The sequence below is a fragment of the Rhodococcus sp. JS3073 genome (assembly GCF_026810085.1).
Taxonomy (GTDB): domain Bacteria; phylum Actinomycetota; class Actinomycetes; order Mycobacteriales; family Mycobacteriaceae; genus Rhodococcus_F; species Rhodococcus_F wratislaviensis.
This window is the reverse complement of record NZ_CP113951.1, coordinates 1,940,990-2,056,332: the sequence shown is the minus strand read 5'-3', so window position 1 is coordinate 2,056,332 and position 115,343 is coordinate 1,940,990. Positions and strand designations below refer to the sequence as shown.

Annotated in this window: 62 protein-coding genes and 2 pseudogenes (2 of these 64 running past the window's edge); 33 read left to right on the top strand and 31 right to left on the bottom strand. The window is 68.0% G+C overall.

Translation table 11 applies throughout. The features are described 5' to 3' along the window. Positions 1-24,860 carry the 3' portion of a non-ribosomal peptide synthase/polyketide synthase gene (locus OYT95_RS09435; RefSeq protein WP_268791262.1) on the top strand. The gene continues 97 nt to the left of window position 1, outside the view, so only the last 24,860 of its 24,957 coding nucleotides appear in the window; the start codon falls outside the window, past its left edge; it ends in the stop codon at positions 24,858-24,860. A gap of 121 nt (positions 24,861-24,981) precedes the next feature. After that, on the top strand, positions 24,982-26,682 hold the full coding sequence (locus tag OYT95_RS09430) for a polysaccharide biosynthesis tyrosine autokinase (RefSeq protein ID WP_268792221.1): 1,701 nt from the start codon (positions 24,982-24,984) through the stop codon (positions 26,680-26,682). Here the strand turns inward: OYT95_RS09430 and OYT95_RS09425 are convergent. Then, the gene (locus tag OYT95_RS09425; protein WP_011597644.1) at positions 26,647-27,165 is read right to left on the bottom strand and encodes an arsenate reductase/protein-tyrosine-phosphatase family protein; all 519 of its coding nucleotides are present in this window, start codon (positions 27,163-27,165) and stop codon (positions 26,647-26,649) included. The two genes, OYT95_RS09430 and OYT95_RS09425, sit on opposite strands and share 36 nt — an antisense overlap. Before the next feature lie 105 nt (positions 27,166-27,270). On the opposite strand from OYT95_RS09425, the gene OYT95_RS09420 reads away from it, so the two are divergent. The 4 genes from OYT95_RS09420 to OYT95_RS09405 all read left to right on the top strand — a co-directional run bounded on the left by OYT95_RS09420 (position 27,271) and on the right by OYT95_RS09405 (position 31,494). Then, on the top strand, positions 27,271-28,593 hold the full coding sequence (locus tag OYT95_RS09420; protein ID WP_268791261.1) for a UDP-glucose dehydrogenase family protein: 1,323 nt from the start codon (positions 27,271-27,273) through the stop codon (positions 28,591-28,593). A 117-nt stretch (positions 28,594-28,710) separates the two neighbouring features. Next, positions 28,711-29,676, top strand: coding sequence for an esterase/lipase family protein (locus tag OYT95_RS09415; protein ID WP_268791260.1), 966 nt, complete (start codon positions 28,711-28,713; stop codon positions 29,674-29,676). A 115-nt stretch (positions 29,677-29,791) separates the two neighbouring features. Next, positions 29,792-31,210, top strand: coding sequence for an Hsp70 family protein (locus OYT95_RS09410; RefSeq protein ID WP_268791259.1), 1,419 nt, complete (start codon positions 29,792-29,794; stop codon positions 31,208-31,210). Between the two features lie 59 nt (positions 31,211-31,269). After that, complete coding sequence (locus tag OYT95_RS09405) at positions 31,270-31,494, top strand: hypothetical protein (RefSeq protein ID WP_268791258.1); 225 nt, start codon at positions 31,270-31,272, stop codon at positions 31,492-31,494. A gap of 11 nt (positions 31,495-31,505) precedes the next feature. On the opposite strand, the gene OYT95_RS09400 is transcribed toward OYT95_RS09405, so the two are convergent. Continuing rightward, positions 31,506-32,801, bottom strand: a complete 1,296-nt coding sequence (locus OYT95_RS09400) for a YibE/F family protein (RefSeq protein ID WP_268791257.1) — start codon at positions 32,799-32,801, stop codon at positions 31,506-31,508. 560 nt (positions 32,802-33,361) lie between these two features. Here OYT95_RS09400 and OYT95_RS09395 point away from each other — a divergent pair. Further along, positions 33,362-33,823 carry a hypothetical protein gene (locus OYT95_RS09395; RefSeq protein WP_268791256.1) on the top strand — a complete coding sequence of 154 codons (462 nt, stop codon included), beginning with the start codon at positions 33,362-33,364 and terminating at the stop codon, positions 33,821-33,823. 4 nt (positions 33,824-33,827) lie between these two features. Next, positions 33,828-35,009 carry an MAB_1171c family putative transporter gene (locus tag OYT95_RS09390; protein ID WP_268791255.1) on the top strand — a complete coding sequence of 394 codons (1,182 nt, stop codon included), beginning with the start codon at positions 33,828-33,830 and terminating at the stop codon, positions 35,007-35,009. Here the strand turns inward: OYT95_RS09390 and OYT95_RS09385 are convergent. The 3 genes from OYT95_RS09385 to OYT95_RS09375 are packed head-to-tail and all read right to left on the bottom strand — an operon-like array spanning position 35,000 to position 37,475. After that, complete coding sequence (locus OYT95_RS09385) at positions 35,000-35,440, bottom strand: hypothetical protein (RefSeq protein WP_268791254.1); 441 nt, start codon at positions 35,438-35,440, stop codon at positions 35,000-35,002. The two genes, OYT95_RS09390 and OYT95_RS09385, sit on opposite strands and share 10 nt — an antisense overlap. Next, positions 35,437-36,156, bottom strand: coding sequence for a helix-turn-helix domain-containing protein (locus OYT95_RS09380; protein WP_268791253.1), 720 nt, complete (start codon positions 36,154-36,156; stop codon positions 35,437-35,439). The genes OYT95_RS09385 and OYT95_RS09380 overlap by 4 nt, the downstream gene beginning before the upstream one ends. Before the next feature lie 56 nt (positions 36,157-36,212). After that, positions 36,213-37,475, bottom strand: coding sequence for a pyridoxal phosphate-dependent aminotransferase (locus OYT95_RS09375; RefSeq protein ID WP_005238257.1), 1,263 nt, complete (start codon positions 37,473-37,475; stop codon positions 36,213-36,215). A 150-nt stretch (positions 37,476-37,625) separates the two neighbouring features. Between OYT95_RS09375 and OYT95_RS09370 the strand changes: the two are divergent. The 4 genes and pseudogenes from OYT95_RS09370 to OYT95_RS09355 all read left to right on the top strand — a co-directional run. Next, positions 37,626-38,210, top strand: a pseudogene (locus OYT95_RS09370) (carotenoid oxygenase family protein); the annotation flags it as partial. Positions 38,211-38,578: 368 nt separating this feature from the next. Continuing rightward, entirely contained in the window at positions 38,579-39,817 is a 1,239-nt protein-coding gene (locus OYT95_RS09365) for an RNA-guided endonuclease InsQ/TnpB family protein (protein ID WP_268791252.1), read from the top strand. Positions 39,818-39,930: 113 nt separating this feature from the next. Next, entirely contained in the window at positions 39,931-41,880 is a 1,950-nt protein-coding gene (locus tag OYT95_RS09360; protein WP_268791251.1) for a S9 family peptidase, read from the top strand. A gap of 207 nt (positions 41,881-42,087) precedes the next feature. Next, positions 42,088-60,279 carry a non-ribosomal peptide synthase/polyketide synthase gene (locus tag OYT95_RS09355; protein ID WP_442972550.1) on the top strand — a complete coding sequence of 6,064 codons (18,192 nt, stop codon included), beginning with the start codon at positions 42,088-42,090 and terminating at the stop codon, positions 60,277-60,279. A gap of 24 nt (positions 60,280-60,303) precedes the next feature. On the opposite strand, the gene OYT95_RS09350 is transcribed toward OYT95_RS09355, so the two are convergent. The 3 genes from OYT95_RS09350 to OYT95_RS09340 all read right to left on the bottom strand — a co-directional run bounded on the left by OYT95_RS09350 (position 60,304) and on the right by OYT95_RS09340 (position 64,740). Beyond that, entirely contained in the window at positions 60,304-61,752 is a 1,449-nt protein-coding gene (locus OYT95_RS09350; RefSeq protein WP_268791248.1) for a dynamin family protein, read from the bottom strand. Further along, positions 61,749-63,494 carry an Isoniazid-inducible protein iniA gene (locus tag OYT95_RS09345; protein WP_268791247.1) on the bottom strand — a complete coding sequence of 582 codons (1,746 nt, stop codon included), beginning with the start codon at positions 63,492-63,494 and terminating at the stop codon, positions 61,749-61,751. The genes OYT95_RS09350 and OYT95_RS09345 overlap by 4 nt, the downstream gene beginning before the upstream one ends. Positions 63,495-63,582: 88 nt before the next feature. Beyond that, on the bottom strand, positions 63,583-64,740 hold the full coding sequence (locus OYT95_RS09340) for a hypothetical protein (protein WP_268791246.1): 1,158 nt from the start codon (positions 64,738-64,740) through the stop codon (positions 63,583-63,585). Between the two features lie 246 nt (positions 64,741-64,986). Between OYT95_RS09340 and OYT95_RS09335 the strand changes: the two genes are divergently transcribed. Beyond that, positions 64,987-66,483 (top strand): Hsp70 family protein, encoded by a 1,497-nt coding sequence (locus OYT95_RS09335; protein ID WP_268791245.1) that lies wholly within the window; start codon positions 64,987-64,989, stop codon positions 66,481-66,483. A gap of 1 nt (position 66,484) precedes the next feature. On the opposite strand, the gene OYT95_RS09330 is transcribed toward OYT95_RS09335, so the two are convergent. Both OYT95_RS09330 and OYT95_RS09325 read right to left on the bottom strand, forming a co-directional pair. Next, positions 66,485-66,916: a hypothetical protein gene (locus OYT95_RS09330; protein ID WP_268791244.1), complete on the bottom strand. Its 432-nt coding sequence runs from the start codon at positions 66,914-66,916 to the stop codon at positions 66,485-66,487. Positions 66,917-66,925: 9 nt separating this feature from the next. Beyond that, entirely contained in the window at positions 66,926-70,144 is a 3,219-nt protein-coding gene (locus OYT95_RS09325; RefSeq protein WP_268791243.1) for a (Fe-S)-binding protein, read from the bottom strand. A gap of 620 nt (positions 70,145-70,764) precedes the next feature. On the opposite strand from OYT95_RS09325, the gene OYT95_RS09320 reads away from it, so the two are divergent. The 4 genes from OYT95_RS09320 (at position 70,765) to OYT95_RS09305 (ending at position 73,956) form a co-directional block, all read left to right on the top strand. Next, positions 70,765-71,208, top strand: coding sequence for a hypothetical protein (locus tag OYT95_RS09320; RefSeq protein ID WP_268791242.1), 444 nt, complete (start codon positions 70,765-70,767; stop codon positions 71,206-71,208). Positions 71,209-71,501: 293 nt separating this feature from the next. After that, complete coding sequence (locus OYT95_RS09315) at positions 71,502-72,173, top strand: hypothetical protein (RefSeq protein WP_037243489.1); 672 nt, start codon at positions 71,502-71,504, stop codon at positions 72,171-72,173. Positions 72,174-72,517: 344 nt separating this feature from the next. Then, a complete protein-coding gene (locus OYT95_RS09310) occupies positions 72,518-73,258 on the top strand; it encodes a hypothetical protein (protein WP_037243490.1) in 741 nt (246 codons plus the stop codon). Next, positions 73,255-73,956 carry a hypothetical protein gene (locus OYT95_RS09305; RefSeq protein ID WP_052033774.1) on the top strand — a complete coding sequence of 234 codons (702 nt, stop codon included), beginning with the start codon at positions 73,255-73,257 and terminating at the stop codon, positions 73,954-73,956. Before OYT95_RS09310 ends, OYT95_RS09305 begins: the two co-directional genes overlap by 4 nt. Here OYT95_RS09305 and OYT95_RS09300 read toward each other — a convergent pair whose 3' ends face one another. The 6 genes from OYT95_RS09300 to OYT95_RS09275 all read right to left on the bottom strand — a co-directional run bounded on the left by OYT95_RS09300 (position 73,957) and on the right by OYT95_RS09275 (position 82,365). After that, a complete protein-coding gene (locus tag OYT95_RS09300) occupies positions 73,957-74,082 on the bottom strand; it encodes a hypothetical protein (RefSeq protein ID WP_268791241.1) in 126 nt (41 codons plus the stop codon). A gap of 195 nt (positions 74,083-74,277) precedes the next feature. Then, positions 74,278-75,588 carry a S1 family peptidase gene (locus tag OYT95_RS09295; RefSeq protein ID WP_037243492.1) on the bottom strand — a complete coding sequence of 437 codons (1,311 nt, stop codon included), beginning with the start codon at positions 75,586-75,588 and terminating at the stop codon, positions 74,278-74,280. Between the two features lie 237 nt (positions 75,589-75,825). Then, positions 75,826-77,145, bottom strand: coding sequence for a S1 family peptidase (locus tag OYT95_RS09290; protein WP_037243494.1), 1,320 nt, complete (start codon positions 77,143-77,145; stop codon positions 75,826-75,828). Between the two features lie 113 nt (positions 77,146-77,258). Next, a complete protein-coding gene (locus tag OYT95_RS09285; protein ID WP_268791240.1) occupies positions 77,259-78,434 on the bottom strand; it encodes a hypothetical protein in 1,176 nt (391 codons plus the stop codon). Between the two features lie 150 nt (positions 78,435-78,584). Further along, positions 78,585-80,528 carry a LuxR C-terminal-related transcriptional regulator gene (locus OYT95_RS09280; RefSeq protein ID WP_268791239.1) on the bottom strand — a complete coding sequence of 648 codons (1,944 nt, stop codon included), beginning with the start codon at positions 80,526-80,528 and terminating at the stop codon, positions 78,585-78,587. A 7-nt stretch (positions 80,529-80,535) separates the two neighbouring features. After that, a complete protein-coding gene (locus tag OYT95_RS09275) occupies positions 80,536-82,365 on the bottom strand; it encodes an Hsp70 family protein (protein WP_268791238.1) in 1,830 nt (609 codons plus the stop codon). Positions 82,366-82,723: 358 nt separating this feature from the next. Between OYT95_RS09275 and OYT95_RS09270 the strand changes: the two genes are divergently transcribed. From OYT95_RS09270 to OYT95_RS09260, 3 genes are all read left to right on the top strand, one after another. Next, positions 82,724-86,077 carry an IniB N-terminal domain-containing protein gene (locus OYT95_RS09270; RefSeq protein WP_268791237.1) on the top strand — a complete coding sequence of 1,118 codons (3,354 nt, stop codon included), beginning with the start codon at positions 82,724-82,726 and terminating at the stop codon, positions 86,075-86,077. A gap of 172 nt (positions 86,078-86,249) precedes the next feature. Next, a complete protein-coding gene (locus OYT95_RS09265; RefSeq protein ID WP_037243504.1) occupies positions 86,250-88,094 on the top strand; it encodes a dynamin family protein in 1,845 nt (614 codons plus the stop codon). Continuing rightward, entirely contained in the window at positions 88,091-89,587 is a 1,497-nt protein-coding gene (locus OYT95_RS09260) for a dynamin family protein (RefSeq protein WP_011597678.1), read from the top strand. The genes OYT95_RS09265 and OYT95_RS09260 overlap by 4 nt, the downstream gene beginning before the upstream one ends. 5 nt (positions 89,588-89,592) lie before the next feature. On the opposite strand, the gene OYT95_RS09255 is transcribed toward OYT95_RS09260, so the two are convergent. The 4 genes and pseudogenes from OYT95_RS09255 to galT all read right to left on the bottom strand — a co-directional run bounded on the left by OYT95_RS09255 (position 89,593) and on the right by galT (position 93,565). Continuing rightward, positions 89,593-90,912 carry a DUF2252 domain-containing protein gene (locus OYT95_RS09255; protein ID WP_268791236.1) on the bottom strand — a complete coding sequence of 440 codons (1,320 nt, stop codon included), beginning with the start codon at positions 90,910-90,912 and terminating at the stop codon, positions 89,593-89,595. A gap of 42 nt (positions 90,913-90,954) precedes the next feature. Continuing rightward, positions 90,955-91,104: pseudogene (locus OYT95_RS44660) on the bottom strand (UDP-glucose 4-epimerase GalE); the annotation flags it as partial. A gap of 107 nt (positions 91,105-91,211) precedes the next feature. After that, positions 91,212-92,402: a galactokinase gene (gene galK, locus OYT95_RS09250; protein ID WP_128639539.1), complete on the bottom strand. Its 1,191-nt coding sequence runs from the start codon at positions 92,400-92,402 to the stop codon at positions 91,212-91,214. Then, on the bottom strand, positions 92,399-93,565 hold the full coding sequence (gene galT / locus OYT95_RS09245) for a galactose-1-phosphate uridylyltransferase (protein ID WP_128639538.1): 1,167 nt from the start codon (positions 93,563-93,565) through the stop codon (positions 92,399-92,401). The genes galK and galT overlap by 4 nt, the downstream gene beginning before the upstream one ends. Positions 93,566-93,837: 272 nt before the next feature. On the opposite strand from galT, the gene OYT95_RS09240 reads away from it, so the two are divergent. Further along, a complete protein-coding gene (locus tag OYT95_RS09240; protein WP_268791235.1) occupies positions 93,838-95,142 on the top strand; it encodes an RNA-guided endonuclease InsQ/TnpB family protein in 1,305 nt (434 codons plus the stop codon). A 211-nt stretch (positions 95,143-95,353) separates the two neighbouring features. Here OYT95_RS09240 and OYT95_RS09235 read toward each other — a convergent pair whose 3' ends face one another. Continuing rightward, the gene (locus tag OYT95_RS09235) at positions 95,354-95,896 is read right to left on the bottom strand and encodes a DinB family protein (RefSeq protein WP_268791234.1); all 543 of its coding nucleotides are present in this window, start codon (positions 95,894-95,896) and stop codon (positions 95,354-95,356) included. 132 nt (positions 95,897-96,028) lie between these two features. Between OYT95_RS09235 and OYT95_RS09230 the strand changes: the two genes are divergently transcribed. After that, positions 96,029-96,349: a hypothetical protein gene (locus OYT95_RS09230; RefSeq protein WP_268791233.1), complete on the top strand. Its 321-nt coding sequence runs from the start codon at positions 96,029-96,031 to the stop codon at positions 96,347-96,349. Positions 96,350-96,418: 69 nt separating this feature from the next. Beyond that, a complete protein-coding gene (locus OYT95_RS09225; protein ID WP_005238337.1) occupies positions 96,419-96,679 on the top strand; it encodes a hypothetical protein in 261 nt (86 codons plus the stop codon). A 6-nt stretch (positions 96,680-96,685) separates the two neighbouring features. Here OYT95_RS09225 and OYT95_RS09220 read toward each other — a convergent pair whose 3' ends face one another. After that, positions 96,686-97,252: a hypothetical protein gene (locus tag OYT95_RS09220; RefSeq protein ID WP_105420701.1), complete on the bottom strand. Its 567-nt coding sequence runs from the start codon at positions 97,250-97,252 to the stop codon at positions 96,686-96,688. 297 nt (positions 97,253-97,549) lie between these two features. Here OYT95_RS09220 and dnaK point away from each other — a divergent pair, with 297 nt between their 5' ends. From dnaK to OYT95_RS09200, 4 genes are read left to right on the top strand one after another with little or no spacing between them, the layout of a single operon-like run. Next, positions 97,550-99,394: a molecular chaperone DnaK gene (gene dnaK, locus OYT95_RS09215; RefSeq protein WP_037243515.1), complete on the top strand. Its 1,845-nt coding sequence runs from the start codon at positions 97,550-97,552 to the stop codon at positions 99,392-99,394. After that, positions 99,391-100,041 (top strand): nucleotide exchange factor GrpE, encoded by a 651-nt coding sequence (grpE, locus tag OYT95_RS09210; RefSeq protein WP_037243517.1) that lies wholly within the window; start codon positions 99,391-99,393, stop codon positions 100,039-100,041. Before dnaK ends, grpE begins: the two co-directional genes overlap by 4 nt. A 22-nt stretch (positions 100,042-100,063) precedes the next feature. Continuing rightward, positions 100,064-101,248, top strand: coding sequence for a molecular chaperone DnaJ (dnaJ, locus tag OYT95_RS09205; protein WP_005238348.1), 1,185 nt, complete (start codon positions 100,064-100,066; stop codon positions 101,246-101,248). Continuing rightward, entirely contained in the window at positions 101,248-101,655 is a 408-nt protein-coding gene (locus OYT95_RS09200; protein WP_037243519.1) for a heat shock protein transcriptional repressor HspR, read from the top strand. Before dnaJ ends, OYT95_RS09200 begins: the two co-directional genes overlap by 1 nt. Before the next feature lie 86 nt (positions 101,656-101,741). Here the strand turns inward: OYT95_RS09200 and OYT95_RS09195 are convergent, their stop codons facing one another. Both OYT95_RS09195 and OYT95_RS09190 read right to left on the bottom strand, forming a co-directional pair. Beyond that, positions 101,742-101,882 carry a hypothetical protein gene (locus OYT95_RS09195; protein WP_162130654.1) on the bottom strand — a complete coding sequence of 47 codons (141 nt, stop codon included), beginning with the start codon at positions 101,880-101,882 and terminating at the stop codon, positions 101,742-101,744. A 53-nt stretch (positions 101,883-101,935) separates the two neighbouring features. Then, positions 101,936-102,412, bottom strand: a complete 477-nt coding sequence (locus OYT95_RS09190; RefSeq protein ID WP_128639535.1) for a hypothetical protein — start codon at positions 102,410-102,412, stop codon at positions 101,936-101,938. Positions 102,413-102,687: 275 nt separating this feature from the next. Here OYT95_RS09190 and OYT95_RS09185 point away from each other — a divergent pair, with 275 nt between their 5' ends. Both OYT95_RS09185 and OYT95_RS09180 read left to right on the top strand, forming a co-directional pair. Next, the gene (locus tag OYT95_RS09185) at positions 102,688-103,314 is read left to right on the top strand and encodes a response regulator (RefSeq protein WP_200887817.1); all 627 of its coding nucleotides are present in this window, start codon (positions 102,688-102,690) and stop codon (positions 103,312-103,314) included. A gap of 1 nt (position 103,315) precedes the next feature. Next, positions 103,316-104,503 carry a sensor histidine kinase gene (locus OYT95_RS09180; RefSeq protein ID WP_037243525.1) on the top strand — a complete coding sequence of 396 codons (1,188 nt, stop codon included), beginning with the start codon at positions 103,316-103,318 and terminating at the stop codon, positions 104,501-104,503. A gap of 15 nt (positions 104,504-104,518) precedes the next feature. Here OYT95_RS09180 and OYT95_RS09175 read toward each other — a convergent pair whose 3' ends face one another. The 5 genes from OYT95_RS09175 to OYT95_RS09155 all read right to left on the bottom strand — a co-directional run bounded on the left by OYT95_RS09175 (position 104,519) and on the right by OYT95_RS09155 (position 108,769). Beyond that, positions 104,519-105,082, bottom strand: a complete 564-nt coding sequence (locus OYT95_RS09175) for a type 1 glutamine amidotransferase domain-containing protein (protein ID WP_128639533.1) — start codon at positions 105,080-105,082, stop codon at positions 104,519-104,521. 70 nt (positions 105,083-105,152) lie between these two features. Continuing rightward, a complete protein-coding gene (locus OYT95_RS09170; RefSeq protein ID WP_268791232.1) occupies positions 105,153-106,631 on the bottom strand; it encodes an FAD-dependent oxidoreductase in 1,479 nt (492 codons plus the stop codon). Then, entirely contained in the window at positions 106,631-107,812 is a 1,182-nt protein-coding gene (locus OYT95_RS09165; protein WP_268791231.1) for a zinc-dependent alcohol dehydrogenase, read from the bottom strand. Before OYT95_RS09165 ends, OYT95_RS09170 begins: the two co-directional genes overlap by 1 nt. Further along, positions 107,809-108,216, bottom strand: coding sequence for a ChaB family protein (locus OYT95_RS09160; RefSeq protein WP_128639531.1), 408 nt, complete (start codon positions 108,214-108,216; stop codon positions 107,809-107,811). The genes OYT95_RS09165 and OYT95_RS09160 overlap by 4 nt, the downstream gene beginning before the upstream one ends. A 58-nt stretch (positions 108,217-108,274) precedes the next feature. After that, the gene (locus tag OYT95_RS09155) at positions 108,275-108,769 is read right to left on the bottom strand and encodes a CinA family protein (RefSeq protein ID WP_037243535.1); all 495 of its coding nucleotides are present in this window, start codon (positions 108,767-108,769) and stop codon (positions 108,275-108,277) included. Positions 108,770-108,941: 172 nt separating this feature from the next. Here OYT95_RS09155 and OYT95_RS09150 point away from each other — a divergent pair, with 172 nt between their 5' ends. Beyond that, entirely contained in the window at positions 108,942-110,519 is a 1,578-nt protein-coding gene (locus tag OYT95_RS09150) for an AMP-binding protein (RefSeq protein WP_037243537.1), read from the top strand. Between the two features lie 111 nt (positions 110,520-110,630). Next, the gene (locus tag OYT95_RS09145; RefSeq protein ID WP_268791230.1) at positions 110,631-111,797 is read left to right on the top strand and encodes an FAD-binding oxidoreductase; all 1,167 of its coding nucleotides are present in this window, start codon (positions 110,631-110,633) and stop codon (positions 111,795-111,797) included. Positions 111,798-111,807: 10 nt separating this feature from the next. Here the strand turns inward: OYT95_RS09145 and OYT95_RS09140 are convergent, their stop codons facing one another. Continuing rightward, positions 111,808-112,560: an FAD-binding oxidoreductase gene (locus tag OYT95_RS09140; RefSeq protein WP_037243541.1), complete on the bottom strand. Its 753-nt coding sequence runs from the start codon at positions 112,558-112,560 to the stop codon at positions 111,808-111,810. Positions 112,561-112,621: 61 nt separating this feature from the next. Continuing rightward, positions 112,622-113,773: a globin domain-containing protein gene (locus tag OYT95_RS09135; protein WP_037243542.1), complete on the bottom strand. Its 1,152-nt coding sequence runs from the start codon at positions 113,771-113,773 to the stop codon at positions 112,622-112,624. Between the two features lie 259 nt (positions 113,774-114,032). Here OYT95_RS09135 and OYT95_RS09130 point away from each other — a divergent pair, with 259 nt between their 5' ends. Together OYT95_RS09130 and clpB are read left to right on the top strand one after the other, a co-directional pair. Then, on the top strand, positions 114,033-115,067 hold the full coding sequence (locus OYT95_RS09130; RefSeq protein ID WP_268791229.1) for an alpha/beta hydrolase: 1,035 nt from the start codon (positions 114,033-114,035) through the stop codon (positions 115,065-115,067). 168 nt (positions 115,068-115,235) lie between these two features. After that, positions 115,236-115,343, top strand: the start of a protein-coding gene (gene clpB / locus OYT95_RS09125) for an ATP-dependent chaperone ClpB (RefSeq protein ID WP_037243547.1). The gene runs 2,445 nt beyond the window's last position; the window shows 108 of its 2,553 coding nt (coding positions 1-108); the start codon lies at positions 115,236-115,238; its stop codon lies off the right edge, out of view.

Genomic DNA, 115,343 nt, shown 5'->3' with positions numbered 1-115,343 from the left:
TCCAGGGACGCGTCGACGTGGGGTCCCTGGTGGACGCCACCGATCGTGCATGCCGCGAGCTCCAGTCACCCTGCGTCAGCCTCATCGATAAGGGCGACGAGGTTCTGCAGGTGGTGGATGTCGAGATCGACGATGCGATCTCCTACCGCGACCTATGCGGCGTCGACAAGGCAATCGCCGAAGCCCACCGCTGGATGACCGCGGAATACAGCCGGCCGCTCGACGTGCTGAAAGACCGGCTGATCATGGCCACCCTGCTGCACGTCGGCGAAGACCACTACTTCTGGTTCTCCCGCGTCCACCACATCGTCATCGACGGCCACGGCGGCATGGTGCTCACCAACCGCGTGGCCGAGATCTACAGCCACCTCGTGAACGGCACCGAACCGCCGCCGTCCAAGGCACTGAGCCTGCGCGAGCTGTACGACGCCGAAGACGCCTACCGCTCCACGAGCCGGTTCGAGACTGACGGAAACTATTGGGCGGAGCGCATCGCCGGCTTGCCCGAACCCACCCGTCTCACCGACCGCGAAGCCCCGCCCGTCTCACCCTCACTGCTCGTCGGCGGCACCATCGACGGTGGCGTGTCCGAGCGCATCGGCGACGTTGCGCGACGCTGGAATTCGTCCGACGTCCCCGTCGTCATCGCCGCGTTCGCCGCCTACCTCGCACGGATGACCGGAAACACCGACATCGTGCTGAGCCTGCCCGTCTCTGCCCGCACCACCGCGGCCACACGGCGGTCGGCCGGCATGGTGTCGAACATCGTGCCGCTGCGCGTGCAGGTGGACGCCGACGTGAGCGGTGCGGAGCTCGTCCGACGGGTGCAGCTCGAGCTCACCGGGGCGCTGCGGCACCAGCGCTACCGATACGAAGACATGCGACGCGACCTCCCCGACGGCGGTGCGCGGCGCGGCGGCTTCGGTCCCACCGTGAACCTGATGATCTACCACCAGGAGATCGTGCTCGGAGACGTCGTCGGCGTCTTCCATCCACTTACCAGCGGTCCGGTGGACGACCTCGCACTCAATCTTTACCCATCGGTAACTGGCCGAGGTACACGCATCGACTTCGAGGCCAACCCCACGCTCTACGAAGAAACCGAGTTGCAAGGCCAGTACCGCCGGTTCCTGAACTTCCTCGAATCGTTCGTCCGCGCGGGTGACGACACTGCGGTCGGGGCCTTGCCGATCCTAGACGAGACCGAGCAGGCGTCACTGGTTCCTTGCGCCGGCCTGGAGGCTGTCCCGCCGGCAACCCTGCCCGACCTGCTCGACGCCGGACTGCGTGACCCCGACGCAATCGCACTGCGGCACGCGGGCGTCGACCTTTCGCACGGACAGCTGGACGCATGGTCGAACCGGCTCGCCCATCGGCTAATCGAGCGCGGTATCGGCCCCGAAGACGTGGTGGCCGTGATGCTGCCGCGCTCACCCGAATCGGTGGTGGCACTGTGGGCCGTCGCGCGCTCGGGCGCCGCCTACCTGCCCGTCGACCCCGGCTACCCGGCAGAGCGGATCGCATTTATGCTCGCCGATTCCGGGACCACGGTGGCACTGGCCGCAGACGCTTCGGTGGTGCCCGCCGGAATCGACTGGGTGGAGGTGGCAGACCGGCCCGGCGATTCGTCACCCGTTGCCGACACCGATCGTGTCCGCCCACTGCGCCTCGACCACCCCGCGTACGTGCTCTACACGTCCGGCTCCACCGGCACGCCCAAGGGGGTGACGGTGACGCACCGCGGCCTGGCCGGCCTGGCCTCCGCGCGCGACGGACTCTACGACGTCGACGACTCCGCCCGCGTCGCACACTTCGCCTCCCCGTCGTTCGACATCTCCCTCGACGAACTGCTGCTCGCGTTCACCGCCGGAGCCACGCTGGTGATCGTGCCGCCCGACGTCTTCGGGGGCGAGATGCTGACGGAGCTGTTGCGCACGGAGCGCGTGACGCACGCCATACTCACCCCCGCGGTCGTAGCCACACTGGTGCCGTCGGAGCTACCCGACCTCCGTGTCCTCGACGTCGGCGGCGAGGCGCTGACCGGCGCACTGGTCGCGGCGTGGGCGCCCGACCGCGTCATGGTCAACGGCTACGGGCCCACCGAGGCCACCGTCACCACCCTGTTCAGCCCACCCCTGGTACCGGGAGAGCCGGTCACGATCGGCCGTCCCGTTCCGGGCACCGACGCACTCGTGCTCGATGGCCGACTCCGTCCGGTCCCCGTCGGCGTGGTCGGGGAGCTGTATCTGGCGGGGGAGTGCCTTGCTCGGGGATATCACCGGCGCACCCGGCTGACAGCCGAGCGATTCGTCGCCTACCCGCACGGCGCCGGGTCGCGGATGTACCGCACCGGTGACCGAGTGCGGTGGACCCCCGACCACCAGCTCGAGTTCGTCGGCCGCACCGACACCCAGGTGAAGATCCGCGGCTTCCGGGTGGAACTCGGAGAGATCGACGCCGTGCTCACCGCAGCGCCCGGCGTCGACCACGCCGTCACCGTCGTACACGGGGGAATGTCCTCGGGCACCGTGGTGTCGTACGTCAGCGGCGCCACCGACCCGGCCGCAGTGCTCGACTTCGCCGCCGCCCGGCTTCCGCACTTCATGGTGCCGGCGTCGGTGACCGTGCTCGAGCAGATGCCGCTCACCGCCAGCGGCAAGGTCGACCGCGCGGACCTCCCCGAACCGGTCGTGTCACCGTCCCGCGCGCCGCACGGCGAGGTCGAAGAACTCGTGGCCGCGGTGATCGCCGACGTTCTCGGACTGCATTCCGTCGGAGCCGACGCCGACTTCTTCGCGCTGGGCGGAAATTCGCTCTCTGCGACGCAGGTCGCTGCCCGGCTCTCGGCCCGAGGACACGCGGTCGGGGTGCGCGACATCTTCGAGGCACCCACCCTCGCGTTGCTGGCTGCCAGAGTCAGCGCTTCGCGTTCGCGGGTGGCCACACCGCCTCTGCGCCGTTCTGACGCCGACGGGAGCACAGCGCCACTCGCACCCGCGCAACAGCGACTGTGGCTCCTGGCGCAGGCCGCGCCCGAATCGCCCGCCTACAACGTGCCGTTCGTCGTTGAACTCGACGGTGAGCTGGATGCGTCGAGTGTGGCTGCGGCGGTGCACGATGTCCTCGACCGGCACGTGGTACTGCGCACCGTCTACCCCGACACCGACAACGGTCCCGTACAGGTGGTCACCCCCGCCGTCGTGGACCTGACACCAGTCGGGCTCGAGCCCGACGCACTCGACGCCGCCGTGGCCGAACTCGCGGGTCGCGGCTTCGACGTCACCACCGAGACGCCTGTGCGCATCCGCCTCTACCGGCTCGCCCCTACCCGCCACGCCCTCGTCGTGATCGCGCATCACATCGCGATGGACGGTCTGTCGTTCGCGCCGCTCACCCGTGATGTGATCACCGCCTACGGGGCACGTCGCTCCGGCACCGCGCCGAGCTGGCCCGAGCACGACGTGCAGTACACCGACTACGCCCAATGGCATCGCGGCATCGTGGAAGCCGCCGCCCCCGGCGACATCGACTACTGGACCACTCAACTCGACGGTGCGCCCGAGTTGCTGCCGCTGCCCACCGACCGTCCCCGCCTCGCAGCAGGGTTGCACCCGGCGGGGGCGGTACCGCTGGCGTTCGACGCCGCCCTGCACCGGTCGGTGGAAGAACTCGCGCGGACACACGATTCGACGCCCTTCATGGTGGTGCACGCCGCAATGGCCGTCACATTGAGTGCGCTGGCGGGCACCGACGACATCGCCATCGGGACAGCGCTATCGGGGCGCACCCATCCCTCGCTCGACGCGCTGGTCGGCATGTTCGTGAGCAACGTCGTGCTCCGCACCCGGGTATCCGCGCATCAGACATTTGCCGACGTGTTGTCGGACGTCCGCCGCACCGACCTGGACGCCATCGCGCATTCCGAGACACCGTTCGACCAGGTGGTCGACGCCGTGACGGGTGGGGTATCGGCGCCGCATCATCCGCTGTTCCAGGTCGCGCTGGCATTCGAGAACGCCGCCACCGAACCCGAACTGACCCTGCCCGGTCTCACGGTGCGCCCGTACGCCGTCCCCGCGCCGGTCGCACGCTTCGATCTGGAACTGGCACTGGCCGAGCAGCATTCTCCGGACGGTTCTGCCGCCGGGCTGCTCGGGACCATCACCTATTCCCGCGCACTGTTCGACGACACCACCGTCTACCGCTGGACTCGACTGCTCGATCGGGTGCTGCGGACCATGGTGGCGCGCCCCGACGCACCAGTGCGCACTGTGGACCTGCTCGACCCCGACGACCGCGCCGCACTGGTCCCGCAACACGGACCCGCCGCCGCACCGGCCGCCACCCTGCCCACGCTGCTGGGCGACACCGGCATCACAGTCGTGAGTGATTCCATCGAGCTCACCCCCGAGGAACTCGACGACCGGACCAACCGGCTGGCACACCACCTGATCCAGCGCGGCCTCGGCCCCGGCGACGTGGTGGCCGTGCTGCTGCCGCGCTCCGTCGAATGGGTGACCGCGTTGTGCGCGGTCACCCGGACCGGTGCGGCGTTTGTGCCCATCGATCCCACCTACCCCGAATCGCGTGTGGCGCACATCCTCGCCGACTCCGGGGCGTGCGCAGTACTCACCGACAGCGACATGCAGTACCTCGGCGACAATCCGTCCCCCGTCACCGACGCCGATCGGGTGCGCCCGCTGCGGGTGGACGATCCCGCGTACGTCATCTACACCTCCGGGTCGACCGGCACTCCCAAGGGTGTCGTCGTCACCCATCGGGGGCTGTCGAGTCACGCTGCGGCCCTCCGGAAGTCCTACGCCGTGGACAGCGGGTCGCGGATACTGGCGTTCGCGTCGCCGAGCGTCGACGCGTCCGTCCACGAACTGCTGTCGGCGTGCGGTGCGACGCTGGTCCTCGCGCCCACCGACGTATACGGCGGCGACGAACTGACGGAACTCCTGCAGCGTGAGCGCATCACCCACTGGACCACCACCCCGGCTGTCCTCGCTCTCACCAAGCCCGACGGTCTCGAGCGCCTGCGCGTCGTCGCGATGGCCGGAGACGTGTGCCCACCGGAACTGGTGTCGCGGTGGGCGCCCGGCCGCACCCTGCTCAACCTGTACGGGCCCACCGAGGCCAGCATCTGGGCCACCGGCACCGGACCACTGGCCGCGGATGACCCGGTGACCATCGGCGGTCCCATCGACGGCATGTCGGTGCTGGTGCTCGACGCGGCGCTGCGTCCGGTCCCCGTCGGCGCGGTGGGAGAGCTGTACCTGGCCGGGCCGGGCCTCGCCCGCGGATATGTCGGTAGGCCCGGGTGGACGGCGGAACGCTTCGTCGCCAACCCGCACGGCGACGGTCGCATGTACCGGACCGGAGACCTCGTCCGCTGGACCGCCTCGCGCCACCTCGAATTCGCCGGACGCGCAGACGATCAGGTGAAGATCCGCGGCTACCGCGTAGAACTCGGCGAGATCGACGCGGTCCTGGGGGTCGCTCCCGGAGTCGACACGGCGGTCACGATCGCCCGCGATGGCACCCTGCACTCCTACGTCCACGGAACCGACGTAGACACCGACGCGGTGACGGCCTTCGCGTCGCAGCACTTGCCCCGGCACCTGGCTCCGGCGTCCGTCACCGTGCTCGGGCACCTGCCGCTGACGCGCGGCGGGAAAATCGACCGGTCGGCGCTGCCCGAACCCGTGATCCGGACGGTATCGAGCCGGGGAGCGCGCACCGCGACGCAGGAACTGGTGGCTGCCGCATTCGCTGCCGAAATTGGGACCGCGGGCATCGGTATCGACGACAGTTTCTTCGACCTCGGCGGAAACTCACTGGGAGCAACACGTCTCGCCGCCCGAGTGGGGTCGGTGCTGGGACGTCGGGTCTCGGTGCGCGACATCTTCGACCATCCCACCGTGGCCGAACTGGCCGCCCACGTGACAGGGGCCGCCGAACGCCCGGCGCTCGTCCGACGCGAGACGTCGGGACCGGTGCCGCTGTCGGCGCAGCAGCAGGGGCTGTGGCTGGTCAACCAGCGCGACCCCGCCACCGATCCCTACGCCATGGGATTCGAGGTGGACCTCGACGGCACCCTCGATGTGGAGGCTCTGCGGGCCGCTGTCCGGGATGTGCAACACCGGCATCGGATGCTGCGCACGGTGTTCCCCTCGCTGGACGAGCAAGTGGTGCTCGCGGAGGCGGACTGCGTTCTGGAAGGCGTTGCCGGCTCAGGAATCGACCTCACTCGTGAGGTTCCGATTCGTGTGACCCTGTCGCAGCGTGCCCACGACCGGCACACCGTTGCCATCCTGTTGCACCACATCGCCGTCGACGGACTGTCCCTGCGGCCGCTCCTGCGCGACCTCACCGTCGCCTACGCTGCGCGCACCGCCGACCGCGTTCCCGACTGGGCGCCGCTGCCCGTGGAGTACGCGAGCTACGTGCTGTGGCAGCGAGAAGTCCTCGGAGACGCCAAAGACCCCGACAGCCTCGCCGCCCGCCAACTGGCGTATTGGGCAGAGGCATTGGACGAGCTCCCCGCAGTGTTGCCGTTGCCGCTGGACCGACCGCGGCCCGCCGGCGCGCTCACGCTGGGACATACAACGTTCGTCGTGGGCGCCGAACAGCACCGTGCGCTGGTCCGGTTGGCGCGCGAGCACGACGTGACCCCGTTCATGGTGCTGCACGCAGCGGTCGCCGTACTGCTGCGTGCCCTGAGCGGCACCGACGACATCGTCGTCGGCACGTCCACGGGTGGTCGCCCGGACCCGGCACTCGACGATCTGGTCGGCATGTTCGTCGGCACCCTGGCGCTACGCACCCGGATCGACCCCGCCGCGCGCTTCGCGGACCTCCTCGAGACGGTCCGGGCAGCAGACCTCGGAGCCTTCGCACACGCCGACGTGCCCTTCGAACAGGTCGTGCGACAGCACGGTACGGAATCCGGTCAGCTCGAGCACCCAGTGTTCCAGGTGATCTTGGCGTACGAGAACTTCGGTGCAGCCGAGGTGACACTGCCTGGTCTGTCAGCACGGGTGCGGGACGTCCAGACCCACGCTCGACCGTTCGACCTGGACCTGACCGTACGCGAGCGAGCCTCGGACGACAGCAGCCCGGATGGACTGCACGCGGACGTGAACTTCCCGCGTGAACTCTTCGACACCGAGACCATCGACCGGTGGATGGCGTTGCTGCAGCGAATACTCCTCGCCGCAACATCGGATCCGTCGGTGACGGTCGGGAATCTGGACCTGCTCGAGCCGGACGAACATGCCGCACTGGTACCACGCGTCGGTCCGGTCGCCGTTCCGGCCGCGATTTTGCCCGAACTTCTCGATGGCAGGCACGACGGGGTGGCGGTGCGGTGCGCCGGCGTCGACGTCACCTACCGCGAGCTGGATGCTCGGGCCAACAGGTTGGCGCGGCGGCTGATCGCGCGCGGGATCGGACCCGAGGACCTGGTGGCCCTGATGCTGCCGAGGTCTGTCGAGTCGATCGTCGCCGTGTGGGCCGTCACGCGTAGCGGTGCCGCATTCCTCCCTGTGGACCCGGGATATCCGCCGGAGCGGATCGCGTACATGCTCCACGACTCCGGTGCCGCGGTGGCACTGGCCGCCGACTCGTCGAGCGTGCCCGAAGGCATCGTGTGGATCGACGTCGCCGACGGTTCGGGTGACGCGGCCTCGGTGACCGACGGGGACCGCGTTCGTCCGTTACGGGTCGATCATCCGGCCTACGTGCTCTACACGTCCGGCTCCACCGGCAGACCCAAGGGTGTCGTCGTGACCCACCGCGGGCTGGCGCCACTGGCCGACGCCAACGCGATGCTGGGACTCCTCGATTCGGAAGCGCGGGTGGCGCACATCGCGTCGCCGTCGTTCGACCTGTCCGTCAACGAGATGCTGCTCGCATTCACCGCCGGTGCCACCCTGGTGATCGTGCCGCCCGGGGTGCTCGCGGGCGACGAACTGGCCGACGTGCTGCGCCGCGAACGCGTCACCCACGTGATGGTGACACCGAGTGTGCTGGCGTCACTGGAGCCGTCGTCGGTACCGGACCTGCGCGTGATCGACCTGGCCGGTGAAGAATTGCCGTGGGAACTCGCTCAGCGATGGACCCCCGGCCGCACAGTCGTCAACGGGTACGGGCCGACCGAAACCACCATCGTCAACTTCATGAGCGACCCCCTCACACCGGGCGGTCCGCTGACCATCGGCGGCCCCATCGAGGGAACCGAAGTGCTGGTGCTGGATTCGCGGCTGCGTCCGGTTCCGGTCGGTGTGACCGGCGAGGTGTACCTGGCAGGGGAGAGCCTCGGCCGGGGCTACCACAGCAGGGCGGGGCTGACGGCGGAGCGGTTCATCGCGTACCCGTCCGGTAACGGCACCCGGATGTACCGTTCCGGCGACCTGGCCCGGTGGACGCCGTCGCACGAACTCGTGATCGTGGGGCGCGCCGACAACCAGGTGAAGATCCGTGGGTTCCGGGTGGAACTCGGCGAGGTGGACGCCGCACTGCGGGCGGCACCCGGGGTCGAGAGCGCCGTGACCGTGGTGCGCGGTACAACGCTGGCCTCGTATGTCACCGGATCGGTGGAACCGGCTGCCGTGCAAGCATTCACGGCCGACAGGCTGCCCCACTACATGGTGCCCGGTTCGGTGACGGTGCTGGACGCGATGCCGCTGACCGCCAATGGCAAGGTGGATCGGGACGCTCTGCCCGAGCCGGGGGCGTCCGTGGTGCGGTCACGGAAGCCGCGCGGCGCCACCGAAGAGGTCGTGGCCCGGGTGATCGCCGACGTACTCGGCCTGCCGTCGATCGATGCCGAGACCGACTTCTTCGCGGTCGGCGCCAGTTCGCTCACCGCCACCACCCTGGCGTCGCGGGTCGGGCATGCGCTCGACCGGCAGGTGAGTGTGCGCGACGTCTTCGAGGCTCCCACCGTGGCGGCGCTGACATCCAGGCTGCTCCACAGCCCGTGCGCCTTTTCGGCTGCTCTGGCTACCACAAAGGCGCACGGGAGCGAAGCGCCTCTCGCGCCGGCGCAGGACCGGTTATGGCTCCTCGACCGGATGAATCCCGGCTCTGCCGACTACATCGTCCCGTTCGCGGTGGACCTGAGCGGAGCCGTCGACGTGGACGCACTGGCCGCGGCCATCCGGGACGTGATGGACCGCCACGAGCCACTGCGCACGGTGTTCCGGGAGACCGAGACCGGAGCGGTGCAACTGGTATCCGGCGTGCCACTCGATCTGAGTCCGGTTCTGATCGACGAGCACGGACTCGGCGAGGCGATCACCGCACTGACAACCGAGGGATTCGACCTCACCCGGGATATACCGATTCGCGTCCGGCTCTTCGACCGCGGGTCCCACGGCTTCACCGTGGTCGTCGCCGCCCACCACATCGTCTTCGACGGACTGTCGGTCGCTCCGCTCACCCGCGATCTGATGGCCGCGTACCGCGCGCGACGGGACGGCCACGCTCCTGGCTGGGACGCCCTACCCGTCCGGTACGGCGACTACGCCCGATGGCACCGGGAGATCGTGGAGGAGGGCGCCGACCGAGACCTCGCGTTCTGGAAGACGACCCTCGACGGACTGCCGGAGCGGCTGCAGCTACCCACCGATCGGCCGCGGCCGGCGAGGGCAACCACCCCAGATCGTGTCCCCTTCATGGTGGACGCGAGTACCCACCGTGCCGTGGAGGAACTGGCCAGGCGATGCAGCGCCACCCCGTTCATGGTGGTGCACAGTGCCTTGGCTGCCACCCTGGCCGTCCTCACCGGAGCCGACGACATCGCCGTCGGCACGCCGGTGTCCGGTCGTGGCGATCCCGTCCTGGACGATCTGGTGGGCATGTTCGTCGGCACCATCGTCCTGCGTACCCGAGTGAACCCGAGCCTCCCGTTCGCCGATCTCGTCTCCTCCACCCGCGTCGCGGATCTGGCGGCATTCGCGCACAGCGAGCAACCGTTCGACCGGGTCGTCGACGCCGTCGCGCCGACCCGCTCCACCACGCATCACCCGCTGTTCCAGGTGATGCTCGCCTACCAGAACTTCACCGAACCCGAGATTCGTTTCGACGACGTCACCGTACGCAGTCGCGACACCCCGAGCAGCGTCAGCCGCTGCGACCTGGAGATCGAGATTCGGGAACGGCACGACGAGGACGGCACCGCAGCCGGACTCGACGGCGTGATCGCCTACCCGACAGAACTGTTCGACCGTGCCACCATCGCCCGGTGGTCGAGACTGCTGCAGCGAGTGCTGCAGACAGCCGTGACGGACCCGTCGGTGGCCGTCGGCGATCTCGACCTGCTCGAGCAGTCCGAGGCTGCTGACCTGGTCCCCGCCCACGGCCCGACAGCACTCTCGCCGATCACGCTTCCCGAGCTTCTCCGTGACAACTCCCACGACGTCGCGGTGCGGTGCGGTGACGACGAGCTGACCTATCGTGAGCTCGACGAGCGAGCGAACGGACTGGCGCGCAAGCTGATCGGACTGGGCATCGGACCCGAGGACGCGGTGGCACTGCTGCTGCCGCGGTCGCTCGATTCGGTGACCGCGGTGTGGGCCGTTGCCCGTAGCGGTGCCGCGTCGCTGCCGATCGACCTGGACCATCCGGCCGAACGCACCGCCCGCATCCTCACCGCCGCTGGAGTGCGCGTCGCGATCGCGCACGACGCGCAGCTCGTTCCCGACGGCATCGTGTGGATCGACGCGCGCGACCAGCAGGGGGATTCGGCACCGATCGGCGACGCCGAGCGCGTCCGGCCGCTCTCGGCGGATCACCCCGCGTACGTGGTCTTCACCTCCGGGTCGACAGGTGAGCCCAAGGGCGTCGTGGTGACGCACCGCGGCGTCGCGAACCATGCCGCCGAGGTCCGTGCCCGCTACCGAGTGGAACCGGACTCCCGCGTCCTGCACTTCGCCGCCCCCAGCTTCGACGGCGCCTTCCACGAAATTCTGGTGGCCGCCATCGGCGGCGCCACGCTCGTGGTCGCCCCACCCGGCGTGGTGGGCGGAGACGAGTTGAAGGACCTGCTCCTCCGCGAACGCGTCACCCACTGGACTACCACCCCCTCGGTGCCCGCGCTGATGGATCCGGAAGGCCTGGACTCACTCGATTTCCTGGCTGTGGTGGGGGAGGCGTGCCCGCCGGATGTGCTGGAGCGATGGGCCCGGAACCGGACTGTCGTGGATCTGTACGGACCCACCGAACACACCGTGTGGGCCACCGGAAGCAGTGAGTTGCAGCCCGGCGATCCGATCACCATCGGGCGTCCGATCCGCGGTGCATCCGCGGTGGTGCTCGACGCCCGGCTTCGGCCGGTGCCGGTGGGTGTCATCGGTGAGCTGTACCTGTCGGGTCCGGCGCTGGCCCGCGGCTACCTCGGTGCACCTGCCCTGACGGCGCAACGATTCGTCGCGAACCCGTACGGATACGGTCGTATGTATCGGTCCGGCGACCTGGTGCGCTGGACCGCGGACCACACCCTCGAGTTCGTCGGCCGCGCCGACAGCCAACTCAAGATCCGTGGATTCCGTGTGGAACTCGGCGAGATCGACGCGGTGCTGTGGTCGGCGCCCGGCGTCGACACCGCCGTCACGGTGCTGCACGACAACGTCCTCGCCGCGTACGTCCATGGCACCGTCGAGCTAGACCCCGCAGCATTGCGGGCGTACGCGGCGGAGCGGCTGCCGCACTACATGGTGCCCGCCATTGTGACCGTGCTGGACGCCGTGCCGCTCACGGTGAACGGCAAGGTGAACCGTGACGCCCTGCCCGCACCCGAACTTCCGGCGGCGACCCGGCCCCCGCAGACCCCCGTCGAGCAGACGGTGGCGGACGCAGTGGCAGCTGTCCTCGGGATCCCCGACATCAGCGCCGAAGCTGATTTCTTTGCTCTGGGCGGAAATTCGCTGTCCGCGACCCGGGTTGTCTCGCACCTGTCAGCGATGTCCGGACTGCGCATCGGTGTGCGCGACCTGTTCGACCGCCCCACCGTTGCCGCCCTGGCCGCTCTGATCGAAGAGGGCGGTGACCAGCGTCCACCGCTCGTCGCCGAGCACGCCGACCAGCCGGCGCCGCTCGCCTACGCGCAGCAACGGCTGTGGTTGCTCAACCGGGTCGACCCCCAGTCTCCCGCCTACAACGTTCCGTTCGCCGTCGACCTCGACGGTGACCTGGACCCCGCCGCACTGTCCGCCGCCCTGCACGATGTGGTGGACCGGCACGCCGTGCTGCGCACCGTCTTCCCCGACACCGAGACCGGACCCGTCCAGAAGGTCGTCCCCGCCGCAGTCGACCTCGCGCCCACCGAGGACGAGACCGCCTTCGCCGTCCGCGGATTCGATCTCACCACCGAGTCACCGCTGCGCGCCGCCCTGTTCGAGGTCGCGCCGCACCGCCACACCCTCGCAGTGGTGTTGCACCACATCGCCGTCGACGGCCTGTCGTTCGGGCCGCTGATCCGTGACGTGGTCATCGCCTACCACACGAGGACGTCCGGCCGCGTTCCCGACTGGGCACCGCTTCCCGTTGCCTACACCGACTACGCCCGGTGGCAGCGCCGCGTCCTCGGCGACGCCGCCGACCCCGACAGTCGTATGCGACGCGAACTCGACTACTGGACATCCGCACTCGCTGGGCTGCCCACCCTGCTGCCGCTGCCCACCGACCGGCCACGACCGGGCACCGATCGGCTGACCGCCCGACACCTCCCGTTCGTGGTGCCCGCCGAATTGCACCGACGCCTGGAAACCGTGGCTCGGCAGCAGAACGCGACGCCGTTCATGGTGCTGCACGCCGCACTCGCCGTCCTGCTGTCCAAGATCACCGGTGCCGACGACCTCGCCGTCGGAACACCCACGTCGGGGCGCACCGACCCGGCGCTCGACGACGTGGTCGGCATGTTCGTCGGCACCGTGGCCCTCCGCAGCAGGATCGACCCGCGCGCTGGGTTCGACTCCTTACTCGCCGCCGTTCGGGAAACGGACCTCGCCGCGTTCGCCCATTCCGAGGTGCCGTTCGACCTGATCGTGGATGCGGTCGCGCCTACCCGCTCCGTCGGGCACCACCCGCTGTTCCAGGTGATGCTGGCGTACGACAACTTCGAGTCCGTCCCGGCCGTCACGATGTCGGGGCTGGATGTACGCGGCCGTGAACTGGGCACCGGCACCAGCCGCTTCGACCTCGAAGTATCGGTCCGTGAACAGCGCAACGAAGATGGTGAACCCGTCGGACTCGACGGCATATTCGCCTATCCGGCAGAGCTGTTCGAATCCGCGACGGTCGAGGGGTGGGCGGAGCGCCTGCTGCGGGTTCTGCGGGCGGTGACCACCGATGTGCGTATGCATGTGGGGTCGATCGACGTCCTCAGCGAGTCCGAACGCGAAGCGAGTGTCTCGGGTAGCGACGGTGCAGTCCCGGAAGAGTCGTCGTTGGCGGAACTGTTCGAGCACCGCGCCGCCGAGAATCCCGACGCCGTGGCGATCACGTTCGGCGACACCACGCTGACCTACGCAGAACTGGATCACCGGTCCGCAGAGATGGCCGAAATCCTGCGGGTCTCCGGTGTGGGCGCCGAAGACCTGGTCGCCCTCGTCCTGCCCCGCTCGGTCGATTTGGTGGTGGCGATGCTCGCGGTGATCCGCGCCGGCGCCGCATACCTGCCCATCGACGTCGACTACCCCGCCGAACGCATCCGTTACCTGCTCGAAGATGCCGCGCCGGCGGTCGTGATCTCCGAAATGCCGCAGGTGAGTGGCAATGTGTCCTCGGGTGCGCCTCGCCGCTCACATGGGGGAGCGGCGTACGTGATCTACACGTCGGGCTCCAGCGGGCAGCCGAAGGGCGTACTGGTCACCCACGCCAACGTACTGTCGCTGCTCGCCAACACCCGCGAGGAATTCGGCTTCGGCCCGGGCGACGTGTGGACGATGTTCCACTCACACGCATTCGACTTCTCGGTCTGGGAGATGTGGGGCGCCCTCACCACCGGCGGGCGACTCGTACTGGTCGACCGGTACCTCGCCCGCTCACCCCGCGACTTCGCCGACCTGCTGGTACGCGAAGGCGTCACCGTCCTCAACCAGACACCGTCCGCCTTCGGACAACTCGTCGAGCACATCGACAGCTCCTCGCTGCGGCTGCTGATCTTCGGCGGTGAGGCACTCGACCACACCCTCGTGGCGTCATGGCTTGGCCACCACCCGAACGTGCGCGCGGTCAACATGTTCGGCATCACCGAAACCACCGTGCACGTCACCCGTCACGACCTGAAGGCGGGAGATGACCACCGGTCCGTGGGCAGGGCGCTGCCGGGACTGCGCACCTACGTCCTCGATGCATCGCTGCACCCGGTGCCCCCGGGGACGGTCGGCGAACTGTACGTCTCCGGCGCCCAGGTCGCGCGCGGCTACAAGGGACGGCCCAGCCTCACCGCGGAACGGTTCGTGGCCGACCCCTTCGCCCCAGGCACCCGCATGTACCGGACGGGAGATCTCGCCCGATACCTCTCGAACGGTGAACTCGACCACCTTGGCCGCGCCGACACCCAGGTGGCGGTGCGCGGCTACCGCATCGAGCCCGGAGAGATCGAGGCGACACTTCTGCGGCGTCCCGACGTCGAGCACGCCGCAGTGATGCTGCGGGGCAGCGCCGTCGGTGACCAGCTGGTGGCCTACGTGGTGAGCACAGCGGACCCGCGCACACTCCTCGGCCACCTGCGGTCGGTGTTACCCGAATACCTCGTACCGGGCGCGGTGGTGCCCGTCCCGACCCTCCCGCTGACCCCCAACGGGAAGCTGGACCGTCACGCCCTGCCCGAACCGGCGGCCGTCCTCGCTGCTGACGCCCGTGCGCCCCACGGGCCGATCGAGGAAGTGGTCGCGGGTGTGTTCGCCGAGCTTCTCGGCGGCATCGAGGTCGGCGCCCGGCAGAGCTTCTTCGACCTGGGCGGCAATTCGTTGATCGCCACCCGGGTGGCCGCCAGGCTCAGCGCAGTTTTCGACACGGACGTGACGGTCCGCGACCTCTTCGAGGCACCCACCGTCGCCGAGCTGGCGACGCGGGTGGAGGAGCGGGCCGGGGACGGCCGCCACCGACCGCCGCTGGTGCCAGTCGCCGCCGGTGAGCAGCTTCCACTCTCGCCGGCGCAGGAGCGGATGTGGATTCTCAACCAGTTCGACACGGGCGCAGCAGGATACAATATTCCGCTCATCGTCCGACTCGACGGCGAACTCGACGTGGAGGCACTTGCCGCCGCGGCACGCGACGTCGTGCAACGACACCCCACCCTGCGCACTGTGTACCCGCGGACCCCCGACGGTGTGCAGCAGCTGGTGCTCGAGGCCGACGAGATCCCGCTGGACCTCACTGCGATCGCCATTCCCGCCGACGCCGTCGACGCCCACATCCGAGCCCTCACCGGTGACGGTTTCGACGTGGCCGCAGAGCCGCCGCTTCGGGTGCGCCTCTACCGGACCGCCGCAACCGCCCACGTGCTCACCCTGGTGGTCCACCACATCGCCGCCGACGCATGGTCGCTGACCCCACTGATCAGGGACACGTTGGCGGCGTATTCGGCCCGACTGAATGGCACCGGACCCGAATGGTCCTCACTGCCCGTGCAATACAGCGACTACAGCATCTGGCAGCGTCGGATGCTGGCCGAGGACAGCGCGAACGCCGAGAACGCACTGTCGAACTACTGGTCGCGAACCCTGGCGGGGCTGCCCGAACAGGTGACGCTCCCGCCCGACCGTCCCCGCCCGGCCATCCCGTCGGGGGAGGGAGCCGCCCACTCGGTGGTGGTGGGTACCGCGCTGTACGAGTCACTCGCCGTACTGGCACGCACCCACCGGGCCACGACGTTCATGGTGTTGCATTCCGCACTCGCGGTGCTGCTCTCTCGGTACAGCGGCAGCCGGGACGTGCCCATCGGCACCGCGGTCGCCGGCCGCACCGACCCGCAACTCGACGACGTAGTCGGCATGTTCGCGAGCACTCTGGTGTTGCGGGCGACCATCGACCCGACCGCCAGCTTCACCGAACTGCTCGCCCACGTACACGAACGTGACATCGCGGCCTACACCCACGCCGACATGCCGTTCGAGACGCTGGTGGAGTTGCTCAACCCGCCGCGATCGGCGTCGCACCACCCGCTGTTCCAGGTAGCGCTGTCGATGCAGCGACACCGGCCCGGACACCTCACCCTGCCCGGGCTGACCGTGACCCCGGTGATCCCCGACGTCGAGCACGCGAACTTCGATCTGCAGCTCACCGTTGCCGAGCCCGGCCCCGGCGAGCCGATGGCACTCCACTTCGGCTACAACGCGGAACTCTACGACCACGCCACCGTGGTCGAGTTCGCCGCGCAGCTGGTGCGGTTCCTCGAGGCGGTCACCGCCAACCCCGACATCTCCGTGGGCGATGTGGACTTGCTGAGCGCGCGCGAGCGTTCCGTCCTGGTCCCAGCTATCGGGCCCCGCACACCGGGAGCGCTGACGTTGCGGGCCATGATCACTCGCGGCGCCCAGGTGGCGCCGGATGCCGTGGCGGTCCGCGACTCCGGCACGCAACTGACGTACCGGGAACTCGACGCCCGCTCCGACGTCGTCGCCCGTGAACTGCTCGAATCGGGTGTGCGGCCGGGCGAGTGCGTCGTCTGGTCGGCGCCTCGTTCGACCGAGTCGGTGGTGAGGTTGTGGGCGATCGCGAAAGCAGGCGCCGCGCCCGTCCTGATAGACCCGGCTCTGCCCGAAGCGCGGGTGGCCGCGATGCGGGACATCGTCGACAGCCTGCCGCGGGCGACGGGTACGGCGTACGTGGTGTTCACGTCCGGCACCACAGGCACACCCAAAGCCGTGGTGGTGACGGACTCCGGCCTGGGCGCGCTGGACGCGGACGTCGCGTCGCGCTTCGGCGCCGCGCCGGGGTCACGGGTGCTGCACCGCGCCGCCGCCGGGTTCGACATGACCCTGCTCGAGGTACTGATCGCAGGTGCGTCCGGGGCCACACTCGTGATTGCGTCCGACACGGAGTTCGCCGGTCCCTCGTTGGGTGAGTTGCTTCGCCGCGAACGGATCACCCACGCCTGTATCACCCCTACCGTTCTCGCGACCGTCGGTGACTTCGCACTGCCCGACCTGGAAGTACTGATGGTGGGCGGCGAGCGACTCGGAGCCGAACTGGTCGACCGGTGGGCCCCTGGTCGCCGGCTGATCAACGGCTACGGCCCCGCCGAATCGACGATGTACACCATCGCGACTAGTCCGCTGTCTTCCGGAGCGCCGGTGACCATCGGCACACCCATCGCGGGCGTCGCAGCCCTCGTGCTCGACGAGCGGCTCCGCCCCGTGCCGGTGGGGGTGCCCGGTGAGCTGTACCTGTCGGGCGGCGCGCTGGCCCGCGGCTACGCCGGACAACCCGGGCTGACGGCGGAACGCTTCGTCGCCGGACCGGAGGGCGCACGCTTGTACCGTACAGGTGACCTGGTGCGCTGGCGAGGCGGTGACGAACTGGAGTACCTGGGCCGCAACGACAGCCAGGTCAAGATCCGAGGCGTCCGCGTCGAACCGGGTGAGATCGATGCCGCCATCGCCCGAGTCGCCGACGTCGACTTCGCGGCCACGATCGTGCGCCCCACACCCGCCGGCTCCGACTCACTCGTCTCCTATGTGTTGCCGCAGCACGCAGACTTCGACGCGGACGGACTACGGCGTCGCTTGGCCGAACTGCTGCCGTCGTACCTGGTACCGACGGTCGTCGTGGTGCTCGATTCGCCGCCGCAGACGGTCAACGGCAAGCTAGATCTGCGTTCCTTGCCCGCGCCGGAACTCGGTGCGGGTGAGCACGAACCGCCCGCCACGGATACCGAACGTGCCGTGGCCGCGGTCTTCGCCGAAGTCCTCGGACTGCCCGAGGTTGGTCGCGGAGCGCACTTCTTCGATGCGGGTGGCAACTCGCTGCTGGCTACGCAGCTGACCGCGCGGCTTTCCGAGGTGATGGGTCACCCGGTCCCGTTGCGCAGCCTCTTCGCCCACCCCACGATTGCGGAATTCGCCACCGTCCTCGATGGTGCCGTCCCCGAACCGGATCTGCGCCCCCCGCTCATCTCGCGGCCACGGACGGATCGAATTCCATTGTCGCGCAGTCAGTACCGGATGTGGGTGCTCAACCGTCGCGACCCGTCGTCCGCGGCCTACAACCAGCCCGCGACACTCCGCCTGGACGGGCCACTCGACGTGCTCGCGTTGTCGGCGGCGCTTGCGGACGTCGTCGCCCGGCATGAAGTACTGCGCACCCAGTACCCCGCCGCGGCGGGGGAACTGCCCCACCAGCAGATCCTCCCCGCCGGCGAACTGGACCTCACACCCCAGGACACGCACCCGGAGTCGGTGGAATCCGTGGTGGCCGCATTCGCGTCCGAGGGGTTCGACCTCACCTGCGAAATGCCCCTGCGGGTCCGGCTGCTGCAGATCGGTCCCGACTCGCACGTGTTGGCCGTGGTGCTCCACCACATCGCCGCCGACGGCTGGTCGCTCACCCCTCTGGTGACCGACATGCTTGCCGCCTACGACGCTCGTCGCGCCGGCCACGCACCCGGCTGGGCGCCGTTGTCCATCCACTTCGCCGATTACGCGCTGTGGGAGCAGGAACTGCTCCGCAGCGAGTACTCGGCGCGCGGTATCGAGCACTGGCGGCGCGCGCTCGACGGTGCCGAGTCGGGTGCCGCACTCATCCCGGATAGGCGACCGAGCATCGACGCACCGGACGGCGCCGCCGAGGTTGTGACCTTCCGGATCCCCGCCGCGGTCCAGCGAGCGGTGCACCGATTGGCTCACGACCACCGCGCCACGCCGTTCATGGTGCTGCACGCGGCGCTATCGGTGCTGCTGTCGCGGCTCGGTGCCGAGCGCGACGTCACCGTTGCCACCGCGGTCGCCGGCCGCGGGGACCGCATCCTCGACCCGCTGGTCGGAATGTTCGTCAACACCCTCGCGCTGCGAGCGCAGGTCCAGCCGGACATGCCGTTCGCAGGACTACTGGCCCAGGTGCGCGACTTCGACGTGGATGCGTTCGAGCACGCCGACGTGCCCTTCGAATCGATCGCCGACCTGCTCGGGGGACGCACACCACAGGTCGCACTTGCAGTGGAGAACCTCGACCTACCTGCCGTCGACGTGGCCGGCCTTCGCGTGGAAGTTCGGGAAGTCGATACTCGTACAGCAAAATTCGACCTCCACGTGACGGTTCGCGAGCACTGGGACGACGAGGAGCCCAGCGGTATGGACGGGGCCGTCGCCTACGCCGCCGACCTGTTCGATCGCGGTACCGCAGCCTCACTGGCGTCCCTGCTGGGGCAGGTGCTGGACGCTGTCACACTCGATCCGCAGGTGCTGGTGGGAGAGATCCCTCTGGCTCCGGCGCCACCGCTCACCGGTGGGCCCGCCGACGACACCCGCACCCTCACCGACATCCTCCTGTCCACTGCTGCCGCGCACCCCGACCGTCCGGCTCTCACCGACGGCACCCGGACACTCACCTACCGCGAACTGGCCTCGGCGTCGGAACTGCGGGCCGGTCAGCTTCGCGCCGAGGGCACCGGACCCGGAACCGTCGTGGAAATCTGCATGCCGCGCTCGATCGACTTCGTGGTCGAACTCTGGGCCGCAACCCGGACCGGGGCCACCTTCCTGCCGCTCGACCCGACCCACCCCGCCGAACGCCGGGCCGCGATGGTGGCGCAGGCGCACGAGTCGGCGCAACCGTCAATGGCGTACATCATCTACACGTCCGGATCGACCGGCGCCCCGAAGGGCGTGGCCGTCACCCACCGCGGACTGGGCGCTCTCGCCGACGAGGCCGTCCGCCGGTACCGAGTGCACCCCGCGGCGCGGGTGCTGCACGGCTACAACCCCACCTTCGACGCGGCGCTGCTCGAGATGCTGCTGGCGTTCCGTTCGGGCGCCTGCCTCGTGGTTGCACCCCCCGACGTCTACGGTGGCGCCGAACTGCAGCACCTTCTCACCGCTCAGGACGTGACGCATTACCTCTCCACCCCCTCGGTCCTGGCGACCCTCGAGCCGCGGGAACTGAACGCCCTACGCGTGGTCGCCGTGGGCGGCGAGCCTTTGAGCCCGGAGCTGGCCGCAGCGTGGAGCGAACGGCGGCTGATGCTCAACGCCTACGGACCCACCGAATCCACGGTGGTGGCCACCCTGGCCGAGGTGGGTGCCGACGTCGTCATCGGCACACCCGTCCCCGGCACGACAGCTACGGTCCTGGACGACCGGCTGCGTCCGGTACCGCTCGGGGGCGTCGGCGAACTGTACCTGGAGGGTCTGGGACTGGCCCTCGGCTACGTCGCGGACCCAGCGCTGACGGCCGCGAACTTCGTTGCCGGACAATCCGGAATCCGCCGTTACCGCACCGGCGACGTGGTGCACCGTCGCGTCGACGGCACACTGTCGTACGTCGGACGCGCCGATCGTCAGGTGAAGGTGCGCGGCATGCGCATCGAGCCCGCCGAGGTGGAGGCCGCACTGCTGGTGCAGCCCGATGTCACTCAGGCAGTGGTGCTGCTGCACCACGGACGGCTGGTCGCCTTCGTCACGGGGTCGGCTGTGGACGCCGAGTCGCTCCGCGCGCAATTGATCCGGCATCTCCCGGCACACCTGGTGCCGCAGCGGATCATGATCCGCGACAGCCTACCGCTCACCCCCAACGGCAAACTCGACGTGCAGGCGCTGGAAGCGAACGACATCGACAACGACACCGACTCGCCGGAGCCACTGCGGACCGTGACCGGGGAACTGGTTGCCGCGGTGTTCGCGGCAGTGCTCGGCGAGGTGAGCGTCGGTGCCCACAGCAACTTCTTCAACATCGGCGGCGACTCCCTCTCCGCCACCGCGGTGACAGGACGGCTGTCGGCGGCGTTCCGCGTGGACGTACCCGTCAGAGCGCTGTTCGAGCATCCCACCTCCGCCGGGATGGCCGTGTGGCTCGACCAGCGGCACACGGTTGCGACACGCATTCCACTGGTGCGACGGGACCCGGACGCCCGGATTCCGCTGTCGCCGGCGCAACAACGGATGTGGCTGCTTCACCGCGTCGATCCGAGCGCCTCCATGCACCATCTCGTGTTCGTGCATCGTCTCGGAGGCGACATCGACCTGGGCGCACTGCGGCACGCACTCGCGGACGTGGTGCAGCGGCATGCCGTGCTGCGCACCGTCTTTCCCATGGACGACAGCGGACCACGCCAGGTGATCGTCCCCGTGGACATCGACCTGCATCCCGTCCACGGCGCCGACGTGTCCGCCGAGGTCGCGGAATTCGTGCGGCGACCCTTCCGCCTGGAGTCGGATACCCCGCTGCGCGTGCGACTGTGGTCCGAAGCCGACGGTGACCACGTGCTTGCCGCCGTCGTGCATCACATCGCGCTGGACGGCGGATCCATGGACCGGTTGGCCACCGACCTCGAGGCCGCCTACGCCGCTCGCCGCGGAGGACGTGAACCACAGTGGGCGCCGCTTCCCGTCGATTACGCGGATTACAGTGTGTGGCTGCGCGACGTGCTCGGCGACCCCGCGGACCCTGCCAGTGTCGCCCATGCCCAGCTCGGCTACTGGACCCGGACGCTCGACGGCGTCGACGCCCCGATCGCGTTGCCCACGGACCGTCCGCGGCCCGCCGAACCGAGCCACACGGGCGCCACTGTCGAGTGGACCCTGGACCCCGAAGTGCGTCAACGGTTGTCCGACGTCGCCCGCAGTCAGGGCGTGACGGTGTTCATGGTGCTGCACGCGGCGCTCGCCGTTCTGCTGTCGCGCGAAGGTGGGCACCCGGACGTCGTGATCGGGACCGCTGTTTCCGGTCGACCCGACCCGGCGCTCGACGCGCTGGTGGGGATGTTCGTCGGCACCGTCGCCCTGCGCACCGAAGTGAACTCTGCTGCAACCTTTGCCGCGCTCCTCGAACAGGTGCGTTCGGTTGACCTCGACGCGTTCGCCCACGCCGACGTGCCGTTCGACGACGTGGTTGCGCGCGTGGCACCCCGCCGCTCTACCTCGTACAACCCGCTGTTCCAGGTGATGCTCGCGTACCAACACGCGGCGCCGCGGCCGGGCGGTCTGCCCGAAACCGAGACTGATTCGATCGGATCCGCCACTGCCACCGCCGAATTCGACCTGGTGTGGGATTTCACGGAGTCGGTGGGGGAGCTGACACTGCGGCTGTTGTACGCCACGGACCTGTTCGACGACTCCACCGCCCGGGCGCTGGCGCAGCGCTTCGATCGAATCCTCGACGCAGCCCTGACCGATCCGTCCGAGGTGGTCGGCGACATCGACATCCTCGAGGCGAGCGAACGTGCGGCCCTCGTCAGTGGCCCTGCACGGAACTATCAGCCGAAGACTCTCGCCGAGATCTTCGAGACACAGGTCCGGGCCACCCCGCACGCCGTCGCCGTAGAAGACGGCGCCGTGCAGTGGACATACGAAGAACTGGACGACGTGGCGGAACGGTGGGCCCGGGCGCTCTCGGACCGTGGCGTCGGACGCGAGGATGTGGTCGCGGTCGCCACCGGTCGTGGCCGGCACTGGGTGGCCGCCGTGTGGGCTGTGGCGAAAGCGGGTGCGGTCTGGCTGTCGCTGGATCCGACGCATCCCACCGAGCGTCTGGAATGGATGCTCGCCGACTCCGGTGCCGTGGTCGGTCTGACCGTGCCCGAACGCGTCGCCGAGCTCCCAGCCACAATCCCTTGGCTCCCACCCGTGAGTACTTATCAACCACCCGCGGTTAAGAAGTACTCACAGGTGGAGGGCGCCGCGTACGTGATCTACACGTCCGGCACCACCGGAACACCGAAGGGCGTCGTGGTGCCGCATCGCGGCCTGGTGAATGTGGTTGCCGCACAAGCGCCAGTGCTCGACATCGACGGCGCCGTGCGGGTTCTCCAGCTGGCCTCCCCGACCTTCGATGCCTCACTGTTCGAAATGCTGTACGCGCTGTCATCCGGCGGCAGCCTGGTGATCGCCCCCGACTTCACTTATGCCGGCGATCAGCTGGCCGAGGTGGTGCGCCGGGAGCGCATCACCCATCTCGTCGCGACGCCCACCGTGCTGGCCACTCTCGATGCCGACAGCCTGGGTGACGAAGGGCCCCGGACCGTGGTGTCGGTCGGCGAACGCCTACCCTCCGCATTGGCGGCGACCTGGGCGTCGCATCATCGGCTCTTCAATGCCTACGGTCCCACGGAATTCACAATCCTGGCGTCGGTCGTAGGACCGCTCACGCCGGCAGGCGTCGATGACGGAGTCGACATCGGGGACGTGATCGACGCTGCCGCCGCCCTCGTGCTCGACCCGAGGCTGCACCCGGTGCCCGACGGCGTGACCGGTGAGCTCTACCTGTCCGGAAGCAGCGTCGCCCGTGGCTACCTCGGGCGGGGTGGTCTCACTGCAACGCAGTTCGTCCCCAATCCGTACGGGAAACCTGGCGACCGGATGTACCGCACCGGAGACCTCGTGCGCCGCAATGCACACGGTGCCCTGGACTATCTGGGACGTAACGACGCTCAGGTGCAGCTGCACGGCATCCGCGTCGAACCTGCCGAGGTGGACGTCGCCTTGGCGCGGCACTCCGACGTCCGGTTCGTGATCACCACGCCGGTCGTGGCTCCCGGTGGACCGTTCGTCCTCGTCTCCTACGTGGTGATGGAGCCGGACTCCACGGACACCCCCCACAGTGTGCGCGAATTCGCCCGCGCTGTCCTGCCCCGACATCTGGTGCCGTCCGCCGTCGTCGTGCTCGACAGCCTGCCGGTTCTGCCGTCGGGCAAAGTCGACCGATCCGCGCTTCCCGAGCCGGAATTCGATTCGGACATGCCAGGAATGACACCGCCATCCGGATATCTGGAGACGGTGGTCGCCGAGGTAATGGCCAACGTCATCGGAATGGATTTCATCGGTGCGGATCAAGATTTCTTCGCGCTGGGCGGCACCTCGATGGGCGCGGTGACAGCGGCCGATGAACTGCGCACGAGGCTGGGCCGGGACGTGCCGCTGCAATGGCTCTTCACCGATCCCACCGCCGCGCGACTCGCCAAGCGCATCGAATCTGGTAAGTCTTCGTCCGACGATCCGTTCGCCGCTGTGGTGCGCCTCGGAGGAGAGGGCGATGGTCCGCCACTGTTCTGCATCCACCCGGCGGCGGGAATCGCGTGGTGCTACACGGGCCTCGCAGAACATCTCCCCGGACGTGTGTTGTACGGAGTGCAGGCAACCGGTGACGCGGACTTGCCCCTGTCCATAGCCGAGCTCGCCGCTCGCCACATCGACGCCATCCGCACGGTGCAACCGGCCGGACCGTACCACCTGCTCGGCTGGTCGCTGGGCGGCACCGTGGCACAGGAAATGGCCGTGCAACTACACGAAGCTGGCCACGAAGTGGCCACCCTCGCGATGCTCGACACCCTGCTGCCGGAACACCGCGCGGCGCTCGTGAACCTCGGCGACAACCGGCCCGATCTGGACCTTCCGGCCGAGCTCGGAGCCGCGGTGTCGGCCGATCGGGTGCAGTCGCTGGGCGAGCTCCTCATCCGTCTCGAACAGATCGCGTCGACACATCAGCCCCGGCGCTTCGACGGCGACGCCGTGTTCTTCACGGCCGCATATGATCTCGATCATCATCCGGAACTCGTTCCGGACTGGCGGACACACTTCGGCGGTGACGTCACCGAACACCGCATCGATGCTGTGCACGCAGACATGGTCGGGCGTGTACCGGTGTCAGTGATCGGCCGCAGACTGCGGGGATCGGGAGGCCACTCCGGACCGTGAAGCAGCTGCCGCCCCTGACCGCGGCCATCACTACGATGCAGAGGTTCAGTCGGGTCGAAACGAAGTAGATGACAGCACGATCACGCAAGCCCCGAGCGTGAAGTCGATGGGAGACTCGATAATGGAAATACAGGACTACCTGCGGATACTGCAAGCACGATGGAAAATCATCGCCGTGACGACCGTAGTTGCAATTCTCGGCGCGCTGGGAGCATCATTGCTCACCACGCCGATGTACGAGGCGTCGACCCGCATGTTCGTGTCCACGTCGTCCGGGGCATCAGTCAACGAGATATACCAAGGCAATCTGTTCTCGCAGCAGCGAGTGACGTCCTACACCAAGCTGCTCACCGGTGAGAATCTCGCGCAGCGAACCATCGACAAGCTCGGCCTCGACATGACGGCGCCCGCACTCGCATCGCAAGTGAAGGCCAGCTCGGCACCGGACACGGTGCTGATCGACGTCAAGGTGCAGGATCCGTCGCCGGAACGCGCCCGCGACATCGCCAACGCCCTGTCCGACGAGTTCGTCGTCATGGCACGAGAATTGGAGACGCCCGAGCGTGGCGGCGCCCCGGCGGCGCGCGTCGTCGTCGAGCAGCAGGCTCAGACCCCGTCGGTGGCGGTCTCCCCGAAGACCACGCGGAACCTGGCGCTGGGTGCGGCGGTGGGCTTGCTGCTCGGTCTCGCGCTGGCCGTCCTGCGTGATCGCCTCGACAATACCGTCAAGGATCGGCGCACCGTCGAGGAGCTGGCCGGTTCCGCACTGATCGGCACCATCCCGTTCGACAAGGAGCGGCAGACGCAGCAGGCCATCAACTTCGCCGAAGGCAACTCGTCGAGCGCCGAGTCCTACCGCGAGCTGCGGACCAACCTGCAATTCCTCGAGGTCGACAACCCGCCGCGGGTCATCGTCGTCACCAGTTCGCTGCCCACCGAGGGCAAAACCACCACCGCCATCAACATCGCCCTGGTGCTGGCGGAGGGCGGCCAGAACGTGTGCCTGGTCGAGGGCGACCTCCGTAAGCCGAGGGTGTCGAAGTACCTCGGTGTCGTCGGTTCCGTCGGTCTCAGCAGCGTCCTCGCCGGCAAGGCCGACCTCGACGCCGTGCTCCAGCCGACGCAGTACTCGGGTCTCACGGTCCTGGCGTCCGGACCGATCCCGCCGAACCCGAGTGAGCTCCTCGGAACGGAGACGGCCCGCCAGGTGCTGGCCGATCTGCGCGGACGATTCGACTACGTGATCGTCGACGCGTCACCGCTGCTGCCGGTCACCGACGCGACCGTGCTGACCGCGATGTCGGACGGCGCGCTGGTTATCGCGCGGCACGCCGAGACCAAGCGGGATCAGCTGTCGCGGGCCGTGGGCAACCTGCACAGCGTGGGGGCAACCATCCTCGGAACGATCATCACGATGACGCCGAGCCGCGGACGGGGCGTGTACGAGTACAAGTACTACTACGAGACCGACAAGTCTCTGCCGCAGATGCAGCAGGCCGCCCCCGCGCAGCCTGCCGTGCAGCAGCAGCCCCCTCAGCATCAGGCACCTCAGCAGCCGCAGCCGGCCCCGTACGTTCGCGACGAGTACCCGCCGCAGCAGTACGGTCCGAACGGGGGAGATCCGCAGGAAGTGCCCGCCTATCAGGGGGCCCCGGCCTACCAGGGCGACCAGGGGCAGCAGTGGTACGGCGGTCCCGACCACTACGGCAACGAGCAGCAGGCGGGCGCACCGGTGCCTCCCACACCGCGACGCACCCGCCGCTACCGCGACGACCAGGAAGCCTGGTCAGAGACGGACGCTCCGCGCGACCACACCCAGTAGATCGGCGATCTCGGACCCGATGGTGAGGAAGGTGTCCTCGTCCTGCCCCATCGGGTCCGGAACGTCCTCCGGGGTCTCGTCGGCCTTGTGTTTGGGACGTGCCGCAGCCAGGTCGGCCACCGACTTCGCATCCGCCGCCTCCGCGAGCCGAGCCGCCTCCCGGAGCGTGAACGTCTTCTTCAGCTGCTCCGGGGCCAGCGCCAGCACCTTCTCGCGCTGACGCTCGGTCATCGTCAACACCAGATCCGCGTCCGCCGCCAGATCGGCGGTGAGCATCCGCGCGGTGAAATCGCTCGGATCACCGCCGAGACCCTCGAGGACTTGCGCGGCCGTCGGTTCCATCGGGCGTCCGACCGCGGCGCGGGTACCTGCGCTTTCGGCAGTCAGATCGGTGATCCCGAGCTCCTCGGCGTATGCCACTGCGAGGCGCTCAGCCGTTGGGGAGCGACAGACGTTTCCGGTGCAGACGAAGAGAACATGCATGGGCGAAGCATAGGGTCTCGCCTCGCACCGTTCGTACACGCACTGTTGGCTTCGAACATCAGTCGGGTAAATATCGCGCTCACCTGCGCTGGTTATCAAGGGTGCATGCGCTGCACCGTGTTTGGAACCGGATACCTGGGAGCCACCCACGCCGCCTGTATGGCGGAACTGGGCCATGAGGTCCTGGGCGTCGACATCGATCCCGGAAAAGTGGCGAAACTCTCCTCCGGGGAGGTCCCGTTCTACGAGCCCGGGCTGGGGGAGGTTCTACGCCGGAACATCGACGCCGGCCGACTGCACTTCACCACGTCGTACAGCGAGGCCGCCGAGTTCGCCGACCTCCACTTTCTCGGTGTCGGGACCCCGCAGAAGAAGGGGGAGTACGCCGCGGACCTGCGGCACGTGCACTCGGTGATCGACACCCTCGCCCCGCTGCTCGATCGTCCCGCCGTCATCGTCGGCAAGTCGACCGTTCCCGTCGGGACGGCGGCGGACCTGGGTGCGCGGGCCCGGGCGCTTGCACCGGCGGGTGACGCCGTGGAGGTGGCGTGGAATCCGGAATTCCTGCGGGAGGGCTTCGCCGTCGAGGACACCCTGCACCCCGACCGGATGGTGCTGGGTGTGGACCGGCAACGCCCCGGACGCGCGGAGACCGAGTTGCGCGAACTGTATGCCCGCCTGCTCGGTGAGGACATTCCGTTCCTGGTCACCGACCTCGCCACCGCGGAACTGGTGAAGGTCTCGGCCAACGCGTTCCTCGCCACCAAGATCTCGTTCATCAACGCCATCTCCGAGGTGTGCGAGGCCACCGGCGCCGATGTCACCCAGCTTGCCGACGCCCTGGGATACGACGCGCGGATCGGCCGGCGATTCCTCAACGCCGGTCTCGGCTTCGGCGGCGGCTGCCTGCCCAAGGACATCCGCGCGTTCATGGCGCGGGCGGGTGAGCTGGGCGCGAACCAGGCCCTGCACTTCCTCCGGGAGGTCGACAGCATCAACATGCGGCGCCGCACCCGGATGGTGGAGTTGGCGGCGCAGGTGTGCGGAGGTTCGCTGCTCGGCGCCAACGTCGCCGTGCTCGGCGCGGCCTTCAAACCCGAATCCGACGACGTTCGCGACTCGCCGGCACTCAACGTGGCGGGAATGATGCAGTTGCACGGGGCGGTGGTCAGCGTCTACGACCCGAAAGCCCTGGACAACTCGCGCAGACTGTTCCCGACGCTGAACTATGCGACGTCGGCGGTCGAGGCATGTGACAAGGCCGACGCGGTGCTGCTGCTCACCGAGTGGGCGGAGTTCGCGGCCCTGAAACCGGAGGATCTGAACGATGTGGTCCGGGCCCGGGTGATGGTCGACGGCCGCAACTGTCTCGACGCCGCGGACTGGCGCACCGCAGGGTGGGTCTATCGAGGTCTCGGGAGGGGATAGCGCGCTCGGATAACGGTTTGTGACCTTGCGGCGACCTGCGATAACGGGTTGACGATCTCCGCGCCCGGGAACATCGTGGGCGGTAGCGTCAGCCTCAATCGCAACGGAGGGCTGGCGATGTCGAAGGCACGTCACGGATCCCGACTCGCATTCCTCGCTGCCGTTGTCAGTATCTGTGCGCTCGGGGTCGCCCCGGCTCAGGCGGCGGAAGTACCGACCCTGCCGGGGCCGGCGCAATCCGACGCCGGCGCGGCCATCTCGTACGCGAAGCACCATCCGCATACGGCGCCGCCCGGGACCAACGATTTCTCGTGCCGCCCCGGTCCCGCGCACCCGCACCCGGTGATCCTCGTACACGGGAGCGACGGCAGTGCCTATTCCAACTGGGCCGGGTTGAGTCCGAAATTGAAGTCCGCCGGCTACTGCGTGTTCGCCCTGAACTACGGACGGAAACCGGGCACCGAACACTTCGGGATGCAGACGATGACCGAGGGAGCGGCCGAACTCGAGGTGTTCGTCGACGATGTCCTGGCCGTAACCGGTGCGGACGAGGTCGACCTGGTCGGGCACTCGCAGGGCGCGACGGTGGCCCGGTACTACATCAACAGGCTCGGCGGGTCCTCGAAGGTGAACCGCTGGGTCGGTCTCGCGTCACCGTCCTACGGTGGAACGTTCTTCGGGATCGCGACGGCTCTGCAGACGCTGCCCGGTGGCAACGAGTTGATAGTGGGGATCGGTTCGGAGGCCCTCGCCGAGCAGGTGCAGGGATCGCCGTTCCTCACCGCGCTCAACGCCGGCGGCGACACCGTCCCCGGCGTCGAATACACCACGATCGGGACGCGGTACGACGAGGTGATCCAGCCGTACACCAACGTCGCGCTGCACGATCCCGGTGCCACCAACATCCTCGTCCAGGACCTGTGCCCGCTCGATCAGACCGGACATTTCAACCTGCCCTACGACCCGTTCTCGCAGCAATTGGTTCTCAACACGCTCGATCCTGCACACGCGATCGTGCCGCCGTGCACGTTCGTGCCGCTGGGCACGGGCATCGCGGGAGTGATCATCGCGAGCAACTTCTGAGTTGCCTCTCGCCGAACGGTTGCTCGGTTGCTCCGTCGGACCGCTTCGCTAGACTGCGGGCCATGGAGTGGGGGGATTCCGGATCGAACCCGTGCACAGTCGAGTTAGGCGGCCCATGAGTTCGGTTCTAGGTGTGTCGGTCGGTGCGAGCGCGGTGCGCTTGGCACGACCCGACTCCGTGAACCGTGACGACGCCGGGAGCCGGCTCGTCCCCGATTTCCGGGCCCAGGTCGTCGCCGCGGGGCGGGACCTTCCGGAGGAACTCGCCGCCGAATCGATCGGCGTCGTCCTCGCCGGGGCACCCGACGCCGGGCAGGTCCGAGCCACCGGGGTCGCCTACCGCGACGAAGCCCAGGCAGGCGCCGTTCAGGCGGCGATGGCCCGGCAGCAACTCGTCAACTACCAACTCGTCACCGAAGCGTCGGCGGCACTGAAGTTCCTCGACGTCTCGGGCGCCCTCGGCGACCATGCGACGCTCGTGTTCTACGACCTGGGCAGCTCCGGGCTCACCGTGAGCGTCGTCGACCGGGCGACGGGGGAGGTGGTGGAGACGGTCCGCACCGACACGGTGAGCGGAGACGTCTTCGACCGGCTGATCCGCGACAACCAGTTGGAGAACAAGCGGATCGAGGAGCCCGGCGGCGCGGCCGCCGGCCTCGCGCTCGACCTCCGCTGTCGTGAGGCGAAGGAGCGGCTGTCCACCGGCGGCGCCGTCGCGGTGCCCGGTGACGGCGGGCTGCTGTTGCTGTCCCGCGACGTCTTCGACGCGCTGATCGGTGTCACCGTCGAATCCTCGGCACGCCTCGCCCGCGACGTCGTCACGAGGTCGGGACGAACCGCCGACGCCGTGGTGCTCATCGGCGGCGGTGCCCGCATTCCCCTCGTCCGGTCGGTGCTGCAGTCGTGGCTCGGGTTGCCGGTCGTGGTTCCCGATCACCCCGAACTCGTTGCGGCACAGGGTGCTGCGCTGCTCGCCCAGCAGGTGGTGCAGCCACCCGCCGAGGTCGCCAGGGTCCTCCCGCCGCCATACACGCCGCAGTCCGCACCGGACGCAGTCGTATCCACCTACCAGGCTCCGAGCGCGACCGTCGCACGCACCGGTGCGCCGTCGAGTACTCCGTCCTGGCTGAGCGCCGCCGCACCGCCGCCGAGTCAGCAGGTGGCCAAGCCCCAGATCCGGGGGGCCGCACTGGCGGGCAGCGCACTCGCCGTGGTCGCGGTGATCGGTCTCGGGCTCGGGTACGGCAAGAACCTGCTGGCCCGCACCGAGGGCTCGTCTCAGCCGGTGACCACGCAACTCACCACCGAGTCGCCGGTCATGACCCAGGTGGCCACGCCGTCGCCGACGACGCCCCCGACGCCTCCGACGTCCGAGGCCGTCGAAGCGCCGATCCAGACGGCGTCGCAGATCCGGATTCCCGAGCCGGCGCCCGCACCGCCGCCCCCACCGCCCGCGCCGTTGTTCCCCGGTCTGCCGCAGATCCAGTTGCCGCCGCTCCAACTACCCGAACTTCCCAGGTTCCCCGGAACGTAGTCGCCGCCGTTCTCCGGGCCTACGATGGGAATGGTTCCGGCGTAGAGAGGATGTGTGCAGTGACTGCAAATCCGGCGGAGTTCCACAGCACTCCCAACGTTCCCAGGCCCTCGGCGGCCGCGCCGGCAGACACGCGCCGGCTCGTCGCCTACTCCAAGCCGATCCTGAAGATGTTCCCGCCCACCAGCGAGCACGCGGCCAAAGTGACGATGCTGACCGTCTACGCGCTGATGATCATCGCCATCATCTTCATCGTCCTCCGGGAGTTCGGCGTCTTCAGCTAGCGGACGCCGCGCTACTTGGAATGGCGGCCACCGCGTGACGGCTTGATCGCGGGCACCCCGCCGGAGGGACCCGCGCCGATCGGACGTGCCAACATCACCGCGATCGCGGTGGTCAGCGGAACCGACAGTGCCAGGGCGATGCCACCGACCGCCGAACGCACGATCTCGATGGCCACGGCATCACTGAGCAGCACGTCCTGGATCGACCGCCCCGCCACACTGAACAGCAACAGCAACGGCAACGCCCCGCCGGCATACGCGAGGACGAGGGTGTAGACGGTGCTGGCGATGTGATCGCGACCCACGCGCATCGCCGAACCGAAGATCTGCCGCCGGGACGCGTCGCGGTCCAGCGACGCCAGTTCGAACGCGGACGCCGCCTGCGTGATGGTGACGTCGTTGAGCACACCCAGCGAGCCGATGATGAAGCCGGCCAGCAGGAGTCCGGTGATGCTGACGTGCTGTATGTACGTCTGGACGTTGGTGTTCTGCTCCTCGGAAAGCCCAGTGAGACGAGTCATCTCGATGGTGGCGTAGGAGAGGATCGCCGCCACCAGCATCGACGCGAGAGTGCCCAGCAACGCGGAACTCGTTCGCAGGGAGACACCGTGCGCGAGATACAGCACGGCATACAGGATCACGGCGCCGGAGACGAGGGCCACCGGGATCGCGGGTTGTCCGTCCAGCAGGGCCGGGAGCGTGAACAGGACGAGCACGCCGAACGAGACGACGATGCCGACGAGTGCCCGGAATCCGCGCCACCGCGCGACCGCGATCACGACGACGGCGAACGCGAGGGCAATGAGGGTGACGGGCAGGCCGCGGGCATAGTCCTCGAACGAATACTCCGTGGTGCCGTTCACGTCCGTCTGACGGGACAGCCGGATGTTCTCGCCCACCCGGAGGTCGGGCTGCCCGGGGCCGGGAATGATTTCGAGGAGCGTCTGGGTGCCGGTATTGGGACCGGACTCGATGTCGACGATGCTGCGCTGGCACTCGTACGCGCCCGCGGGCGGCGGCAACGGGGTGCCGGTGAAGACGCGTCCGGCCGACGGACTTCCGCAGTCGCCGATGTTCTGCATCGTGACCGTGCCCGACTCCGTGACGACCGCACCGCCCTGGGCGCTCTGGAAGGGCTGTTCGACGTCGACGCCTGGCTTGCCGGGCCACAACGCGATAACGCCGATGAGCACCGCGACGCCGATGGCGACGAGGAGTCCGACGACCACCTTGGCGGCCACGGGCCCCATCGGGGCCGGTCCGTCGCTGTGGCCGTGGCCATGTCCGTGTCCGTGGAATTCGCTCATCGGCCGCATCGCGTCGGCTGCTGGGGGGATTGTCTCGGCACGCACGACAGGGTAGTCGGACGGTGACCGGAGACGCTGTGACGGAAGTGGCGTGCGATGCCAGTGTTGCCACGCTGTCCGGCTCGTATTGCTCTCGTGTCGCTTATATGTCGCCGGTGTGATTAGATATCGAAGCATGGCACGCAGCAGCTAATCTGCAGCGAACGCCGAACTCCACGCAGGGTGGTCCGGAACTCCGAACGAGGGGTGTGTTCCGCGGACGCAGAGCCGCTGCGTGGAGAGATTTGCCGAGCTGGGTGGCGGGGTACAGGGGGGGTTGACCCCGCCACCAACCTGGCGCCCACAGGGGGGGGAGGGGCGACAGGTGCTCGAGGCACTCGAGGTGCCGGTTGCCAATCTACCGACACGGTAGGGGTATTCGTCAACCGGGCAGGTGAAATCGCCCACATGTCGTGACCTCGTACCCCGACGGCCTAGGATTATGGCCGTTCGGAGGTGTTCCAGTGCGAATCTCGCGGCAGTCGCGATCCAGCAACCATCTTCGCCGGATCGTGGCGGAGATGGGTATTCCCGTGCCCTGGAACAGGGATCAGCTCGTCGCCGGCGTCGCGGCCCGTCGTGGGCGCCCGATTCACCTGGTCCCCGTCTCGCACGCCCTGGTCCAGGGCGGTCATTCCGGCCTCTGGCTCGCACGGGCCGAGGACGACCTGATCCTGTACGCAGCGGGGACATCGGACGTGCACGCCACCCACATCATCTGCCACGAACTGGCGCACATGGAGCTCGGCCACGACCGCGACACGATCGGGGACACCTCCGTCGACTCGACGGTGTTGTCGGCGGCAGCGCCGACGGTCGACACCGCGCGCGTGGTCCACATGCTCGGCCGGTCCAACTATTCGAACGACCAGGAATACGAGGCGGAGCTTCTCGCCACCCTGATCATGGCGGGTCGTCGAGCGGGGACGAGCGACGACACCGTCGGTGACGCACGGGTGTCGCGGATGCTCGGAACGTTCTGACGCCGTGTACGAACCGCCCACCTATGTGAGCTGGCCGCTCCTCGCCGTCGTCTGGGGAACGACTCTCCTGCGCCTGGTTCTCGTCCGGTCGACGGTCGCCGAACGCCGGATGAACGCCGCCCTCGTCTTTGCGTCCCTCTCCCTGGTCCTGCAGCGATCACTGGCACAGACCTGGCTCGACCGCTGGTACGGGTACGGGTTCGCGAACACCCTCAGCAACGTCTGCATCATCCTCACCGCGGCGTCGCTGATCAGCCTGTTCTCCGCGTGGGCGCTCGGCCCGGCGCGCCTTCCCCGCATCCACGTCGTCTCGCTGTCGATGTGTGCCGTCGCGGGAGCGATCCTCATCGGCCTGAGCACACCGGCGCGATCGCGCGGCGTCGCCATCGCCGACGAGGGTGGCTGGCCCTTCGCGGCGTACTGCATCACCTACGCGGTTCCGATCCTGTCCGTCGCCCTGCTCAACCTCTGGATCTCGCTGAAGGCCGTGCGCACCGCGACACCCGGACGCGAGCGCCGGGTGTTTCTCGCGGTCATCGCCCTGTCGTTGTTCGAGGTGTTCGACATGGGGGTCGTCGTGACGACCGGCGTGGTCAACGCGGTCAGCGAAGACAACGCCCTGACCGAATCGCACAGCGACTCGGGGGCGTTCATCCGCCTGCTCGTCGTGTCGGCGGGCGCGCTCATCTCGGTCGGACCGGTGGCGCGGGTGCTCGGTCACCGGCGGCGGTCGCGGCAGGTGGCCCTGCGTCTGCAACCGATGTGGCGGACCCTGACCGCCGCTGTGCCCGAAGTGGTCCTGGAACTGCGACCGGCGGATCGCCGGGCACTGTCGGCCCGTAGCCGCCTGGACCGCATGAGCGTCGAGATTCGCGACGCGATCATGATCCTCGACCGGCACGTGGTGTTCGAACTCGGCGGGCATACCGGCGCCGCACCACCCGTGGTCACGGCGACGCGGCTGCACCTCGCGTGCCTGGCCCGCAGGGCCGGTCACCGGGCGCACGGCACGGGCGGGACGGCCCACCTGTTCACGACCGACGTCGGCGGCGAACCGTGGGAGTTGGCCCGGCTGGCCGATCACTGGCGGGACGCCGAGCACGTGGCGGCCGAACTGTGGGCGCGTCGCCTCCCTCAGTTCGGCGGCCCCGCCGACCCGTCGGCGCGCGTCCCCGCTCAGGTCTGACGGCGGTCCGGCGTCGCGACCGGCAGCGGTCCGCGACTCCGCCGCAGATTCTCCAGAAGGGGAATCAGCGATTCCATCTCCGCGGTGGTCGGCTCCGCGGACGCATCGAGCGATCGCATCGACAGGTGCCGGACGCCGGCCTCGCGGACCGCGATCTTGAAACGGACCAGCGTGTCGTAGTCGTGGTAGCCGTCGGCGGCGAGGTACTGCTCGGGGGCGTGGAAGTGCTGCGCGACCGCCCGCAGGACGTCGGGCTCGGGCGCGTGGTGATCGTTGCTGCGCAGGGACTCGATCTCGGACGGCTCGACGGGCCGGCCGAGTATCCGCGACACACCTGCGGCGACGGTGTCTTCGCCCGGTTCGGGACCGTCGAGGTCGTGGGCCAGCGAGAAGAGGCGGTTGACCCGCACCGACAGTGGCACGCCGTTCATGCGTTCACCTCCGCGTCTCCGCTGCGTTCGGGATCCTCGGTAGCCACGAGTTTCACCGCGTCCTCCCATCGCCGCCAGAAGCGTTCCCGGGTGGCGGCGTCGAGGCCGTCTCCCCGGCCGTAGAGGAAGCGGCGATACCGTGCTTCCTCCAGTTCACGCGGGTCGGTGACCGTGGACGGTTCCTCCAGCAGGTGGCCGAATGCGAATTCGACCAGCGGCTGGCGCGGCCCGGCGGGTCCTCCGTTGACTTCCAGCAACCGCGTCACGTACGCGCCGGTGATCTTCGAGACAACCCGGCTCAGTTCCCCCGCTGCCTCGGCCAGCCCCGGAACGTCGGGATGCGCCGCGCTCAGCTTGGTGATCTGGGTATGCGGCCCCAGGATCTCGATGATCGTGTCCAGATCCAGCGGAATCTCCGACGGCCCGAGCGTCAGCGGGCGCGCGGTCGGCGACCGGTCCTCCCCGTCGAGCGCCTCGAGCGGGGTCGGATGACCGCCGTCGAGGGTGCGAGCCGCGCTGCCCGGAGCCCAGCGGAGCGCGACGTCCAGTTTGCGGAGGGTCTCGATGCTCGGATCCGGGCCGGTTCCGTTCTCGGCACGCGTCTGAGCTGCGTCGGACGGGCCACCCGCGGCCGTGACCTCGTCCTGTGTGAGGTTCAGCAAACGCCGTCGCCGGTGGACGAATTGTCCGAAACGCGCGCGGGTGCTGGTGACCATGCTTTTCCCCCAGGAGACACGCAAGCGACGCGCGTGTCGCTTGCTGTGTCTCGATCCTACTGCTTGTAGCTGGTGAGGAAATTTCCGAACCGCTCGATGGCGACAGCGAGATCACGCGCCCACGGCAACGTCACGATGCGGAGATGGTCGTGGTCCGGCCAGTTGAAGCCGGTGCCCTGCACCATCAGGATCTTCTCCTGCAGTAGAAGGTCCTGGACCAGTTTCTCGTCGTCGTAGATCTCGTACACGTTCGGGTCGAGGCGCGGGAATGCGTACAGCGCGCCCTTCGGCTTCACGCAGGAGACACCGGGAATCATGTTGAGGCGTTCCCAGGCCACATCGCGCTGCTCGAGCAGTCGCCCACCCGGCAGGATCAGGTCTTCGATGCTCTGGTGCCCACCGAGCGCCACCTGGATGGCGTGCTGACCGGGCACGTTCGGGCACAGACGCGTCGACGCGAGCAGGTCGAGTCCCTCGAGGAAACCCGCGGCGTGTTCCTTCGGGCCCGTGATGGCCACCCAACCGGACCGGTAGCCGGCGACGCGGTACGCCTTCGACAGGCCGTTGAACGTCAGGCACAGCAGGTCCGGGGCCAGCGTGGCGAGTGAGATGTGCTTGGCGTCGTCGTAGAGGATCTTGTCGTAGATTTCGTCCGCGAGAAGCAGCAGCTGATGCTTGCGCGCCAGGTCGACGAGCTGCTGCAGCACCTCCATCGAGTACACCGCACCCGTCGGATTGTTCGGGTTGATGACCAGCAACGCCTTGGTCTTGTCGGTGATCTTCGACTCGATGTCCGCGATGTCGGGGTTCCAGTCGTTGCCCTCGTCGCACAGGTAGTGCACCGGGGTGCCGCCGGCTAGGCTCGTCATGGCCGTCCACAGCGGGTAGTCCGGTGCCGGGATCAGCACCTCGTCGCCGTTGTCGAGGAGCGCCTGCATCGTCATCGTGATGAGCTCGGACACACCGTTACCCAGGTAGATGTCGTCGACGTCGAGCTCGGGGAATCCGGCGACCAGCTCGTAGCGGGTGACGATCGCGCGACGTGCCGACAGGATGCCCTTGGACTCGGAATACCCCTGCGCGTACGGGAGCGCGGCGATCATGTCGCGCATGATCACGTCCGGCGCGTCGAAACCGAACGGTGCGGGGTTGCCGATGTTGAGCTTGAGGATCCGGTGGCCTTCCGCCTCCAGCCGGGCGGCGTGGGCATGTACCGGTCCACGAATCTCGTAGAGCACGTTCTGAAGCTTGGTGGACTGCTCCAGCTTGCGGTGCGGCATGCGGTGATGGCCGTGGTCTGGGTTGCTCACGAGCGTCATTCTCCCACTCCCGGGCAACCCGATTTCTACTGGTGGGTATCAGACCGCCGTCGCGTCGTCGAAACACCCCGCCCGCGCAGGTGCCCGTCGTACCCTCGATAGGGGGTCGGATCCGTCTCGCATTCACCGCGCCCGGAGGGAATGACGCTCATGTCAGCACCGGTATCCCGTCGCCCCGGACCCGTCGACATCGCGCACCACAGCCATCTCGTCGGGGTGTTCGCGCCGCAACGGGAGGAGGTGGACGTCCGGGATCTCGAGGTGATCGGCGAACTACCCGCCGATCTTCACGGCGCCTATCTGCGCAACGGTCCCAACCCGCGGTTCGACCCGATCGGCACGTACGTCTACCCGCTCGACGGCGACGGCATGGTCCACCGAATCGAAGTCGCCGACGGTGCCGCCCGGTACACCAACCGCTTCGTCCGAACCCCGATGGTGCAGGCGGAGGAGAAGGCCGGGCACGTCATCTGGCCCGGCGTCACCGACGCCTACACGCCGACCGAGGACGAGGTGGGGCCCGAACTGGCGGGCACGTCACGCGAGTTGCCCGACATCAACATCGTCCGGCACGGCGGACGGCTGCTCGCGATGGCCGAGACCACGCTGCCGTTCCGCCTCGACCCCGCCGACCTGAGCACGCTGGGACGGGAGAACTGTGACGGCGCCATGGGTGTGGGGAGCACCGCGCACCCCAAGATCGACCCGGTCACCGGACAGATGGTGCTGTTCAACTGAGCTATCAGCGTCAACTGAGCTACCAGCGGAATCTTCGCCGTTCCGGGCTGGGGAGAAGCTGATCTGTCGTTTCGGGTGGATGTTGGTGTGGTTGGCGGGTCGGGTTCGTTTCTGGTTGCCGATGTACGCGGCGGTGATTGACAGCGGCGTTCGCCTGCGGACGCGCCGGCAGTGAGAGGGCGACTAGAAGTGGTTGCCCCCAGACATTTGTGTATGTGTTCGGGACTCCTGCCGCAGCGCGCGTGACGGTGTCGCCGTCGAATTTGGTGAGTGTTGCCCCCGGGACTTGTCGGACCCCTCTGTCATGATCTATTCACACATCGGGTCGGTGAGGCTAGTCGACTAGGGGAGGCGGTGGGTGCGAGGTGAAACGGATTGTCGTGGTCAAACTCGAACCCACTGCTGATCAGTTTGCGGCGCTGGAGTCGACATTGGTGTCGTGCAATGAGGTTGCCAACGAGGTTTCCGGGTGGGCTCAGTCGATGCGACTACGATCGCGGCGGTCGTTGCAGGTCGCGCTGTATCCGATGGTGAAGACGCGGGGCCTCTCCGCGCAGCCGGCGTTGCATGTTCTGCGGAAAGTTGCCGACGCGTACACCACCAGACAGGCGAACCTGACCAACGGAAACTACGGTCGACCGGGGTCGAAACGGTATACGGCGGTGGCCGGTACCGCGGTCGAATTCCGGCCACGTGCTGCCCAACCGTTCGACGACAGGTGCCTGTCGTGGCAACTGGATTTGTCGACCGTGTCGATCTGGACCACCGCGGGCCGGATGCGGGGTGTGCGGTTCGTGTGCGCGCCGTGGCAACACAAGCTTCTCGCTTCCCGCAAGGGTGAATCCGACCTCGTCTACCGCGACGGGCACTTCTACCTGCACGCCACCGTCGACGAGCCCTCACCGGAACCGGCCCCGCCGCCGGACACCGCCGAAGGCTGGCTGGGAGTGGATCTGGGGATAGTGAACCTCGCCGTCACCACCGACGACGATCCGGCCACCCTCGACGTGCGGTGGTCCGCAGGGGCGGTGACCGCGCGTAGGAAGAAGTACGCCACACTGCGCGCGACGTTGCAACGGGTCGGCACGAAATCGGCGAAACGTAAATTGAAGGCACGGCGACGAAAGGAACAGCGGTTCGCCACCGATATCAACCATCAACTGTCGAAAACCATTGTTGCCAAGGCACAACGCACCGGTCGTGGGATCGCGGTGGAAGACCTGTCGGGTATCCGCGACCGGGTACGGCTAGCCCGGAGGCAACGGACCCAACTCCACTCCTGGGGATACGCTCAGCTACGAGCGCAGATCACCTACAAGGCCGAGATGGCTGGGGTGCCCGTCGCCGTCGTCGACCCCCGGAACACCTCGCGGACCTGCTCACACTGCGGGTACTGCGACAAGGCGAACCGGGTCTCCCAAGCAACATTCCGATGCCGACACTGCCAGTGGGCCGGTCACGCCGACCACAACGCGGCCCGCAACATCGCCGCACTCGGACATCGCACGTACAGGGCCGCCCAATCAACCGCGCCCATAGCAGCCACCCCTCCCGCAGCCAGTGGGAACGTGAGCAGCAAACCCGGCCCCTTCAGGGCCGAGTAGTTGATCTACATGCTTGAGGCCCCGTATTTGACGTGGTACCGATTCGGGTTCCGGCGGGCCTTCACGGCGCGTGGCTGCCTGCGGAGTAGCGGACGGCGGAATATCCTCGGCGGATGACCTCTGCGCCTTACGGTTCCTGGCCCTCTCCGATCGCGGCGGCGGATCTCGCCTCCAGCGGCCACCCCGTCGAGGGCGGCCGGTACGTGGGCGACGACGTGTGGTGGTCGGAACTGCGACCCAGCGAAGGTGGCCGGGTCGCGGTGCGGCGCCTCGGTCTGGACGACGAACCGGAAGACGTTCTGCCCGCGCCGTGGAACGCCCGCACCCGCGTTCACGAGTACGGCGGCGGCGCCTGGACCGTCACCGACGCCGGCCGCCTGGTGTTCGCCGAGTTCAGCGATCAGCGTCTGTACCTGCTCGAAGGCGGGACACCGGTGCCGCTGACACCGGAGCCGCCGCAGCCCTGCTCGCTGCGGTACGGCGACCTGTCGGTGGTCGACGGCGAGGTGTGGGCCGTCCGCGAGAGGCACGACACGGACGGCCGCGTCTCCCGCGACATCTGCGTGATTCCCCTGGACGGGTCGGCGGCGAACGATCCACACCGGGTGCGGTCCGTCGTCGCCGGCTCCGACTTCCTGGCCAATCCGCGGCTGTCCCCGGACCGCAGGCACCTCGCCTGGATCGCGTGGGACCACCCGCAGATGCCGTGGGACGGCACCGAGCTCAGGGTCGTGGCGGTCGAGGGCGGCCGCGTGACCGGGAAGGTGCGGACACTTCTCGGCGGTCCCGAGGAATCGGTGCTGCAACCGGAATGGGTCGGGCCCACCGACCTGTACACGATCAGCGACCGCAGCGGCTGGTGGAATCTCTACCGCGTCGGCATCGACGATCCCGACCCGGTCGCGTTGTGCCCGATGGACGCCGACTTCGGCGGCGCGCTGTGGATGCTCGGCGGCCGCTGGCACACCCGCCGCGACGACGGCACACTCCTGACCGTGCGGACATTCGGCACCGACACCCTCGCCGTCCTCGATCCCGCGACCGGTTCGCTCATGGACATCCCGCTGGACGGGCTCACCAGCGTCGGCCTCGGGGACCGCAACGGCAACCGGATCCTGCTGCTCACCGGCGGCGCCCAGACCCCGTCGGGCCTGCGCGAACTCGACCTCGACACCGGTGCACTCCGCACCGTCCGGCTGTCGGTCACCGAACTTCCCGAGGCGGCATATCTCCCCGAGGCCCGGCAGCTGACGTTCCAGGGCGCCGAACGCGAAGTCCACGTGATCGCCTACCCGCCGCGTCACCCGCGGTACCGGGGCGAGGACGGGGAGTTGCCGCCGTATGTGGCGTTCGTGCACGGCGGACCGACGTCGCGGGTCGCGCCTTCGCTGAATCCGGTCTTCGCGTTCTTCACCAGCCGCGGTATCGGCGTCGTCGACGTGAACTACGGCGGTTCCACGGGATACGGTCGCGAGTACCGCAACCGGTTGCGGGGACAGTGGGGGGTCGTCGACGTGGAGGACGTGGTCACGGCGGTGACCGGCCTCGCCGAGGCGGGCATGGCGGACCCCGGCCGGCTCGCGATCGAGGGCGGATCCGCCGGCGGGTGGACCGTGCTCGCGGCGCTGACCACCTCGGACGTGTTCGCGTGCGGTGCGTCCTACTTCGGGGTGGCCGAACTCGACGGGTTCGTGAAGGAGACACACGATTTCGAGTCCCGGTACATCGACGGGCTGATCGGCCCGCTGCCCGAGGCGGCCGACCTCTACGCCGAACGTGCACCACTGAACAACGTTGCCGGACTGAACTGCCCGGTTCTGCTCCTGCAGGGACTCGACGATCCGATCGTGCCGCCGTCGCAGGCGGAACGGTTCCGGGATGCGCTCGTGGAGAAGGGCATCCCGCACGCCTACCTCGAGTACGAGGGGGAGTCGCACGGATTCCGGAAGCTGGCCACCCTGATCAGCTCGCGTAACGCCGAACTGTCCTTCTACGGCCAGGTACTGGGATTCGAGCCACCGGACATTCCGCGACTCGAACTCTGGCGACCGCCCAACGGCTGACCGTCCACCCGGAATCCAAACGGTGTGATGCACAAAACAAACCATTTGTTGTGCTCTTCTCTGATCGCCGAGATTTAGAGACCGCGCGGTATCAACGGAGCGAGGTATCGCGTCGGCGGCTGGGCCGCGGGTAGCGTCGGAAAGAGGAGTCGATAGCCGCAGCTGAGTGAAATGGGTGTTCCCCTTCGCGCGCTTCAGTGTCGATATATGGATTGCCGAGGGCCGAGGGTGTCATCGCTGGACGATTTCGATACGACTTCGGTCCTTTCGGACACGGTGATGGCGAATGTTGTATGGCCGTCCGAGCTGTTCCCACTCTCCGCCGCTCAGCGTGGAATGTGGTTCGCCCAGCACCTGCTGGGCGACGTTCCGATCGTCATTGCTCAGTACGTCGAGGTCGGTATCGCTGATCTCGACATCGGCCTGCTCGCACGTATCGGACCCGCCGCCCTCCGGGAACTCGGTACCGGACTGCTCCGAATCGTCGAGTGGGACGGTGAGCCGCTCCAGACGGTCGACGAGTCGCTCGGCTTCGAGATGACGCATCTCGACTTTCGTTCCGACCCTGATCCGCGGGCTGCAGCTCTCGCGTGGATGCGCGCCGAATGCAGCAACCCGATTGATCTCCTCCATGATCGGCTGATCCGTTCGGCAATGTTGCGCGTCGCCGACGACTGCTACTTCTGGTACTCGCGAATTCACCACATCGCCCTCGACGGCTTCGGCGCCATGACGTTCATGAACCGTGCCGCGGAGCTGTACACCGCGGCGGTCGAGGGTCGCCCGCCGGCCGAGTTCACCGCGAGTGGATTGCGGGAGGTCGTCGAAGAAGAGGCGCGCTACCGCACGTCGAGCCGGTTCGAGACGGACCGCAAGTACTGGGCCGAGCGCAGCCGCAATCTTCCCCCGACGATCAGCCTCGCCGGGCGGGCGGCCGAGATCGGCGCGCCGTCGCTGGTGAGCAGCGCACCGCTGTCCGCCGCTACGACAGCCGCACTGCAGGGTCTGACCGACCGGGAACCCGGGGCGACGTTCGCGACAGCCGCGGTCGCTGCCGTCTCTGCATTCTTTTCCCGCCTGACCGGCCAGGACGACGTGGTGTTGAGCTTGCCGGTCTCGGCACGCACCACCGCCCGGTTGCGCCGCTCGGGCGGCATGATCTCCAATGTCCTTCCGATCCGACTCTCGGTCGGGGACGAAACGACGTCCGTCGACTTGATGAGACGTACACAACTGGCGCTGACCGGAGCGCTTCGTCACCAGAGGTACCGGCACGAGGACATACGACGTGATGCGGGCGTTCTGGGTGGTCGTCGCGGCTTTTTCGGGCCGTCGATCAACATCATGATGTTCCACGACGAGATTCGGCTCGGTCCGTCGATCGGCCGGCTCCACGTGCTGACCACCGGTCCGGTGGAGGACCTCGCAGTGAACATCTATCCCGGTGTCGCAGGCGACGTGGCGCAGGTCGACTTCGAGGCCAACCCGAATCTGTACACCGAACAGGAGCTGCGCGGTCACCATGCCCGGTTCCTCGAATTCTTTGCCGCCTTCGCCGCGTCAGCTGCCACCGACCGCATCGCCGCTCTCGATGTGCTGCATGCCGACGAACGCGCGGATCTCGTGCCATGTCGCGGTCCGCGGGCAGAGCCGGAGCGGCTCCTCCCCGACTTGCTGGCCGCCGGCGTTGCCTCCTCACCGGACGCAGTCGCGATTCGGGCGTCGGGACGGGAGATCACCTACCACGAGCTCGACCAGCGATCCAATCAACTGGCGCGACTACTGATCGAATCGGGGGCCGGGCCGGAAACCTTCGTCGTGCTGAGTCTTCCCCGGTCGGCGGAGTCACTCGTCGCGTTCTGGGCGGTCGCGAAGACCGGGGCCGCCTTCGTACCTGTCGATCCGAAGCTCCCACCCGAGCGAGTCGCGCACATGCTGTCCGATTCGGGGGCACTGGTGGGGCTCACGCTTCACGAACTGCGTGCAACACTGCCCGACGGGATTCACTGGCTGGTCCTCGACGACGACGAGGTGCGCGCCCGCTGTGACCGCGAGCGGGGCACGGCGATCGGCGACGTGGATCGCCGCGCCCCGCTGTCGGTCCACCACCCCGCGTACATGATCTACACATCGGGATCGACCGGGCTTCCGAAAGGGGTCGTCGTCACCCACAGCGGTCTGTCGAACTTCGCGGCCGGCGCCCGCCCGGAACTCGGCATTCACGACGAATCGCGGATGCTGCGGTTCTCGTCGGCCAGCTTCGATGCCTCGGTGTTCGAGATGATCCAGGCCTTCAGCGCCGGTGCCATGATGGTCGTCGCCCCGCCTGAGGTGCACGGTGGAAGCGACCTCGTCGACCTGCTGAGCGAACAGCAGGTGACCCACATCGTCACGGCTCCCACGGTGATGAACACAGTCGATCCGCGTGGGCTCGAACATCTCGAGGCGGTGGTGGTCGGCGGGGACGTGTGCACCCCCGACCTCGTGGAGCGGTTCGGGCAGGTGTGCCGCTTCACCAACAGTTACGGGCCGACCGAGACGACCATCATTATCACCGCGGGTGAGCCGCTGACGCCGGGCGCACCGATTTCCATCGGCCGGCCGATCCAGGGTACGAGCGTCGTGGTGCTCGACCGCAAGCTCCGTGCCGTGCCCGTCGGGGTGGTGGGTGAGCTCTACCTCGCCGGCCCCGGAGTCGCACGCGGCTATCACCATCGGCACGGGCTGACGGCGAACCGATTCGTGGCCAACCCCTTCGGTGAGCCGGGGTCGCGGCTCTACCGAACCGGTGACGAGGTGCGCTGGGTGCGGTCGTCTCAGGGAACCGGGGCGGGGCACTACACGCTCGAGTTCGTCGGCCGGTCCGACACCCAGGTCAAGATTCGTGGCTTCCGCATCGAACTCGGCGAGATCGACTCGGCACTGCTCGCCCAGGACGGCGTCAACTTCGCGGCGACGGTGGTTCATCGGACGGCGGGCGGCACGACGGCGCTGGTCTCGTACGTGCGCCTCGACACCGGTCGTGAATTCGATCCGGTCGCGATTGTCGAGGGCGTCGCCGAAATCGTGCCGTCCCACATGATCCCGTCGGTGGTAATGCGGCTCGAACACGTGCCGGTGACGGCGGCCGGCAAACTCGACCGCAGTGAACTGCCTCAACCACACTTCGGATCAGCTGAACACGAGTTCCGCGCCGCGTCGACACCGGCGGAGGAGCAGCTCTCGGGTCTCGTCGCCGAGGCGCTCGGCCTCGACCGGGTGAGTGTGGACGACAGTCTCTTCGCGCTCGGCGGCGACAGCATCGTCGCGATGCAGATCGCCGCCCGAGCCAGGGAGTTCGGTCTCAGCTTCAGTGCGCGGGCCGTGTTCGAGCACAAGACGATCGCCGGAATCGCCGCGGTGGCGGTGCCGGTGGAGGCAGAATCGGCGGTCGTCCTCGAGGAGCTCGAGGGCGGCGGCGTCGGGCGTATCCCGCCGACGCCGATCATGTGCTCGATGCTCGAGCGGGGCCCCTTCGACGACTTCTTCCAGGCGCTGCTGCTGACCTTGCCCTCGGATGTCGATCCTGATCGGTTGAGTGCGACGCTCGCGGCGGTGCTCGATCATCATGATGCCCTGCGTTCGAAGTTCGTCCCTGACGGTGACGGTACCTGGGCGTTCGAAACGATGGCTGCCGGTAGTGTGCCGGCCGGCGATCGGATTTCGAGGATCGTCACGGCGGCGGCACCCGGTAGCCGTGCGTTCACCGACGTGGTGAGCGCCGAGTGTGCGGCGGCGGCGGCTCGCCTGGACCCGGAACACGGGATCATGCTTCAGCTGGTGTGGTGTGTCTCCGAATGTGCGGGTGCACCAGGCCGACTGCTGGTTCTCGCGCATCACCTGGTGGTGGACGGTGTGTCGTGGCGCGTGCTGTTGCCGGACCTCGCGACGGCGTGGCTGCAGCTGGGCGCGGGGCAGACGCCGGCGCCGGCCCCGGTGGGCACGTCGTTCCGCCGCTGGGCGTATGGGCTGCAGGACGCGGCAGATCGAGGAGCGCACAGAGCCGAATTGCCCTATTGGCGAGAGGTTCTCGGCGGCCCCGACCCACAGATCGGCACACGTCCGATCGTGCCCACGATCGACACGATGCGCACTACCGGGCGGGTGCACATCGACGTGAGTTCTGCAGTGACCGATGCGGTGCTCGCCCGACTTCCTGATGTGTTCGGCTGCGGCGTCAACGACGGACTCCTGTCGGCGCTGGCGATGGCGGTTGTGCAGTGGCGACACTCGCACGGGATCGACGAACGTTCGGTGCTGCTGACGTTGGAAGGCCACGGGCGCGAGGAGGAGGCCGTGGCCGGCGCGGATCTTGCACGTACCGTCGGTTGGTTCACCAGCGCCTTCCCTGTCCGGCTCGATCTGCCGGCCGTCGATCTCGGCGGGGCCTTCGAGGGTGGACACGCTGCCGGTGTGGTGATCAAAACCGTCAAGGAACAACTCGTCGCGGTGCCTGCCCGTGGCGTCGGATTCGGATTGCTCCGGCATCTCGACGAGAGCGCGAGGCCGATTCTCGGGGGTCTTCCGGAGCCGCAGATCAGTTTCAACTACCTGGGCCGCATGGGCGTGCAACACCTCGGCGACCTGCAGGATCTCGGCTGGATGCCCGACCCCGATGCGCCCGACCTGAATACAGCGAGCGGATCCGGCATGGCCGTGGCCGCGGTGATCGACATCAACGCGATGGTCGTCGACAGCCCCGAGGGACCCCGGTTGACGGCATCGTTCGCGTATCCGACCGGGGTGATCCGCGAGTCCGACGTCGCAACCCTCGCGGATCTGTGGCGAAGCGCCCTCGACGGTCTTGCCGCTCACACTGTTCAGCCCGTCGCGGGTGGTCTGACACCGTCCGACTGCCAGCTGGTCACGGTGAGCCAGAGTCGGATCGAGCGTTGGGAACACTCGCATCCGGGGCTGCGGGAGATCTGGTCGCTGTCCCCGTTGCAGTCCGGGCTGCTGTTCCACTCGACGCTGGCCGCCGATTCGCTGGACATCTACACCGCGCAACTGCGCATCGACCTCGAGGGCGCGGTCGACTCCGCGCGGTTGCGCCGTGCCGCCGCCGGCGTTCTCGCACACCACGCCAATCTGCGTGCCGCATTCGAGTTCGACGACCACGGTATCCCGGCGCAGTTGGTTGTCGACACCGTGGACGTGCCGTGGCGTGAGGTGGATCTGACCGGGTACGGGTCGGCGGCCGGAGAGGAACTCGAGCGCCTCCTCGACGACGACCGCGTCGCCCGATTCGACCTTGCCCGCCCCCCGCTGGTGCGTCTGCTGTTGATCCGCACGGCACCGGGCCGGTACGTGCTGGCCCTGACGAATCATCACATCATCCTCGACGGATGGTCGATGCCACTACTGGTGCGCGAGTTACTGGTTCGCTATGCCACGGACGACGCTCCAGCCCTTCCGGAGCCCCGGCCGTACAGCATGTACCTGGAATGGGTGGCTACCTGCGACAGGGAGGCGTCCTTCCGCGCGTGGGAGCATGCGCTGGAGGGGCTCGACGAGCCGACACTGCTGGCGCCCCAGGCGTCCTCGGAACAGTACGGCGTGCCGGGTGAAGTCGACATCGCGCTGCCCGCGGACCTGATCGGTGCGCTCGACACGGTGGTGGCGCGCCGTGGAGTCACCATGAACACCGTGGTCCAGGCGGCGTGGGGAATACTGCTGTCCCGGTTGCTCTCCCGTCGAGACGTGGTGTTCGGTGCCACCGTGTCGGGTCGGCCGCCGCAGCTGGCCGCTGTCGAGAGCATGCTGGGGCTCTTCATCAACACCGTGCCCGTGCGGGTGCGGATGGACCCGGACGAGACGTGTGCGCAGCTGCTGACCCGCCTCCAGGGTGAGCAAGTTTCCCTGCTCGATCACCATTACCTCGGCCTCGGTGACATCCAGGCGCGCCTGGGTCTGGGCAACCTGTTCGACACGTTGTCGGTGTTCGAGTCGTACCCCGTCGACAAGTCCGGATTCGACGAGCACACCGACATCGCGGGAATGCGAGTGACCGCTCTCGATGCGCGTGACGCCACGCACTATCCGATCACCCTGCTGTCGATCCTCGAACCTCGACTGCGGCTGAGCCTGCGTTACCAGCACGGAATTTTCGATCGCGATACCGTCACGACACTCGCGGCGCGCGTGATCGGTATTCTCGAGACCATCGCGCGCGACGCGGAGACACCGGTCGGCGACGTCGCCCTTTTCGTTCCGAAGGAACGGGAGTTGGTGGTCGACACCTGGAATGCAACGGAACACGAGGTGCCGCGTTTCACCCTCGGCGAACTATTCGACGCGCAGGTGGCTCACACGCCCGACGCCCCCGCCGTCGTGTTCGAGGGGGCGGTGTCGACGTACGCAGAGTTCGATGCCCGCGCGAATCAACTGGCGCGGTTCCTGATCAGCCGGGGTGTGGGCCCCGAATCGCTCGTGGGTGTAGCGGTGCGACGCTCGATGGATATGCTGGTGGGAATCTACGCGGTGATCAAGGCCGGCGGCGCGTACGTTCCGATGGACCCGGACCAGCCGGCCGAGCGGATCGCATACGTCGTGGCAACCGCCGGTCCGGTCGTCGTTCTCACCACCACCTCGGATCGCGCCGCGCTGCCCGCCGAGGTTCCGGCCCTCGACCTCGACACCCTCGATGTATCGGCGCTCTCCGATGACCCCATCCGGGACCGGGACCGGCTGGGGCCGTTGCACGCACGAAGCCTTGCGTATGTCATCTTCACCTCCGGCTCCACGGGCAGACCCAAGGGGGTGGCAGTGCCGCACGAGGGTATCGTCAACCGGCTGCTGTGGATGCAGCATCGGTACCCGCTGAGCGACGACGACGTGGTCCTCCAGAAGACCCCCGCGACGTTCGACGTGTCGGTATGGGAGTTGTTCTGGCCGTTGCAGACCGGCGCGCGGCTGGTGATCGCCGAGCCGGACGGGCACCGTGACCCCGCCTATCTCGAGCGGGTGATCCGCGAAGAATCCGTGACCACGGTGCACTTCGTGCCGTCGATGCTCGCGGTGTTCCTGGCGGAGGCGCATGTCGAGGGGTGCCGTTCGTTGCGCCGGGTGTTCACCAGTGGTGAGGCGCTGCCGCCTGCGACGGCGGCGGATCTGCACCGGGTGAGCGGGGCGGAGCTGCACAACCTGTACGGTCCCACCGAGGCAGCGGTGGACGTGACCTCCTACGAGACCGGGCCGGACGAGTCCACCGTGCCGATCGGAGCGCCGGTCTGGAACACCCATACGTATGTACTCGACGGACGCCTACGTCCCGTCCCCATCGGGGTAGCGGGGGAGTTGTATATCGGCGGCGTCCAGCTCGCCCGCGGATACCAGGCCCGGTCCGATCTGACGGCGGACAGGTTCGTCGCGAACCCCGTCGCGGCCGGCGGAACTGTGCGAGGGGGTAGTCGGCTGTACCGCACCGGTGACCTTGTTCGGTGGCTGCCGACCGGGCAGCTCGAATACCTGGGCCGCACGGACTTTCAGGTCAAGCTTCGCGGCCAGCGCATCGAACTCGGTGAGATCGAGGCGGCGCTGCTCCGGCACGCAGATGTTGCACAGGCGGTGGCACTGGCCCGCAACGACGGGTCCACCGGCGACTACCTCGCCGGATACGTGGTGCCTGCGCCCGGCAGGTCCCCGGACGAGCGGGCGCTACTCGACGCAGCCGCAACGGTGCTGCCCCGGTACATGGTGCCGTCGGCGCTGGTCGTGCTCGCGGAACTGCCGTTGACAGCGAACGGCAAACTCGACCGCAAGGCACTGCCGGTCCCCGAGTTCGCGAGTTCGGCGCAATTCGTCCCGCCCGGCACCCCGACCGAGTACGTTCTCGCAGAGATTCTCGCGGACGTGCTCTGCGCTCCGCGGATCGGTATGTCGGACAATTTCTTCGATCTCGGGGGCAACTCCCTCATCGCGACCCGTGTGGTAGCCCGGATCAACGCGGAGCTCGGCACCGAGTTGAATGTGCGGTCGCTGTTCGAGGTGCCCACCGTCGGGGTTCTGGCCAGGGTAGTCGACCGGACGCACGCCGGTACGGCACCGCGTCCCGCGCTCGCGTCCGGCCCGAGGCCGGACAGGCTTCCCCTGTCCCTGGCTCAGACCCGAGTGTGGTTCTTCAATCGGTTCGACCCCACGTCGAGTGCCTACAACGTGGCTGCGGCACTGCGGCTGTCCGGCTCCCTCGACGTCGACGCACTCCGCCGGGCGGCCGCGGACATCCTCGAACGGCACGAATCGCTGCGCACGATCTATCCCGAATCCTCGGACGGCCCGTATCAGCTGGTGCTGCCGGTCGATCACGCCGCGACCGGCGATCTGATCGACGTTGTGCCCGACGTCGTCCCGGCCGCTGCTCTGGACACACGGATCCGAGCGGCAGTGGCACACGGATTCGACGTGACCACGCAAATCCCGATCGCTCTGACACTGGTGCGGTGCGAGGCTCCTGACGAACACGTGCTGGTGATGGTGGTGCACCACATCAGCATCGACGGGTGGTCGATCCAGGTACTCGCCCGCGATCTGGTGCACGCGTACTCCACGCGCACAGCCGGCGACGCGCCGTCGTGGACCCCGCTGCCAGTGCAGTATGCGGATTACACCCTGTGGCAACGAGACGTTCTCGGCTCCGAGGGCGATCCCACGTCGCTGATGTCGCAGGAGCTCGAGTACTGGGCTGATGCGCTCGCGGGTCTGCCGGACGTGCTGGCTCTGCCGCTCGACCGGCCACGTCCGGCGGTGCGGTCGGGGGTGGGTGCGAGTGTCGATTTCGCGGTGCCGGCGGCGACGATGGTGCGTCTCGCGGCGCTGGCCCGTGAGCAGGGTGCGACACCGTTCATGGTGGTGCATGCGGCGTTGGCGGTGCTGTTGGCGAAGTTGAGTGGGTCTACCGACATCGCGATCGGGTCGCCGATCGCGGGCCGTGGTGATGCGGCGTTGGACGATCTGGTGGGCATGTTCGTCAATACGTTGGTGCTGCGAGCCGATTGTGAGCCGAGTCGGTCGTTCGCGGAGCTGGTGGGGCGGGTACGCGATTCGGACCTCGAGGCGTTCGGCAGGGCTGAGTTGCCATTCGAGCGGTTGGTGGAGAAGCTGAATCCACTACGATCGCAGTCCTTCTCGCCGTTGTTCCAGGTGATGTTGGCGTTCCAGAATTTCGTGCCGTCCAGGGTGGCGCTTCCGGGTTTGACGGTGTCACCGGTGGCGGTCGAGTGGGAGGCTGCGCAGTTCGACCTCTCGATGACTGTGAGTGACGCGGCCGGGGGTGGGTATGCGGGGAGGCTGTCGTATGCAGCGGACATCTTCGATGCTGCGACAGTGCGCGGGATCGCCGAGGGGTTTGTGCGGGTGCTCGAGGCGGTCGTCGAGAATCCGTCCGTCCCGGTGGGCGACGTCGACTTGCTGGGTCCGGCCGAGCGGCAACGCGTGCTCGCGGCTGCGGCCCCTGAGCCATTGCGGGTAGGGCCACGGACGTTGCCGGAAATTCTGGCGGCCGGCGTCGCGTCGAACCCCTCGGGTGTTGCATTGACCTGCGGTGGCGTGGAGATGTCGTATTCGGACCTCGACTCCCGATCGAACCAACTGGCCCGAGTGTTGATATCGCGGGGTGTCGGTCCTGAGACATTTGTCGCGTTGTCCTTCGCTCGGTCCATCGAATCAGTTGTTTCGGTGTGGGCGGTCGCGAAGGCGGGTGGCGGGTTCGTGCCGGTCGATCCGAAACTGCCGGCCGAGCGGATCGAGTACATGCTGGTCGATTCCGGGGCCGTCATCGGGCTTACCGGTGCCGAAACCACATCGCTTCCGGGGAAGGTTGCCTGGCTGGTACCCACGGCGGGCGAGGTGCAGGATCTGTGCGACGAGTTGTCGGCGGCAGAGATCACCGACGCCGAGCGCGGTGCGCCGGTGGCGTTGTCCACTGCGGCCTACATGATCTACACGTCGGGTTCGACCGGGGTCCCGAAGGGCGTCGTTGTAACCCATGCCGGGCTGGCATCGTTCTGTTCGGACACCCGCCTCGAACTGAGTTTGACCGGCAACTCGCGGGTGCTGAGGTTCTCGTCGTCGAGCTTCGATGCATCGGTGTTCGAGATGATCGCGGGGTTCAGTGCCGGAGCCACCTTGGTGGTCGCTCCACCCGAGATCATCGGTGGCGGCGAGCTCGCGGAGTTGCTGCGCGTAGAGCGGGTCACCCACATCATCACAGCGCCGGCGGCCCTAGGGATCGTCGACCCGGACGGGCTCGAGGAACTCCAGGCCGTGGTCGTCGGCGGCGACGTCTGCCCGCCGGAGTTGGTCGCCAAGTTCGCACCCGCCTGTCGGTTCTTCAACAGTTACGGTCCCACAGAGACCACCATCATCATCACCATGACCGATGCGCTCGTTCCGAAGGAACGAATCACGATCGGCACCCCGATCGAGGGCGCCGGAGCGGTTGTCCTCGACGCGAGGCTGCATCCGGCTCCCGTCGGCGTGATCGGCGAGCTGTATCTGTCGGGCCGTGGGCTCGCCCGCGGCTATCACGCCCGCGGTGCACTCACGGCAGCTCGATTCGTGGCCAATCCCTTCGGGGGTTCCGGCGACCTGATGTACCGCACGGGCGATCTGGTGCGGTGGACGAAAGACGGACGACTGGACTTCGTCGGGCGAATCGACTCACAGGTGCAATTGCGGGGTCTGCGGATCGAACTCGGTGAGGTCGAGGCAGCGCTGAGCAGATGCGAGGGAGTCGCGCAGACCGTCGTGGTCTTGCGCAACGATCCCCATACCGGTGAACAACTGCTGGGATACGTAGTTCCCGATACCAACGTCGCCCTCGACCCGCAGGTTCTGCGCACCAGGGTGGGCGAGACGTTGCCGAACTACATGGTGCCGTCGCAGGTGATGGTGCTCGACGCGTTGCCGTTGAATCCCAGTGGGAAGCTCGACCGGCGGGCGTTGCCGGCACCGTCGTTCGTCGTTCGGGAGTTTCGGGCGCCGACCACGCCGGTCGAGGAGGTCGTGGCGGGTATTTTCGCGGAGGTGCTGGGGGTCGAGCGGGTCGGTCTGGACGACGATTTCTTTGCGTTGGGTGGTAATTCGCTGGTTGCGACGCAGGTGGTGTCCCGGTTGGGTGCGGCGTTGGACACCCGTGTGCCGGTTCGGGTGATCTTCGAGGCGTCGACGGTGGCGGCGCTGGCGGTGCGGGCCGAGCAGCATGCTGGTGAGGGTGGGCGGCCGGCGTTGACGCGTCGGGTGCGGCCGGCGCGGATTCCGTTGTCGTTGGCGCAGCAGCGGATGTGGTTCTTCAACCAGTTCGACCCGGAGTCGGCGGCCTTCAACATTCCTCTGGTAATCAGGCTGTCCGGTGATCTGGACATCGAATCGCTGCAGACCGCATTGGTCGACGTGATCGACCGGCACGAAGCGTTGCGCACAACGTTCCCGGACTCGGACTACGGGCCGTCTCAGGTAATCGTCCCCACATCGGCGCTCGCGCTGAGTGTGACGCCGGAGCGGGTCGCTCCGGACGAGGCGCATGCCCTCGTGCTCGACTTCGTCGGGCGCGGGTTCGACGTGGCCCGGGAAGTCCCGTTGCGCGTGAAGCTGTTCCAGCTCGACGATGACGAGTTCGTGCTGGCGATGGTAGTGCACCACATTTCCAGCGACGGCGGCTCGGTAGCGCCGATGTCGCGCGATATCGTGGTGGCGTATGCCGCGCGGCGTGAGGGGCACGAACCGGGCTGGTCGCCACTCGAGGTGCAGTATGCGGACTACACCCTGTGGCAGCGGGAGATTCTCGGCGCGCAGGACGATCCGACGTCGCCGATCTCGGAACAACTGCGGTACTGGACCGACGTTCTGGCAGATCTGCCGGAGATGGTGGAGTTGCCGACGGATCAACCGCGTCCGGCAGTGCAATCGCCGCGCGGCGCCAAGGTCGGCTTCACCCTGAGTTCAGATCTGGCCGAGCGTATCGATCACCTTGCACGAGAATTCAACTCGACCTTCTTCATAGTGGTCCATGCGTCGTTGGCGGTGCTGATGGCCCGCCTGAGCGGAACCGATGACATCCCCATCGGCACACAGATAGCCGGACGCGGCGATCCGGCACTCGACGACCTCATCGGGATGTTCGGAAACACTCTGGTGCTGCGCAGCCGCGTCGACCCCGCAATGTCGTTCGCCGATGTTCTGGCCGAGGTCCGGGAAGTCGACCTCGCCGCATTCGGCAACCCCGACGTTCCGCTCGAACGTCTGGTGGAAGTCCTCAATCCCATGCGCTCCACGGCCCATTCAGCACTGTTCCAGGTACTGCTGGTGGTTCACAATTTCGTCCGGTCCAGGGTAACTCTGCCCGGCCTGGAGATCGCCCCTCTGGAAACGGACTACGTCGGTGCGAAACTCGATCTCGAGATCCACTTCACCGACACCTCGGATTCCGCGGGGCATCGGACCGGAGTCGAGGGATCAATCGTCTATGCGCTCGACCTGTTCCGGGAATCGACGGTCGCCCGATTCGCGACCCAACTCGTCACCATCCTCGAGGCGGTCACACGCGATGTGACCATACCGGTGGGCGAGATCGAGTTGCGCAGCGTCGACGAGCGCGCGGCGATGGATCGATGGAATGCCACAGCCGTGGATGTCAGGGGCGGGACCCTGGTGCAGCTCTTCGACGATCAGGTACGCCGGACGCCGGATGCGGTGGCGGTGGTGTTCGAGGAACAGTCGTTGACCTACGCCGAGTTCGATGCTCGCGCGAATCGGCTGGCCCGATACTTGATTTCACGAGAGGTGGGACCGGAGTCGCTGGTGGGACTGGGCATGAGTCGCTCCCTCGAGATGATGGTGAGCGTTTACGCCGTGCTCAAAGCCGGTGCCGGGTACCTGCCGCTGGATCCGGAGCATCCCGCAGACCGCAACGCGTACATGATTGCGACCGCGAAACCCGACGTGGTGCTGACCACGTCCTGGGACCGCGGTGACCTGCCGGCGTCGGTGGACGCCGACGAAGTCGACATCCTGGACCTGTCGGACTTCGGCTCGGAGACGGTGACCGACGCGTCCAGGCTGGCGCCGCTGCGGCCCGAGAACCTCGCCTACGCGATCTTCACGTCCGGCTCCACAGGGCGACCGAAAGGCGTCGCGATCAGCCACCGCTCGGTGGTCAACCAGATTGCATGGATGCGTAGCCGCTACGCGCTCGGCGATCGCGACACGGTGCTGCACAAGACGCCCATCACGTTCGACGCGTCGGTGTGGGAGTTGTTCTATCCACTGCAGGCCGGTGCCCGATTGGTGATTGCCGCGGCTGGCGGACATCGTGATCCCGAATACCTGATGCGGATGTCGGACCGGTGGCACGTCACGATCCTGGAATTCGTGCCGTCGATGCTCGCACTGTTCCTCGCGGAATCGTCGCTCGCGCTGCCGCGGTCGCTGCGGTACGTCTCGGTCGGCGGTGAAGCGTTGCCCTCGGAATCGGCCGCTCGGTTCGCCGCGCGCACCGAGGCGGCGCTGGACAATACGTACGGTCCGACGGAAGCCACGGTGACCTCGACCGTGCACCGCTGTCTGCGGGGTGTGTCGGGTCCGATACCGATCGGGAGACCGATAAGGAACACCCGCACGTTCGTGCTGGACCGCCGGTTACACCGCGTGCCCGTCGGCGTGCCGGGGGAGTTGTATCTCGCCGGAATCCAGCTCGCCCGCGGCTATCACGCCCGCGGGGCGCTCACGGCAGAACGATTCGTCGCCCATCCCTTCGCCGACTCCGGTGAGCGGCTGTACCGCACGGGTGACCTGGTGCGGTGGAATTCGAACGGTGACCTCGAATACCTGGGTCGCACCGATTTCCAGGTGAAGCTACGTGGCCTGCGGATCGAACTCGGGGAGATCGAGGCCGCGCTGACGGCAGACGAATCGGTGAACCAGGCCGTCGTGGTCGTGCGCGACGGTGACTTCGGTCAACAGTTGGTCGGGTACGTGCTGCCGACCAGCGGGCGAACCGTCGACGTCGAGACGACACGCGAGGCGGTGCGCACATCGCTGCCGCGATACATGGTGCCCGACGTGCTGGTGGTCGTTGACGCGTTGCCGTTGAATCCCAGTGGGAAGCTCGACCGGCGGGCGTTGCCCGCGCCGTCGTTCGTCGTTCGGGAGTTTCGGGCGCCGACCACGCCGGTCGAGGAGGTCGTGGCGGGTATTTTCGCGGAGGTGCTGGGGCTCGAGCGGGTCGGTCTGGACGACGATTTCTTTGCGTTGGGTGGTAATTCGCTGGTTGCGACGCAGGTGGTGTCCCGGTTGGGTGCGGCGTTGGACACCCGTGTGCCGGTTCGGGTGATCTTCGAGGCGTCGACGGTGGCGGCGCTGGCGGTGCGGGCCGAGCAGCATGCTGGTGAGGGTGGGCGGCCGGCGTTGACGCGTCGGGTGCGGCCGGCGCGGATTCCGTTGTCGTTGGCGCAGCAGCGGATGTGGTTCCTCAACCAATTCGACCCGGAGTCGGCGGCATACAACATTCCGCTTGTGGTCCGCCTGTCCGGTGAACTGGATGTGGCAGCGATACAGGCTTCGGTGCTCGACGTGTTCGCTCGACACGAGGCCTTGCGGACGGTGTTCCCGGACTCGGACCAGGGGCCGACGCAGAGCATCGTGCATGCGCCGCGAGTGTCGATGGACCTGACGCCGATTCCGGTCGCGGACGAGGAAGAGCTGCGGATGCGGGTGGCCGCATTGCTCACGGCGGGCTTCGAGGTCACGGAATCGGTTCCGGTGCGCGGGGCGCTGTACCGGGTGTCGAAGTCCGAGCACGTCTTGGCGGTGGTGGTGCACCATATCTGCGCGGACGGTTTCTCGACCGGACCGATGGCCCGAGACATGCTGGTGGCATACGCCGCCCGGCACGCCGGGCATGAGCCGTCCTGGACGCCGTTGCCGGTGCAGTATGCGGATTACGCGTTGTGGCAGCGGGAGGTGCTGGGTTCGGAGGACGATCCGGGATCGTTGATGTCGCAGCAGATCGCGTACTGGGCGGATGCGTTGTCGGGGCTGCCGGATGCGCTGGCGTTACCTACCGACCGGCCACGCCCGGCGGTGCGGTCGGGCCTCGGTTCCAGCGTGGATTTCACCGTCCCGGCGGCGACGGTGGCGAGTCTGGTGTCGCTGGCGCGAGAGGCGGGTGCGACACCGTTCATGGTGGTGCATGCGGCGTTCGCGGTGCTCTTGGCGAGGCTGAGTGGGGCGACCGATATCGCGATCGGGTCGCCGATCGCGGGCCGTGGTGATGCGGCGTTGGACGATCTGGTGGGCATGTTCGTCAATACGTTGGTGTTGCGGACTCGGTACGAGCCGGACGAATCGTTCGCGGAGTTACTGAGGCGGATGCGCGATGTCGATCTCGCGGCGTTCTCCCGGGCGGATGTTCCGTTCGAGCGATTGGTGGAAAGGCTGAATCCGATCCGGTCTCAGTCGTTCTCTCCGCTGTTTCAGGTGATGTTGGCGTTTCAGAATTTCGGTCGGCCTGCGGTGGAGCTTCCGGGATTGACGGTCTCGCCGGTGGAGGTCGATCGGCAAGCGGTGCAGTTCGACCTGTCGATGACTGTGGGTGAGTCGGCAGATGGCGGGGGTGGATTCGTGGGAAGGCTGTCCTACGCGACGGACGTTTTCGACGCCGCGACGGTGCGCGAGATCGCGGGGCGGTTCGTGCGAATTCTCGAAGCGGTGGTGGATGACCCCATGATGGTGGTGGGCGACATCTCGATCGTCGACGAGAACGAGCGGCATCAGATGCTGCGCGAATGGAACATCACAGGACACGACGTCCCGGATGGACTGCTGCTCGACGGATTCGATGCGCAGGTAGCCCGAACACCGGACGCGGTGGCAATCGTGTACGACAACGAGTCGCTGTCGTATGCCGAGTTCGCTGCCCGGGTGAACCGATTGGCTCGTAGATTGATCGACGAGGGTGTGGGACCGGAGTCGTTGGTGGCATTGGGGATGCGCCGGTCGCTGGAGTTGGTGACGGGAATCTACGCGGTGCTCCGAACGGGTGCTGCATTCGTGCCGTTGGACCCCGATCAACCCCCGGCACGCAACGACTACATCCTGGAAACCACAGGACCCGTGTGCGTCCTGTCCACCTCCCGGGACGGATTCGACACGTCCCGGAATCGGGTGCTGAACGTCGACGCCCTGGATTTGTCGGTGTATTCGTCCGAGCCGGTCGGGGAGTCCGAAGTCGTGACGTCCGCGCGGCCCGAGAATCTGGCGTACGTAATCTTTACATCGGGATCGACCGGACGACCCAAAGGGGTTTCGGTCAGCCACCGCGCGATTGTCAACCAAATGTCCTGGTTGGCAGCCGAATACGAGTTCGACGACTCCGACGTCGTGGTGCAGAAGACGCCGGTGACGTTCGACGTGTCGATGTGGGAATTACTGGTTCCGCTGGCCGTCGGTGCCCGGATGATCGTCGCGCGTCCAGACGGGCATCGGGATCCGGACTATCTGCTGTCACTGATGCAAGAGTCCGGTGTCACCGTGGCCGCGTTCGTACCGTCGATGCTGGCGGCGCTCCTCGCCGATCCGGAGGCGTGTCTACCGGATTCGTTGCGGTGTGTTTTTGCCGGTGGCGAAGAACTGCCGGTGGAATTGTCCGAGCGATGCGCGTCGCGGTCGAAGGCTCGTCTCGACAACAAGTACGGTCCCACCGAATATGCGGTCACTGCGACGTCCCACCGATGCGACGGACTCGAGCGGGAATCGGTACCGATTGGTGCACCTGTATGGAACACCACCGCACTGGTCTTGGATCGACGTCTCCACCCGGTGCCCGCCGGGGTCGAAGGAGAGCTGTATCTGGCAGGAGTGCAGCTGTCTCGCGGCTATCATCGCCGCCAGGGGCTGACGGCGGAGCGATTCGTGGCCGATCCGTTCGGGGCAGCAGGGACGCGTCTCTATCGCACCGGGGACGTGGTCAAGTGGAACCCACGCGGACAGCTGGTGTATCTGGGTCGGCAGGACTCTCAAGTGAAGGTCCGGGGGCTGCGTATCGAACTCGGCGAGATCGAGACCGCGCTGGTGGCACAGCAGTCGATCGCGCAGGCCGTTGTGATCGTGCACGACGGCGACTTCGGTCAGCAGCTGGTCGGGTACGTGGTCCCCGCGAGGGGTCGGTTGGTCGACATGGAATCGGTTCGGGCCACGGCAGGCAGGTCGCTGCCCCAGTACATGGTGCCGGACGTGCTGATGGTGCTCGACGGATTGCCTCTGACCGCGAGCGGCAAGGTCGATCGGAACGCATTGCCCGCCCCTGAGTTCACGAAGCGGGAGTTCCGGGGGCCGACGACGCGCGTCGAGCGAATCGTGACCTCGGCCTTCACCGACATTCTCGGTGTCGAACAGGTGGGGCTGGACGACGACTTCTTCGCGTTGGGCGGCAATTCCCTGGTCGCGCCCAGGATCGTCGCCCGATTGAAGCAAGACCTGAGTGCGGCAGTTCCGTTGCAGTGGCTGTTCACCGATCCCGCCGTCGAAGCATTGGCCGCTCGGATCGAGAAGGGGGCCACGGGCACGGCAGGGGAAGGGTTCGGGCCGCTGCTTCCGATCCGTGCGGACGGTAAAGCGACGCCGCTGTTTTGTATTCATCCGATCGTCGGACTGTCCTGGTGTTACTCGGGTCTACGTCAGTACCTCGACCCTGATCTGCCGATCTACGGCATCCAGAGCCCGTCGATTCTCGAAGACAGCTATCTTCCGGAGTCTCTCGACGAACTTGCGGACCGCTACGTCCGTGAGATCCGCCATATCCGACCATCCGGGCCGTACCGACTGCTCGGCTGGTCACTCGGCGGCGTCATCGCGCATGCGATGGCGGTCCGGATTCAGGCAGCCGGCGAGAGTGTGGAATTGCTGGCCATGATGGACAGCTTCTCCGGCGCGACGGCGGTCGAGAAAGGGTCGCCCACGGATGTCTCGGTGAGTGAGTTGCTGGGTGGGTTCGATATCGAAGAGAAAGTAGTCGAGCGCATCTCCGACCCGAGCCTCGGTGGTATCGCTGTCGCGCTGGCCGAAATGTCCGGACACTCCGTAGAACACACCGAGAAGGTCGTGAGGCAACTCGAGTCGGCGGCGGACCGAAACTCGAGGTTGATGTCGGAGTACCGGCCTGCATGCTTCGACGGAGACATTGTGTTCTTCACCGCGGCGGCCGACGATGCCACCGGCGCGAGGGCGGCCCGCGGATGGGAGAATGCCGTCACCGGGGTGGTGCACAACCACGCCGTGGCAGTCACGCATTGGCAGATGACGTCACCCGACGCTCTCGCCGTCGTCGGCCCGATCTTGAACGAGGCACTGAGGGAACAAACCGAATAGCGAACAGATCAGACGAATGACCGCTCACCGCGCGAGCAGAGCCTCACAGGACCGCGCCGCGCACGCGCACGCCTGAACCGTCGCCGTGTCGATGACCGGGCGTCCCGCCTGGGACCGCCAGAACCGCAGGGCCGTCAGCGCGACGCGCGAGATCTGCTCCGGGGCGGCGTCGTCGGGCATGCCGAGGCGGGTGTGCGGCGACATGCCCTCGCCGCCGAGCACCCGCTCGAGCAGGACGACGTCCGCGTCCCGCAACTGCAGACCGCTGGTGCGCAGTCCCGACAGCACCCGCAGTTCCCGGAACACGTGCGTGTCCGCGAGCAGCCGGTCGGCCGCCCTGCTCAGGCTGCGGCTCGCCGACGACGGTGTGCGGGCCAGCACGGCCTTCAGCGACCTGAGCGCCGAGTGCGCCTTCAATTCGGTGCTGCGCTGACCGAACTGCAGATGCAGTGTGCGGCGAAGGTCCTCGAGGCCACTGTGCGTCGTCAGCTCGCGGGCCAGCGCCGGCGCGTCGGTCGCACCCGCGCGAATCAGCCTGACCGCGAACCGGATACCGAAGAGGCCGAAACAGTCGAGGAGGTCGCGTCGCTGCCGCGCCGCCAGCAGGAGATCGGCGTCCTCGGCGGTGAACCGGGTGACCGAGCGCAGCGCGGTTTCCAGTGTGCTGTCCGGAACGGCTGCGAGCACGGAGAGGTCGTCGAACTCGGTCTGACGCAGCGTCCGGCCGCGGAGCGCGAGAAGTCCCGACACGGCGAGCAGGCTCCGTTGCACCCGGCGACCCGCGTCGTCCGCGGCGGCCCGGGCGGCCTCGAGGGTGCGTTCGCGGCCGCCCTTCACCTCGTCGGCGCGCGACAGCACACCGACGATGCCGAGCGGACCGGTCGCCGTGCCGACCCGGGTCTGCAACTGGTCGAGCAACCGCACGTCCGCGCCGTCGGTGCCCCGGGTCAGGTAGACGACGGCGTCGACGTCGCACGGCCGGTCCTCGGGAAGGAGCAGCGCCCGGGTGCGCGCCGACACGTCCCGCGAGTTCGACGAGGTTCCGGGAGTGTCCACCAGCGTGAACTCGCCGAGCAGCGCCGACGGCCACCCCACCTGCAGTCGCTCCACCCGATCCGCGGTCACCGTCCCCAGATCCAGCGAGAGTCTGCCCTCGTCCCGGTGCACGGGCAGTCGCGTCCGGCGTCCGGAGTCGTGGGTGAGATCGATCCGCGGCGTGGCGGACTGCTCGAACCAGGTGACCACCCGGGTGCACTCGGTGGCGTCGGTGGGCGCGATCTCCTCACCGACGAGGGCGTTGAGCAGCGTCGACTTCCCGGCCTTCAGCGTCCCGGTGAGGGCGACGCGGAGCGGCTCCTCGAGACGGGCGCCGCAGTGCCGGAGTTCCTCGACGGAGGCGGGGTCGCCGCGCAGTTCGTGCCGGGCGGCATCGATCAGCTGACGGGTCTGCGCTCCCAGGCGAGTGACGCTCATGCCGCCACCCGCCCCGTGAATCCGGCGGCCTGCATTCGGATCTGCCGCAGCGTGTCGAGTTCCGTGCGGATCTGCGCCGACCGCGTCGCACGGTGATCGTCATGCATCTTCGACGCGTCCGTCGCCGCGCGCAACGAATCGTCGACGGATCGGAGCATCTCGTTGGCCAGGTCGGTGAAATGGTCGCGCAGGACGCGCTGCACCTCGCGCAGCCGCTGCTTCGACTCCTTGCCCACCTGGAAGATGACGTCGTCCATCAATCTCGACACCGCCACCTTCGCCTCCGCCTGTCTGCGGGCGGTGCGCGCCTTGCGGTCCTCGCGATACGTGTTGGCGCCGAGCAGAACTCCGGCACCGATCGAGAAGGGATTCACCAGTGCCAGGCCTGCGAGGCTCGTGACGAGGCCGACCATCAGCACGCCACCGTACGACCCGCGCATGCTGGAGAGGACGCGTTGTGTGAAACCCTGCGCGCTCTCCAGGGATTCGAGGGTGTTGACGGGTTCGAGCACATGGTCCACGTCGTCGATGCGCAGCGCGGGAACCGGGACCTTGCCGTCCTCGGCGAAGCGTTGTGCGACCGAAAGGGCGAGGGCCCGCGAACGGGTGTGGGCCATCACGAAGTTCTCGCGCACACACGTCGCGATCTCGCCGTCGAGCCAGGAACCGAACTCCTCCCACCGCGGTGCCGGGTCGGACTTGCCGATGTCCTCCTCAGCCGCGCGGATGACGGTGCGCAGACGATGACGTAGGTCGTGCTCGATGTCCGTCATCAACTCGACAGCCCCGTCGGCCAGCGTGTACTGCCAGTTCGCGGATCGCTGCCGGAGCTGATCCGCCGCCGCGCGTGCCCGGGTCATCTGTTCGAGCAGCGCGGCGCCGCGCCGCGGATCGCCCAGCGCATCCAATTCGGCGCCCAGCGACAGCGAGAGATGGTCGGTGACGGTGCGAACATCGGCGATCACCGAATCGCGGAGCACGACATCCGCTTGTGCGACGACCTGATTGCGCAGGTAGTCCACCAGTTGCGGGATGCCGGATTCGACGTCGAGCGCGTCGTCACCGGTCTCGTGGGCGTCCGCGTGCATCAGTGCGGACACCGGCAGCAGCGGCAGCGGTAGGTCCGCATTCTGCAGGTGGGTGCGGTTGGCTTTCTGGATGTGCGCCCAGCGCGGATAGAAGTCGATCTTGTTGACGACGCAGATCACCATCGGGCACAGCTGGTGCACCTGCGTGAGCAGGGCGATCTCGGGTTCGGTGTATTCCTGGCTCGCATCGGAGACGAACAGCACCGCGCCCGCCGTGGGGACGAGTGCCAGGGTGTCCGCGGCGCGGGCGGGAGCGTGACCGGAGAATCCCGGTGCGTCGACGAGCACCAGTCCCTCGGCGAGCAGGTCGTGGGGGAGCGTGATCGTCGAATCCGGGTCCGATGCGACAGGCCCGTACTCGACGACCACCGGCTCGTGCCGGGACTGCGCGGTCGCCGACACATCCGCGTCGACGAGCGCACCTGCCACCGAACTGACACCCTTGTCGGTCAGGCCGAGAACCACGACCCGCGTGCGCGGATCGGCGAGACGAGACTCGGTGTGCGACAGCCGGGTCAGGAGATCGCCGCGACCCGCAGTCCGGGTGAGTGCCGCGAGTTGCGTCAGCAGCGCCGCCATCGACGCAGTGGTCTCGGCAGGAAGATTCGAGCGCGAAGGGGTGGCGACGGCGGGGGATTCGAGGGTGGCGTTCATGATCTCCGCAAGAGTGGGTGACGGACGTTCTGGAGAGGGGAGTGGCGGGCCCGCGTGCAGGGGAGTCGGCGGGCCCGCCACGTCGAGGTCAGAACACGTGCTGGTCGACGGTCGTCGTCGCAGTCAGGCTCTGATCGTGGGTGTCGAGAGTGGTACCGGAATCGGTCGTCAACCCCGACGACAGGCTCGTCGCACTCGTCGCATCGAGTGACGTGCCGGTGTCGAGTGCGGCGCTCGAGTCATACGTGGTGCTCGAGTCGTACGAGGTCGCCGTGTCGAAGGTCGTTGCGGTGTCGGTCGTACTCGTGAGGTGGGTCGTGGTGGTGTCGGTTGTCGTGGTGGCGTTGCCGAGATCCGTGTTCGAGGTCGTGTGATCCGCCGACCCGAGATCGCCGGTCGCCGCGGTGCTGGCGACAGCCGTGGGCGGGGTGGTCTCCTGGGACTGGCCGTGGTCCGCGGCCGGCGCCGTTGCCGCCGTGGGAGTTGTCGCTGTGGTGGTCGCCTCCGGTGTCTGGGTCTGGGTCGCGGTGGCCGTCACATGGTCGTCGGTCGCGACAGACGATGCTGTCGTCGTCTCGGATCGGCCGAGATCCGCGGTGGGCGCCGTCGCGTTCTGCGTGGCGGAGTCGGATGTCGTCGCCGCTACTCGTGTGCCCTCGTCGGCAGAGGTCGAAGTGGGCTCCGAACTCCGCGTATTCTGCTGATCCGCAACCTGATTCTGATTCTGTGTATACGTCACCGCCGTATCGGAGTGGGTCGACACCGGGGTCGTCGTGATCGGCTGGGCCGTGGGTGCGGCACTCGCTGCACCAGGTTGCACGGCGGCGGGCGACGTCGGTGAGGACAGCGATGCCGTCGGTGCCAGAGTCGACGGCTGCGTCGCAACCGGGTTGGCCTGAGTGAACGCAGGCTGTGAGGTCTCGTGGCCGGCTCCCGCTCCCGCGACATTGTGGGTATCGGTGCGTCCGTCGTGGTCGGTGGCGTTGTTCTGGTGGGTCTGGTTGCCGGTGTCGTGTCCGGCGTTCTCGAACCCGCGGCTGCTGTTGTCGCGCGGTGAATCGTGGCGGGATTCGTCGGCCGACTGCGAATTACGCTGCGGTGCACCGTGCTGAGCGGCTTCTCCGCCGGTGGGATTCGTCGGGTGGAGGTCGCGCAGGAGCCCGTCGAGTCCGTTGCGAAGAAGGTCCGCCGCGTGGGGTGCGCCGCCCAGGTCGGGTTGCGGTGGGTGGATTTCGCTTCTCGTCATGAGTGCTCCTTCATCTCGGTTTGCCCCTTCGAGGCGACTGCCGACGACGGTATGGGCCGTTCCTGGGAAGACCATGGGAGGACGCTGCACCTTCCCTAGGGGCGCGCGAAGCCGCACACAGGAACATCGCAGGAAGCACACAGTGGTCGGCACAGGAAGGCGGTTTAGCGTTTCGATCGGCAGGAAAGACGCCTGCCGTCACCACGGAACGGAGATCACGACATGCGGACATCGATGGGGATCAGTATGGGTTCCGACTCGTTCGTGTCCGCGCAGATGCACGGTGAATCGCAGATGCACCGGGAGCGCGACGGGTTCGCGGTGGTGCGGCACTCGGCCGAGCTCGTGCTGTCGTCGAGCAGCGCGCCCGCCCTCGGCCCGCACCGCAGCGGTCCGCTTCCTCAGGGCAGCATCGTGTTTCGCGACTTCATCGACCGGGTCGGTGATCCGGTTCCGGTGATCGGCGACGACGGAACCCGGACCCCGGCCGCGCAATTGGTGACCACCGCGCTGGACTGCCTCATTCGTGGCCGCACCCCGTCGCCCGACCACGTGGTGGTTGGGGCTCCGGCGGGCTGGTCGGAATACGCCGTCGAGGAACTCGAGGACGAGATCCGCCGCTGGGGTCTGCTGCAGCATCGCACCGTCACCGTGATCCCCGAAACCATTGCGGCACTCACATGGATCTCCGGAGTCGAGACGCTCGACGACTACGCAACACTGCTGCTGTGCGACGTCGGAGCCCATTCCCTCGACCTGACCCTGGCCACGAGGCGCGGCGCCGATTTCGGTGTGGTCCGATCGACGCGGAGCGCCGACTTCAGCGGCGACCACGCCGACCGGCTGCTGATGGAACACGTGGTCGCGCTCGTACTGAACACGAACCCGGACTTCGACGTCGACGATCCCGCCCACCACGGTGCGCTGACCGAACTCGCCGCCCGCTGCCGGATTGCGAAGGAGCGGTTGTCGCAGGACACCTCTGCCGTGGTGACCGTCGAGCTCCCCGGAATCCGACGCCAGATACGCGTCATGCGGTCCGAATTCGAGGAAGTCATCCGCGGATCACTCACCCGCGCCGCGTACACGGTGGCCCGTGAACTCGAACGCCTCACCGAGATCGGCACCCCCGTCGACGCTGTCGTCCTCCTCGGCGGCGGAGCAGCGGTCCCGCTCGTGTCGGAACTGTTCTCGACGGCCGTGGACGTCCCACTCGTCGTCTCACCCGAGCCGGCGACGGCGTCCGCCCGCGGCGCGGCGGTGATCGCCGAACGGGCATCGCTACAACAGTCGGGTTCCCGGGTGATGTCGGCACCGGGACCCCGGGTGACACCACCGGCGGCGCCGCGACCGGTCGTGGCAGCAGCGTCGTCGCGCGTGCTGCCCCCGCCCGCATCGGCTGAGGCGCCTACCCGGCGCGTCGCACCGCCCGCAACGATCGTTGTGGCGCCGAGGAGTGTGCCGGCGAGGGAGGCGCCGAAGTCGGGGATCCGGGGATGGATGGTGGCGGCGAGCGTCGTCGTGCTCGTCCTCCTCGGCGCGGGCGCGGCGGCGACCCAACTGATCGGCCAGGACGACGCTCCCTCGGCGACGTCCACCACAACTTCGTCCGTCGAACAGGCTTCGTCGGCCGACGAGACCGCGCAGGACGACACCGTGCAGGAATACACCGTGCAGAACCCGGCGCCCGCCCAGCCGATGGGCGGCGGAATGCCGGGACGCGGCGGTGCCGGACCGCGGTAGGTCAGATCTCGGTGAGTGCGCGAGCCGACAGTGAGGCGTAGATGAGCATGAACACGAACAGCATCCAGCCCGCACCCTGCCAGATCGGCCACCGGCCGCCTGCCCGCCACACCCGGTATGTCTGCACGAAGGCTCCGACACCGCCCAAGAGCAGCAACGTGGGTGGACCGAAGACGAGGACGTACTTCTCCCCGCCGGCACACTCCATCATCGACTCGGCGCAGTCACCGGACCCGATCGACATCCACGCGACCGAAAGGAGCGCGACGAGGACTGCACCGGCCATCACCGCCACCGTGTACGTGGCGGCGTGGCGAAAGGTGAGATCGGCGCCCGAAGTCATCATGTCGGAGGTTACGCCGTGCGCAACGCGGGCCGTCACGGAAACAGCAGCGCCCCCACCGATCACGGTGGGGGCGCTGCTGCTGTTCACTGCTGTCGGCTAGCTCTTCCGGCCCGGTGCCTTCGCGCCTGCCTTGAAACCGAGTCCGCCGGGCTTCGCCGGCGGCGGAGCCTTGACCGTCTCCGGGGCCTTGCCGTTGGATCCGTCGCCGTTCGACTCCTCGACCTTGGGAGCCACGGCCTCGGGTGCCTCCGCCTTCGGCGCTTCAGCAGAGGGAGCCTCTGCCTTCGGTGCTTCGGCCTTCGGAGCGGCGGCCTTGGGGGCCGCGGTCTTTCGTGCTCCAGGAGCCTTCGCGCCGCTCTTGAAACCGAGTCCACCGGCCTTCGCCGCCGGGGGAGCCTTCGGCGCCTCGGCCGCGGGTGCCTCCGAAGGGGAAGAGGTGTCGGCGACCTGCGGTTCGGCAGCCTGGGGTTCGGCGACTGCCGGCTCGGCGGGAGCGTCCGCGGGAGCAGCCTTCGCGCCGGGAGCCTTCGCCTTGCCCTTCATCTGCAAACCCTTGCCCGGTGCCTTGGCGCCGGACGCGAGTCCGAGTCCCTTCGGCTTCGCCGCGGGTGCTTCTTGAGCAGGGGTTTCCGCTGCGGGAGCCTCCGCCGCCGGTGCATCGGCAGCCGGAGCGGCGGCCTTCGCGCCGGGAGCCTTGGCGGCACCCTTCATCTGCAGACCCTTGCCGCCCGGTGCCTTCGCACCGCCGGCGAGTCCGAGGCCCTTGGGCTTGGGTGCCTCCGCTGCGGGCGCCTCCGTACCGGCAGCCTCGGCCGGGGCGGGAGCAGCCTTCTTGGCGCCGGGAGCCTTCGCCCCGCCTGCCATGCCGAGTCCCTTGCCGGGTGCCTTGGCGCCGGGAGCCTTCGCCCCGGGTGCCTTGGCCAGGCCCTTCATCGCCAGACCCTTGCCCGCCGGAGCTTCCGTGGCGGCCGGTGTTGCAGCGGCCTCCTCGACCTCTTCGACGCGCTCCTTCTCCACCACCTCGGCCTTGGCCTCGGCTGCTGCCGGCGATGCGGCCGGTTCGGCCGGCTTCTCGCGGGGGATGACCTTGATGTTCTCGCTCAGCTTCTCGGGCTCGAGACGCGTGATGGACGAGAGCATCAGCTGGGCGACGTCCACGACCTCGACGCCCTCGCCCTGGCCGGACTCCTGGCGAGCGGTGACACCGTCGGTGAGCATGACGCGGCAGAACGGGCAGCCGGTCGCGATCTTCTTCGGATCCGTGCTGAGCGCCTCGTCGACCCGGTCGATGTTGATGCGCTTGCCGATGTTCTCTTCCATCCACATGCGGGCACCACCGGCACCACAGCACATGGACCGTTCGCCGTGACGGGGCATTTCCTTCAGCTTCGCGCCGGAGGCTTCCATCAGCTCGCGGGGTGCGTCGTAGACCTTGTTGTGGCGGCCGAGGAAGCAGGGGTCGTGGTAGGTGACGTCCTCACCGACGGACGCGACCGGAATCAGCTTCTTCTGGCGGACCAGGCGGTTGAGCAGCTGGGTGTGGTGAACCACCTCGTACTCGCCGCCGACCTCCGGGTACTCGTTGCCGAGGGCGTTGAAGCAGTGGGCGCAGGTGACGACGATCTTGCGCTTGCGCTGCTCGACGCCGTCGAAGACGGAGTTCAGCAACTCGATGTTCTGCATGGCGAGCTGCTGGAACAGGAATTCGTTACCCGCGCGGCGAGCGGAGTCACCGGTGCACGTCTCGTCGGCGCCGAGCACCATGAACTTCACGCCGGCGGTGGCGAGCAGTTCGGCAACGGCCTTGGTGGTCTTCTTGGCGCGGTCCTCGTAGGCGCCGGCGCAGCCGACCCAGAAGAGGTACTCGTAGTCCTCGAAGCTGTCCGCATCCTGGCCGAACACCGGGATCTCGAAGTCCATCTCGTTGATCCAGTTGAGACGGTCCTTGGAGTTCTGGCCCCAGGGGTTGCCCTTGTTTTCGAGGTTCTTGAACAGGCCGGCCAGCTCGGACGGGAACTCCGACTCGATCAGCACCTGGTAACGGCGCATGTCGATGATGTGGTCGACGTGTTCGATGTCGACGGGGCACTGCTCGACGCACGCGCCGCAGTTGGTGCAGCTCCACAGCGTCTCGGCGTCGATGACCGGGGCCAGCTCGCCTTCGACGGTGTCGCCGACCAGCTTGCGCTCGGCCTCCTGGCGCGCAGCCTCCGGGATCGCGGCCAGCTTGGCCTCGTCCACGGCGCCCTCGCCGTTCACCAGGCCGACCTCGTCGCCGCCCATGTCCTTGCGGCCACCGGCCAGCAGGTACGGGGCCTTCGCGTAACCGTGGTCGCGCAGCGAGGTGATCAGCAGCTTCGGGGACAGCGGCTTGCCGGTGTTCCACGCGGGGCACTGCGACTGGCAGCGCCCGCACTCGGTGCAGGTGGTGAAGTCCAGCCAGCCCTTCCACGAGAAGTCCTCGATGTTGCCGGCGCCGAACGTGTCGGTGTCCGGGTCGGCGTCCTCCATGTTGATGGGCTTGCCGCCCGACATCATGGGCTTGGCCGCACCGAGGGCGACGTCGCCGTCGTCCTCACGCTTGAAGTAGATGTTCGCGAACGCCGCGAAACGGTGCCAGGCGACACCCCAGGTGATGTTGCGTCCGACGACGTAGAGCCAGATCATGCCCGACATCAGCTTGACGAAGGCGAAGAACGCGACCATGTTCGGGCTCGCGGGCAGCAGCTTCGCGAGGTTCATCGTGAAGAAGTCGGTCCACGGGTTGGCGTGGCCGTAGGTGGCGATCTTGCCGGCCTTCACGAAGATCATGCCCAGGCCCTCGATGAGGACGACGGCCTCGACGAAGTAGGCGGCCTTGAAGTCGGAGCCACTGAAACGGGACAGCCGGGCGGGCACGCGGGGGTGGTTGAGCTGGCGGATCACGATCAGCGTGGTGATACCGATGACCGTGCCGAGGCCCAGGATCTCGTCGATGAAGTGGTAGACGGCGGTGTTACCGACCAGCGGCCAGTGGAACGCCGGGTCGAACGTCTGCCCGTACGCCTCGAACCACACGATGGCTCCGAGCATGAAGCCGACCATGACCAGCCAGTGAGCCCAGCCGACGGTGCGGAACTTGCTCATGCGGGTGTGCGCGATGAACTCGACGCACATCTGCTTGAAGCGCGGGAAGAACGGGCGCCATCGGTCCGGGGCCGACTGGCCGATCCGGACGACGTTGACCATCTTCAATGCGCCAGTGATGAAGGAGAACCAACATACGAGGCTCAGCAGCACGCCGATGGTGCCCAACGTGATCGTCAGGGCATTCATGTCGCGGCCTTTCGTTTCAGGGCGGCAGGGCGGCCACCTCGGGACTGCTCGTGATCCTAACGCTTGCTAAGTTACCCGCTAGTAACTTATTTAGTCTACCTGCGGGTAACTTACCGGTGTTCGGTGGGATCTCTGCAGCTCGGGCGCCGATAGGGCATGTGGTGCATGCCACAATCGGACTTTCTGTTCGTCACGTTAAAGGGTCGGAATTGCGGCGTTCACCCAAGGTCGCCCTAACTTCGGCCGGCGGGCGTCGGAGGCCGTCCGAGCGGCTTCGTGAGAGGGCTCCGTGGGGTCGTTTTCGTCACGAATTCGACGCGGTTGCATTGCGTCCGGGTAACGATGGGCAAATATTCTGCGTGCTCGCGTCGCCTCTTCCGATAATCCGGGCGAGTGACGTAATTCATCGTGTGTAATTCGCGCGAATTACGCCGATTCGATTCGCTACTGATCGGTAACTTGCGGGGGTGATGAATTTTTCGTCAATGAACAATTGGGCCGTGATTCCGCTGTTACTCTGAGCGTGTTTTCCGGCCCTGGCCAGCGGCCGCACGGGGGGCCGAGCAGTGCACTTCGATCACACCAGTACTTCGTCGGGTAGCTCCTGAAATGAGGCATCAATGATCGTGAGAAAAGCTGCAGTGACGGCGGGCATGGCGGTGGCCGCCATGGGTCTTGCTGCCGGAGTGTCACATGCGGGGCCGGTGGCGGCGCCTGCTCCTGCGGCGCCTGTTCCGGCAACGGCGGCGCCCGCGGTTCCTCCGCTGCCGTTCCACGACGTCGCGTCCCGCGAGGAGAACGACAGGGCGTTCGCCCAGTTCGGTGCGCAGGTCGGCATCGCCGTCACGGTCGGAAGCCTGGTCGGAACCATGGCTGGTGCCGGAATCGGCTGTGTTGCAACACTTCCTGCGTGCCTCCCCGGTCTTGTGACCGGCGCGGGTATCGGCGGGGTCGTCGGAACCATCGTGGCCGGCGGTCCCACCCTCGGCGTCAGCGCGTACCAGTTGTGGGAGACGTACAACGCCGCCCCGGGGACGTCGATCTACGCGGACAGAGGCGAGTAAGAACCCTCGCCTCGGCGCCCGGCCCCGTCGTGTCTCGCACGGCGGGGCCGAGTCGTGCGAGACGGCCTTCCGCAAAGAAACCGACCGGTTCCCCGCTTTGTGTGGTAATAACTGCATCAATGACTGGTGCAATTCTTTGAATTCGGTCTCGGTGTCGCCCGGGAACAAAGTTTCATAGCCCCTCGCCGACTATTTTTCGAGCGATTTTCTCGAGTCGAGTCTCAATTGGGATCTATCACATCAGCAAGTTACTGTTTAGCAACGGATGGGGTTGGACTTATAAGGGGAACCGAATGAAGTTGCGTCGAGTCGTCACGACATCGGCTTTGGTGGCGAGTACCTTCGCCGCGGGATCTGGGCTTGCGATTGCTGATCCGGCTGAGCCACAGGGGCAGATCGGCTACGAGACTCGCGTCGAGGATCGTGCCGTCGTCACGAAGATCGATGCAGGTGCCTTCGTGGTGTCGTCGGATGGACAATCCGTTGCGCTCGAAGACGGCGCTGGGCATGCCGTCGTCTCGCTGCCCCTCGCGTACCGCTTCGATGGTCTGCAGTTCCCCTTCGACGAGAAGGTCAGCGAGGACGGTAAGACCCTCACCCTGACCCCGGTTGTCGATCGCGCGAAGGCGACGCCGATCGCGGACGCTGATCTCCCGCTGGGCGACGTTGCTTCGGTCGAAGAAAATACGCGTGCGCAGACCAATTTCGGTCAGCAACTTGCGCTGGCCTCCGCGGTCGGCGGACTGGCCGGCACTGTCGTCGGAGGCGCGATCGGCTTGGTCGGCCTGATCGCGGGGCCTGTGGCGCTGGCGACCGTCCCGGTGTTCGCGGCAGTCGGCGCGATTGCCGGAACGGTCATTGTCGGAGGGCCGACCCTCGTCATCGCAGGTATTCAGCTGGCCCAGACTCTCACGGCGCCCGATGGAACCACGGTCTGGGCGAAGAACGGCAAGAACGCGAAGTAGTAAGTCGTTGGTGAGGCTCAGGCCCTCCGGAGAGGTGTGAAAGTTCATGGCAGAACTGTTTGGCATCCTGGCCGACATCTTCGGCTACGTGTTCACGATCGTGACTGTCGGACCGAAGCTGTTCTGACGTCTTCACGAGGCGTGAGTAGGCCTACTGCAACACGAAGTCGGTGAAGTAGCCGCACCCGGCAGTGCCCGGACACCGCCCGCCTCCCTTCGGAGGCGGGCGGTTCGTCGTTGTGTGCGCAGTGAACCTCGTCACACCGGCGGAGCTGACCTGCCTGGTTGGCCCATGCTTAGGCTAACCTTCGTCCGTCACAGCGCTGCTCTCGAAACGGATCTCGATGAACCTCCGACGGTTTACTGCCACGTCCATGCTCGTCGTCGCGGCGATGGGCGTCGGTGCGGCCACGTCATACGCCGATCCGGCCGCCGCACCCCAGCAGGGTGCGGAACAGGGCATCCCGAACATCAACTACCAGACCGCTCGAGACGGTGACGCCGCTGTGGCCACCCTCGACGCCGGCGCCTTCTCGATCAACGCCGCGAACGACACAGTCGACGTGGTCGACGACGGCGGCCGCGTCGTCGCCGCCATTCCCATGTTCTTCCGGGTCGACGACCTGCAGCATCCGTTCGCCGTGGCGGTCGACGAGTCCGCTCGCGTCCTGCGACTCGTCCCGAACATGGACCCGTCGGCAGCGACCCCCGTCCCCGTGTCGGAACGGCTGACCCTCGACGACGTCGCCGCACCGCAGGACAAGCAGGAACGCGACGACCGAGCACTCGACGACTTCCAGCAGCAACTCGGCATCACGAGCGCGATCACCGCGATCGTCGCCGCCATCATCGGCGGGGCGATCGGCTGCGCGATCGGCATCATCCCCGGCACCGCTGCGCTGGTGATTCCGTTCCTCGGCCTCGCCGGCCCGGTGGCGGGGTGCATCGGAGGTGCGCTGATCGTCGCGCCCGTCGTCGCGCTCGCCGGCACCATCGTCGTGGGCGGTGGCGCCCTGGTGGTTCTGGGCATTCAGTACTTCAACACCATCAACAGCCCGTTCGTCGCACCGGAACCCACGGCATGAGCGGCCGGTTCGCACGGAACCTGCGGGCCGTCACCGGAGCAGCGTTCCTCGTCGTCGCGGCCCTCGGGATCTCCGCCGGTACCGCACACACAGCTCCACTGACACAGCAGGATTCGTCCGATATCGGCTACGAGGCACACGCCGAGGGCGAGTCCGTCGTCACGTCGATCGACGCGGGCGCCTTCCGGATCACAGACACCCGGGAAGCGATCGAGGTGGTGGACGACGGCGGCAAGGTGGTGGCTGCACTGCCGCTCACGATTCGGGTCGGCGACGCCGTCTATCCGATCGACGCCGACCTCGACGGGCGGACGGTCACGCTCACCCCACAGGTTCCCGCCGACGTCGCGTCGTCGCTGAAATCGGTAGCGCAGGACGGATTCGACACTCAGGAAGAGCGTGACGACTCGGCGCTCGCAGACTTCAACAGCTACCTCGGTTACGCGACGCTGATCGGCGGCCTGATCTTCGGCGTGATCTTCGGTGCCGTGGGTCTCGCGGTCGGGTGCGGCCTGTTCGCCGTCACCGTGATCGGCACGCCGGTCGGGTGCCTCGGCGGGCTGCTGGCGGGATTCGCCGCCGGCGGGCTGGCCGGAACCATCTTCGTGGGCGGCGCCGCGCTGGTGATCCTCGGAATCCAGTACCTCGTCACCATCAACACGCCGTTCGTTCCGCCCGCGCCCGAGCCGACCGCCTGATCAGTTCGCGCGCGCTCGGTAGCCGTCGAGGAAGGCCGCGACCCCGTCGGTGACGATCACCGACACCTCGTCGTCGCCGAGGGGGGCGGCGCCGTGGAACGTGCGTTCGGAGTTCTCCGCCCCCACGAGTAGCGCGAAATGGTGTGCGGCCGTGCGTGGGTCGCCGAGATGGAGAATGGCCGGAGGGTGCCCGGTCCGGCGAACGCGTCCGACGGTGCGTGCTGGACGTGGCTGGGCCCGGCCCTACGCAGCCCTGAGTGCGACCGACGACGACGGCCCGCCTCCCCGAGAGGGAAGCGGGCCGTCGTCGTCGGTTCAGCGTTACGAGGTGCGCACGCGCAGACCCGGGTTCTCGGCCAGTACCTCGTTGATCGGCGTGGCGAACAACTCGGGGCTCTCACCGAGGACGAACGTGACGACGTCCGCGACCTGGCAGATCGGGTACTGCCCGACGTTGGAGGCGCTCGAGATTCCGAGCGCCAGCGTGCCGGTCACGATCGTGCCGCCGCTGTCGCCCTGCAGGGCGCACATACTGGTCGAGAAGCTGTCGGCCAGGGTGCGCTCACCGACCGAGACGGTCTGTGCGACGGACGTCACGACACCGCACGTGAAACCGGTGGTCAGACCCGACTTGCACACCGGGGCGCCGACAATCGGGTCGGCCGTACCGGTGATGGCGACCGGCGCTGCGCCGGGAACCCGGACGCCGTTGTTCTCGAACCGGTGTGCGGCGTTGTCGTCGGCCCGGATGATCGAGTAGTCGTGGATGTCCAGGCTGGTCTTGGCGAAGGTGCCGATCCGCGGACCGGTGCCACCCGGGACCAGGGAGAACGCCTCCGACGCCTCCGAGGTGCCGGCAGCCTCCCGGTTGGGGTCGCAGTGTCCTGCCGTGATGTTCACCGGACCGCCCGAGCTGTCGGTGCCGTTGAAACCGAGCGAGCAGCGCAGCCCGACTCCGCCGCCCAGCGAGCCGTACGCGTCGCCGCCCAGCAGGGCGTCGGCGGGGAGCGGTTCGGCGATGGGGGTGAGGTCGGTGGACGGCAGCGGAGCGGCCGTGGCAGGCGACTGCACGACGCGTGCGCCCTTCAGGAAGTCCGGAAGCTGCAACCCGCCCACGTTGTCCGCACGGAGCACGAGATCGTTGTTCACGATGTCGATTGCCACGCCGCGAACGAGATCCGCGACGGCAGGCGGCTGGGTGTCCAGCCAGCCGTCGAGCGACTTCACCTGAGCCTGCAGGCTGCTCTCGCTCTGCGCCACATCCTTCACCTGGAAGCCGGCCTTCTCGGCCGCGGCGACGGCGGCGTCCTTGTCGGCGCCGTCGGCGAGCCCGACGATCGGGGTGCCGGCGTTGTCGAGCCACGTTCCGGCGAACGCATCCGGGAACTGGGTGCGGGCGATCTTCGCGAACTCGGCCAGCTTCTGGCCCAGCTCGGAGTGCTCCAGGTACTGGTCCGGGCTCAGCGACAGATCACGCTGGATAGCGTCGATCAGTTCCGCGGGAAGCTTGGCGGCCTGGCCGGACACTCCGGGCTCGACCGGATCGGCCTGAGCGGAGGCGGCGACCGGGCCGAGGAGCAGCAGCGCGGCGGAGCCGAACACGGCGGCACGACGTGCGATGGAGCTTCGCATGGGGGCCTTTCTGATGTTTGTTTGTTCGCAGTTGCCTCGCGGGCACATACGAATACGACCCCCCGACAGGTAAGGCCGTACACAGTCGGAGTCGACTATATGGGTTCGCCCCGTCTATTCCCACCTGTAACACTCTCGGTGGACGACGCAGCAGGACAAAGCGGACACCACGCCTGAACACCTGTGCCCGATGTCCGAGAGAAACGGACACCGGGCGCAGGGCGGATCGGCGGAGATCTAGTCGGAGATGGTGCGCACGCGCATCCCGGATCCGAGCGTGTCCACGATGTCCGCGACCGGGATGCCCAGGCTGGCGGTGCCACCCTCCGGTGCCAGCACCAGGTTCGCCTCCGTGCAGTTGGGGGCGCCACTGGCGTTGGAACCACTGGTGATACCCAGCGCGAGGGTTCCGGTGACGATGGCGCCGCCGCTGTCACCCGCAAGGGTGCAGGCGGTGCCGGCGAAACCGTTGACCACGCGGCTCGAACCGTCGGCGACGAACAGCTGAGTCTCGACGTGGTCGGCTGCGACCACGCCACACGTGAACGACGACGTCTGACCCGACTTGCAGATCGGGGCGCCGACGACGGGCCGGGCGGTGCCGGTGATCTCCAGCGTGGTGCCGTTCGCGCCGCGAACCGCGGGGCGGTCCAGACCGGCCTTGACGCCCGCCTCGTTGAGCTTGATCACCGAGTAGTCCAGCTTGTCGGCCGGGTTGCCCACCGAGGACTTCGAGAACGCGCCGATCTGCTGGCTGTCGTCGACATTCTGGTGATTGGGGAGGAAGACCGGCGACGGCTGACCCTCGGCGGGGTTGCAGTGCCCGGCGCTGATGTTCACGGCCTGGCCGCTGTCGTCCACGGCATTGAAGCCGAGCGAGCAGACGGAGATCTCCGAGATCGGCGTCTTCGGCAGCTCACCCGCGGTAGTGATGTAGGTGTCACCGGCGAGGGGACCCCTCTCCACCGGACCGCCGCTGCCGGGGCTCAACATGACCTTGACGTTGGCGAGCAACGTCGGCAGGTTCAGCGCCTGGCCGATGGGGCTGTTGACGACGTCGATGACGACGCGGTTCTCGAGGACGTCGATCGACGCGGAGTTGACCTGGGAAGCCACGTCCTTCGGCAGCCCCGCGATCCAGCCGTTCACGTCGGAGAGGGTCTTCTCCAGGCCGTTCGCGGACACGGGCGCAATACGGGTGTCGTACCCGGCCTTGGCTGCGGCATCGGCGGCCTCGTCCGTGGTGACGGCGACGACAGGCTGGCCGTCGAGGCCGATCCAGGCCCCGGCGAAGTCGTCGGGATGCTGCTCCCGGAAGTCCTCGGCGTAACTACCCAGCTCCTGTGCCTTCGCGGCGCGGTCGAGGTACTCCTGCGGGCTGATCTTCAGGTCGCGGGTGATGGCCTCGACGAGTTCGGCCGGCAACTTGTCGGCGCTCAGCTGAGTGGTGTCGGGCTGCGTAACAGGGTCGGCCTGGGCGGCAGTGGAAAACGGAAAGAGAAGAAGCATTGCCGAGGCGCCTACAACAGCGGCGCGGTGCGCCAGCACGTTACGCATGAAATCCCTTCTGCACGGAATCCGTTTCACTGAGGATTCCTTCTGGGGTGGGTATCAGCGCCCCACCTTAAGCTACGGACGGGTCGGCCCGTCGGGGAGGTGTGACCGAAGCCTCACTGACCTGGACTTTTCAGAGCGGGCGGCGGGGTCGTGGTCGTGGTGGTGATCGCGGCCGCGGGTTCCTTCTTCACCGTCGTCGTGGTTGTTGTCGTTGTTGTGGTGGTGGTCGTCTCCGGCGGCGTCGTCGTGGTCGTCGCGGCGGTCGTGGTCGCGGTGGTCTTCGGGACCGTGGTGATCGAAGGGAGAGTGATCACCGGCGTCGTCGAGGGCGGCGGAGGTGGCGGCACGAACACGGATGTCGTCTCCACCGGAGCAGGCGGGGGAGCGACCGGGCTGGGGGCCTCGACCTCCGTCGTCACGGCCACCTCCTGCGTGCTCGCAGTCGGGAGGACGGCGGGTGCGGCCGGTGTGGGTAGTGCGCTGGACGTCGTCACCGATGCGGTCTGGGCGTCCTGGATCGTCGGGACCGCGGTGCTGCCGTTGCCGGTGAGCGCGAACGCGAGCGCGCCACCGGCCACCACCAGTGCGGCCGCGGCGGCACCGGCGATGATCAGCGGCCGCCGGTCCGTGCGCTTGGCGGGCGGGGTCGGTGCGCTCGCGGGAGCGGACGCCCCGGTCTCGGCGGGCGGAGACGCGTCGGCGGCAGCAGCGGCCGCGACTGCCGGTATCGCCGTCACGGCGGAGTACGCGGTGTGCAGGGGGGCCTCGACGATTGGGATCGACTCGGTGTCGGCGGTCGTGTCCTCGTCGGTCAGTGCCAGCCCGGCCGCCAGCAGTGCCGCACCGTGGGCGGGGGATTCCGGCGAGGCGGCGAGTGCCACCGACTCGGGGATGAGCGTCGCCTCGCTCAGACCCATGTAGTCGAGGGATTCGCGCAGCTTCGTGACGATCTCCGGCGCCCAGTCCGACGGATGGGTCGCGGTGACCTTCACCGTCCCCGACAGTCCGTCCGCGGCCTCCCGGAACAGGCAGAACATCGCCGTCGCGACGAGGTCCTCGGCGCGGGTCAGCGAACCGGCGTACTCGATGCCGGCGGGTTCGCCGACGCGGGCGAGGAAGTCGCGGACGGCGCCCGTCGATTCCGTGCCGGGGTCGCCGAGTTGAACCGTGCCGTCCGGGGCCGTGAACAGGACGGACGGGTGTTCGATCGTCCTCACATCGGTTCCGGAAGCGGTCACCACCGCTGTGGAAACCGAATCGCCGACGGTGAGTCCGACTCCGGTGGTCATGAAAGATCCTTACTGGCACAGTTCGAGGGAGTGCGTCATCGCACCATGTGCACAGTGTGTCGCCTGCCGCAGTCGAATGGTTACACGGGGCTGCGCCTTCGGCGCCCGTGAGTACTTGTCAACCACCCGCGGTTAATAAGTACTCACGGGTCAGGAGTCGGCGGAATACCCGTGGCCCATCGCGCGCAGCATCGACAGCAGCTCCGACCGCGACCCGGCGCCCAGCCGCCGCCGGATCCGGGCCACGTGGTGCTCGATCGTCTTGGCGGAGATGTAGAGGCGGGATCCGATCTCCCGGTACGTCAGCCCCTGAACGAGCAGTTCGGCGACCTCGGCCTCGCGGTCGGTGAGCGCCCCCGGCATGCTGGGACTCGACACGACCGCGGAATCGGCGCCGTTGCCCGCGGACGTCGGCTGCCGCAGCGCCCTCGCGACCTGCAGCAGAGCGGTCGCGACCCTCGTGTCGGACGCGCGCAGCGCCGCTTCACCCGCGAGGCGCGCACCGTCCCACGGCAGACCGATCCGGTCGAGGGTGCGGGCCGCGTCCTCGACGGATGCGGCGTCGATGTCGCCCTGCAGCACGCGCAACCACGCGCGACCGGCGGTGGCGAGCCCGGACGCGTAGGTGCTGACCTTGGCGGCCTCGCCGAGCGCGCGGGCGTGGGGCATCAGGTCTGCGGGGCATTCGGCGAGGATCGAGGCCTGCACGCCGTACCAGTGCAGCGCCGAACCCCACATCGCCGGCTCGCCGAGCGTCCGCAGCAACGACTGCGCGTCCTCGACGAGGTGGGTGATCCGGGCGGGTTCGCCGACCCGGATCGACGTCAGCCACAGTTCGCCGAGTGGCAGCAGGCTCAGCAGGTCCACCGAGTACTCGGCGATCACACCCTGCGCCCCCGCCCAGGCCTGGAGCAGTGCCGCGTTGTCGCCGGTGCGCCGGGCCAGCCCGACCCGCAGTCCGTGGACGAACAGCAGATCGCGCTGCCGCATCGCCGCGGTGTCGAGGCCGTCGAGCCGGGACTGCGCCGCGGCGAGGTCGCCGCGGACCATGGACGTCCAGGCGGTGAGCAGCTGATGCCGGTTCGCGGTGACGCTGCCGGGCCGTTCGGCCTCCCGTGCCCGGCCGAGGACGGCGTCCGCGTGGGCGAGTTCGCCGCAGTGGAGCGCGGCGAGGGCGGTGATCGCGGCGGGGGAGTCGGGCAGCACCCGTGGCCGGGACGCGCGACCGGGAAGCGACAGCGCACGGGTCAGCGAATTCAGTGCCGCGTTGGCGGACGCGGTCACGGACTGGACGAGTCCGGTCGCGACGAGTGCGGCGCCGGCGGTGGCGGCCGTGGGGGGTGCGCCCGCACTGGTGGCGAGGACGGCTTCGGCGTCGTCGAGCCGGCCCGCGACCACCAGGAGGGAGGCGGCGAGGGACGCGTCGGCGCCCGCCCGGTCGGCGCCGAGCCACGCGTACAGTTCGGCACTGCGATCGATCATGCCGCAGAACGCGGCGCCGGCGGCCGAAATCCGGACGGCCGCAGCGAGTTCCGGATCGTCGACGGTGCCGGACCGTTCGAGGACCGAATCGGCCAGCCCGACCGCGGTGTCGAGGTCGCCGTTCAGGGCGCAGGCCTCGGCGTAGGCGACGACGGCGCTGTCGCCGAGCCTGCCGACCCGGCCGGCTTCGGCGTACAACACGACGGCTGCCGCTGGTTCGGCGAGTTCGGCCTGGGTGCAGAGGAATTGGCTGAGTTCGTCGCTCGGTGTGCCGGTCGCGGCGACCGCGCGGGCGACGGGCAGCGTGAGCGTTCCGCGCTCGACGTGATGGGCCAGCAGGCGGCGAGCCAGCGTGTTCAGCCGGTTCTCGCCGAGCGTTTCCGTCAGATGAGTGCGGTCCGCGAGAACCAGCGCGTCCCGTTCGTCAACCCAGCCGTCCGAGCGGAGTGCGTCGACAGCGGCACGGGCACGGTCGGGTTCGACGTCGAGTACTCGGGCGACCACGGTCTCGTCGAGGTCGCTGCCGAGCAGAACCAATGCGAGAACGGACAGTTGCGGGCCGTCGAGCTCCGCGAGTTCCGTGGGAGGAAGCGGTGAAGGCAGCGTGGACACCGGCGCCCTATCCGCCGTTGCCGAGGACGCCGGGCACCAGGCCGGTGACTCCGCCGACGACGCCGCCGACCGTGTCGCCCACTCCGTTGACGGTGTTACCCACCGCGCCGGCACCGCCGACGATGGTGTTGGCGATCGCGGCGCCGCCGTCGGTCTGGGGAACGCTCGGGGCCGGAGCGGGGGCCGGTGCGGGCGCGGGAGCTGGGGCTGGTGCGGGAGCGGGTACTTCGGCCGCGGGAGCAGGTGCGGTGCCAGGTGCCGCGGCCACCGGTGCGGCCGCGGCCGGTGCCACGGTGCCGGGTGGGACGGTGCCGGGAGCGGCGACCGGAGTCGCGACGCCGGCCGCGGTGCCGGGGACACCGGTCGCGGCGACGACGCCCGCCGCCTCGGTGCCGGGAGTAGCGGCGCCCGTCGCGGCGGCCTCGGCCGGAACACCGGACGTGGATGCCGCGCCCGCCGACGTGCTCGACGACTGCGAGGTGCTCGAACCCGAGCTGGACGAGGACGGTGCGACGTCGAGGGCCGTGCCGAGCGACAGCCCACCCGCGGCGAGCAGGGCGATGGCGGCGGCGGAGGCGGTGATGATCCCGGCCTTCTTCTTCCGCGACATGCCGGTGGCGGCGGGCTCGGCGAGGGTCGGTGCGGGGGTGCGGGTGGCGAAGACGACGGTCTCGGCCTCCGACTCGGTGACCGGGGCGGCGGCGGGCGTTGCCGCGGCCGGCGTCGCGGTGGGCACGACGACCGGCATCCGCGCGACGGTCGGGGCCGCGGCGCGTCCCGCATCGTTGTCGGCGGCGAGCAGGGCTGCACCCAGGGCCGCGGTATGGCCCGGACGTTCTGCCGCGACGACGGGAACGCGCAGTTCCGCCGACAGGAGTTCGGCGACCAGCGGGATGGAGGCGCTTCCGCCGGTGAGCACCACCTGGGTGACGTCGCTGGATTCGAGACCGGCGGCGTGGATGCTCTCGCGCACCAGCGTCACCGATTCCTGCAGGGACTCGCGGATGAGGTCTTCGAGTTCCGAGCGCACGAGCCGGACGTCGGTGGAGATGCCGGGCAGCTCGATGCCGATGGTGGCTTCGGTGTCGGAGGACAGGGCCTCTTTCGCCGCGGTGCACCGGGTGCGCAGCCGGGTCAGGGCGGCGACGGTGTCGGGGGCGAACGGGTCGATGTCGCCGAACTCCTCGGCGACGTTGCCGAGGACGTACTGCATGGTGGCGTGGTCGAAGTGGGCGCCACCGAAGTCCTCGGACCGCACCGGTTTGCCGAGGATTCCGGTCTCCGTGCCGTGTGCGTCCGAACGGAAGAGGGTGATGTCGAGCGAGGTGCCGCCGAGGTCGTAGATGACGGTCAACGCGTCGCCGAGGGTGCCGCGGGTCCGTTCGAGCCACGTCATCACCGCCTGCGCCTCCGACACCAGGGTGGCGTCCGTGACGCCGGCCTGCTCGAGCGCGTCGGCGAGAACACCGACGGTGTACGGCGGCCAGACGGTCGGGTGGGCGACGACGGTGGTCGGAAGGCCGTGCCTGCCCGACGCGGCCTCGTGCACGATGCAGCTCACGGCGGTGGCCACGAGGTCTTCACCGGAGTAGGTCGAGCCGTCGTCGGTGAGGATCCCGACCGGGTCGCCCACGCGGTTCGCGAAGTCGGACACCGTCACCGCGTCCGGTTCGTTCGTGTCGTCGCCGAGGACGGGTGCGCGGTCGGGGGAGAGGTGGAGAACACTTGCGCGGGACAGGACGGTGAGGTCGGCGGCATCCGTCACGCTCGCCCCGTCCGTGTCGACGGCGGCCACCGTATTGACCGATCCGACACCGATGCCGAGCGCTGCAGCCATGTTCCACTCCTGTGGTCCGGGCGGGCGTCACGCCGCCTGCGTCAGGCGGACGGTGCCGCCGTCGTATGTGACGGCCGATGCCGTCGTGGTCACTCGAATTGTCGCGGGTGGCGGCCGTTTCGTTACGCCGACGCCGCTGGTCGACGGCAGTTACGGGGCCGATCCCCTAATGGCCCCCCATCCCCTAACGGGGAGGGCCCGACCCCCGATGGGAGATCCCCGATACCGGGGTCCCCGAGTAGGGGGCGCCGCCCCGTTGGGAAGGGGGCCGCCGATCCATAACGTGTATTTCACTCGCCGTCACAGCAGTTGTGGTGGCCACCCGAACTCCCCGAACCTCGACTACAGGAGAGCTGCCATGGCTACCAACGCCGTCCTCGACTTCATCCTCGGCCTTCTTCGCGACGAGCAGGCTGCGGCGGCCTACTGCGCCAACCCGACCGAGGCGCTGTGCGCCGCCGGCCTGCAGGGTGTGAGCCACGCGGACATCGTCTCCGTCGCTCCCCTGGTCGCGGAGTCGGGATTGTTCGCAGGCGGCGGGGCCGACCTGGCCGCGATCGTCAACGCCGGTGCCGACGTCGCCGGTGATGTTGCGGGCGGTATCGGCGCAGGTGTCGGTGGCGGACTGGGCGGCGGCCTCGGTCTCGGCGGCGGTCTCGGCGGTGCGGTCGGTATCGGTGCCGGCGCAGGCCTCGGTCTCGGTGCCGGCCTGGGCGGCGACTTCGACTTCGCCGCGGAACTGGCTGCCGGCCTGAGCGCCGCGCTCGGTGCCGCGCTGGAGATCGGCGGCGAGATCGGTGCGCAGCTCGGCGCCGCGCTGGGTGCTGCCCTCGACGCAGCACTCTCCCTCACGGGTGGCCTCGACCTCGACGGCGCCCTCGACCTCGGCGCCGCGATCAGCGGGGCGCTCGGAGGCGCGCTCGGGCTGGGTACCGACCTGACCGCGCAGCTCGCCACCACCCTCACCGCGGCGATCACGGCCCTGCCGGTGGTCGACGTGGCCGGTGGTCTCACCGGGATCCTCGCCCCCGCACTGTCGATCGGCGGCGACCTGGGCGCCGAGCTGGGTGCGGCTCTCGGTGCCGCCCTCGGAAGCGTCGTCGACCTCGGCGGCAGCCTGGACGGTGACATCCTCGCCGGACTCGGTGGCGGCCTCGACCTCGGTGCTGTGCTCGGAACGACCCTCGGCGGCGTGCTCGGTGTCGACGCCGGTCTCGGTGGCGCGCTGGGCGGTGCGCTCGACGCGGCGATCGGCGCGGGCGGCGGACTGGGCGCCACCCTCGAAGGCCTGCTCGGCGGTGAACTGCTCGGTGACGTCGCCGGCTCACTCGGCGGAGTCCTCGGCACCGACCTCGGCGCGGTCCTCGGTGGCGCGCTCGGCGGAGTTCTCGGTGCGGGCGGCGACCTGAGCGCTGACCTCGGTGGCGCGCTCGGCGCGACCCTCGGTTCGATTGCGGACCTGGGTGGCGGACTGGACCTCGACGCGATCCTCGGTGCGGGCGGCAGCCTCGGCGGTGCGCTGAGCGGACTGCTCGGCGGCGAACTCGGAGTCGGCGGCGACCTCACGGCCGGTCTGGGTACCGCGCTGGACGCCGTTCTCGGTGCCGGTGGCGGGCTCGACCTCGGCGCCGTTCTCGGTGCCGACGGCGACCTCGGTGGCGCACTGAGCGGCATCCTCGGTGGCGTCCTCGGCGCGGGCGGTGACGTCAGCGGCGATCTCGGTGGAGCCCTGGGCGGTCTGCTCGGCGGCGCCCTCGACCTGGACGGTGGCCTCGGCGGCGCCCTGTCCGGCGCACTCGACAGCGGACTGGGACTGGACGCCGCACTCGGTACGGTCCTCGGCGGAGCCCTCGGCCTGGACGGTGGCCTGGCCGCCGAACTGGGCAGCACCCTCGACGCGGTGCTCGGCGCGGGCGGCGTGACGGACATCGACCTGGGCGGCCTGCTGGACGGCGGACTGGACCTCGGGCTGGGCGCCGACCTGGGACTCGGCGGGGAACTGACGTCGGAGCTGACGACGGCGCTGAGCGGGGCCCTCGGGCTGGGCGGCGAGGCAGGCGCGAACCTGGGCACGGTCCTGGGCGGCGCTCTGGAGAGCGGCCTCGGGCTGGGCGGTGTCCTCGACACCGGTGCCGACCTGGGAACCACCATCAGCGGCGCGCTCGGCGGGGTGCTCGGAGTCGACGGTGACGCCACCGCCGGTCTGGGTGCGGCCCTCGACGCGGTGCTCGGCGCAGACGGCGGAGTCGACCTCGGTGGAGTGACCGACCTGGGCGGCCTGCTCGGCGGTGCGTTCGGTGTCGGTGGCGGCGCGGGCGCAGACCTCGGCGCGGCGCTCGGCGGAGTGCTCGGCGGTGCGCTGGAGACCGGCGGCGCCCTCGACCTCGACAGCGTTCTCGGCGCGGAGGGAAGCATCGGCAGCACGCTGGGCACCGCTCTCGGCGGAGTCCTCGGAGCCGACGGCGACCTCAGCGCGACCCTCGGTTCCGCACTGGAGACGGCTCTGGAGGCCGGTGGCGGACTCGATCTGGACTCCGCTCTGGACGCCGACCTCGGACTCGGCGCCGCAGCCGGCGTGGGCGGCGCCCTGGACGGTGCGCTCGACGCGGGCACCGATCTCGCGGGTGGCCTGACGGGCGGCATCGACGGCGCGCTCGGCGGACTGCTCGACGTGGGCAGTGACGTCACGGGCAACGTGGGCGGCGCCGTCGGCGGCGGCGTGGCGGGTGGCGCGGACGCCGCGGCAGGCATCGGTGCCGGTGTCGCGGCGGGTGTCGGTGCGGTTGCCGACGCCGGGGCGGACCTGGGCGGCAGCCTCGGAACCAACCTGGTCGGCGGACTGGACACGGCGGGCGGCCTGGGCGCCGGTCTGACCGGTGGCCTCACCGGTGGTCTGGGTGGAATCTTCGACACCGGTGCGGGCCTCGGCTCCGCACTGACCGGCAGCGTCGGCGGTGCCGTCGACGCGGTGGGTGAGGCAGGCGCCTCGGTCGGCGCGGTCGCCGACGCGGGTGCGAGCCTGGACGCGAACCTCGGCGGCGCCCTGGACACGGCGGCGAACCTGGGTGGCACGGTCGGTGGCGCCCTGGACACGGCCGCGAATGTCGGCGGAAGCCTCGGTGGCACGGTCGATGCCGCGGCCGGGGTCGGCGGCGACGTGGCCGGTGGAATCGAAGGCGGCCTGGACAGCGCGGTCGACGCCACTGCCGGTCTGACCGGTGGCCTGGATGCCACCACCGACGCGGTCACCGGCCTCGGCGCCGGATTGTCCGGTGGCGTGGGTGGCCTCGGATCGCTCGGCACCTCGGTCGGAGGCGCACTCGACGGTGCGGTCGGCGGAGCGGTCGACGGTGGGGCCGCAGTGGGCGGCGCCATCGACGGCGGAGCGTCCGCCGGTGGTTCGGTCGAGGGTGGAGCGTCGGCCGGCGGTTCCGCCGATGCGGACGCGACCACGGACGGTTCGGCCGACCTCGGTGCGGTCGGCGGGGTCGTGGCCGACACCACCGGTTCGATCGCAGGCGGTCTGGGGTCCACCCTGGGCGGTGCCGTCGACACCGGAGCCGACACCTGGTCGTCGATCGACGCGGACAACGCGTTCGGCGCCGACTCGGGCCTGCACGCGGACACCGACGGCTCGCTGTTCGGCGACACCGACACCTCGGTGGCCACGACGCACGACGTCACGGGCGTGGTCGATCACCTCGAGCCGTGATGAGACGGCGGTTCCGGCATCCCCCAGACGGGGCGGCCGGAACCGCCGTACGATGTAACGAAATCAGCCCCGGACGCGTTATGCGTGCGGGGCTGTTTCACACAGTCGGGTGTCGGTGCACTGAACGTGGTGTCCGCACAGAGGTCGGAAGAATTGCGGGTCAACGAAGCTCATGGACAGTGCAGCCGCCGAGAAGAGTCCAGCCGGGTCCCCGTCGATGACGGCGTTGCTCGAGCAGGCCCTGGACGTGGCGAAGAGGTTCGGTCGCGGCGATCTGGCGCAGCGCCTCGACTCGGCCCGGACCCGGGTGCAGGACCCGCGGATGCGGATCGTGGTGGTCGGACCGCTCAAGCAGGGCAAGAGCCAGTTCGTGAACTCCCTTCTCAACCTCACGGTGTGCTCGGTGGGCGACGACGAGACCACCGCGATCCCCACCGTCGTCCAGAACGCCGAGACGGCGTCGGCGGAACTGGTCCTCGCCGATCCGGGTGCCGACCCGATCCGGGTTCCTCTTCCGCTCGACGAGCTGAACGGGATCACTCCGGCCTCGCCCCGCGCCGAGGGCCGGGAGGTGCTGCGGGTGGAGGTCAACGTCCCGAGCCCGCTCCTCGCCGACGGGTTGGTCCTCGTCGACACGCCCGGCGTGGGCGGTGCAGGCAACCCGCACGCCGCGAGCACACTCGGGCTGATCCCGGCGTCGGACGCCGTGTTCGTTCTGTCCGACGCCAGCCAGGAATTCACCGAACCGGAGCTCGGTTTCATCCGTCAGGTGACGAGCCTGTGCCCGTCGGTGGCGTGCCTGATCAGCAAGACGGACCTGTATCCGCACTGGCGCGAGATCGTCGAGGCCGACCGCGGGCACCTCGCGCGGGCGGGTCTCGACGTTCCCCTGATCCCGATCTCCTCGGTGCTGCGTTCGCACGCGCTGCGACTGCAGGACGAGGAACTCAACACCGAATCCGGTTTCGTCGACCTGTACGCGTTCCTGCGCGAGCGGGTGGTGGCGCGCGCGGAGGCGAACACGCGCCGGGCCGTGTCGCTGGACGTGTCCTCCGCGGCCGAGCATCTCACGCTGGGGATCGGCAGTGAGCTTGCCGCCCTGCGTGACCCGGCGAAGGGTGTCGCCGCGGTCGCGGAACTGCAGAAGGCGAAGGCCGCCGCCGAGGAGCTGCACAAGAAGACGTCGCTGTGGCAGCAGACGCTGGGTGACGGCATCGCCGACCTGGCCGCGGACATCGACCACGACCTCCGGGACCGGTTGCGCCGCGTCACCCGCGAGGCGGAGGAGACCGTCGACGAGGGCGACCCCGGTAAGGACTGGGACGCGCTGGGCCAGTGGCTCGAGCAGGAATTCGCCACTGCGATCGGCGACAACTTCGTGTGGGCCCACGACCGCGCGCTGTGGCTGGCCGAGGTGGTGGCGCAGCACTTCGCCGAGACGGGTGCCGTCGAACTGCCGCACCTGGACGTCGCGAACGTCGACGGTGTCCTCGAACCGGTGGCCTCGCTCGCGGATCTCGAGGCCGGACGCATCGGCATCACCCAGAAGGTTCTCGTCGGGATGCGCGGATCGTACGGCGGCGTCCTCATGTTCGGTCTGATCACCACCATGATGGGGATGGCCCTGGTCAATCCGATCTCGATCGGCGCCGGAGTCCTCCTCGGCACCAAGGCGTACCGGGAAGACAAGGAGAGCCGGATCCTGAAGCGGCGTGCAGAGGCGAAGGCCGCGATCCGCCGGTTCGCCGACGACGCCAGCTTCCAGGTGGGCAAGGAGTCGAAGGATCGGCTCCGGTCGATCCAGCGGTTGCTGCGCGATCATTTCAGCGCGATCGCCGAGCAGGCGCTGCGGTCGATCAACGATTCGCTGCGCGGCGCGCAGGAGGCGGCGAACCTCGAGTCCACCGAACGGACCCGCCGGATCGCGCAGCTCGAGAAGGATCTGCACGTCGCATCCGAACTGAAACAGCAAGCCGCGCAACTCGTCGCAGGCGACGCGGGAGCGGTCACGGCATGACGGCCGCTCCGCTTCACGAGGCCCGGGCACTCATCGCGTCCGCCCGGCAGTTGTACGCGGGCAGACCCGAGATCCGGGATCAGCTGACCGAATGCGCCCGGCGACTGGAACAACCCCTGCGGGTGGCCCTGGCCGGCTCGTTGAAAGCAGGCAAGTCCACGCTGCTCAATTCCCTGGTGGGGCAGGACATCGCGCCCACCGACGCGACCGAGTGCACCCGCGTCGTCACCTGGTACCGGAGCGGGTCGACACCCACCGTGACGGCCTGGTACCAGCCGGACCCCGGCAGCGGCGCACAGCGTTCCGCCAACGTCCCGGTGCTGCGCCGCGACGGACATCTCACGTTCGACCTCGGCCACCTCACCGCCGACCAGGTGGACCGCCTCGACGTGGAGTGGCCGTCGTCCGCCCTGGCGCACACGACGATCATCGACACCCCGGGCACGTCCTCGCTGTCGCGCGACGTCTCGGCCCGCACCCTCGAGATGCTCACCCCCGACAACGAGGCGTCCGGCGCCGACGCCGTGGTCTACCTGCTGCGCACGCTCAACGCGACCGACGTCCAGTTCCTCGGTCAGATCGGCGACCACGTGGGCGACGAATCGGGACCGCTCGGTGTGGTCGGTGTCGTGTCGCGAGCCGACGAGGTGGGGGCGGGACGCCTGGACGCCATGATGTCCGCCAAGGAGGTGGCGTCCCGGTTCGCGGGCGAACTCGAGCGCACCGGGCTGTGCCAGGCCGTCGTCCCCGTCGCGGGTCTGCTGGCGCTCGGGGCCCGCACGATGCGTCAGGCCGAGTTCACCGCGTTCCAGCATCTGGCCGAGGTCCCGGTCGACGATCTGAACCTGGCGATGCTGTCGGCCGACCGGTTCGCGCGTGAGGACAGTCCCCTGCCCGTGGACGCCCGTATGCGGGCCCAGCTGGCAGACCGCTTCGGGCTCTTCGGGATCCGGATGGCCGTCACCCTGATCCGGCTGGGCACCAAGGACTCGCCGACGCTGGCGGCCGAGTTGGTGGAACGCAGCGGCCTCGACGAATTGCGTCAGGTGATCGACATCCAGTTCGGGCAGCGGGCCGACCAGTTGAAGACCCATTCGGCGCTCGTGGCACTCAAGCGGGTGCTCACGGCGCATCCGGTGCCGGGTGCCGGCGAGATCCTGATGTCGGCTGAACGGCTGCTCTCCGACGTGCACGGTTTCCAGGAACTGCGCCTGCTCGGGCGGCTGCGGTCCACCGAGGTGGGACTGCCCGCCGACGACGTGGCCGAGTTGCAACGCCTGATCGGCGGATTCGGGATCCAGATCGCCGAACGACTGGGCACGGACGGCGACGACTCCGTGGAGTTGCAGAGGATGCGGGCACTCGCCGCGGTGCGGAAGTGGCGCGAACGAGCGCGCCACCCGTTGCTCGACCAGTTCACCGCGAGAGCGTGCACCGTCGCCGCCCGCAGCGCGGAAGGTGTTCTGGAGGAACTGAACACCGTCCGCCTGTAGCTCGGCTAGGTCGCGGACACGCCCCCGATCTCGCCCTCCCGGAACGCGTTCACGAACAGCTGGTGATCCTTGCGGCTCACCTCGGCGTACGCGATGCCGAAGTCGACGATTTCGCCGACGAACTCGTCCAGCCTGCCGTCGACGACGCTCTGGATGGCCTCCTCGGTCTGGAACGTGACCAGGGTCTGATCGCTGTCCTCGTCGGAGACGCAATGCACCTTCGCCGTCGCCCGGCCGAGGTCCTCGAGCACCGGTGCGATGTCCTCCGGTTCGGTGAGGTCCGACCAGTCGAGGTCCAGTTCGTACGGGGAGAGTTCGGCGACCACGAAACCGGTGTCACCGATCTCCGTGTAGCCGAGCAGCGGATCGGTGTGAACCTGCAGAGCCCGCTGACTCACCACCGTGCGGTGGCCTTCGTGCTCGAAGTAGTCGCGGACACGCGGTTCGTCGACGACACGGCTCGGCGCGGCGACATTGCCCTGCTTGAGGGAGAGCACGATGTCGTTCTCGAGTGCCTGGGTCGCCCCTTCGATGAGCACGTTGTACGCCGGGAGGCCGGCGCTGCCGATCCCGAAGCCCTTCCGCCCGACCACGTCCTTGACCCGGTAGAACACCGGTCGCGCGGATCGCTTGCTGCGGGGCACCCTCTCGATGTACGTGTCCAGCGCCTCGCAGACGGTCGTGCGTTCCTCCTCGTCGAGTTCGCGGACTCCGCGGCCCCGCCGGAAACGCCGGTCGTAGTCCTCGATCACCGTGACGGACTCGAGCAGGTCCACCCGGGTGGCGAGACGCGCGCTCAGCAGCAGGTCCTGGATGGCGCCGCGCGAATTGTCCAGGCGCAGCGCATACGCCTCGTCCGCCTCCCGCTGCACGTAATGCAGGACGTGCTCGACGTAATTGCGCAGATAGGTGTCGGCCAGCGCCCGGACATCGCTCTCGGGGAGGGCCTTCTGCCAGCCCATCAGTGCGAGACTCGCGACGAACCGGCGAAGATCCCAGCTGAACGGCCCCACGTACGCCTCGTCGAAGTCGTTGACGTCGAAGACGAGGGTGCCTTCCGAGTTCATGTACGTGCCGAAATTTTCCAGGTGCAGATCGCCGTGAATCCACACTCGGCCGGTGCGCTCGTCCGCCCACGGATCGTCGAAGTCACGCAGATCGTCGTAGAAGAGGCAGGCGCTGCCCCGGTAGAAGGCGAACGGATCGGCGGCCATCTTCCGGAACTTCGTGCGAAACGCGCTCGGGTCCGCCTCCATCAGATCGGCAAAGGCCTCGACGAGGACCTCCACGATCCGACCCTGCCTCGTGGAATCGGCGACGTCCACACCAGCCTCCTTCTCGCGGTCGACGGGGCGCCGCACGCCTCGTCACGACCGCACTGCACCACGGTAGCGTTCTTGCGCGCCCAGCGACTGCAGATACGTCCACGCATCGGCCACGATCGCATCGAGGTCCGTGTGTCTCGGTCGCCAGCCCAGTTCGGCCTGCACACGTGCGCCGGACGCGACGAGGACCGCTGCTGCAGGATGCCCGCTTTCATGACGGCCACGCGGTCGCCCATGGTCATGTCCTCCACCTGGTCGTGGTCGCCCATGGTCATCGCCTCCACCTGGTCGTGGGGATCTCAGAGTCGGTGTGCCGAGCCCGACGGCTCGGCGTGCAGGAACTGGGGGACGGGGAGGGACGCGGTGCCGGCGCGTCGGGCGACGTTCTCGACGACGCCGTCGACCCGGTCGGCGGGTACGAGGGCGATCGCGGAGCCGCCGAAGCCGCCGCCGGTCATCCGCGCACCCCAGGCGCCGGCCTCGAGGGCGGCGTCGACGGCGGAGTCGAGTTCGACGGAGCTGACCTCGTAGTCGTCGCGCAACGAGGCGTGCGAGCGGTTCAGGGCGTCGCCGATGTCGGCGATCCGGCGGCGGTCGAGCAGGTCGGCGACCTCTTGGACGCGACGGATCTCGCCGAGCACGTGCCGGACCCGCTGCGCTGCCGGGGAGCTCAGCCCCGCGACGGCGGCGTCGGGGTCGGCGACGTCGCGCAGGGTGGCGACGCCGAGGTCGGCGCAGGCCTTCTCGATGGTGGCGCGCCGGTTGCCGTACTGGCCGTCGACCAGCCGGTGCGGCGCGTTGGTGTCGATGACGACCAGTCGGGCGTCGGCGGAGTCGAAGTCGAGCGGAACGTGGCGGGTGGCGCCGTCCCGGCAGTCGAGGAGCAGGGCGTGGCCGGGGCGGGCGAGCATCGCGACCGACTGGTCCATCCCGCCGGTGGACGCGCCGGCGATCTCGTTCTCCGCGCGGATGGACGCGGTGATCAGCGGGCGGCGGCCGGCGTCGTCCGTGGGCAGGCCGGCGAGGTCGGCGGCGGCGAGAGCGAAGGCGCACTCGAGCGCGGCCGAACTCGACAGCCCGGAGCCGACGGGGACCGTCGAATGCACTGCGACGTCGAAACCGGTTCCTGCCGTGAGGTGTCCGGACCGGTGTAGCGCCCACACCACCCCGGCGACGTACGCGGTCCAGCCGGCCGGGTGGCCCGGGGCGACGTCGTCGAGCGGACCGCGCCAGGACTCGCCGGTGTGCGTGGACACGGCGTGCAGGATCCCGTCGCCCCGCACACGGACGGCGACGACGGTCACGTAGGGGAGCGCGAACGGCAGGACCAGTCCGCCGGCGTAGTCGATGTGCTCACCGATGAGGTTGACCCGGCCGGGTGCCGTCCAGACGCCGTCCGCGGCGCCGCCGAACGTGCTGAGGAACAACGCCTCCGCAGGGGCGGCGACCGCGGCGGCGTCGACGGGGGTGACCCACTGCGCACCATTCACGACGCCACCTCCCGCAGCCGGTCGGCGATGCGCTCGGGGGTGGTGTCGTTGACCCACGCCCCCACCCCGGACTCGGATCCCGCCAGGTACTTCATCCGGCCCGGCGACCGCATCATCGAGAACAGTTGCAGGTGCAGGCGTCCGAGCGGGCGGTCCTCGCCGACGGGCGCCTGGTGCCACGCAGCGATGTAGGGCACGGCAGCGACACCCTCGAAAAACCGGTCGACCCGCCGCAGCAGTTCGAGATAGACGTGGGCGAGTTCGTCCCGCTCGTCTTCGGACAGTTCGGTGAGGTCACGGACGTCGCGGTGCGGTGCGAGATGCACCTCCAGCGGCCAGCGCGAGGCGGCGGGAACGTACGCGGTCCAGTGTTTGGCGGTCAGGACCACGCGCCTGCCGGATCGTGTTTCGGCGTCGAGGACGTCGGCGAGCAGCAGCCGCCCGGTGCTCTCGAAGTGCTCGCGGGAGCGCCGGATCAGCGCGTCGGTGCGGGGCGGCAGGTACGGGTAGGCGTAGATCTGCCCGTGTGGATGGGTCAGGGTGACGCCGATTTCCTTGCCCCGGTTCTCGAAGCAGAACACCTGCCGGACCCCCGGCAGCGCCGACAGTTCGGCGGTGCGGTCGGCCCAGACGTCGACGACGGTGCGGACCCGGTCGACGCTCAGGGTGGCGAAGGCGGCATCGGGGTTGCTGGTGAAGCACACGACCTCGCACCTGCCCGCTCCCGGTGCCAACGGCCACAACGCTTCTCCGTCGACGCAGTCCGGGAGGTCCTGCTCGGCGGCGGCCGTCGCCAGCGACGGGAAACGGTTCTCGAACACCACCACGTCGTAGTCGTCGGCCGGAATCTCCGTGGGCGCCTTGCCCGGCACGCTCGGGGCGAGCGGCGACGCGTCCGGCGGCGGCAGGAACGTGCGGTCCATCCGCTGGGCAGCGATGACCACCCATTCCCCGGTGAGCACGTCGAACCGCATCTGCGACTGCGACACCGCCGGCGGCAGCGGCCGTGAATCCACCAGCTCGCGGGTGGCGCCACCCGACACGTACGGCTCGGAGTCGTCGAAGTAGATCAGTTCGCGGCCGTCCGCAAGGGTCGTCCGGGTCTTGCGCATCCGGAGCCGCGTCCCGGTCTCCAGCGCATCCTGTTCGTCACGCACGGTCATCGGTGGGTCCTTCCCGGTTCTCCCGTGTCACCAGCCCACCGGGAATGGTGGGACGGATTCCGTACAGGACTGCTGTCCCGGGCCACGCGTGCAGCCCGAGGTTTGCTCACTGGGATGTTCGGTGAGTCCAGATCCGATTCTGTCCTCTGCCCTTCGAAAGTCAACACAAATGAACAATTTTGCAACTTTTCGATCATCGCGAGTTGGACGCGGATGAAGTTGTTCATATCTCGAGTCGATTATTTGTCGGACCGGGATGTCACACTCACCGGGTGCAATTGCGCTACAAGTTCCGGCTTTATCCGACCCCGGGTCAGCAGCTCGCGCTGGCGCGGGCGTTCGGCTGCGCTCGTGTGGTCTTCAACGATGCACTTCGCGCTCGAATCGATGCGCACGAAGCCGGGCTGCCGTTTCCGACTGACGGGCAACTGTCGCGTCGCATCATTACCGAGGCCAAGAAGACACCCGAACGTGCATGGCTGTGCGAGGTGTCTTCCGTGGTGTTGCAACAGGCGCTAGCAGACCTGAATGCCGGATACCGCAACTTCTTTGCGAGTCTCAACGGGACGAGAAAGGGCCGAAAGTTTGCTCCACCGCGATTTCGGTCGCGGAAAGACAACCGCCAGTCGATTCGTTTCACACGCAATGCCGGGTTCAAGATCTGTGACGGTGGGAAGTTGTCGCTACCGAAGATCGGCAAGGTCGAGATCAAGTTGTCACGGGAGCTGCCCACAGAGCCGTCATCGATGACGATCATCAAGGACGCCTCTGGCCGGTATTTTGCCTCCTTTGTCGTGCAGCACGCCGATGAACGGCTGCCCGAGGTGGAATCAGAAGTCGGTATCGACCTTGGGTTGACCGCATTTGCGGTGCTTTCGGACGGCACAGTTGTCGAGAACCCCCGCCTGCTCCGCCGCGCCGAATGCAGGATCGCAAGAGCCCAGCGAGAGGTGGCGAGAAAACAGAAAGGATCCAACAACCGACGAAAGGCGGTTCGTAAGGTCGCTCGCTTGCACGCCAGGGTCGCCGATGCACGCAGGGACTTTCATCACCAGACTTCGACCAGCATCATCCGCGATAACCAAGCGGTATATATGGAGAATTTGGCCGTGAACGGTCTCGCTCGCACGCGGTTGGCGAAGTCAGTTCACGACGCCGGCTGGTCAGCTTTCGCGTCGATGCTCGAGTACAAGGCGATCCGTTATGGACGCACATTCCATCGTATTGATCGGTGGTTTCCGTCAACCAGGATGTGTTCGACGTGTGGGACTGTCGGCGAGAGGAAGCCACTGAACGTCCGCGCGTGGACTTGCGGATGTGGCTCCGTCCACGACCGAGACCACAATGCAGCCAAGAATATCCTCGCGGCGGGACGCGCCGAGAGACTAAACGCCTGTGGAGCGAGGGTAAGACCGGCAGCGATGTCGGCGCAGCGCGGCGAAGCAGGAACCCACCGAGGTAGCCGACCGGCTGCGGTAGAAAATCCCGACCCCAGGGTCGAGGAGGATGTCAAAACGACTTTTTCTGGGCGCGCGCAAGAAGAAGAAGCTGGGGAGGCGAGTAGCACTTTGAGGTAAGGGCCACCTGATAGTGGGTTGGGTCCCGGGTGGGGAACCGTAAACCCTGGGGTAGGTAGCCGGTGCCCCCGCAGCGGGGCACCATGGTTTTCACCAGTCGGCGAAAACGTTGAACCGCAGGAGGTAAGTCAACACTCGAATGCCGCATGAAGAGAACACCTCACCGGAACCTGAACCCGGTGAGGTGTTTTCGTCTGTTCTGCCGGGTGGGTCAGAACTCCATGCCGGCGTCGGCGCCCATCTGCATCGTGGTGTTTCCGCCGTCGAGGGATTCCCGGATGATGTCGGCGTGACCGGAATGGTGGCCGGTCTCCCGGATGATGTGGAGCAGGGTGCGGCGGATCGTCCACCACTGCCGCTCGGGCGCCCAGGGCGCGGTGGGCAGGGGGATCAGGACGTCCAGGTTGTCGAGGCCGGCCAACGCCACCTCCGTCGCGCGGGCGACCTCGGCGTACTCTGCCAGCAGTCCCGTGAGGGTTTCGTCGTCCCGCATGTAGTACTTCTCCATCGCCCACTCCATGTCGAACTCCGCGTTCTCGTCGGGTTCGAGAATGGTTTCTACCCAATGCTTTTCCGTGTGCAGAACGTGCTTGATCAGTCCGCCGAGCGTGAGGTCGCTGACGGTCGAGCGCTGCCGTGCCTGGTCGTCGTCGATGCCGCGGACGGTGATCAACAGGGTGGCTCGCTGCTCCTGCAGGATCTGGAGGATGTCGGCGCGCTCACCGGTGGCGGGGGACTTCTGCGAAGTGGTCATGAGAAGAAGAGTAGAAGCGATTGAGGTCAGAAACGGTCCTCATTAGGAAGACCTTCTCAGGGTTTTTCTCGGGGTCCAAGTTGGGTGCCTTCCTGGATGTGCGGAATGCGCGCGCCGCGAAGGATTCTCGGTATGAACTTCGACTCTCCGGGGCCGGCACCCCGGCCCTCCCGCCGACGCGTATGGCTTCGCGTTCTCGGGGGCATGGTGTCGCCCGTCCTCGTCGCCGTCACGGCGGGAGTCGGCACGTTCGCGTACGCCTCGACCGCCGCCGAGCGCGATACCGGCGGGCAGATGGAATTCCGGCGAGTCCTGACGATTCCGCCACCCGCGCCGGGTGTTGCGGGCCCCGATTTGGGTACCCCCACGGTGACGCGCCATACCGATATCGCCGGGTCGAGCCGGATCGGCGCGGGCGAACCCGCGATGCCCCACCAGCCCGCACCCGGGTGACCCCGCTCGGTTCTCTCTTCTGGTCCGCCCAGCCCACCGATGATCAGCCCACCGATGAAAGGAATCATCATGATCCGCACGACGATGACCGCACTGGCAGCCGTGGCTCTCGTGTTCGGCGCCGCGTCCGTGACCCAGACCGCTGCCGCCCACCCGGCCTGCAACTCCTCCTACGAGGGCACGACCAACGACGAGTACGACCCGGACCCCGACTTCACGGGGACGACCAACGACGAGTACGACCCCGATCCCGAGTATTCGGGTACGTCCAACCGCGAATACGACCCCGACCCGGAGTTCCACGGCAGTACCGATCCGTGCCAGGTGTGAGTCCGGTCAGCGGTTCCGGCGCAGCCACGGAGACACACCGGGAGCGAACAGGGCGAGCACTCCCACCGCGACGAGGGCGCTGTAGGCGAGCGGCGCCCACTGCAGCACACCGGCGGTCGCGTCACCGGCGTCGGACAGCAGGGTCCACAGGCCCACTCCGCCGGCGACGCTGAGGACGCCGACGACCGCGAGGGTGATCTGGCCCGCCGGTTTCCGGGCGCGCAGGAGTTGTATGCCCAGCAGTCCGAGGAGGATCAGGACGACGGCGATGGCGCCGCTGCCGATCAGCGTCAGGTTCACCGTGTCGGTGATGTCTGTCGCGGAATCGCCGGGATTGTCGGCGGCGACCGACGCCTCGAGGGCGTCGCGGACCGCGCCGAGGTCGAGCGCGATGGCGCCGGCGATTCCGGCGAGAACGACGAACGATCCCACCCAGGCGGACAGCGACACCGCGACGGCCTTCGGGGTGGCATCGGTGGGGGTGGCGCGCAGCGGGGTGACCGCGAACTCCGGACGCGGCGGTACGGGTCGCGGCGGTTCGGGCCGGCGTGGCGGCTGTTCGGGTGTCGTCACGCTGCGATCCTATCGACCTGCCGTACCGTGGCGTGCCGACGCGCGGGTCCGCGTCGGCGGCCCCGAAGCAAGGCCTCGAAACACGGCGCCGAAAAAAGATGTGGGCATCCGGGAACAAATCTCCGCATCCCTCCGTTGAGCCTTACGACAACATGAGCGTGCAAGACTCAAGTTCGAATTGACTCCCGACGGTGTCGGAGTGCAAACTTGAGCGGAGGGCGCTCACTAAGCGCCAACATCGCAGTTCAGTAATGAAAAACCTGCCCACAGGACTGCAAAACGAAAGTGAGGAACACTATGGCTCGTGCCGTCGGTATCGACCTCGGTACAACGAACTCGGTCGTGTCTGTGCTGGAAGGCGGCGAGCCCGTAGTGGTCGCCAACGCCGAAGGTTCACGCACCACCCCGTCGATCGTCGCCTTCGCCAAGAACGGTGAAGTGCTGGTCGGCCAACCCGCGAAGAACCAGGCCGTCACCAACGTCGACCGCACCATCCGCTCCGTCAAGCGCCACATCGGCACCGACTGGAACGTGGAGATCGACGGCAAGAAGTACACGCCCCAGGAGATCAGCGCGCGCACGCTCATGAAGCTGAAGCGCGACGCCGAGGCGTACCTGGGTGAGGACATCACGGACGCCGTGATCACCGTCCCCGCGTACTTCGAGGACGCCCAGCGTCAGGCCACCAAGGAAGCCGGTCAGATCGCCGGCCTCAACGTCCTGCGCATCGTCAACGAGCCCACCGCGGCCGCACTGGCCTACGGCCTCGACAAGGGTGACAAGGAACAGACCATCCTGGTCTTCGACCTCGGTGGCGGCACCTTCGACGTCTCGCTGCTCGAAATCGGCGACGGCGTCGTCGAGGTTCGCGCCACGTCCGGCGACAACCACCTCGGTGGTGACGACTGGGACGAGCGCATCGTCACGTGGCTCGTCGACAAGTTCAAGGCTCAGAACGGCATCGATCTGACCAAGGACAAGATGGCCCTGCAGCGTCTCCGTGAGGCTGCCGAGAAGGCCAAGATCGAACTGAGCTCCTCGCAGAGCACCTCGATCAACCTGCCCTACATCACCGTCGACGCGGACAAGAACCCGCTGTTCCTCGACGAGCAGTTGTCCCGCAGCGAGTTCCAGAAGATCACGTCCGATCTCCTCGACCGCACCCGCGCGCCGTTCCAGGCCGTGATCAAGGACAGCGGCATCGCCGTCAAGGACATCGACCACGTCGTGCTCGTCGGTGGTTCCACCCGTATGCCCGCCGTCTCCGATCTGGTGCGCGAGCTGACCGGTGGCCGCGAGCCCAACAAGGGCGTCAACCCGGACGAGGTCGTCGCCGTCGGCGCCGCCCTGCAGGCCGGCGTCCTCAAGGGCGAGGTCAAGGACGTGCTGCTCCTCGACGTCACCCCGCTGTCCCTCGGCATCGAGACCAAGGGTGGCGTGATGACCAAGCTCATCGAGCGCAACACCACCATCCCGACCAAGCGTTCCGAGACCTTCACCACGGCTGACGACAACCAGCCCTCGGTGCAGATCCAGGTGTTCCAGGGTGAGCGCGAAATCGCCTCGCACAACAAGCTGCTCGGCTCGTTCGAGCTGGCCGACCTGCCGCCCGCCCCGCGTGGCGTGCCGCAGATCGAGGTCACCTTCGACATCGACGCCAACGGCATCGTGCACGTGACCGCCAAGGACAAGGGCACGGGCAAGGAGAACACGATCAAGATCCAGGACGGCTCCGGTCTGTCCAAGGAAGAGATCGAGCGGATGGTCAAGGACGCCGAGGCTCACGCCGAGGAAGACAAGGCCCGCCGCGAGGAGGCCGAGGTGCGCAACCAGGCCGAGTCGCTGGTGCACCAGACCGAGAAGTTCATCAAGGACAACGAGGACAAGGTGCCCGCCGACGTCAAGGAGAAGGTCGAGGCTGCCATCAAGGAAGCCAACGACGCTCTCGCAGGCACCGACATCGCGGCCGTCAAGACCGCGGTCGAGAAGCTGGCCACCGAGTCGCAGGCCCTCGGCCAGGCGATCTACGAGGCCAGTGCCGCTGAGGAAGCCGCCAACACCGACGGCTCCGGCGCGAGTGGCGCCGACGACGTCGTCGACGCCGAGGTCGTGGACGAGCCGTCCGACTCGGAGAAGAAGTGACGTCCGACAACACCGAGCAGGAACCGGTCACTTTCGTGGACAAGCGGAAGATCGACCCCGAGACCGGTCAGACGCGGGATTCGGAGCCGGTAGTGGAGCCCCTCGCGGGCACCGCTGCCGCTCCGCAGCCCGGCTCGGTGGACGAAGGGGCCCTGCCGGAGACGGCAGCTCCGGAGACGGACGAGTTGGCGGAGCGCACCGCCGACCTGCAGCGACTGCAGGCGGAGTACGCCAACTACCGCCGCCGCGTCCAGCGCGACAAGCAGGCCGACATCGCGAACGCCAAGGCGTCCGTCGTCGGTGAGCTCATCGCGGTGCTGGACGACCTCGACCGTGCACGCAGCCACGGCGACCTCGACTCGGGGCCGCTGAAGGGTGTGGCAGACAAGCTCACCGGCACCCTCACCTCGCTCGGTCTGAGCGACTTCGGTGCCGAGGGCGATGCATTCGATCCGGCGCTGCACGAGGCAGTGCAGCACGAGGGTGAGGGTCACGACCCCGTTCTCGGCACGGTGATGCGAAAGGGCTACAAATTCGGTGATCGCGTCCTGCGGCATGCGATGGTAGCTGTAATCGATCGCGCCGGCGATGCCGGCGCGAACACCTCCGACGAGGCCGTGAAGCCCGCCGAGTCGGAACAAGAGTAAGAGCGAGAGGAGGAGACGCCCAGTGAGCCAACGGGAGTGGATCGAAAAGGACTTCTACAAGGAGCTGGGCGTCTCGTCCCACGCATCCGCGGACGAGATCAAGAAGGCGTACCGCAAGCTCGCCCGCGACCTTCATCCCGACGCGAACCCCGGTGACACGAAGGCCGAGGAGCGTTTCAAGTCCGTCAGCGAAGCACATGCCGTGCTCTCGGACCCTGCCAAGCGCAAGGAATACGACGAGGCCCGGCGGCTGTTCGCGAGCGGCGGTTTCGGTCAGGGCGGCGGCGGATTCAACCCCGGAGCCGGCGGGTTCGGCCAGGGCGGATTCGACATCAACGACCTGTTCGGTGGCGGCGGCGCGGCGGCCGGTGACGGCGGCCTCGGCGACATCTTCGGTGGCCTGTTCAATCGCGGCGCCGGTGGCGGCGGCGCGACCCGCACGACCAACCGTCCCCGTCGTGGAAGCGACGTCGAGACGGAGACGACTCTCGAATTCCGCGAAGCCACACTGGGCGTCACGGTTCCGCTGCGACTGACCAGCCCGTCGCCGTGCACCACCTGCCACGGCAGCGGTGCCAAGCCGGGAACCAGCCCGCGAGTCTGCCCGCGCTGCAACGGGACCGGAATCGTCAGCCGCAACCAGGGCGCGTTCGGGTTCAGTGAGCCGTGCGACGACTGCCGCGGTACCGGCTCCATCATCGACTCGCCGTGCGAGGTGTGCCACGGCAACGGTGTCACCAACCGGACCCGCACCATCACCGTCCGCGTCCCCGCGGGTGTCAGCGACGGACAGAAGATCCGGCTGGCAGGCCAGGGCGAGGCGGGCCTGCGCGGCGCGCCGTCGGGCGACCTGTTCGTCACGGTCCGGGTGCGTCCCGACAAGGTGTTCGGCCGCAACGGCGACGACCTCACCCTCGTCGTCCCCGTCAGCTACGGTGAGCTCGTGCTCGGAACCACCGTCTCCGTCCCCACCTTGGAGGGGCGTGTCGGTGTGAAGATTCCGGCGGGCACAGCCGACGGCCGGGTTCTGCGTGTGCGCGGCCGAGGTGTTCCCAAGCGTGCCGGCGGCGCTGGTGACCTGCTGGTCACGGTCAAGGTCGCTGTTCCGCAGAAGCTCGACGACCCGGCAACCGAAGCACTCAAGACCTATCTGGAAGCAGAGAAGGCCAGCGGATTCGATCCCAGGGCCGGGTGGGCAGGTGCCTGATGAGCGATACGACCCAGGATCCACGGGAGACCGCCGTTGATCCGGACGCCCAGATCTTCGTGATCTCGGTGGCCGCGGAACTCGCGGGCATGCATGCGCAGACGTTGCGCAACTACGACCGGCTCGGTCTCGTCACCCCGCACCGCACGTCCGGTGGCGGGCGACGATATTCGCCGCGGGACGTGGCGCTGCTGCGCGAGGTGCAACGCCTCTCCCAGGACGAGGGTGTCAACCTCGCCGGAATCAAGCGGATCATCGAACTCACCAACCAGGTGGAGGCTCTGCAGCACCGGGTTCGCGAGCTCGCCGAGGAGATCGCGAAGGTTCACGCCGGCTACCGGCGCGACCTCGTGCCGATCCCGCGGAGCAACGCGCTCGTCGTGTGGAAGCCGCGACACCAGCGCTGACCCGGCGATCTCTCGGGTGAACCGAACCGATGTCGCACTGGTCCTGTCGGAGTGAACCAGTGCGACATCGGGCCCCAACCCCCGGTTTATCGGTCGCGGTTGCCCCAGCGGGGCCCGCGGCGGGTGCGCGAACGCGGAATATTCATCTCCTCGAGACGTGCCTTGATCTCCTCGGTGGTCCACATCGTGCGGGAGACGGTGGGGGTGGGGGTCTCGGTGACGTGCATGATCATGTTCTCCGGCTCTCGTCGAGTGTTCGGTGGATGGTCGGGTTCGTCTGTCAGGGGTGCCCGTAGAGGTGGTAGCCGGCGTTCATGGTCGGGTAGCCCGAGTCGATCCAGCTGCTGATGCCGTAGGCGTGGCCGTAGTTGGCGTCGACGCGAGTTCCGTCCACGTCGGTCATGTTGCTGTAGTTGTCGGCCCGGAACACGGCCTGGGCACCACCGGGGAGCGAGTAGGTGGCGTCGACCTCGACGCCGTTCGGGTCGTTGGAGAATGCCTTCACGATCTGGCTGCTGTGCGGGGCGAGGTAGTCCGACGGCGCCTGAATCCACTGCCCGTAGGGGTTCGAGGAGCCCTGTAGGACCATCGGCAGATCGGTGTCGTTGCTGATCGTCATCGCGATCGTGGGTCCCGACGTCGGCATCGTGCCCGCGGTGGCGACACCGGCGGCTGCGATGGCGAATCCGGTGACGGCCACTGCGGTGGCGGGCAGAGCGATGAAGAGTGCGACGCGGCGGCGGGCGGTGGTGCGCATGATGGCTTCTCCTGAGTTCTGACGCTTCGGGGGGTGGAACGTCTGGGGCCGTGGGGGTTTCGGTTTCCGACCTCCCCGTTTCCGGTGTGCATCAACTATGTCGCGAATGCGCGCCGTCGTCTGTCCACCGACAGGACCGAGGGCGGGATGAATCCGGTGTCCACCGATCGGGGGACACCGGCGCCGCGAAGTGCTCCGCGCGGGCCCGGTCTCGTGAGAAAGTGAGCAATGGACTTCGCCGGAGTCGCTTCGCATCGGACCGCGCCGTGAGCGCCGTGCGGGTCGTGGTGGGCGACGACCACCCGATCTTTCGGGACGGTGTCGTCCGTGCCCTCGTCGCGAGTGGCGACATCGAGGTGGTCGGTGAGGCGGACGACGGCGCGGCCGCGCTCGCCCTGATCCGCGAACTCGCCCCCGACGTCGCATTGCTCGACTATCGGATGCCGGAACTGGACGGTTCCCAGGTGGCGGCGGCCGTGCGACGAGCCGAACTCACCACGCGTGTGTTGCTGCTGTCGGCGCACGACGAGTCCGCGATCGTCTACCACGCGTTGCAGGAAGGGGCGGCGGGGTTCCTGCCGAAGGAATCGACCCGGGCGGAGATCGTGAAAGCCGTCCTGGACTGCGCTCAGGGCCGCGACGTCCTCCCCGCCTCCCTCGCCGTCGGACTGGCCGGCGAGGTGCGTCGTCGCAGTGAACCGGTCGGGCCGGCGCTGAGTGGTCGGGAGAAGGAAGTGCTGGCGCTCATTGCGCGCGGCCAGAGCATTCCCACGATCGCCGGTGAGCTGTATCTGGCGCCCTCGACGGTCAAGACGCATGTCCAGCGTCTCTACGAGAAGCTCGGGGTGAGCGACCGCGCGGCGGCCGTGGCCGAGGCGATGCGCCGCGGCTTGCTGGAGTGACGTGCCCCATCCGTCCCAGAGCCGCGTAGTCCGTCGGTACAGCACCGAGGCGGTCCGGGTGACCGCCATTCTCCGGTTACCGCTCATCGGACTGATGGCGCTGCTCGGGCCGGTGATCCACGTGACGCACTGGAAACCCGACATCTTCGCCGGGGTGCTGATCGGGTACGCCGCCGCCGCGCTCGGCTGGCTGATCTTCGTCCTGGTCCGGGACGTCGGGCCGTGGGCGGGCTGGGTGTCGACCGCCGCGGACGTCACCGCGGTGGTGGCGTTGTGTGTCGTCTCCGGCGGCGCGACGTCGGTGCTGCTTCCGGTGTTCTTCCTGTTGCCGATCTCGGTGGCGTTCCAGTACCGGCCGCGTCTGACGGCGATCGTCGGAGTCTGCACTGCCGTCGGGTACCAGGTGGTGTGGATCATCTACTCCAAGCGCGACGACGCAGTCGGCTTCCCCGACGAGGTGTACCTGTATTTCGGGTTCCTGTTGTGGCTCGCGGCTGCGACGACGGCGTTGTCGTACGTGCTGGTCCGGCGCTCTGCGACGGTGATCTCGCTGATGGATGTGCGCAGGCAGCTGATCGCAGAATCGATGGGTGCCGAGGAACGCGAGCGACGGCAACTGGCCGAGGACCTCCACGACGGGCCCCTGCAGAATGTGCTGGCCGCCCGGCTGGACGTGGAGGAGGCCCTGGAGCGGCACCCGGACGCGATGCTCGTCGCCGCCGAGTCCGCGCTCCGCGAGACCGCGGCGCAGCTGCGGTCCACCGTCACCACACTGCATCCGCAGGTCCTCGCGCAGCTGGGGCTCACCGCTGCGCTGCGGGAACTCGCGGACCGGACGGCCCGCCGGGGTGAGATCGAGATGTCGGTGCGCCTCGACGACGTCGGTCGTCCCGACTGCCAGGAACTGCTCTACCGGGTGGCGCGGGAACTGCTCACCAACGTGACCAGACATGCCTGCGCCACGAAGATCGAACTCGCACTCACCCGCGCCTGCGGGCGGATCACGTTGACGGTCGCCGACGACGGTGCGGGATTCGATCCGGCCGTCGTCCCGGAACGGGTGGCGCAGGGGCACATCGGACTGGCATCGCACATCGTGCGGGTCGAGAGCCTCGGCGGCACCTTCGACGTCACGTCCTCACCCGGATCGGGCACCCGTGTGGTGGTGACGGTCCCGGATTCCGGCTGACCAGGACCGCCGACGTCACTGCGGGTGGCGGCCCTCGGCGAATTCCTCGACGATCTTCGCGCAGAACGCGGGCAGGTCGTCGGGGTTGCGGCTCGACACCAACCCGTTGTCGACCACCACTTCCTCGTCGACCACGGTCCCGCCGGCGTTGCGGATATCGGTGCGCACGCTGGGATACGACGTGAGAGTGCGGCCGCGGACGACGTCGGCCTCGACCAACGTCCACGGTCCGTGGCAGATCACGCCCACCGGTTTGCCGGAATCGACGAAGTCGCGGACGAAGCCGACGGCCGACGCGTCCATCCGGAGGTGGTCGGGGTTCGTGGTGCCGCCGGGCAGGATCAGTGCGTCGAAGTCGGCAACGGACACGTCGCCGACGACGGCGTCGACGGCATAGGTGCCTGCCGCGTTCACGTCCGAGTTCATGGCCTGGATCTTGCCGGGGGACAACGAGATCAGCCGGACCTCCGCGCCGGCGTCCTCCACCGCCTTCCGGGGTTCGACGAGTTCGACTTCCTCGACGCCGTCGGTGGCCAGGATCGCGACCTTCCGGCCGCGCAGTGTCTCCGCCGATGTCATGGGCAATTCCTTCCTCTCGTGACTACAAGAAACGGGTACCCGGAGGGCGCCAGGCCAATCGTGGTGGGAATCAGAGTCGTCGAAGATCGGTGGTTGCGGGGCCCTCGAGAAGTGTTCCGCCGGCAGTGAATCGGGACCCGTGCAGCGGGCAGTCCCACGAATCCTCCGCATCGTTCCAGCGGAGCACACCACCGAGGTGCGGGCAGACGGCGCAGACGCGCTCGGTGTGACCGTCCGAGGTGTACTCGCCGACCGGCAGCAGTCCCTCCCGCACGATGCGAGCCCGGCCCTTCCCTCGTTGTCGCCCCACGAGCGCGTCGCCCCAGCCTGCGACCATCTCCACCGCCACCTCACCGTTCGCCTTCACTGCCGCCGGAAGGTCGAAAAGCTGCGTCGGCGAATAGCTCTGGAATGCCTCCGCCCACCGCATGTGGCCACCCAGAATGCGACCGGCGAGCACGAGACCGGCGGCGACGCCGTTCGACAGTCCCCACTTGCCGTACCCGGTCGCGACGAGAATGCCGTTGCTGCCCGGAACCAGCGGGCCGACGTAGGGGAGCGCGTTCAGCGAGGAGTAGTCCTGCGCCGACCAGCGGTGGGTCGGCGTCGCTCCCGGAAAGTGACGGCCGGTCCAGGTCAGCAGATCGTCGACCGCGGCCTGCGGCGACGTGCTTCGGCCGACATCGTGACCGTTGCCGCCGACGACCAGGACGCGACCGTCGTCGGCCGGGCGCAACGACCGGGCGGGCTGATCTGCGGTCAGGTACATGCCCCCGGGCGCACCGCCGGGCACCCGGAACGCCACCGCGTACGATCGCTCCGCCTTCAGCCGGGCGAAGAATCCTCCGCGGTCGAGGATCGGCGTTCCTGTCGCGAGAACCACACGGCGGGCTTCGATGTCGCCGTCGTGCGTCGACAGGACGTGAAATCGCACCAGCGTCCGGACCGACGTCACGCGACGGTGCTCGAACACTTCGCCGCCGTGCGAGACCAGGTCGCGGGCCACTGCGTGGAGAACGGGCATCGGGTCCAGGAATGCCTGGTTGTCGAGCATGACGGCGTCGACGTGGGGCACCGGAATCTCGAGTTCGGGCACGAGTCGCACGGGCAGGCCCGCGGATCGGGCGGCCTTGTACTGAGCGCGCACCGCGTCGACGCCGGACTCGGTCTGTGCGAACGTGAAATCCGGTGCCGCGCCGACGGGAATCTCGCGGTCGTGGCAGTACCGGAGCAGCCACTGCTGGCCTTCCACGTTTCCCTCGACGTACGAGCGCAGGATGTGCGGCGCGTGGCGGCGGCCGATCTCGGCGAGCCGGGTACCTTGCAGCACACTGACCTTGCCCGTCGTGTTCCCGGTCGTCACGGCCCCGATCGTCCGCGCTTCCACGACGGCGACGTGCTGTCCCGCACGGGCGAGCAGCAACCCGGTGATCAGGCCGGTCACTCCCGCGCCCACCACCACGGTGTCGTACCGTCCGCGTTCGTCCCACGACCGCCCCGTTACTGCGCCGCGGTGCCCGGCGACGTGATCGAGCCAGAGAGAAGGCATTACGGCTTCAGAAGAATCTTCACAGCGCCGTCTTCCTTCTTCTGGAAGATTTCGTACGCGTGCGGTGCGTGGTCCAGTGGCAGTTCGTGAGTGGCGAACGTGTCGACGCCGAGAGGGTCGGCGTCGGTGAGCAACGGCAGGATGTCCGGGACCCACCGCTTGACGTTGGCCTGCCCCATCCGCAGCTGAATCTGCTTGTCGAACAGGGTGAGCATCGGTATGGGATCGGCCATACCGCCATACACCCCGATCAGCGAGAGGGTGCCGCCGCGCCGCACGATGTCGATGGCCGAATGCAGCGCGTGGAGCCGGTCGATTCCCGCCGTCGACATCAGCGGGCCCGCGATGGCGTCGGGCAGGAACGACGTGACCTGCTGCAGGAGTTTCGCGCCGGGGGAGCCGTGTGCTTCCATGCCGACGGCGTCGATGACGGAATCGGGGCCGCGGCCGTCGGTCATCTCCCGGATCACGTCGCCGAGTTCGCCCTTGGCGTCGTTCAGGTCGACGGTCTCGATCTGTCGCGCCTGCGCACGGGCGAGACGCTCGGGCACGAGATCCAAGCCGATGACACGAAAACCCTTGTGCGCGGCGATGCGTGCCGCCATGTCGCCGATCGGCCCGAGCCCGAGAACGACGACGGAACCGCCGTCGGGTACCGCCGCGTACTCGACGGCCTGCCACGCCGTCGGCAGCACGTCGGACAGGTACACGAAGCGCGAATCCGGTGGCCCCTCCGGAACCGTGATGTGCGTGTTCTTCACGTGCGGCACCCGAAGATACTCGGCCTGGCCGCCGGGAACGCTCCCGTACAGTTTCGAATACCCGAACAGCGCCGCACCCATACCCTCGTCCCGGATCTGCGTGATCTCGCACTGGGTGAACAGTTGCCGATCGCACATGTGGCAACTGCCGCAGGATATCTGGAACGGGATGACCACCCGGTCGCCGACCTTCACGTCGGTCACCTCGGACCCCACCTCGCGGACGATGCCCATCGGTTCGTGACCGAGGATGTCGCCCTCGCTCATGAACGCGCCGAGCACCTCGTACAGGTGCAGGTCGGAGCCGCAGATGTTGGTGGTGGTGATCTCGACGATCGCGTCGGTCTTCTGTTCGATCACCGGGTCGGGGACGGTGTCGACGCTGACCTTCCGTTTGCCCTGCCACGTCACGGCTCTCATCGGGCTCTCCGGTTCGCCTTCTCGATCGCATCGACGAGTTCGTCCTTGGTCATCGTCGACCGGCCGGGTACGTCGAGCCTCTGTGCGATGTGCATGAGGTGGTCCTTGCTCGCGTTGGCGTCGACGCCCTCCGCAGTCTCACCGGAGGCGTTCGGGCCGCCGCTCTTTGCACGCTCGTCCGAGGGGCCCTTCTCGTCCTTGGCCTCCCAGTGGTCGCCGACCTTCTCGTAGCCGTGTTTGAGAGCGTCGTACGCGACGCGATGCGCTCGTTCCTCGTCCCCGTACTGATCCATCGCGGAGTCGTACACCTTGGCGAACGTGCGCTGCGCCTTCTCGGACGACTTCTTCAGCGTCTCGGGGAGCTCGCTCTTCTTCGGCTTGCCGCTGTCCGTGGTCTTCGGCACGGAAATCCTCCTCGGGTGTAGAGGTGCCCGCTCGGACGATTACCCGACTCTCGGAGATCTATGCGAGCGGGGGAGGAACTCGACCGGGCACGGAGACCAACGCCCGTTCGAGCAGTTCCAGGGCATGGTCGGTGGTGGCGGTCACGACGTCCTGCGGTTCACCGTCGAATCGGCGCATCTCGGTGTCGATGCGGCCGTGGGTGAAGAGTCCGAACCAGACGGTCCCCGGTGGTTGCCCGTCCTGAGGGTCGGGGCCGCCCGCGCCGGTCACCGCGACGGCGATGTCGGCTCCGAGCAGTTCCGCGACCGCTCCGGCCATCGCGCGGGCACTGGCCTCGCTGACGACGGGACCTTCCGGCACCTTCAGCACCTGGTGTTTCACCTCGCTGGAATAGGCGACGACGCTGCCCCGGTACCAGTCGGAGGAGGCGGGCGCGGCGCCGAGAATGCATGAGATCTGCCCACCGGTGAGGGATTCCGCCGTCGCGAGGAACACGTGCGCGCTCCGCGCCGCGGTCGAGATCCGTTCTGCGATTCGGTCCTGCGGACTCATGGACCTCACGGTATCGGACGTGTCCGGCCCGGAGTCGCGTCGGCGCCCTCGAGAAGAATGGAACAGGTTTCAGTTTTTCCGGTTTCCGGTTAGGGTGTCGGTGACCCAGGACACAGGAAATCCAGGCCGCCGGACCACGCGCCTCGGCGTCGCGGGAGTAGAAGGATTACAGATGACCGACGAGTTCGCAGATCTGCATCGACCCGCCTTCGCTGCAGACCTCCTCATCACTGCACTGGAACGAAACTCCGACAAGCCGGCGCTCTACCTCGGCGACGTCGTCCTCACCGGCGGTGAAATGCGCGATCAGATCAGTTGCTTTGCGCAGGCACTGGCTTCGCTCGGGATCGGCAAGGGCACGAGCACCGCCATGCTGTCCAAGAACAGGCCCGAAGTGCTCATCAGCATGGGCGCCACGATGATCTCCGGATGCCGCGCCAGCGCGCTGAACCCGATGGGCTCGCTCGACGACCATCTGTACATCGTCGGCGACGCCGAGATCCAGACGTTGATCTTCGATCCCACCGCCTTCGAGGAGCGCGCCGCCGAACTGGTGGCGCAGTCGCCGTCGATCGAGAACGTGTTGTCGTTGGGACCGTCGGAAGTCGGTACCGACATTCTCGCCCTCGCCGAGACGTTCACCCCGCAACGCCTGCGGGCGGCGGACGTGGCCGCCGACGACAACAGCAGCATGGTCTACACCGGCGGCACGACCGGCAAGCCGAAGGGCGTCGTCGGCTCCTACCAGTCCGGCGCGACGCTCAATCAGATCCAGATGGCCGAATGGCAGTGGCCCGACGAACCGCGTTTTCTCATCTGCACGCCGCTGTCGCACGCCGGCGCCGCCTTCTTCATCCCGACCCTGCTGCGGGGTGGCGCGCTGATCGTGCTGCCCGCATTCGAGCCCGGCGCCGTCCTCGAAGCGATCGAGAAGCACAAGATCTCGGCCACGATGCTCGTCCCCACCATGATCTACCTCCTGATGGATCACCCCGACCTGCCGAAGCGGGACGTGTCCAGCCTGCAGACATTGTTCTACGGCGCCTCGGCGATGTCGCCGGCCCGGTTGCAGGAGGGGATCGAGAAGTTCGGTCAGATCTTCTTCCAGTTCTACGGCCAGACCGAATGCGGAATGACCATCGCGGTGCTGCGGAAAGAAGAGCACCTCGCGGACGATCCCAGCCGGCTCGCGACGTGCGGGCGTCCCGTGCCCTGGCTGAACGTCGCGCTGCTCGACGACGACCTGAACGAGGTCCCGCAGGGTGAGCTGGGGGAGATCTGCGTCCGCGGCCCGCTGGTCATGAAGGGGTACTGGAAGAAGCCCGACGAGACCGCCGAGGCGTTCCGCGGTGGCTGGCTGCACACGGGCGACGTCGCGCGCAAGGACAAAGACGGATTCATGACGATCGTCGACCGCAAGAAGGACATGATCGTCACCGGCGGATTCAACGTGTTCCCGCGGGAGATCGAGGATGTCATCTCGGCGCACCCGGCCGTCGGCTCGGTCGCGGTGGTCGGCGTCCCGGACGAGAAGTGGGGCGAGGCCGTCAAGGCGTGTGTGGTGTTGCGGGCCGGCCAGACGGTCGACGCCGCCGAACTCGTCGAACGGGTGCGGGCCGCGAAGGGATCGGTGCACGCCCCCAAATCGATCGACTTCGTCGACACGTTGCCGCTCACCCCGCTCGGCAAGCTGGACAAGAAGGCGTTGCGTTCCCGTTACTGGGAGAGTGCAGACCGAGCGGTCGGATAGCACGACCAGGGCGGAAAACAAGGGACCTGGTCTGCGGCGTGGCGCCCGCGCCTATAGTCTGCCCAAGTACTTCGCGGCGGCGCCGCGTTCAGTCGGTGACGAGGATGCGCGGTGGATTCACAGGCAATATCGCTGGTCCGGTCGAGTTTCAAGGCTATCGCGGCAGTGCCGGACGGGCCCCAGACTCTGTCGCGGTCCTTCTATGCCCTGCTGTTCGCGCGGTACCCCGACGCCCGGGACTTCTTTCCCGCGGCCATGGACGAGCAGCGCGACCGGTTGATCTCCGCCGTCCAGTACGTGATCGAGCGACTCGAGGAGGAGTCCGGGCAGATCCTCGCCTACCTCGCGCAACTCGGCCGGGACCACCGCAAGTACGGAATCGAGGACGCGCACTACGTCGCCGTCAGCAACTCCCTGATCGCCGCCGTCGAGCAGTTCCCCTCGACCGAGCCGTGGACCGACGAACTCGAGCAGGCGTGGCGCGACGTCCTCGCGGTCGTCGCCGCCACCATGATGGACGCGGCCAACGCCGAGAGCGGCCCGCCGGCGTGGGGCGCAACCGTGATCGAGCACCTCCAGGTCCGGAAGGACGTCTCGATCGTCCGCCTGCAACTCGACGAGCCGATGACCTACACCGCCGGCCAGTACGTGAGCGTGCAGGTGCCGTCGCGTCCCCGGATGTGGCGGTACCTGTCGCCGGCGAACCCCGCCAACGACCAGGGCATCATCGAATTCCACGTCCGACGGGTGTCGGGCGGCTGGGTCAGCCCCGCCATCGTCAGCCAGACACTCGTCGGCGAGCGGTGGGTCATCGGATCCCCGCTCGGCGATCTCGGAGTCCGCTACGACAACGGTCGCGACATCCTCATGATCGGATCGGGAACGGGCATTGCCCCGCTGCGCGCGCAGATCCTCCAGATGTCGCAACGCGGCCAGGACCGCCGCGTCCACCTCTTCTTCGCCGGCCGGTACCCCTGCGACCTCTACGACCTGGGCACCCTGTGGGCGCTCGCGGAGCAGAACCCGTGGCTGACCGTCGTCCCGGTCACCGAGGAGGACGAGGACCCGTGGTGGTACACCGGCCCGAGCAGCGCCGCGTTGCCCGGCATGCACCGCCGGCTGACCGGCAAGGTCGGGCAGGTCGTCGCCGACTTCGGGACATGGGCCGAGCGCGACATCCAGCTCGTCGGCTCCGAGGCGATGATCAACACCACCAAGTTCCGGCTGCACGCGGCGGGCACTCCGCCGGAGAACATCCGGCACGACCCGTCCTACTGATCCGAACGGCTCAGTACGGGTCGAACTGAATGTTCTCCGTGGGTGTCCCGGTGTCCCGGAGACGGTCGAGGGTGGCGCGGACCATCGCCGCCGAACCGCACACCAGCACCTGGTGCTCGGTGAACGCGCCGTAGGACGTCACGACGTCGGGCAGCGAGCCCTCGATGAGGTCGTCCTCGGTGAACCCGACGTCCACTCTGGTGCGTTCGTACCATTCGTCGGTCCAGTCCGGGTTCACGACGTTCTCCACCACCGGGATGACGGTGAGCCACGGCAGATCCTGCAGCAGCAGGTAGAGCATGTCGGACGCGTAGAGATCGCGCGGTGTCCGATCGCCCGTGAACAGGAACACCCGCGGCGGATTCGGCCGGCGCGACAGGTCCAGGAGGATCGATCGGAACGGGGCCAGACCGGTGCCGCCGGCGATCATGATGACGTCCGGCCCGTCCTCGTCGACCGACATGGTGCCGCGGGGTTCGAGGATCTGCCACTGATCGCCGGGCGAGGTCCCCGTGACGATGTCGCCGCTGACCCAGCCGCCCGGGACCGTCCGGACGTGGAATTCGAGCTTGCCGTCCAGCGACGGCGGCAGGGCGGGGGAAAGCCTGCGCAGCAGTCGCGGGTTCTGGGGCACGCTCACGTCCACGTACTGCCCCGGCGCGAACGGGACGTAGTCACCGACGAGGCGGACCACGGCGAGGTCGTGCCGCAGGCGGTGATGTTCGACGACGGTGCTGGTCCAGGTGGTCTGCGTGGCTTGCATGGCGTGATGCTCTCCCGACGGTCGAACCGGATAGCGGATGGGCGGGGACGGGCTTGCGCGACTAGATCAGCGGGTCGTGCCGGATCAGTTCGGGCGGTGTACCGCCGCCCTGCAACGCGTACACGGTGGTCTTGATCATCGCCGGCGAACCGGAGATCTGGATCTGCCGGTCCGCCCACGACCCGAACCGGGCGACGACGCGGCCCAGCTGCCCCTGGAGTCGCTGATGCAACCCCGGCGGCGCCTCCGGGGCGGGAATCGTGTGCCACCACGGGTCCTCGTCCTCCTCGGACACGGGAACCACGGTCAGCCACGGATTGCTCAGCGACAGGTGCCACAGGGTCTCGATGTCGTACAGATCGCACGGGTACTTGCCGCCCACGAACATGTGGACCCGGGGATTGTTCGACCGCATCGCCATTTCCATCACCTGGGCGCGCAGCGGCGCGATGCCCGTCCCCGAACCGATCATCAGGACGTCCTGCCCGCTGTCGCGGTCGACCTCGAGGCCACCGAGTGGGGAGCTGAGCAGCCAGCGGTCACCCACCTGCGTCTCGTTCACGATGGCGGGGCTGACCCACCCACCCGACACGCGGCGGACGTGGAACTCGAGCTGTCCGTACGGGTTGGCGGGGATGGCCGCCGACAGATACCGCCACATCCGGGGCCGCTGCGGGATCTGGACACTGAGGTACTGGCCCGCACCGTAGGGGATGGGGGAGTCGGTCTCGAGACGGACGATCGCGAGGTCGTCGAGGCGGCGTTCGTGATCGACCACGGTGGCACCCCACGCGGCGGGCAGGTCGTCGTTGTCCGCGGCGTCGGCCATCGTGTGGAGGAGGAGGTCGAGCAGTTCCGTCCAGGCCGCGGTCAGCGAGGGCGTCCAAATGGCCTGGGTGAACGAGCTCCGTACGGCGACCAGCAGCGCATTGCCCGACGCGAAGTAGTGCCTGCCCTCGACGCCGTACTTGCGGTGGTCGCGGCCGAGCTGGCTCAGGAAACCGAGGACCCGGCCCTCGTCTTCGAGGTTGTCGATGACGAACTGCAGTGCCTGGAACAGGCGGTGACCCTGCTGGTCCAGCGCAGCCGGGAAGAGCGCGCGAAATTCGGGGTGCTCGGCGAACAGGGTGGCGTAGAACGTGGTGGTGAGCCGGTTGTGCCCGTGTTCGGTGGACACGATCGACGAAAAGCTGGCGCGCAGACGCGAAATCACGAGCGGATCGAGGCAATCTCGTGTCAAGCCGTCCCCTGCCTCCGTGCTGCTGATTCGAACACCCGCATTCTAGCCGTCCCGCGCGCGGACCCGGGGTTACGGCAACGGCCGGTTGGGCGTGCGCGCCCGGTATTTCGGTGGGCCGCTATTGAGCTGTGACCACCGGCAAGGCACGATGCATCCAATAAACAGGCGGCGTTACCGAGGGGGGGCCATGAGAGTTGGCTGTGCGCGGGATCGGGGTCGGTTTCGTCCGGGGATGGCCAGTTCGGTTCGGGTTCGCCGGGCTGCCGCTGTCGTGGCGGCCGTGACGCTGACGATGATCAGCGGCGGAAACGTCGTCTCGGCGGAACCACGGACGACGATCGAGTCGATCTCGGCGGACGAGGCGCCCGATGGTTCACGGTTGATCGAGGTCACCCCGGTAGGCGAATCGCAGATGAACTTCACCGTCCACTCGACCGCAATGGACAAGAACGTCACCGTCCGGGTCATCCGGGCCGCGTCGGAGAAGCGTCCCACCGTCTACATGCTCGGCGGCGTCGAGGGGAACTCCGAGCAGTTCGGCTGGGAGCAGAAGGCGGACGTCGAGAAGTTCTTCTCCGACAAGGACGTCAACGTGGTCATCCCGTTCGGTGGCCAGTCCAGTTACTACGCGGACTGGAAGCAGGACGATCCCAAACTCGGGCGGAACAAGTGGCAGACGTTCCTCACGAAGGAACTGCCACCCATCGTCGACTCGGCGCTCGAGACGACGGGGAAGAACGCCATCGCCGGGCTGTCCATGTCGGCGACCAGTGTCCTCAACCTCGCGATCTCCAAGCCGGGGCTGTATCAGAGCGTCGGGGCGTACAGCGGGTGCGCGATGACGAGCGACCCGGTGGCGCGCCGGTTCGTCGAGATCACGGTGTCGGACTTCGGCGGCAACCCCGAGAACATGTGGGGTGCGGCCGAGGATCCACTGTGGGCCGCGAACGATCCGTACGTCAACGCCGAGAGGCTCCGCGGGACCACCCTCTACATCTCCAACGGCAGCGGGCTGCCGGGACCGTACGACACCCTCGACGCCCGGACCGTCGGCGGCAACCGCCGTGCTCTCGCGACGCAGGTCGTGGTGGGTGGTGTGATCGAGGCCGTCACCAACGACTGCACGATGCGGCTGGCGGACAAACTCCGTGCCCTGGACATTCCCGCCACGGTCGATCTCCGGCCGGTCGGCACGCATTCGTGGGGGTACTGGCGCGACGACCTGTCCGCGTCCTGGCCGATGATGGCGGCCGCGATCGGGGCGTGACTTCTCGCCCCGCGAAGGGTCGCGGAGCGAGATGATGGGTGTAGCGGAAAATTTTCAAAGTTGAGCGGAACAGACTCAACCCTTCGCGCGTTAAGAAGATGACAGCGTCGCCACGTGCCATTCGGCCCCGGGCGGCGAACCGCTCTACAACGCCAGAAGAGGTGACCAGTGGACTCGTTCAATCCGACCACCAAAACCCAGGCCGCGATGACCGCTGCGCTCCAGTCGGCGTCGTCGGCCGGTAACCCCGACATCAGGCCGGCGCATCTGCTCGTG

Excerpts from the sequence above, each read along its gene's own strand:
- OYT95_RS09430 (WP_268792221.1), top strand. The coding sequence starts at position 24,982 with ATGGAAATACAGGACTACCTGCGGATACTGCAAGCACGATGGAAAATC.
- OYT95_RS09425 (WP_011597644.1), bottom strand. The coding sequence starts at position 27,165 with ATGCATGTTCTCTTCGTCTGCACCGGAAACGTCTGTCGCTCCCCAACG.
- OYT95_RS09420 (WP_268791261.1), top strand. The coding sequence starts at position 27,271 with ATGCGCTGCACCGTGTTTGGAACCGGATACCTGGGAGCCACCCACGCC.
- OYT95_RS09415 (WP_268791260.1), top strand. The coding sequence starts at position 28,711 with ATGTCGAAGGCACGTCACGGATCCCGACTCGCATTCCTCGCTGCCGTT.
- OYT95_RS09410 (WP_268791259.1), top strand. The coding sequence starts at position 29,792 with ATGAGTTCGGTTCTAGGTGTGTCGGTCGGTGCGAGCGCGGTGCGCTTG.
- OYT95_RS09400 (WP_268791257.1), bottom strand. The coding sequence starts at position 32,801 with ATGAGCGAATTCCACGGACACGGACATGGCCACGGCCACAGCGACGGA.
- OYT95_RS09395 (WP_268791256.1), top strand. The coding sequence starts at position 33,362 with ATGGGTATTCCCGTGCCCTGGAACAGGGATCAGCTCGTCGCCGGCGTC.
- OYT95_RS09385 (WP_268791254.1), bottom strand. The coding sequence starts at position 35,440 with ATGAACGGCGTGCCACTGTCGGTGCGGGTCAACCGCCTCTTCTCGCTG.
- OYT95_RS09380 (WP_268791253.1), bottom strand. The coding sequence starts at position 36,156 with ATGGTCACCAGCACCCGCGCGCGTTTCGGACAATTCGTCCACCGGCGA.
- OYT95_RS09375 (WP_005238257.1), bottom strand. The coding sequence starts at position 37,475 with ATGACGCTCGTGAGCAACCCAGACCACGGCCATCACCGCATGCCGCAC.
- OYT95_RS09360 (WP_268791251.1), top strand. The coding sequence starts at position 39,931 with ATGACCTCTGCGCCTTACGGTTCCTGGCCCTCTCCGATCGCGGCGGCG.
- OYT95_RS09355 (WP_442972550.1), top strand. The coding sequence starts at position 42,088 with ATGGATTGCCGAGGGCCGAGGGTGTCATCGCTGGACGATTTCGATACG.
- OYT95_RS09350 (WP_268791248.1), bottom strand. The coding sequence starts at position 61,752 with ATGAGCGTCACTCGCCTGGGAGCGCAGACCCGTCAGCTGATCGATGCC.
- OYT95_RS09345 (WP_268791247.1), bottom strand. The coding sequence starts at position 63,494 with ATGAACGCCACCCTCGAATCCCCCGCCGTCGCCACCCCTTCGCGCTCG.
- OYT95_RS09340 (WP_268791246.1), bottom strand. The coding sequence starts at position 64,740 with ATGACGAGAAGCGAAATCCACCCACCGCAACCCGACCTGGGCGGCGCA.
- OYT95_RS09335 (WP_268791245.1), top strand. The coding sequence starts at position 64,987 with ATGGGTTCCGACTCGTTCGTGTCCGCGCAGATGCACGGTGAATCGCAG.
- OYT95_RS09325 (WP_268791243.1), bottom strand. The coding sequence starts at position 70,144 with ATGAATGCCCTGACGATCACGTTGGGCACCATCGGCGTGCTGCTGAGC.
- OYT95_RS09320 (WP_268791242.1), top strand. The coding sequence starts at position 70,765 with ATGATCGTGAGAAAAGCTGCAGTGACGGCGGGCATGGCGGTGGCCGCC.
- OYT95_RS09315 (WP_037243489.1), top strand. The coding sequence starts at position 71,502 with ATGAAGTTGCGTCGAGTCGTCACGACATCGGCTTTGGTGGCGAGTACC.
- OYT95_RS09310 (WP_037243490.1), top strand. The coding sequence starts at position 72,518 with ATGAACCTCCGACGGTTTACTGCCACGTCCATGCTCGTCGTCGCGGCG.
- OYT95_RS09305 (WP_052033774.1), top strand. The coding sequence starts at position 73,255 with ATGAGCGGCCGGTTCGCACGGAACCTGCGGGCCGTCACCGGAGCAGCG.
- OYT95_RS09295 (WP_037243492.1), bottom strand. The coding sequence starts at position 75,588 with ATGCGAAGCTCCATCGCACGTCGTGCCGCCGTGTTCGGCTCCGCCGCG.
- OYT95_RS09290 (WP_037243494.1), bottom strand. The coding sequence starts at position 77,145 with ATGCGTAACGTGCTGGCGCACCGCGCCGCTGTTGTAGGCGCCTCGGCA.
- OYT95_RS09285 (WP_268791240.1), bottom strand. The coding sequence starts at position 78,434 with ATGACCACCGGAGTCGGACTCACCGTCGGCGATTCGGTTTCCACAGCG.
- OYT95_RS09275 (WP_268791238.1), bottom strand. The coding sequence starts at position 82,365 with ATGGCTGCAGCGCTCGGCATCGGTGTCGGATCGGTCAATACGGTGGCC.
- OYT95_RS09270 (WP_268791237.1), top strand. The coding sequence starts at position 82,724 with ATGGCTACCAACGCCGTCCTCGACTTCATCCTCGGCCTTCTTCGCGAC.
- OYT95_RS09265 (WP_037243504.1), top strand. The coding sequence starts at position 86,250 with ATGGACAGTGCAGCCGCCGAGAAGAGTCCAGCCGGGTCCCCGTCGATG.
- OYT95_RS09260 (WP_011597678.1), top strand. The coding sequence starts at position 88,091 with ATGACGGCCGCTCCGCTTCACGAGGCCCGGGCACTCATCGCGTCCGCC.
- galT (WP_128639538.1), bottom strand. The coding sequence starts at position 93,565 with ATGACCGTGCGTGACGAACAGGATGCGCTGGAGACCGGGACGCGGCTC.
- OYT95_RS09235 (WP_268791234.1), bottom strand. The coding sequence starts at position 95,896 with ATGACCACTTCGCAGAAGTCCCCCGCCACCGGTGAGCGCGCCGACATC.
- OYT95_RS09230 (WP_268791233.1), top strand. The coding sequence starts at position 96,029 with ATGAACTTCGACTCTCCGGGGCCGGCACCCCGGCCCTCCCGCCGACGC.
- OYT95_RS09225 (WP_005238337.1), top strand. The coding sequence starts at position 96,419 with ATGATCCGCACGACGATGACCGCACTGGCAGCCGTGGCTCTCGTGTTC.
- dnaK (WP_037243515.1), top strand. The coding sequence starts at position 97,550 with ATGGCTCGTGCCGTCGGTATCGACCTCGGTACAACGAACTCGGTCGTG.
- OYT95_RS09200 (WP_037243519.1), top strand. The coding sequence starts at position 101,248 with ATGAGCGATACGACCCAGGATCCACGGGAGACCGCCGTTGATCCGGAC.
- OYT95_RS09195 (WP_162130654.1), bottom strand. The coding sequence starts at position 101,882 with ATGCACGTCACCGAGACCCCCACCCCCACCGTCTCCCGCACGATGTGG.
- OYT95_RS09190 (WP_128639535.1), bottom strand. The coding sequence starts at position 102,412 with ATGCGCACCACCGCCCGCCGCCGCGTCGCACTCTTCATCGCTCTGCCC.
- OYT95_RS09175 (WP_128639533.1), bottom strand. The coding sequence starts at position 105,082 with ATGACATCGGCGGAGACACTGCGCGGCCGGAAGGTCGCGATCCTGGCC.
- OYT95_RS09170 (WP_268791232.1), bottom strand. The coding sequence starts at position 106,631 with ATGCCTTCTCTCTGGCTCGATCACGTCGCCGGGCACCGCGGCGCAGTA.
- OYT95_RS09165 (WP_268791231.1), bottom strand. The coding sequence starts at position 107,812 with ATGAGAGCCGTGACGTGGCAGGGCAAACGGAAGGTCAGCGTCGACACC.
- OYT95_RS09155 (WP_037243535.1), bottom strand. The coding sequence starts at position 108,769 with ATGAGTCCGCAGGACCGAATCGCAGAACGGATCTCGACCGCGGCGCGG.
- OYT95_RS09150 (WP_037243537.1), top strand. The coding sequence starts at position 108,942 with ATGACCGACGAGTTCGCAGATCTGCATCGACCCGCCTTCGCTGCAGAC.
- OYT95_RS09140 (WP_037243541.1), bottom strand. The coding sequence starts at position 112,560 with ATGCAAGCCACGCAGACCACCTGGACCAGCACCGTCGTCGAACATCAC.
- OYT95_RS09130 (WP_268791229.1), top strand. The coding sequence starts at position 114,033 with ATGGCCAGTTCGGTTCGGGTTCGCCGGGCTGCCGCTGTCGTGGCGGCC.